This is a genomic window from Flavobacterium cheonanense (genome assembly GCF_039539185.1).
GTDB lineage: Bacteria > Bacteroidota > Bacteroidia > Flavobacteriales > Flavobacteriaceae > Flavobacterium > Flavobacterium cheonanense.
The window spans coordinates 403700-519042 of sequence record NZ_BAABCT010000002.1; the positions used below are offsets into that span (position 1 = coordinate 403700).

A 115343-nucleotide genomic window follows, 5' to 3' on the forward strand; every position below is an offset into this window, starting at 1 on the left:
ATCGCTAAATGGCGAATATATTTCTGTAACGTAATTAACTACTTCTAAGTCTTTTAAGTCTTCTTGAGCTTTGCATTTTTTATAAACTTCATCAACTATTTTATACTGATTTCGCTCTTTTAAAAGTTCTATTGCTGCTTGAAATGCTACCAGTCCTTCCAACTTTGCCATATCAATTCCGTAGCAATCTGGATAACGAATTTGTGGTGCTGAGGAAACAACAACTATTCTTTTTGGATTTAATCGATCCATCATTTTGATGATACTCATTTTAAGAGTTGTACCACGAACGATACTATCATCAATAATTACCAAATTATCGGTTGGTTTAATAACTCCATAGGTAACATCATAAACGTGTGCAACCAAATCATCACGGTTGGCATCATCAGTTATGAATGTTCTTAATTTGGCATCTTTAATTGCGATTTTTTCAGTTCTGATTTTTACAGATAACAATTCTTCCAAAGAGTCTTTGGTTAGCTTTTTTCTATTGTCAAGAATGAACTTGTTTTTTCTTTGATTCAAGAAATCATTAGCCGCTTCCACCATTCCGTAAAAAGAGGTTTCGGCTGTATTTGGAATATAAGAGAAAACCGTGTTGTCCGTATCATTTTCAATCGCTTCAAGAACCGCTGGAAGTATTAATTTTCCTAACTCTTTTCGTTCTTGATAAATTTCAGCATCACTTCCTCTTGAAAAATAGATTCTCTCAAACGAACAAGCTTTTTTAACTGTTGGAACAATTATTTCTTCTTCGGTGACAGTTCCGTTTTTCTTAATGATTAATGCGTTTCCTGGTTGCAATTCTTGCACTTTGTCAAAAGCAACGTTGAAAACGGTTTGAATAACTGGTCGTTCTGAAGCTACTACAACAATTTCATCATCTTCATAGAAATAAGCTGGACGAATTCCTGCAGGATCTCTAAATACAAAAGCGTCTCCATGTCCAAAAAGTCCTGCCATTGCATAACCTCCATCCCAACCTTTGGAAGCACGTTTTAATATTTTGGCAATAGGAAGTTTTTCAGCAATTACTGGTGAAGCTTCTCTTTTGGATAATCCGTTATTTTTACATTCTTGGTATAAATCGGTAACTTCATCATCAAGAAAATGTCCGATTTTCTCCATTACGGTCACCGTATCCGCCATTTCTTTTGGATGTTGTCCTAATTCTACTAGACTATTGAAAAGTTCTTTAACATTCGTCATGTTGAAATTTCCGGCAACGATAAGATTTCGGTGCATCCAATTATTTTGACGCAAAAATGGATGAACACTTTCGATGCTGTTTTTTCCAAAAGTTCCGTAGCGAACATGACCAAGAAATAATTCTCCAATGTATGGAATATTAGCTTTTTGAAGCGCAACATTATCAACGTATTCTGGATGTAATGTCAACTCTTCATTTACACGTTCATTAATTTGTTTGAAAACATCTTGAATCGCTTGAGCATCATTAGAACGAACTCGACTGATGTAACGTTCGCCTGGTTCAACATCAAGTTTAATCGATGCAAATCCAGCTCCATCTTGACCGCGATTGTGTTGCTTTTCCATCAAAAGATACATTTTCTGTATTCCGTAGAAAGCCGAACCGTATTTCTCTTTGTAGAATTCTAACGGTTTTTTTAATCGTAAAAGTGCAATTCCACATTCGTGTTTGATTGCGTCACTCATTGTATTGTAGTTGTTTAGTTGTATGTTGTATTTTCTAATAAAAATGCCCCGAAAATTTCGAGGCATAAATTTATTATAATTCTATATCAAAATGTGTTAAAGCTTTGAATTGTTTCAATCTTTCTTGCACTTCTTCTTTTTTCAATGATTCCATTCTTTCTGTTCCGAATTTTTCTACGCAGAATGATGCTAAGTTAGAACCTTGGATAATCGCAGTTTTCATAGTATCGAAAGAAACATCGCCTTGTTGTGCAATATATCCTGAGAAACCTCCTGCAAAAGTATCTCCTGCACCTGTTGGATCAAAAACGTCTGCTAATGGTAATGCTGGTGCGAAGAAAATATGTTCATTGTGAAATATTAACGCTCCGTGTTCTCCTTTTTTAATCACTACATATTTTGGTCCCATTGTATGAATTTTAGCTGCAGCTTTCACTAAAGAATATTCTCCTGAAAGTTGGCGTGCTTCTTCATCATTGATTGTGATTACATCAACGCGTTTGATAACGTCTAATAATTCTGGCAAAGCACAGTCCATCCAAAAATTCATTGTGTCAAGAACAACCAATTTTGGTGTTGATGTCATTTGATTCAAAACACCTGATTGAACTAATGGATGTAAGTTTCCTAACATTACTACTTCGGCATTTTTAAAATCTTGAGGAACTACAGGATTGAAGTCGGCAAGAACATTTAATTCTGTTGCTAAAGTATCTCTAGAGTTCATATCGTTATGGTAACGACCGCTCCAAAAGAATGTTTTTCCTCCTTTTACGATTTCAATTCCTGAGATATCGATGTTTCTTGCTGTCAATAAATCTAAATATTCTTGTGGAAAATCTTCACCAACAACCGAAACAATTCCTGATTTTACATTAAAATGCGAAGCTGAAAGTCCGATAAACGTTGCAGCACCACCAAGAATTTTATCTGTTTTTCCAAAAGGAGTTTCGATAGCGTCAAAAGCAACCGTTCCTACTATTAAAAGTTTGTTCATTTTTACGTTTTCAAATTAAAGGTGCAAAGATAAACTTTAGTTTAGAAGTTTAAAAGAATTTGATGTTTAAAGTTTTGTGTGGTTTATAAGTAAAAATGCCTCAGAAATTTCTAAGGCATTTTGTAAATTTTAAAATTAATATGTTATTGTTTAATAACTTTTACTGATTTAGTTATTTCTTCATTACTAATTTTTAAAGTATAAATTCCTATTGGAAAATCATTCATATCTATTTCTTGATTTGATGAAATTGTATTTGATGAAATTTTCTGGCCTAAAACATTATATATTTCAACATAATCAAAATTGCTTTCTGACTTAATATTTACTTTTGAATTTGTTGGATTTGGATAAATTGAAAAAGTATTGTCAACCAAATTATCATCAGTAGATAAAGTGTTTTGAATAGTAAATGTATAAGGAAATTGATAACTTGTTGATACTGGAGTGGAGTAGAACTCTAAATAATATTGACCTGAATTTAATGATGTTGTAAATGGACTTGTTGAACTTGACGCAACTGTATTAGTGTAAACTTGATTTAAACTTGTATCTAATATTCTAAAAAATAAATTATTTGAAAAAGAATTATTGATTGATATGTTAAATGAACCATTACTTGGCATAGTAAATTTATAATCATCATAATCAAAAGGATAACCATTAACAGGTTGTTGAGTTATAAATCCTTTATATTCTTGGTTAAATGCAATATTATACCCCAATAAATATTCATTTGGTTCATCAAGTCCTTGCATACTTACTGGAATTGCTTGTGGTAAATCTGAATGTAAACCAATAAATGTGCTATTTGCTGATGCAGTATAAATAAATTCATTTTTTGGTAATGGTAATGTATAAAAATTGCTCAAATTTGCATTTACACTTCGTACAATTCCATCACCTTCAATAGTTCCTTGTAGTAAAAAGCAGTTTGTACAAACACCAATAATGTATGCGTAATCCAAATTATTATATAAACTTTTTTGATTTAAGCCAGTGATTAAAGTATTGTCATTGTTGCTTGAATTACAATTGATATCATTGTTATAAAAATTAGTTCCAATTGTAGTGGAGTTTTCAATTCCGCCATATAAAAACACTCCATTGTTAGAATTTGAATATTCTTTTCTTAAATCTCTATATGCTTCAGATTGCGAGTCAATTCCTGTAATTAGTCCAGCGTTTGTTCCTGTATAACCTCCGTGTGGAGTTCCAGTTGTTATAAGTTTTGCAACGTGATGGTTTCCATCAGGTTGCCAATTTATTGGGTTTTGAAGATATTCTCTTGATGCCAAACCACCCATACTATGTCCCATTAAAATAACTTTATCTCGCCCAGTTTTTTGCATAACAATTTGGATAGCATATTTTAAAGCTACGCCTTGTTTTGCAATTGCGGCTTCATTACTCAATACATCAGTAAAGTTTGCATTACTAGGAAGTCTTCCAAGATTATCAATGTCAAAGTTTAATAAGTAAAAATCTGCAACTGATAAGTCTGTATTATAATCAGTATATAAAGCAATGTCAGCTCCAGAAGTTGGATATAAGTTTTTATTTGAAAGTAGATTGTTTCCATCATCATTTAGGCAAAAATCAATTCTACCTCCAAAACTTAATCCACTATTTATAAGTTGAGTTCCTAAATCAGTCCAAACAGCAGAATTAGAATTTAATCCGTGAATAAAAATTATTGGATAAGGTAACTTCTGATTAATTGTTAGTGAATTCCTTTCAAGTAAATTTTGGTTATTAATTTCTACTTCGACAGCTTTTTGTTTTGCGATTAAATTTTGAGCTTTTGCTATTGAAAAACTAAATGCAATCAGTAACGTAAAAAGTAATTTTGTTTTCATAAAAGTTTTTTTTAAGTTTTGGTAAAAATAAAGAGTCCTATTTATTCTGTTTTACGGAAAACCGTAAAATAATTTTTTTTAAATTAAAAAGCGTGGAACAATTACTATTACTCGTCATTGAGGTGGTCGAATACCCGAGAACAAAGTAAAGTAAAGTCCACGCCCAAACGTGAACATTTACTTAAACTTCCTGCTCTCATTAAAGTTTCGACCTTTCAATGACAGTTGTTTAGCAAATGCTATTATTTATGTATTGATTCTTTTTTATTTCATTTTTTAAATTTATTGTTTTTGATATTGTAAAAAAATTCTATTTTAATTCTTCTATATTTTTTATTATTTTCTTAATTTTTATTGAATCTTCTTTAAGTGTCTTTTTAATATTAATTTCTTGATAATTTGATTTATAATCCAAATATGTTGCAAATATATTCAACAAAGGAGTTAAAATCTCAACAATATTTTTTATTGCATCACTTTTATTATCTCCTGTAATACAGTAGTTTGCAAAATGAGCGCAATTAAAATTTGTTAATGAATAATGTTTAAATTGTATTTCCTTAGCTCTTTCAATTATCTCACTAAACATTATGTTTTCAGGTTTTTTCTTAATTTGAAGTTTTTTGATGTTATGTTTAGATAAAAATGTTTCTAAATTAACAATTCCAATATTTCTTTCCTGATTATTATCTAGTATCAATATTTCATTATTTAATTCTCCTAAAAAAATTCCATAATGATTAAAATCTAAATTACAATCAGAATTAATAACTTCTAGTGGTCTAAATAAAATATCTCCAGCTTTAATTATTCCGATTTCTGTATTTATTTCAAATATTGAAATGGATTCTATTTTTTCAAACAACTCTTTAAAAAAAATTTCTTTAGAAACTTTGTTCATGTTTTGAATTATAAATCTATTTTTATTTATAATATTTAATTGTTTTTCATTCAATAAAGGGTCAAATATTTTCTCCATATCACAATTTATTTTATAAGCAATTAAACTTTCTATAAAACATTTACAAATTTACAATAAATCTTAATTAAATCACAACAACTTCGCCTCTTCATTTTCATAAAAAGCATCAATTGATAAATTGGGTAAACCCGAAGCATAAACCGCTAATTCATCGCAACGTTCGTTCTGTGGATGATTGTTGTGTCCTTTAATCCATTTGAAATCTACTTGATGTTTTCGGTAAATTTTTAGAAAGCGTTTCCATAAATCAGAGTTTTTTCTGTTGGCAAATCCTTTTTTCTCCCAACCTAAAACCCATTTTTTCTCTACAGAATCCACAACATATTTAGAATCAGAAATTACTAAAACCTTCATATTTGGATTTTTTAGTTTTTCTAAACCTACAATTACGGCAAGAAGTTCCATTCTATTGTTGGTAGTTAATCGAAAACCTTCGTAGAATTCTTTTTTATGTGGTGTGCCAACCAATTCCATAACAACGCCATAACCACCGTTTCCAGGATTTCCTTTGGCTGCGCCGTCGGTGTAGATGTGGACTTCGTGTGACATGGTTGCGAGTTACGAGTTGCGAGTTAAAAGTTTTTCAATTACTTCAGGAAAATACTGGTATTCCAAAACGTGAATTTTATCGGCAATTTCTTCTGCGGATTTGCAATCTTCAATATTTACTGATTTTTGAAAAATGAATTCGCCTTCATCATAATGTTCGTTTACATAATGTATGGTGATTCCTGTTTCTTTTTCTTTATTTTCTAAAACGGCTTGGTGTACATTCATTCCGTACATTCCTTTTCCGCCATAATTGGGTAAAAGAGCTGGATGAATGTTGATTACTTTATTTGGATAGGCTTTTATAATATGCTCAGGAAATTTCCATAGAAATCCTGCAAGAACAATTAAATCAGGTTGAATTTTGTTTAATCTTTCTAAAACAATTCCTTCATTTAGCTCTTGTCTATTGAAAACTTGAGAAGGAACGTTTAAGTTTTTTGCTCTTTCTAACACTTTGGCATTAGGATTGTTAGTGAAGACTTCGAATACGTTCACAAGATTTTTTTTATTGAAATGTAATATGATATTCTCGGCGTTAGAACCCGATCCAGAAGCGAATATTACTATTTTACTCATTTACCTGTAATTTTTATTACGCAAAAAAAAGAATAATAAATGATAATAAATAATATAAATGAGGTCTTTGTAAAATTATTTTTTTAATTTCGTATTCACATTTATTAACTAAAAGGTGGATTTAAAATAAAGTTTTTTATTTTTGCCAACAATTTAAATTTTAAAATTAAAGATTATGTCAGACATTGCATCAAGAGTTAAAGCGATTATCGTAGACAAATTAGGCGTTGACGAGAATGAAGTTGTAACAGAAGCAAGCTTCACAAACGATTTAGGAGCTGATTCATTAGACACTGTTGAGCTTATTATGGAGTTCGAAAAAGAATTTGATATTCAAATTCCAGACGACCAAGCAGAAAACATTGCTACTGTAGGTCAAGCTATTTCTTACATCGAAGAAGCAAAAAAATAATAAAATAAAACACCCGTACACTATAAATGTGTGCGGGTTTTTATTATTTTTAAAAAAATTAGACTATTTTTGATTGAATTTCAATCACACTATATTGAAATACCCTTGTCTCTTTAAGTTCAAATTATAAAGAAAACAGGGTATTATTTGTTTAAAATACATTTAAAAAAAATTATATGCAATTAAAGCGTGTTGTTGTAACTGGTCTTGGAGCATTAACTCCTATTGGAAATTCCATCCAAGAATATTGGGATGGTTTAATTAATGGAAAAAGTGGTGCTGCTCCAATAACATATTACGATACTGAAAAGCATAAAACAAAATTTGCTTGCGAAGTAAAAAACTTCAATATCGAAGATTACATGGATCGTAAAGAATCGCGTCGATTAGATAAATTTTCTCATTATGCTATTGCTGCAAGTGACGAGGCTATAAAAGATGCTGGAATTACTCATGACAACGTAAACAAACATAGAGTTGGAGTAATTTGGGGTGCAGGAATTGGCGGTTTAGAAACTTTTCAAGAAGAAGTGATGTACTATGCCAAAGGCGATGGAACTCCAAAATTCAATCCATTCTTTATCCCAAAAATGATTGCCGATATTGCTCCAGCTCATATTTCAATGAGAAATGGCTATATGGGTCCAAATTATACTACTGTTTCTGCTTGTGCATCATCTGCTAATGCAATGATTGATGCTTTCAATTATATTCGTTTAGGAATGTGTGATGTAATTATCACTGGAGGTTCTGAAGCGGCTGTAACTATTGCAGGAATGGGCGGATTTAATTCAATGCATGCTTTATCTACTAGAAATGAAAGTCCAGAAACTGCTTCGCGTCCATTTGATGCTACTCGTGATGGTTTTGTTCTTGGTGAAGGTTCAGGTGCTATTGTTTTAGAAGAATACGAACATGCAAAAGCTCGTGGTGCAAAAATTTATTGTGAAATTGGCGGTGGTGGAATGTCATCGGATGCTTATCACTTAACTGCTCCACATCCAGAAGGAATTGGTGTAATTGCAGTTATGGAAAATACACTACGTGATGCAGGAATGACTCCAGAAATGGTAGATCATATCAATACACACGGAACTTCAACTCCACTTGGTGATGTTGCAGAATTGAAAGCAATTAGTCATGTTTTTGGTGCTCATGCTAAAACCATTAACATCAATTCAACAAAATCAATGACAGGTCATTTACTTGGAGCTGCAGGTGCGATTGAAGCAATTGCCGTTATTTTGGCAATGAAACACAGTATCGTTCCTCCAACAATTAATCATACTGTTGTAGACGAAAATATTGATCCATCGTTGAATTTAACTTTAAACAAACCGCAAAACAGAGAAATCAAAGTGGCTATGAGTAATACTTTTGGCTTTGGTGGACACAATGCTTGTGTGTTATTTAAAAAATTAGAAGAATAAGTTTTCATGCGATTACTTAAAAAAATATTTACCCGAAATTCCCGTCCTTCAGAAGGCGGGAATTTTTTTGTTGCTATTGAAAAAATTATTGGTTCAAAACCAGTTAATCTAAAATTCTACGAAAAAGCATTTACCCATCGTTCTTCTAATAAATTGGATGCCAATGGAAATCCTTTAAATTATGAACGTTTGGAATTTCTTGGAGATTCCATGTTGAGTTCTGTCATCGCTGCACATTTATATAAAGAAGCTCCGCTTGGTGACGAAGGTTATTTAACAAAAATGCGTTCTAAAATTGTAAGTCGTGAACATTTGAATGAACTTGGTCGTGATTTACATCTCATTGATTATGTTGAAAGTAAGGTTCCTTCTTCCCATTTTGGAGAAAATATTCATGGTAATATTTTTGAAGCTTTGGTTGGAGCCATTTTTCTTGATAAAGGTTATGCCGGTTGTGAAGAATTTATTCAGAAAAGAGTTATCATTCCTTATGTAGATATTGCTCGATTGGAAGGAAAAGTAATAAGTTACAAAAGTTTGGTCATTGAATGGTGTCAAAAAGAGAAAAAGCAATTCAATTTTGATGTTTTCGACGATAATGGAAACGATGGTCAACGTTATTTTGGAGTAAAATTGAGTATTGATGATAAAGTAATTGCAAAATCGAGAGCAACTTCTAAAAAGAAGGCAGAAGAAATTGCTTCAAAACGTGCTTATTTTGCATTTCAAGAAAAAATTAACAAAATTTAATGTAAATTCTCATAAAGCTATAACGTTTTCGTTTATAAAATAACGTTAATCTAATACTTCATTGGTGTTTTGAATTTCTATAAACACTATATTTACAACTTATTTTGGCACAAAATGGGTAATCTTAAACTATCTATTGAGGAATTTGAAGAAGACGATTTTTTTATTATCGCCATTCATACTCCATTGGAAGATTATCGTTTGGCTTATTTTTTAAATCTGAATCTTGAGATTTTTTTAAGTAAAAATAAAAATGATATTGAATCTCAAGTAAAAGAGGGAAAAACGTCTTTTGCAAGGTTCACTTTTGAAGACAAAGAAAAATTCATCAAGTGGGATTTGGTTCAAAATAAAAACGAAATCGAGATCGTTGAAAATAGTAATCAGCAAGATTTGTTTTCCGGATTTAAAAATAAATTTTCTGCATCGGCTTTTTTATTGCCAGAATACAAAAAAGTAGATTATTTTCTTAAAATAGAAAATGCAGAAAAGGAAATAGAAATTGATACAATCGTTTCAAAAATAAATAGTATCGAAAGTGTAAAAATGGTTTATGCTATCGATTCTGAAAATATAAAATCAAAAAATAATTTAATTTTTTAAAAAATGCCAACAAGAAAAAAGACTAAAATTGTAGCCACGTTAGGTCCAGCTTGTAGTTCAAAAGAAGTCATTAGAGACATGGTTGAAGCCGGAGTAAATGTATTTAGAATTAACTTTTCTCATGCCGATTACACCGATGTTAAAGAACGAATCGATATTATTAGAGAATTAAATGCCGAATACGGTTACACAACAGGAATTCTTGCCGATTTGCAAGGTCCGAAACTTCGTGTAGGAGTAATGAGTGAAGATGTTGTTGTAAATCCAGGTGATATTATTACATTTCAAACCGCAGAGGACATTCCTGGTACAAAAGAACGTGTTTACATGAACTATAAAGAATTCCCAAGTGATGTAAATCCAGGTGAAAAAATTCTTTTGGATGATGGAAAGTTAATGTTTGAAGCTTTAGAAACTAATGGAACAACCGAAGTAAAATGTAAAGTTATTCAAGGTGGACCATTGAAATCTAAAAAAGGAGTAAATCTTCCTAATACTAAAGTTTCACTTCCGGCGCTTACTAAAAAAGATATAAAAGATGCACTTTTTGCTATTGAACAAGATGTGGATTGGATTGCCTTATCGTTTGTAAGAACTCCGGCCGATTTAGAGGAATTGCAAGATTTAATTGCTAAAAATTCTGATCATAAAATTCCAATTATAGCAAAAATTGAAAAACCAGAAGCGGTTGAAAATATTGATAAAATTGTTGCTTTTTGTGATGGTTTAATGGTTGCTCGTGGTGATTTAGGTGTTGAAATTCCAGCACACGAAGTTCCTTTGATTCAAAAGAAATTAATTCATAGAGCTAAAACGGCTCGTATTCCTGTAATTGTGGCAACACAAATGATGGAAACGATGATTACAAGTTTAACTCCAACAAGAGCAGAAGTAAATGACGTTGCCAATTCGGTTATGGATGGTGCAGATGCTGTAATGTTATCAGGTGAAACTTCTGTTGGAAATTATCCAGTTCAAGTAATTGAAAAAATGACTCAAATTATTGAAGCTGTAGAAGATTCTCCGCTAATTCAAGTACCATTAACGGCACCGCAAGTTAGAACAAAACGTTTTATTACCAAGTCTATTTGCTATCATGCAGCGTATATGGCAAATGAAATTAAAGCAAAAGCAATTTCTACATTAACTAATAGTGGTTATACAGCTTTTCAGATTTCGGCTTGGCGTCCATCGGCACATATTTTGGTTTATACTTCTAACAGAAGAATTCTAACTCAATTGAACTTACTTTGGGGTGTAAATGCATTTTTCTATGATAAGTTTGTAAGTACAGACGACACTGTAGAAGACATTAACCACATTGCAAAAGAAAATGGATATGTTAAAAAAGGTGATATTCTAATCAATCTTGCAGCAATGCCTGTTGTTGATAAAGGAATGGTAAACACTTTAAGAATTTCTGAGATAGAATAAATCTCATTTAAAAATAAATCAAAAGGATTATTGAAATAGTTAAATATTTTGATAATCCTTTTTACATTTCAAAAGAAAAAGTATATTTGAACAACTAAATTAAATTAATTATGGAATCAAAAAACCCGTTTTTTAAGACAAAAACATTCTCTAATACTTCTGCGGCGAATGATAACGTAAGCGTTATAGATTACAACGAAACAATGACGGTTTCAGGAACAATTAATAAAAGTTTTATTTTATTAATGTTATTAGTTGCCACAGCTTTTATCACATGGAATTTAGCTTTCAATGGTTATAATCCTATTGTTTTAACTATTGGTGGTGCCATTGTTGGTTTGATTTTAGTATTAATTTCAACTTTTAAACCGCATCTTTCTACTTATTTAGCACCAGCTTATGCTTTATTTGAAGGATTGTTTATTGGTGGAATTTCTGCTTTCTTTGAAGCAAGTTATCCAGGTTTAGTAATTCAAGCCGTTGGTGGAACATTTGTTACGTTTTTAGTTTGTTTTGCATTATACAAATACAACATTGTAAAAGTTAATGAAAAATTCAAATCGATAGTGATTGCTGCTACGTTAGCTATTGGTGTATACTACTTAGTATCTTGGTTATTATCAATGTTTACAAGCTTTCAACCAGTTCATTATGGAAATTCTATGATGAGTATTGGAATCAGTGTTTTTGTAATTGTAATTGCCGCTTTAAACCTATTTTTAGATTTTGATCAAATAGAAAAAGGTGCACAAGAAAGAATGCCGAAATTCATGGAATGGTATGGCGCAATGGGATTAATGGTAACTTTAGTATGGTTATATATTGAATTTCTAAGATTATTATCAAAAATATCAAGTAGAGATTAATTAGTATTTTACCTATAAAAAAAAAGCGTTCAAGATTTTTGAACGCTTTTTTTGTGGTTATTTTTTTAAAATCTATGCCGCTATTTTTTCAAAAGCTATAAAATTAGTGAGTTTGCCGTTAATGTCAAAAACTGGAAATCCTTTGATGTGGCATTTATACAAAGCTCCATCTTTGCAATAATTTAAAATTACCTTATCAAAAGGTTGCTTTGCCTTAACTGCTTCGCTAATCTCTTTAGATATTTTCTCATTGGTAAGTTTACCTTGAAACATTTTTGGTGAATTTCCAATCACTTCATTTGGAGTATAACCATTCATCTCCACCATATTTTTAGAAGCAAAAACTATTGACAATTGTGCATCAGTAACTACAATGACAGTATCACTAGTAAGTTCTTCTTTGTAATCCCAAGTGGTGTTCCATTTATTATCTTTTACAATTCTATTTAATAAATTGGCATCTGAAAGTGTCAGTCTAAATTTGTCAAAACTTTTAGAATAGAAATCCCAACAAGTTAGTGGAAAGCTATTTATAGACAGACTATTATAGTGTTTTGCGATGGCATTTTCGTAATTTGAAAGTTTCATTTTTTAATCAATTTGAGGCAAATCTAAACTGATTTTTCAAAAACAAACACTTTCTTTCAAAGATTAACTTTTGTTGAACGATTTTAAAACTCAAATCGCAACTGAACTACAACTGTTTTCTTTATTTCTGTATTCAAATTATTAAGCGAAATTCCGAGTAATCGAACCGAATCTTTCATTCGTTCTTGGTAAAGCAATTCTTTGGCAGTTTCAAACAGCAAACCTTTATCTGAAATGAAATAAGGCAAGGTTTTACTTCTTGTTTGTGTAGTAAAATCGCTGTATTTAATCTTTAATGTGACCGTTTTACCAGAAATGTTGTATTTCTTTAATCGTTTCTCTAATTCGGCTGCAATGCGTTCTAAACGTTCTTGCATAAAGATTTCTGAAGTCAGATTTTCATTAAATGTATGTTCAGCAGCAACTGATTTAGAAATTCTATTTGGTTTAACTTCACTATTGTGAATTCCGCGAACGATATTGTAATAAAACCCACCACTTTTTCCGAAATGTTGTTCTAAATATTCTTTGGTTTTAGATTTTAAATCTTTTCCTGTGAAAATTCCGTGATGGTACATTTTTTCAGTAGTTACTTTTCCGATTCCGTAGAATTTTTTGATGTCTAGTTTTTCTAAAAAATCTTCAACTTCATCAGGATTTACCGTTTTTTGTCCGTTGGGTTTGTTGTAATCACTTGCTATTTTGGCAACAAATTTATTTACAGAAATTCCTGCTGAAGCTGTTAATCCAACTTCTTCAAAAATTCGTTTTCTAATTTCTTGAGCAATTAAAGTAGCACTCGGATTTCCTTTTTTGTTTTGAGTAACATCTAAATAGGCTTCATCTAACGAAAGAGGTTCTACCAAATCAGTATAATCGTGAAAAATCTTTCTTATTTTATTAGAAATCTCTTTATATCGGTCAAATCTTGGTCGGACAAAAATTAATTCAGGACAATTTCTCTTAGCTTGAATACCGCTCATGGCACTTCTTACACCAAATTTTCGTGCTTCATAACTTGCTGCAGAAACGACACCTCTAACTTCACTTCCACCAACAGCTAATGGTTTTCCTTTTAATTCAGGATTATCCATTTGTTCAACAGAAGCGTAAAAAGCATCCATATCGACGTGAATTATTTTTCGATATTTAACCTCAAGTTCCATTATTTTAGTTTTTTACTGGAAAGAAAAACGCCATTGGTCTTTCTTTGAAATAACTCCAAATAGCTTTGTTCAATAGTGAAATTTCAGAAATTGGTATGTTTCTAGATCGAAATGCCAATCCTAAGGAAAGAGAAAAACTCACAATAAAGTTTATGAATCCAATAATTCCAATTCCGAAAATTGACCAAAAAATAGTCCATCCATCTACAAAGAAATTCTGACCATACAATCCTAAAGCAAAGTTTCCGCTTGCGAAAGTTATGTGTCGAATGTCTAAGTTTAAACCAAAAAACAATCCAAGAGAAGCTGTACTTCCTAAAAAAACACCAAACCAGCCATTAGAAACCACACCAGCCCAATTTCTCTCAAACCAATTGGCAATTTTTTGGGTACGTTCTTTTCCTAAACTGAGTTTTAATAAAGGATGTTCTTGAATTCTGTAATAAACATTATTGTGTTTGTTTTTATTGGAAACATTGCCAGAAATAATTCCTGATAAGAAAAGAAAAACACCAGCAATAGCAGCATGAAAGATAGCTGCAGATTGAATTGGATTTAAATCATTTAATAATTTAGAAGATTTTTCAAAAGCAATATTTACATCAAAAGCCACATCAATAAGCCAAATAATTAATAATGAAACCGGAAAAGCAATAAGAACATTTCCAACAAAGGCTATGAATTGAGAACGAAATAATCTTGCAAATAAATGTGCGAAAGAGCTGTGTTTACTTTCATTTTTGTTCATTTTTTTCATACCAGAATCCAAAGCTGTTGTAATAGTTGACGCTGTCATTGCTGGTTGTTTTGTAGCTAAAGTAAATCCTAATAAATAAATGGCTATAAAACCTAAAGAATAATTCAAACTGTATAAAAAAGCATGGCCAAAACTACTAGTATCCACTTTTGAAAATAGTAATTTTATAATGCAAAGTATTCCAACAATAATTCCACCGCCAACAGAAGCTTTTAGCATCGAAAAATATTCTTTAGAAGATTCTGTAATGTAATGCTCACCAGTTTTGGCTGTATGTTGGGTTATTTCGTAAGAAATTAATTGTGTGCTTTCTCCTATTAGTTGACGGATATTATTTTTGTGACAGTTGTACTTAATTAACTTTAAAGCCAAATTAATAGTATTCCCAATCTTTTCAGAAGGATTATTTACTGTTAAAAGTGGAAGCAAAATTTTTAATCGATACAATTGTTGTCTAATTTTAAGTAGACTTTGGTTTACACGTAATGATATTCCGAACTTCGAACTATTATTGAAAGCTTTGTCAATGTATTCATCACATTGTTTATGAAGAACTAAGGCTTGTTTATAGTTTTCATTATCTGATGAAATATAATGCTTTTCAGAAGTTCTAATTTGATTAAAAATAGTGTACAATTCTTTTTCTAAAGCAACAAATGGACTTTCTTGATTACTATATTCTGGAGTCATCATAATTACTTCGCTATCCATAGCGTGACCACTCATTCTTTGCGAAAGCAATCCCATAGCACTCATGATTTCAGATAAAGGTGCATTTTCATTCGTTGAAGCATAAATATCAGTCAAATCGATAAGTTCAAATAACTCTTTGAGCTCTTCTTGTGGGATTTTGGTTACCCAAATGGCATCAGAACTGAGATAAAAAACTTGATTTAAAACAAATTCTAAAGTGTCTTCTTGAGGTTGAAAAGGTAATATTTTGGCGAAAATTCGTTTTTTAACCTCGTATATAAAATCGGTATTTTGAAGAATTCCAGCGTCAGATAAAAAGTTGGTAAACTTTCTGTTTTTTAAAATGGACGTTAGATAATTATTGAAAAAGTTTTTCTGAGAAGGGTTTTCTTTTAAGAAATTTATTAACTCAGAAATAGAGACAACTTCAACCGCTTTAGGATTATTTGGACGGAAAAGGTGAACTAAATCCACAAGAAAATACAAATCGTTTCTAGATTCGGAAAAAACATGCGTTAAATTTTTTTCAAATAACTGTTCTAACGTGATTTGAGATTTTATTTTGTGGCGTAAATTCATGACAACTTTATAATTATTGTAAAAATACAATTTCAAAGTTAGAATTTTCTTAACTTGGTACTAAATTTAACATCAACCATTTTCTGTAATGATAGAAATAGAACGCAAATATTTAGTTACTTCTTTAGAATTTTTAAATGAATATTCGACTAAAAATGAGATTGCACAAGGTTATCTATGTTCTAACCCAGAACGCACTGTAAGAATCAGAATAAAAGGAAATAAAGGATTTATTACTATCAAAGGAATTGGCAGTGAAAGTGGTGTTTCACGTTTTGAATGGGAAAAAGAAATTGAAATTGAAGAAGCAAAATCACTTTTAAAATTGTGCGAAAGAGGTGTAATTGAAAAAACCCGATACGAAGTAAAATCAGGAAAGCACATCATTGAAATTGATGTATTTCACGGAGAAAACGATGGCTTAATTCTTGCTGAAATTGAATTAGAAAACGAAAACGAAGCAATTTTAAAACCCAATTGGTTAGGAACAGAAGTTACTAATGATGAAAGATATTACAACGCTTATTTAAGTCAAAATCCTTTTAAAAATTGGTAATTTATTTTTGAAGTATTTCAATTGTTACAACAACTGCTCCAGATCTTTTGTTGTTAACGATACTCATAAAGGCTCTTTTAGACAAATCTATTTCTCTTCCTCTCACAAATGGTCCTCTGTCGGTTACCTCAACGATTACAGATTTTCCATTCAACTCATTAGTTACCTTTAAAATGGTTCCAAAAGGAAGTTTTTTGTGAGCTGCTGTTAGTTTTGTACTATCGTATTTTTTACCACTTGCCGTTTTTCTGCCATTAAATTTATCGGCATAATAAGACGCATGAGCTTTGTTTTTATAAGGTTTAAACTTTCCTTTATAAACTAAAGTGCTATCTATTTCAATAGTTTCAGATACAATATTATCTTTTTTTATGGAATCTGTTTTCTGTTTTTTTAAATCTCTTAAATTTCCGTTTTGAGCTTTAAAAGATAAACTTGAAAAGAACATTAGGAAACATAAAAAAAATAAAAGTATTGGTGTGCTTTTTTTCATAATAGTAAAACTTAAGACCAAAAATAATACCAAATTACCAATTTGTAAGTAGTAGTAATTTGACATTGCTAAAAAAAGTCCTTTTCAGGACTTGCTTTTTATTTTATAACCATAATTTCCAAGGAATTCTTATTAGAATTAAAACCAAACCTAAACCATAAAATAAAGTTATTGATTTGAATTTAGATTCATTTGTAGCTCCTTTTTTATGTTTAGACCATCCAATAGTAATCAGTGTAATTGCAATTATATTGGTTAATGGATGTTCTAACATCGTTAATCTTAATTCTGGAATTTTCATTGCTCCTTCAGTAGAAAATGCTTTCATTCCAACTTCAGAAATAAAATACAAAATCAAGCCAACTACCAATTGTATGTGAGTTGTTATTAATGCAAAAAGAGCAATTTTTCGGTCTTTAGCAGTAAATTCTTTTTTGGAAGTCATTCCTATAACTGAATTAACAACTGCAAATACTAATAATAAAAGTGCTAAATATGCCCAGCCAGAGTGAAATTTTTGAACGAAATTATACATGTAAATTTATTTTTTGTTTTAACAAATATAGAAAAAAAAGAATAAAAAAACGGCACTCTTAATTAAGAATGCCGTTTTTTAATATTAATTTTAAACTTGTTTAACTAGAAGTTGTAAGTAATTCCGAAGTTCCAAGTTCTACCAAAACCAAACCATACTCTGTTAGCATCAGCTACTCCATTGTATGTTCTACCCAACTGGTTGTATGTTTGACCTCCACTTGCTACGTCGTCTGCAAAGATGTTAGTTTGTGATTCAAGGATAAAAAATTCATCAAATAAGTTGTCTACATTTAATGTTAAACTAACTGAATCTTTTTTACCACTTCCCACAGCTAATTTATAGTTTAAACCAGCATCAAAAACATAATAAGATGGCAATTGTAAAGTTCCTTTGTTTATTTGATTACTGAAACTTGCTGGATTAATATCAGCATACAATTTATCATAATAGTTTCCTGTAATATTGAACTTAAATTTAGGTATAAATTCATAATCCAATCCAAGTGATGATGTTAATTGTGCTGCACTTCCAACTCTAACGTTATCTAAATAAACCTTAGTTCCAGTAGCAATAATTTCATTTTGATTGTTGAATGTATCACCTGTTGATTCTCCTTTGTAAGACCAATCTCCAATTGAAAACATACCATTAATTCTTAATGTAGCAATTGGCTTATAATTAAAGTCTAATTCTGCACCTTGATGTAATTGGCTAACTCCATTGAACACAAAATAACCTTGAGGATTACTAGGTGCAGTATCACCTCTACTTGTAAATCTGTCGTCCCATTGTGTTCTGTAAACATTAACGTTAGCATTAAATTTAGGAGATCTAAATCCGTAACCAGCTTCAATACCTAATATTTTCTCATTAACAACGTCATCATTTACTAAATTTCTACTATTTGGGAAAATAGCATCAATAAATGGTTGTCTTGAATAATAACCAACGTTAGCAAATACATTATGCTTGTCATTAAGATTGTAATTAGCTCCTAACTTGATATTTCCACCTAATCTGTTTTGTTTTTCTGATGTTTGAACTGGGTCGGCATTTGTATATAAAAATCTATCTACTCTTTGAAAATCTTGATTAGAAATTGCTCCTTGAACAAAAGCGGTTAATTTTTCTGTAGCATATTCTGCTTGTGCAAATCCTCCAATCCAATTTACTAAACCATCCCAATCTCTATCGACAATGGTGTTTTTAGTAGCATTAAAGAATGGGTTTAATGAAGGAGAAGCTACAAAAGTTTCGTTAGTATAGAAAGGATTGTTATTAACATTTCTTGTATCCTTGTAGAAATCTGCTCCAAGTAAGTCATTAACATTTCTTACATGGATCCCTTTATAAGTTCTGTAATCAATACCTGCATCAATTGTTATTTTATCAAACTTTTTATTAATGTTCATAATACCTCCAAACCAGTTGTGAGAGTTTATTCCAGAAATCATTGAAATACCATTTGATGCTGTATTTACGTTACCAAAACCAGCTTCTGGAGCTTTAGATGTATTTACAGTACCTGTAAAATTAGCATTTGGAATTGTAATTATTTGTCCTTGATTGTATTGACGAATTAATTCATAATTTACCAAACCATTAGCATCTCTTAATCGGTTATTAGCATAATTTAGATTAGTTGTACCTGCTACAACATTACCGAATGCACCTGAACCTCCACCACGGCCCCATGAACCATAAACTAATGCATTTAATTTAGTTGTACTATTGATATCCCATTCCCAATTTAATGAACCTACTGGTTTATGATAGAAGTTTCTTCTTACGTTAAATTCCTTACCATCAAGATAACCCCAATCTTCATTCCATTTTCTATTCGGTTCACCATTTTCACCTCTATTGATGTATCTTTGAATTGTTATACCTGTACTTCTTTGGTGATGCCATTGAGGAGCACCTGTAAAAGTAAATTCAAGATTGTGTTTCTTATTTATTTCATATCCAAATGCTAAAAAATAATTTTGCCCTTCAAATTTTGTCCCATCTACATATCCGTCTCCTCCTGTTGAACTCATTAAGATAGATGCAGAAAGTCCATTTTTCATTTTTCCAGTTGAATAGGTAGCTACAAATTTACGATAGTCGTCATTTCCAGTCATTGCATTAACAAAACCACCTTCTTTTCTTTGTGAAGATTTAGTTACAATGTTAATAGTTCCTCCTACTGAAGAAATTGCAAGTCTAGAAGAACCTAAACCTCTTTGTACTTGCATTGAGCTTGCAACATCTGATAATCCTGCCCAGTTACTCCAAAAAACTCTACCGTTTTCCATATCATTAACAGGCATACCATTAATCATTACGGCAATATTTTCTTGTCCGAAACCTCTTACTGTTATTCTAGAATCACCAAAACCACCACTACCTTTAGAAGCATATACAGATGGTGTTGTATTTAATATCTCAACAAACTCTTTGTTACCTAATTTTTGTTGTATTTCTGCGGCTTTTATTGTAGATACTGCAACTGGAGTTTTTCTGTCTTTTGCAATATCAAAAAGTGAAGATCCTTTAATAACTACTTCTTCCAATTGACTTGCATCAGAAGCTAATTTTATTGATCCTAAATCAACAGTTTCTCCATTTTTAACTGTGAAATTAACTGTTTGTGTTTTGTAACCGATGTAAGATATAACCACTTGACCAGTTGAAGCTGTAGTACTTAATGTAAATTTACCATAGATATCTGTTGAAGCGCCAGTTGAAGAACCTTTTACTACTACATTTACACCAGGTAACCCTGCGTTTAATTCACTGTCTAATATTGTTCCTTTAATTTTTCCTTGAGAAAACATTACTGTTGCCATCAAAAGAAACATTACTGAAAATAAATTAGTTGTAACTTTTTTCATGTTGCTTTGGTTTTTAAATTATTGGTGCAAAATTGTAACTTTATTACTTTATGAGTGTTAAGTTAATGTTAACAAAGTGTTTTTTGTTACGTTTTTCTTAGTCAATTTTATTTTATGAAATTTTTTTTATGAAAAAACTAATTTTTTAAGACAATCAATAAAAAAACCTCAATATTTTTACATATTAAGGTTTAAATTAAGATTCTTGTTGTTTTATTTTACTTACTATCAAGGAAATGTTTAAGTAAAAAAGAAGTTGAATTATCGTGATTGTTAACTTTTTTAGAATTTATTTCGTCTAAAATCGAATTAGCCAACTGCTTTCCAAGTTCAACTCCCCATTGATCATAACTAAAAATATTCCAAATAACTCCTTGAACGAATATTTTATGTTCGTATAATGCTATTAATGAACCTAATGATTCTGGTGTTAATTTTTGAATTAAAATAGTATTGGTAGGTTTATTTCCAGAAAAAACTTTGAATGGCAAAAGGAATTCAGCTTTTTCAGATGAAACTCCTTGTTTATCAAATTCAGCTTTTACTTGTTCTGGTGTTTTTCCATTTAACAAAGCTTCGGTTTGAGCAAAGAAATTAGACATCAACTTGTCATGATGATTATTATCACCATATAAAGGTTTAACATAACCAATAAAATCAGTAGGAATTAATTTTGTTCCTTGATGAATTAATTGAAAAAAGGCATGTTGTGAGTTAGTACCTGGTTCACCCCAAATTATAGTTCCTGTTTGATAACTTACTGGTTTACCGTCTCTTCCAATACTTTTACCGTTACTTTCCATAATTCCTTGTTGCAAATATGGAGCTAGTTTTTGTAAGTATTGTGTGTATGGAATTAATGCTTCGCTTTCAGCACCAAAAAAGTTATTGTACCAAATGCTAAGTAGAGCCAAAACTACTGGAATATTTTTATCAAAAGCCTCTGTTTTAAAATGTTCATCCATTTTATTGGCTCCTTTTAATAAACTATCAAAATTATCAAATCCTACTGCTAGAGAAATAGACAACCCTACTGCGCTCCAAAGAGAAAAACGTCCACCAACCCAATCCCACATTGGGAAAATATTATTCGAATCTATTCCAAATTCTGTTACTTTTTGGATATTTGTTGAAACTGCTACAAAATGTTTAGCAACATCTTCATTCTTAGCCGATTTTAAAAACCAAGATCTTATCGTTTCTGAATTGGTTAATGTTTCTTGAGTTGTAAAAGTTTTAGAAACAATTACAAAAAGTGTAGTTTCGGGATTTAATTTTTTAATTATCTCATTTACGTGATCACCATCTACATTAGAAACAAAATGCACATTTAAATGATTTTTATAGAATTGTAAAGCTTCAACTACCATAGCTGGTCCCAAATCTGAGCCACCTATTCCTATATTTACAATATCTGTAAATGGTTTTCCTGTATACCCTTTTCTCTCTCCAGAAACAATTTGATTAGTAAAGTTTTTGACTTTATTTTTTACTTCAAAAACTTCTGGCATAACATTTATTCCATCAACAAGAATCACCTCATTTTCTGGAGCTCTCAATGCTGTATGCAAAACAGCTCTATTTTCTGTTTGATTAATTAAATCACCTGCAAAATATTTTGAAATTGCATCCTTTAGATTAACATCATCAGCTAAGTTCAATAACAAATCTATTGTTTCTTGATTGATGTTGTTTTTTGAATAATCAACAAGAAAATCATTCCATTGAATGTGAAATTTTTCAGCTCTTTTCTCATCATTTTGAAACATTTCTTTTATGGAATTATTTTCCATTTTAGAAAAATGATTTTCAAGTTGTTTCCAAGAGTTTGTATGAGTAGGATTAATGTTTAGTAAAGACATAATAATTAATTTTGAGATACAAAATTAAATAAAACATTATAGATAAAGTTATATGAAAATAAATTTGTTCACATAAAGAGCTATGCAAACGTTGTAGTTGATAAAAAGAGTTTGTTAAAAAATTTATTTATTAAACTTTATTTCTGCAACACTATCCAAAGCTCTCTTGAGTGGTCTTATTTGTTCTTTGAATCTTGGAAGGTTTCTACTTTCCATTGGTTGTGAATTTGGAAGTTTTAATTTTAAAGCATCAACCTGAACACCATTTTTCCAGAAACGATAACATACATGAGGTCCAGATGCCAAGCCTGTGCTACCAACTTTACCAATTACTTCACCTTGTTTTACTCTTTGTCCTCTTCTTACAAGAATTCTTGACATGTGTAAATATTGAGTTGCATAAGTTTTGTCGTGTTTTACTTTTACAAAATTACCATTACCAGCAGTATATCCTGCTTGTTCTACAACTCCAGCAGCTGTTGTCATAATTGGCGTTCCTGTTGGTGCAGCATAATCGGTTCCTTTATGAGGTTTCCATTTCAACTGAACAGGATGGAATCTGTTTTTTGAAAACTTTGAAGTAATGTGAACGAATTTTAATGGTGCTTTTAGGAAAAAGTTCTTTAGGGCTTTTCCTTGATCATTATAATAATCAACTTTTCCGCCTCTTTCTTGAATAAATGGAAAGGCATAAATTTTCTCTCCTTTATATTCAAAAAATGCTGCTCTTAAACTATCTACACCATCATAAATAGTGTCATTTATATACCTCTCTGTAAAACTAAGAGCAAATTTATCTCCTTTTTTAGATTTGAAAAAGTCAATAGACCAAGCAAAAACTTTTGTTAGTTTTCCAGATAATGTTGGGTCAATTTTTAAATCTCTTAAAGTTTTTGTGAGTGGTCCTGTCAATTCTCCTGCGACAGTTCTTACTTTAAAAGTTAAAGGTCTAGATTTTTTAAACCCAACAACAGAATCTGTCAAATCAACTAAATAATAATCTATTCTATTGGGTTGATAAATTAAATATTGAAGTTTGTTATATTTATCTTTTGAACGTAAACAAACATAAGGCCTTTTAAATACAACGCTTGTTGGAAAAGAATCTTTAATAATTTTTAAAATTTCAGAAGCTTTTTTTCCATTAAGATTTTGCTTTTTTAAAATTTTCTCAAAAGTATCTTGTCTATCAATGGTGTCGAAATGAACATTAAATTGATCAAAATGAAATCCGTAATCAACTATTGGTTTATAGGGTTCTATATCTTCAATAACAAATTCTTCTTGTGTATTTTTACAAGAATATAATGAAAATAAAACAATTAAAAATAACGCTATTTTTCTCAATATGAGTCTTTTATTTTAACAATCTTCTCCCCAATTTTTCAATTCACTTTCACTCCATAATTCTGGAAAGAAAATTCTTCTTTGGTATTTTGGGTGCATGTATTTTTTCCAATCACTACCTCCAGTTGCTTCTCCTGAACCATGCCCACTTTCAATATATTTTTTGGCTGCATTCAAATGTCCCATTACCCAAGTAATGTTTACGGTTTTGTCATAATGACGCATAGCAGCAACCAAATCTGGGTTTTTCTGATCATTTTCTGGTAACTCTTTGAATTTTTGCCAAATATTTATCGTGTTATATTCTTCCATATAACGCAGAAACTCGTCTTTATATTTTCGTTCAAATTCTAGAATTAAATATGACTTTTCGCCTGTATGATAATCTTTTCCTGCAGCTTGCCAATATAAGTGTTCAAATGCATGAGAATATGGTGTGTTTCTATCAATTGTTGCTCTAAAACGATAATCAATTAAATTAATTAAATCGGTTGAAGAAAATTCAATTAATCGATATTGTGCTGATTGAAAACCACTTGCAGGAGTTAAAGTATTTCTAAATTTCATGTATTGTTCTACTTCCATACCGTCTCCCATAATATCAAATGAAGTCGTTAACATATCGAAATATCTACTTATTCTAGTAAGTCTTTCGGCAAAAAATTTAGTTTCAAGTTTTTCGCAATGACAAACTTGTTTTATTTCCCAAAGAATCATTTTGAACAATAACTCATTGACTTGATGATACATAATAAAAACCATTTCGTCTGGCAAAATGGTTCTTTGAGTTTGTAAATTCAATAAAGCATCTGTTTGAATATAATCCCAATAAGTAATTGGTTTTGACCAAAGTAAACCTTCTAAATGGGTATCAGTTTTTTGATTTATCGCATCAAATTTCTTTTCTAATTCCTCAATTAAATGAGTTGTTTCTGTGTTCATTTTTTTACTTTTATTGTAAATGGATTTGCTAATCCTTTGAAAGATTCTAAATCTGCCTTTAGTGATCCAACAGCTAAACTAGCTTTTATTCTAATAGGAAGCTTATTTTCATCGTCTGAAATCCAAACGGTTAAACTTTCTTGCTCTTTAAAAACTCTACCTGACTGCACTAATGGTCTAAAAATCATGCAAGGAACTTTACCAAATTTACTGTCTAAATCTTCTCTTCCTATGAATTTTAACTTAAATTTTGTTGTTTCGTCATCAAAAAACATATCTATAGCAATCGATTCTCCTACTTTTAGTTTGTCAACATTTGGATGATTCCTTAAATAATAAAAGGTTGAAACTATATCTTGAACATTTTCTGGCGTAGTAAATGTTTTGTTAGTATCATTTTTATAATCTTTTACTAAGATAGTATTTTTATCTTGATTAAAAAAGCCTTCTTGGTTTTTTGTATAGCCTCCCTCATCAATTTTTCTTATAAAATGATATGGTTTCCCTGTAACTTTGTCAAAATAAGACTCGTAGTTATCATCAACTTTAAAAAACCATTTTGACATTCCTGTTGTATATCCGCGACCAATAGCATGAAAAACTTTCTTGTTATTTTTTGTAGCTTCTTTTACTTCAAGTGTAGCATAACCTGCAGTCACTAATCCATAATGAATTCTAAATTTAAACCATTCTCCTACATCAAATGCTGATGACCTTTGAGAATCAAAACTCACAGTTAAAAAAAGAAGTGCTAGTATAATTATCTTTTTCATTTTAAAATACTTTTTAATTGATTTTATAACTGTAATACAATTTCTGTTCCAAATGTATTAAAACAAAAAAACTCCGTCAAATATTGACGGAGTTTTTATGCTATTAACCAACCAAAAAACTATAAATTATGAAAAACTTATATAAAACTAGTAAGGAAACCACTCCTTTTCGTTTTGTGAGTACAAAGATAAGACTGTTTTTGAATTATTCTCAATGAAAAACAAACTTTAACATTTATTTGACAAAAACAACACTACTATAACGTTGTAATTTGATGATTGTTTAATAATTTTTAACTTTTATAGAGTTCCTCTCAAAGCTTGTTCTCTTTCTATTGACTCAAAAAGAGCTTTGAAGTTACCTGCTCCAAATCCGGTTGCACCCATTCTTTGAATGATTTCAAAAAATAAGGTTGGTCTGTCTTCAACTGGTTTGGTAAATATTTGTAAAAGATAACCATCTTCATCCGCATCAACTAAAATCGAAAGTCTTTGCAATTCTTTGATATCTTCTTTCATCATGTCTCTATGAACACCCAATCGATTTGGAATATCGTCATAATATGCTTGTGGAGGTGGAGGTAGAAATTCTACTCCTCGAGCTTTTAATCCAGCAACCGTTTTTATAATATCATCCGTTGCCACTGCTAGATGCTGAACACCAGAATCTTCATAAAAGTCCAAATATTCTTCAATTTGTGATTTTTTGTTTCCTTTTGCCGGTTCGTTGATAGGAAATTTAATTCTTCCGTTACCGTTACTCATTACTTTACTCATTAAAGCTGAATATTCGGTGTGAATTTGAGTATCATCAAAAGACAAGAAATTTTCAAATCCCATCACGTCTTCATACCATTTTACCCATTGGTTCATTTGATTCCATCCCACATTTCCAACCATATGGTCAATATATTTTAGTCCGAGTGGTTCTGGATTATATTCAGATTTCCATTCAACGAAACCTGGTAAAAATGCACCATTATAGTTTTTTCTTTCTACAAATATGTGAACCGTTTCACCATAAGTGTAAATTCCTGAACGAACCACTTCTCCATGTTCGTCTTTTTCAATAATTGGTTCCATGAAAGAAACAGCTCCACGTTTTGTTGTTTCTTCCCAAGCTGATTTTGCATCTTCTACCCAAAGTGCTATTACTTTTACACCATCACCATGCTTGCGCAAATGATCATTAATTGGTGAGCTACTGTTTAACGGAGTTGTTAGAACCAAACGAATTTTGTCTTGTTTAAGAACATAACTTACAGAATCTTTTGAACCTGTTTCCAATCCTCGGTAAGCGTGCGATTGAAATCCGAAGGCTGTTTTGTAATAATGTGCTGATTGTTTTGCGTTTCCAACGTAAAATTCAACATAATCTGTTCCTAATAGTGGAAGAAAATCTTGTGCTCCACTGAATATTTTTTCTAGTCCGTATTCTACGGATTTTACTTCTTTACTCATTTTTGTTTTGTATTAAGATGAAAGTAATGTGAATTTAAGATTCAACTTTATTCAAAAGATACTTTCTAAAATTTATAATTATTTATCTAACCAAGATAGAAAGTAGGTTTCATCAGCAATTTTCATAGCCTCTTCTGTAACCATTAAAGGTTTGAAAGTATCGACCATAACAGCTAACTCTAGTGTTTCTTTTTTCCCGATACTTCTTTCTGCTGCTCCTGGGTGTGGTCCGTGCGGAATTCCTGCTGGATGTAGCGAAATATTTCCTGGTTTTACATCATTTCTGCTCATAAAATCGCCATCTACATAATACAAAACCTCATCGGCATCAATATTACTATGATTATATGGCGCTGGAATTGACAAAGGATGATAATCGTATAGTCTCGGAACAAAAGAACAAACAACAAAAGCAGATGTTTCAAATGTTTGATGAACTGGTGGCGGAAGATGAATTCGTCCGGTTATTGGTTCAAAATCATGTATAGAAAGTGCATAAGGGTAATTAAAACCATCGTAACCAACTACATCAAATGGGTGAGTTGCATATACCATTTCGAAAATTTCGTCTTTCTTTTTAACTTTGATTATGAAATCTCCAACTTCATTATTGGTTTCTAATTCATACGGACGACGAATATCCCTTTCGCAATAGGGAGAATGTTCAAGTAACTGTCCGAACCAATTTCTGTATTGTTTTGGAGTGTAAATTGGAGAATGCGATTCAACAATAAACAATCTATTCTCTTCAGTATCAAAATCGATTTTGTAGATAATCCCTCTTGGAATGATAAGATAATCACCGTATTTGAAATCTAAATTACCATAAATGGTTCTTAGTTTTCCTGATCCTTGATGAATGAAAATCATTTCATCAGAATCGGTATTTTTATAAAAATAATCGGTTGTTGATTTTCTTGGAGCTGCTAAAACAATATGACAATCGGAATTAGTCAATACTATTTTGCGACTTTCTAAAAAGTCGTCTTGTGGCGCAACTTCAAAACCTCTTAATTTATAAGATTGGATATTGTTTGACTTGGCAATAGTTGGCGCAACACTATATTGAGAACGAATTTCTTTTACTTGTGTTGGACGTTGCTCGTGATAGGAATTGGTTGACATTCCGTCAAAACCAACGGTTCCAAAAAGCTGTTCATAATACAAATCTCCGTTTGGTTTTCGGAATTGTGTATGACGTTTTGGTGGGATATTTCCAAGTTTGTGATAAAATGGCATTTTCTTTTTGTTTTAAAGTTTAAAGTAGGAAAGTTTATAACTTTCGTTAACACTCAAAAAGAATTTCACTCACTCAGGATTTCTCTTGATGAGGAATTTTAAATGGATTAATAAGTTGTCCCATTTTTTCATTTAACAAATATCGGAAAAAATAAAAAAAAGCCACTAAAAAGTGGCTTTTTTTTATTCTACATTTTCTTGTTTTCCAAGTTTTGCATTTCTTTTACCATATAAGAAATAAACAATTACACCTATTAACAACCATCCTAAAGATAATAATTGTGCATCCTTACTAAGATTAATCATTAAATAAGTATTAATACAAATACCACATATTGCTATCACAGGTAATGCCGGAACCTTAAAAGTTCTTTCTATATTAGGTTGCTTAATTCTTAACATCCAAACAGCTACACATACCATTGTAAATGCAAACAAGGTTCCGAAACTCGTCATATCAGCCAACTTATTTATTGGCGTAAAAGCAGCTACTGTCGCTATAACCGCGCCTAAAATCATAAGATTTGTTTTAGGTGTTCCTGAAATAGGATTAACTTTAGAAAATACTTGTGGAATTAGACCATCTTTTGACATTCCAAGAAAAATTCTTGATTGTCCCATAATCATTACCATTAACACCGATATCAAACCAACTGTTGCTGCAATTGTTATAATGTATCCAGCCCAAGCTTGTCCAGCTATATCAAAAGCATAAGCTACAGGAGCTTTTATTGCATCTGGATATTTCCCAAGTGGATTAAAATCTTTATAATTCATCATACCAGTTAGTACAAGTGAAACTAAAATATACAACAATGTACAAATTAATAAAGAAGCTATAATTGCAAAAGGGACATCTTTCTTTGGATTCTTTGCTTCACCGGCTTGTGTCGAAACAGCATCAAAACCTACGTAAGCAAAGAAAATTGCAGCGGCACCTGATACAATACCTCCAATTCCATATGCTTCATGAGTCGTATTCTTGTCTATAATTTGAGTAGCATCTGGAATAAATGGAGACCAATTTTCTGGATTGATAAAAAAAGCTCCTGCAATTATAACGAATATGATTGCAGATACCTTAAGAATAACAATTAAGTTATTTGCTTTTGCAGCGCTTTGTGTTCCTTTAATTAAAATTGAAATAACAAAAAGAACTATTAAAAAAGCTGGTAAATTCATTGAAAAACCTTCTCCTGTATAACTACTTGGGTCAGTTGTTAACCATTCGGGCAGCTTTATTCCAAACATTTTTAATAATTTATTGAAATAACCTGACCAAGATACAGCTACAGTCATAGATCCCATCGCGTATTCTAGTATTAAACCCCATCCTATAATCCATGCGAAAATTTCACCTATTGTTCCATAAGCATAAGCATAAGCCGAACCTTCAACTGGTAAAATAGATGCAAATTCAGAATAACAAAGCGCAGCAAAAACACAGGCAATTCCTGCAATAATAAAAGATAATGCTAAAGCTGGACCTGCATGATAATAAGCTCCTGTTCCTGTTAAAACAAAGATTCCACCACCAATGATAGCTCCTACACCTATTGCCGTAAGACTCCATTTTCCTAAAACTTTCTTTAATTCACTCTTTTTCATATCGGCTTCAAAAGCAGATACGGGTTTAACTCTCCAAATAGACATAATGTAGTTTTTTAGTTTATTGTGTTCAAATATACTTTTTTTGTTTAATAATTTTACGAAAATAGAAAAATTATAGATTTAAAACCAAAATCCTACATTAATCCAAGTAAATCCTTTGGGTAATTCTGGTGACCAAGAATATTTAATTTCAATTGGTCCTAAAACAGTTTCAAGTCCGTATCCAACTGCATATCCAGAGTATCTTGGTGTTGAAAGCCAATTACCTGAACTGAATAATTTATTTTCAACATTGGCATAGTTTGCAGAAAAATTAATGTGATTTTTCTTTAAGAACTCTACATCAATTGTAGCTAACGATTTTATATAGCTATCTGCTGCGATACTTAAAAAATCGTAACCATAAAAATGTTTGAAATTATTTATTGTATTAAATCCATATCCTCCTAAAACAAAATCTAAGAAATGAACACTATCTTCTCCGAAAGAGAAACCAGCCTCAGATTGGAGTCTTAAATTAAATATTTTATAAAAAGTTCTGGTAATTCCGGCTTCTCCTTTTAAAATTGAGAATTTATTGAATTGATTTGTATAATTACTAGAATACATATAGGTTTGCAAATCTCCTTCAAAAAACCATCCTTTTTTAGGGAAAAATTTATTGTCAAAAGAATCATATTTTAAATATCCGAAAGCGCTTGCATAATTGCTGTTTTCAAAAATTGTGTTATTGCTTTCTAGGGTTTTTGATCTAATTTTTAAATGTTTTAATTCTAATCCAGCTCCTATTAAAAACTTTTGTGCAAATATTGTTTGGACATAGGCTTGATTTGTAATATCAGAAAAATCTACGTTTAAGGAATTAATTCCGTATTGAGAAAAAAGATTACCATCATTAAAGTCTGTTGAAACATTTTTATTGAATTGATTAAATTGAGATTTAAAACCAAAACTAAAATAAAATCCATTATCGATATAATAATTAAGGTTGTATCTGAAATTATCTCCAAGTCCTAAATCTATTGCTAAAACGTCGTTTCTTAAAAAGAGTTTTTTCTGTGTTAGATTAACTAAAACGGCACTTTTATATAAGTCATCATAATGTAATCCGAATTTTAAAAACGTTTTATTCTTGTTCTCGATTAAATTTAAATTAATGTCATCACCATTTGTTAATTCATTGATTTGGTAGTTAATAGCGCTAAAATTTCCTGTTGCATCAAGAGTATTGATTCCTGTTTTTAACTGATCATAACTAATCTTATTTCCTCTTTTAAAACCAAGCTTACCTATTACATAAGCATGGGTGTAATCTTTAAGAGTATTGATTGTTATTCTCTTAATAGTAAGACTGTCTTTAGTTACATTTAATTTTTGCGGTTTATAACTTAATGATTCAGAACTTAACTTTTTTAATTGATCAAATACCTTTAACGCTGCATCTTCTCCTTTTTGAATAATTTCTTGGCCTTTATCGAAGGTAATTACTGTATAATCTTTAATATCTGGTTTTATGTAGATATCTGTTTTTTTTATCTTCTCTTTCATTCCTTCAATCATCTGAAGATTTGAAATTTGAACCAAAATCTTTGTAGCTTCTTTCAATGAATTTCTTCCTTTTAATCCGTCTTGAACATCAACACCAATAATGATATCAGCTCCCATTTTTTTTACCTCATCAATTGGGTAATTATTAGTTACACCTCCATCTATTAACATTTTTCCATCTATTTCTAAAGGAGAAAACAATGTTGGAAAAGCCGAACTGGCTAAAAGTGCTTGAGCTAAATATCCTTTATCTAGAACTAATTGTTCACCAGTTTCTATATCAGTTGCAATACATAAAAAAGGAATTGGAAGTTTATTAAAATCTCTAATATGCCTTACTGAATGAGTAAGCTTTGTGAGTAAATTATAATTATACATTCCTTTTGAAAGTGCTATTGGAACTCCCAAACTGAATTTATTGAATGGTAATGAAATAGCGTAGAGCTCATCATTACGCTTTTCATAAAAACTCTTTGAAGACCTTGGTATGTAATCTTTTAAAAGTTGATCAAAATTTGTATCGTGAAATATGGAATCTATTTGCATAGCACTATATCCTGTAGCATATAATCCTCCAACTACAGCGCCCATACTTGTTCCTCCAATATAATCTATTTTGACTCCAGCTTTTTCTAGCACTTTTAAAACTCCGATATGGGCAAATCCTTTTGCTCCTCCACCGGTTAAGACCAAACCTATCTTTTTTCTTTGAATGGAATCTTGTGAGTAGCAATTTTGAGAAAATAGAAAATAGAAAATAGAAAATAAAGAAAGTGCGAATACCTTTCTCAAAATAATTCTAGATTTAAATTTTTGATTAATCATTTTCTCAAAATTTGAAAAACTTATTCTTTTTTGTAAAATTCGATAATTTTTTTGGATTTAGATACACCAACTACGTCAGAAATTTCTTTTTCTGAAGCTAATTTCAATCTTTTAACACTTTTGAAATGTTTTATTAATGTAAGCATAGTTTTTTCGCCTATTCCAGGAATGGTTTCAATAGATGAATTTAATGCCGATTTGCTTCGTTTGTCACGATGAAAAGTAATTCCGAATCGATGTGCTTCGTTACGTAAAAACTGTATAACTTTTAGCGTTTCCGATTTTTTGTCAAGATATAATGGAACTGAATCTCCAGGATAAAAAAGTTCTTCCAATCGTTTTGCAATTCCGATGATGGCAATTTTTCCACGTAAACCTAAATCATCGATACTTTTTAATGCTGATGAAAGTTGCCCTTTTCCTCCGTCAATAATAATTAGTTGAGGCAAAGGCTGGTTTTCGTCTAAAAGACGTTTATATCTTCGGTAAACGACTTCTTCCATTGATGCGAAATCGTTTGGTCCTTCTACGGTTTTTATATTGAAATGACGATAATCTTTTTTGGATGGTTTTCCGTCTTTAAAAACCACGCAAGCTGCAACAGGATTAGTTCCTTGAATATTGGAATTATCAAAACATTCGATATGTCGTGGCTCTACAGAAAGACGTAAATCTTTTTGCATTTGCGCCATAATTCGATTAGTGTGACGTTCTGGATCTACAATTTGAATTTGTTTTAATTGATCTAAACGGTAATATTTGGCATTTCTTTCGGATAATTCTAAAATATGCTTTTTGTCGCCGAGTTGTGGAACGGTAATCTTTATATTCTCGCCTAAATTCAATGCAAAAGGCAAAACAATTTCTTTGGAAGTCAAATGAAAACGCTCACGAAGTTCGACAACTGCCAATTCTAAAAGTTCTTCGTCGGTTTCGTCTAATTTTTTCTTTAATTCTAAAGTATGCGAACGAATTATTGCGCCATGAGCAATTTGCAAAAAGTTGACATAAGCCATAGTTTCATCAGAAATAATGGAAAACACATCGATATTGGAAATCTTCGGATTTAAAACTGTTGAACGCGATTGATAGTTTTCGAGAACTTCTATTTTTTCTTTGATTTGTTGCGCTTCTTCAAATTGCATATTGGTTGCAAATTCTTGCATTTTGGATTTGAAATCCTTCAAACTTTCTTTGAAATTTCCTTTCAATATTTCACGAATGGCGTTGACTTGAATTTGATAATGTTCAGCTGTTTCGTATCCTTCACATCCGCCTTTGCAATTTCCAATATGAAATTCTAAACACACTTTAAATTTGCCTTTTTCAATATTTTGAGATGACAAATCAAAGTTGCAAGTTCGCAATGGATACAACTCTTTTACTAAATCCAAAATCGTATTTACCGTTTTAAAGTTGGTATAAGGTCCAAAATACTCAGAACCATCTTTTATCATTCTACGAGTTGGAAAAATTCTTGGAAATGGTTCTTTTTTGATACAAATCCATGGGTAAGTTTTATCGTCACGCAATAAAACATTGTATCTTGGTTGGAGTTTTTTAATCAAATTATTCTCTAACAAAAGTGCATCTTGTTCAGACGAAACTACAATATGTTTTATGGTAACAATTTTGCGAACCAACACATTCGTTTTTCCGTTATCGTGAACTTTGTTGAAATAGGAAGAAACACGTTTTTTAAGATTTTTGGCTTTTCCTACATATAGAATTTTATCCTCTTTATCATAATACTGATATACTCCAGGGTTGTCTGGCAAGGTTTGTATTTGAAGTTCTAAAGATGGATTATTCATTTTTTAAGAAAATAGAGTAAAGAGTAAAGAAAATAGATTACTGAAATTTTTCTTCAAACAAATTTAACTTTAAATTCTTCACAAAGCAAATTGTATTTTTTTACTTTTACCTCATGTTAAAAAAGGAATTAAGAAAAAAATATAAAGAATTAAGACAAGGTTTAACTCCAGAAGCAATTGAAGGTAAAAGTTTGGCTATCGCTAATCGATTATTGCAGTTGGGTGTTTGGGATAAAACTTATTATCATTTATTCCTATCAATTGAAGAACAAAAAGAAATTGATACGGAATTCATTCTTCAAATTTTAGCTGGAAAAGATAAAGAAATTGTGGTTTCTAAAAGTGATTTTAATACTTTGGAAATGACACATTATCTTCTTACGGACAACACCAAATTCAAGAAAAATGAATATAATATTCCGGAACCAGTTGATGGCTTAGAAGTTCCTGTAACTAAAATTGATGTGGTTTTTGTTCCTCTTCTAGCATTTGATGTAAAAGGAAATCGAGTTGGTTATGGCAAAGGATTTTACGATAAATTTTTATCTCAATGCAAACCAGATACTATTAAAATAGGATTGTCTTTTTTTGAAACAGAAGATAAAATTGACGAGATTTCAGAAAATGATATTCAATTAGATTTTTGTGTTACACCAAATAAACTATATTTTTTCTAGATTGCATCGTCATCTAATTTATTAGAAAACTTAACATTAGGTGGAAGTTTTGCAAGAGCAAATGCTCTTTTATTAAAGAAAATTAATATTCCTACCCCAACAGAAATTGCAAAATCTGCAACGTTGAAAATTGCATTAAAAAATCTAAAATCATTTCCACCCCATACAGGAATCCAATTAGGTAATTTCCCTTCCCAAATAGGAAATTCAAACATATCTACTACTCTTCCATGAAACCATTCTCCATAATGTTCTCCTGAGAAATACTTAGCAAGATGATATCTTGTACTTTCTTCAAACATAACTCCGTATAAAACAGAATCAATTATATTACCCAAAGCGCCAGCAAATATTAAAGAGATTGAAGTAATTAAAAATTTAGATTTTTCTTTTTCTATTGAATCCCATAACCAATATGCAATACCACCAACAGCTAGAATTCTAAATAAAGTTAAAAATAATTTGCCATATTCACCTGGTATTTTTGTTCCCCAAGCCATTCCTTCATTTTCAATAAAAGTAATATTAAACCAACTTAAAACAGGATATGATTCTCCATAATAGAAATTGGTTTTTACATATACTTTTGAGAATTGATCTACAATTAATATCAGGATAATGATAAGTGCTGCGTGCCTAAGTTTCATTTTTTGGTTTTTGTGGTGCAAAAATAGTATTATTTTCTATAAAAAAACCTCTCTAGGAGTGTTATAAATATTTTAGCTTCAATTTTAGTTGCCACAATTTTGTTCATACAATTCTACTATACGAACATAACCATTTTTCTTTAAGTCTTGTTTGTCAACTAAATCAGCTAATTTCGGGCAATCATTTTCGAAAATTTTTGCAAGCGTTTTTTTTAATTGAGCAAAACAGTTACCGCAAAAATTAAGACCTCCTCCATCACTTTCATCAATGTAAATTATATATTCATCATTTGGTCTATTTATATAATATGTAAAACCACCTGAACTACCAGATCCTGGTACTCCCATTGTACCTGAAGTTCCTGAAGTGTATGTTCTATATAAATTAATTTTACCTTCCTTAACAATACTAGCCCAAGATTTTTTTTTATCGATGTTTAACTTATTACTTCCTTGGTAGGCAGTGTAAATTGTAATAAATTTGATCGTTTCGTTTTTATCATTGGTGATTTCAAATCCTTTAACTGAATTTATTTCTAATTTTTCTGTTTTCCCTTTTTCTTCAACTCGATACTTTAATTTAGTATCATCAGGAAATTCAGGTATTTCTATAAATCCTTTTTTTAAGGAATTATCACTCATAGTAACTGTTCCTGAATAAAATTTTGCATTACATAATATAGGAACTAAAAGAACAAATAGAATTAAATTTTTCATAGTATTTTAATAAAAAATAACGTACCTATTTGGTACGTTATTAATTTTTTTATCGTTGTAAATTCTTAGCCTCAATACTCATTGTTGCATGAGGAACGATTTTTAATCTTTCTTTTCCGATTAATTTTCCGGTAACTTTACAAACGCCATAGGTTTTGTTTTCAACACGGAAAAGTGCATTTTTAAGGTCACGAATAAACTTTTCTTGGCGAATCGCTAATTGTGAATTCGCTTCTTTACTCATGGTTTCACTTCCTTCTTCAAATGCTTTGAATGTTGGTGACGTGTCGTCTGTACCATTATTTAAATCATTCATATAAGCACTTTTGATTAATTCTAAATCCGTTTGTGCTTTTTCAATTTTTGCAAGGATAATTTCTTTGAACTCTGCTAAATCAGCATCAGAGTATCGCATCATTTCTTCAACCATCTGTATACTATTTTGAAATTAATATTTTTGTTTTTATATCATCAAACTCAATTTCTATACCACTTTCTAAATTATCAGTAAAATTTAATTCTTCTGTTAATGTTTCGTCTTTGATATAGCTTTCGTTATTCTTTATTGCTTGTTCTAGTTCGCCATTACGTTGAATTTGAACTTTAATTTTATCTGTTACTTCAAATCCAGAATCTTTTCTGATATTTTGAATTCTGTTTACTAATTCTCTTGCAATTCCTTCTTGTTTTAGTTCTTCAGAAATTTTGATGTCTAAAGCAACTGTAATTCCGTTAGAATTTGCAACCAACCAACCTGGAATATCTTGTGAAGATATTTCTACATCTTGGGATGTTAAAATTATACTTTTTCCTGAAATAACAAGCGATAGCTCACCTTTAGCATCAATTTCGTTGATTTGTTCTTGTGAAAATTTTTGTATCTCGCTAGAAATCAATCCCATATCCTTACCAAAACGTGGTCCTAAAGCTTTGAAATTTGGCTTAATTTGCTTCACTAAAACACCTGATGCATCGTCTAAAAGTTCGATTTCTTTGACGTTTACTTCGGCTTTTATTAGGTCAGAAACTGCCTCGATTTCAGCACGCTGCGTCTCGTCAAGTATAGGAATCATAACCTTTTGCAACGGTTGACGTACTTTTATCATTTCCTTTTTACGAAGTGATAAAACTAAAGACGAAACTGTTTGCGCTTTCATCATTTTGCTCTCTAACGATTTATCAACAAAGTTTTCAACCGAAACAGGGAAATTTGCCAAGTGAACACTAGTAAAACTCTCGCTTCCAGTTGCATTAACTAAATCGATATATAATTTGTCCATAAAAAATGGCGCTATTGGAGCCGAAAGTTTAGCCACATTCAACAAACAAGTATAAAGCGTTTGATAAGCTGCGATTTTATCTGTTCCGTATTCGCCTTTCCAGAATCTTCTTCTGCACAAACGAACGTACCAGTTACTTAAATTTTCTTGAACAAAATCAGAAATGGCTCTTGCAGCTTTTGTTGGCTCATAATCTGCGTAAGCTTCATCTACCGTTTTTATCAAAGTGTGTAATTCAGATAAAATCCAACGATCGATTTCAGGTCTTTCGTTTAATGGAATTTCAGCTTCTGCATATTTGAAACCATCGATATTAGCGTACAAACTAAAGAACGAATATGTATTATATAATGTTCCGAAGAATTTTCTACGAACTTCTGCAACACCTTCGATATCAAATTTCAAGTTATCCCAAGGATTGGCATTGGATATCATATACCAACGAGTTGCATCCGGACCATATTCTGCCAAAGTTGTGAATGGATCAACGGCATTTCCTAGACGTTTCGACATTTTTTGTCCATTTTTGTCTAGAACTAAACCGTTTGAAACTACATTTTTATACGCAATTTTATCAAAAACTAAAGTTCCGATTGCATGTAAAGTATAAAACCAACCACGAGTTTGGTCAACACCTTCTGCAATAAAATCGGCAGGAAATGCTTTGTTTTTGTCAATTAAATCTTTGTTTTCAAATGGATAATGCCTTTGCGCATAAGGCATCGCACCTGAATCAAACCAAACGTCAATCAAGTCGCTTTCTCGTTTCATCAATTTTCCTGATGGCGAAACCAAAACGATGTTATCAACTACATTTTTGTGTAAATCAACTAAATCATAATTTTCTTCACTCATATTTCCAACCACAAAACCTTTGAACGGATTTTCTTTTTGGAAACCAGCCGCGATAGATTTTTCAATTTCAGAATACAATTCTTCTACAGAACCAATTAGCATTTCTTCCGTTCCATCTTCTGTTCTCCAAATTGGCAATGGAATTCCCCAATATCTTGAACGCGATAAGTTCCAATCGTTGGCATTTTTCAACCAATTTCCGAAACGACCTTCACCAGTTGCTTTTGGTTTCCAGTTGATAGTTTCGTTCAAATCGAACATTCTATCCTTGATTTCGGTTACTTTGATGAACCATGAATCTAATGGATAATATAAAATTGGCTTATCCGTTCTCCAACAATGTGGGTAACTGTGAACATATTTCTCAACTTTGAAAGCCTTATTTTCTTCTTTTAATTGTATGGCAATTTCAACATCGGCAGAGCGCTCTGGAGCTTCGCCATCGTTGTAATATTCATTTTTAACGTATTTTCCAGAATAATTTCCTAAACCTTGAATGAATTTTCCTTGTAAATCAACCAAAGGAACAGGGTTCCCATTTTCGTCTAAAACCAACATTGGTGGAACTTCTGGTGTTGCTTCTTTAGCCACTTTAGCATCATCTGCACCAAAAGTTGGAGCCGTGTGTACAATTCCAGTTCCATCTTCTGTAGTTACGAAATCACCAGAAATTACTCTGAAAGCATTTTCAGGATTTTGATATGGCAAAGCCAATGGCATCAATTGCTCGTAACGAATTCCCACTAAATCAGCACCTTTGCATTCAGCCAAGATTTGGTATGGAATGTTTTTATCACCTTCTTTGAAATTTTCAAAATCAGACGGTTCAACAGAAGCAAAAAATCCCTTTCCGAATTGTTTTCCGACAAGGTTTTTAGCTAAAATTACTTTAGTTGGACGAAAAGTGTATTGGTTGAATGTTTCCACCAAAACATAATCTATTTTTGGACCAACTGTCAAAGCAGTATTTGATGGTAAAGTCCAAGGTGTTGTCGTCCAAGCCAATATGTGGATGTCTCCAAAACCTTGTAAAAAGCTCGGTAACGTTTCTACTTTCGTTTTGAATTGTGCTACAACTGTTGTATCCGTAACATCTCTGTAACTTCCTGGTTGGTTAACTTCGTGCGAAGATAATCCAGTTCCAGCTTTTGGAGAATACGGTTGAATGGTGTAACCTTTGTATAATAGGTCTTTGTTGTAAATTTGTTTCAACAACCACCAAACAGTTTCCATATATTTGGATTTGTAAGTCACATATGGATCTTCCATATCAACCCAATAACCCATTTTTTCGGTCAAATCGTTCCATACGTCGGTATAACGCATCACAGTTCGCTTACACGCTTCGTTGTATTCTTCTACCGAAATGGTTTTCCCGATGTCTTCTTTAGTGATTCCTAATTCTTTTTCAGTTCCAAGTTCTACTGGCAAACCGTGAGTATCCCAACCTGCTTTACGCTTTACTTGAAAACCTTTTTGAGTTTTATAGCGACAAAAAATATCTTTAATTGCACGAGCCATCACGTGATGAATTCCAGGTAATCCGTTTGCAGAAGGTGGACCTTCAAAAAACACATAAGGAGTTGCACCTTCACGCGAAGTTACACTTTGTTCAAAAACGTTGTTTTTCTTCCAAAAATCAAGAACTTCTGATGCTACTGTTGGCAAGTCAAGTCCTTTGTATTCAGTAAATTTTGTGCTCATTTTGTCGTAATCTTAAATCAGTTTGCGAAAGTAATAAATAGTTGTGAGTTATGAGTTATGAGTTATGAGTTTTTGCGATTGTACAAGAAAGAATGTCTAAATTTATCTTTTATGCAAAAACTTCCTTTAAAAATGTTTTTAGATTGTGGATTTTACTTAATTTGACTTTGCATCATTAATTTATTAATTGCACATTTGTAAACTATTTAAATTTTTAATTGAATTCCAAATGGAAAGAATACCAAATATTACAGGACTACGATTCTTTTTAGCAGTTTTTGTAATGATTTACCATATTTCTGAATTTTGTAGTAAGCATGATATTCCATTTTACAATTCATTATCACTATTTCACAAAGGTTATGAAGCCGTTTGTGTATTTTTTTCATTAAGCGGATTTTTAATTATAAGGCAACTTTATCTTGAAAAGGAAACAACAAACACCATTTCGCTAAAAAACTTTTACATTAGAAGAGCTTTACGAATTTTTCCGCTTTACTTTTTGATTTTACTTTTTGGATTGACTTATTACAATTATATTCTTCCAAAATTTGGTTTCACTGGTGGATTCAATACTAATTATAATTTATATGAAGGATTGTTGCTTTCAATATTCTTTATGCCAAATGTTTTTGCCGCTTTATACAATCCTGGTGGAATTATAGAAATTCTTTGGTCTATAGGTGTTGAGGAACAATTTTATTTGTTTATTGCTCCAGTATTATTGTTTTTGCCTGTAAGAAAAATAATTCTATTTTTATTGGTTTTTACCATTGTTTTCTTTACGATATATTTTACTATTGAAGGAAATATTTTATATAAATACACTATGCTATTTTTTTATTTTACTTCTAGTGGTATCATTTCGATTCTATTATTAAAAAACCCACAACTACTTAATAATAAATTAGTTATATATATTTCTTTACTTAGTTTTATCCTCTATTTTACAACTAATTATTTTGTGAATTTATTTTCATCTAGCAACTATAATCTTTTCAGTATGTTGCTGTTTTGTTTAGTAATTGGAGTATTGAGCAATAAACCTTATTTCATTTTAAACCATCGTGTTACAACTTATTTGGGTAAAATTTCTTATGGAATTTATGTTTACCATGCAATTGTTATCCAATTGATTGGCTTGATTTATGTCAAACTTTTTTCCAATCTTGGTCTCAATAATTATGTTATCATTGTGGTTTATAATGCTATTGTTTTAATAATAACTATTTGCATTTCGCATTTTTCTTATCAATATTTTGAGAAGTTTTTTATGAATTTTTATCGAAATAAATCTGTATCAAGAAAAAACCTCCTTTAATACGTCTAAAGATTTTGGTTTTTTAAATCCATCAAGGTGAATGGAATAGTAATCTAATAAGATTTTTAGAAGTATTTGACGTTCAATTCCTGCGAAAACCTTTTGGTCGGAATCAAATTTTAAGTTGATTAGTTTTTTGAAAAGAAATGTTTCATGTTCGTTAAGGCAATTTGTTCCTTGAAAAGGTGAAAAAATGCCATCAACCATTTCAAAAAAATTGAAATCCGTTTCGGAATTATCCGGATAAAAACCTAAAAATTTTGTTGTTTCTAAAAGTAAAATTAGATGAAAATTGGAGGTTTCTTCGTGTGTATCTAACCAAATTAAAGCCGTTTCAAGAAAGGTAAATAAATCTTCATTTTTTTCTTCTTCGTGAATGCTATGGTGTAACATCTCTGACAAGAAAATTACAATAGTACTTTTTACAATATCGGTATTTATGGTTTGATAAGCTGTGGCTAGTTTTATTTCTTTAAAATGCTCTAAAGTACCTTTATTCTTGTGATTGGCTTCAATTTCAAGAATAGTTAAAGGTTGAAAATAAGCGATTTTTTGATTTGATTTTTTTCCAGAATAAGCACTTTGCACGAAGTAACTTTTTAATCCGTCGCTTTGTGTAAAACATTTAACAATCAAGCATTTTTCTTGATATTTTATGGATGAAAGAACGATTGCTTTAGTTTTGACTAACATTACCTGATAATCATTACTTTTTTAACGATTGTATCTATTCCATCTTCTGCAGAAACTAAAATCATATACACACCTGAAGCTACTTTGTGTTTTCCGAAAGCTGTAGTATCCCATTCTATTGTACCTCCTTCTGAAGTAGTTTCATAGACTAAATTTCCTTCAATGTCAGTGATTTTAACAACTGCTTTATTAGTTAAACCTGATATCTTAACTGTTCCTGAAAAACCTGGTCTCACTGGGTTGGGATAAGCATAAACATTACTTAAATCATCACTTGATCTTGTGGCTGTCCCTTTAAAAGAAACTAATCCTTTATCTGTTGCAAAAAAGACTTCTCCTGTAAAACTATCAATTTCAATATCGTTTACATTATTACTTGGAAGTGGCGAATTTTCTTTTGTGAATTTATAAATTGTTTCCTGACCATTAGGCGAAACTAAATATACTCCAGACTCAGCAATCGAAATCCATTTTCTATTGGCGCCATCAACAGCAATATCCATAATAAATTGCTCATAAAACAATTCTTGAGCCAAATCATCTTCTAAAATAATAATTGGTTTTGATTCGATTTCTGTTTCACTAATAAAAGAATCTGCAGAAGGAATGTATCTTAATCCTCTTGCTGTTCCGATCCAAACTTGATTTCTATTATCTATTGCAACAGCTCTAACATCATTTATCGGTAAATTACCATCGGTTCCTGTTCTTATTCTAATAAATTTATTTGCATAATTTTCATTAAATGCAATCAATCCGTTTCCTCTGTAGGAAGGCACCCATTTGGTGTCGTTTTTATCTATAGCTAATTTGGAATATCTTTCTTCAGTTACTGATGCTAATTGATTTTGCCAATCACTGGGTGATATCCAAGTCCCATCACTTTTCAATGCTTTTAGTCCTTTAAAAACTAATGAATTTGATAACCAAAGACTGCCTTTACTATCAAATGCACCTCCATTAATTCTTACTGAAACATACAATGGTGTAACTAACTGTTGGTTCTCAGGTCCGTTTGGTGGTGCACTATTTTGATTGTAAAAAGTGATTACATCATCTTTTATTTTAAGTAAACCATTATGAAAAGAGCACACATAAACTTCATTTTCATTTTTTGGGTTAGTCATAATATCAGACAAAGAGGTTGCGCCAAACAATTCACTAAAAGGTATTTTGCTCCAACCTGTTTGTCTTGAATATTTGCTTATTCCTTCTTCAAGTAATGTTGGATCGTAAGTTAATGAATATCCACCGTAGGTTGCCCAAAGAGTTGTTGATGTTTGTTTTAATCTAAAAATATTATTTCTGTCTGGACCATCTGGCTTTATCACTTGAAAAGTTGTTGGTGCAGATAAAGAGGATGTTAGTAGTCCTTTTTCATTTGTTCCGATGAAAATTTGATTATCAGCTACCGTTGCGCAACTAAAGGAAACTGTTGCTAAAGTATATTGATTACTATTAATAGTTACTGTTTGTTGCAAAGCAGCATTGAAAATATAAATATAATTCTGATTTGTTACAATTAAAAAATCGTCATTAGTTCTTATATCTAACCCACTTTGATTCATTATAAAAAACTCTTCGAAGATAGTTCCATTATGCTTGTAGAGCCTAGCATTGGTGTTCATTCCAACAAGTTTGTTTTGAATAGTTGTAATTCCGTTCCAAAAACCGCCATCAAATAGTTGCCATTGATTATAATCTACCAAATTAGGATTTGAAAGAGATGCTTTTTTTATCCCATGTATATCGGTCACGGCAAAAATTTCTCCGTTTAAAATTGTTGTTTGGTATACTTTTACTTGTTGCCCATTATTTCCGATGTAATAAGTATCGCCAAACTCCATTGAAGTTAAATCAAAAACTGAAATTCCATAATCGCATGATATGTAAACTTTACCGTTGTGCTCTAAGAAATGATTGATTTTTTTTAGAAAAGGTGAAACTGGTACTTCGACTACTATTCCGTTTTTGAAAACAATTTTGCCATCTGGATTCATTACTAAAAGTAATCCATTTTGGTTTCCAACAAGTGTTTTATTAAAACTTTCGCTATGATGAATTGCTGTAATTGTTTCTGCTTTAAGTCCATCAATAGATGTGGTTGTGGCTAAATCGTTAGTGGCTAAATTTTTAGAAAAAACAGCAATCTCTGAAGATGCATATATTTTATCTTGTCCTTGACTAATATCTGTTATTTTGTTGTAGGAGAAATAACCTTGCCATTGCGGATTGTTTTGAGCAAAGCTATTTACGAATAGTACTAAAAATAATATTTGAACAAATCTCTTTATCATTTGGTAAATTGCAATTTATAAATACAAATATACTATAAACGTATTTAATTGTAATTTCATATATATCAATAAAAAACCTTCTCCCAATTAAGAGAGAAGGTTTATATAAATTTGAAAGTGTTTTAATTACACAATTCCTTGCGCTAACATTGCGTCTGCAACTTTTACGAATCCAGCAATATTTGCACCTTTAACATAGTCAACATAACCATTAGCATCTGAACCATATTTCACACAAGCCGCGTGAATATTCGCCATAATTCCTTTAAGCCTTTCATCAACTTCTTCTGAAGTCCAACTTAAACGTAAAGAGTTTTGAGACATTTCAAGACCAGAAGTTGCAACACCACCTGCGTTTGAAGCTTTTCCTGGAGCAAATAATATTTTAGCATTTTGGAAAACATGCATTGCTTCTGGAGTTGAAGGCATGTTTGCACCTTCAGCAACACAAATACATCCGTTTGCTACTAATGTTTTAGCTTCTTCTTCGTTCAACTCGTTTTGAGTAGCACATGGTAAAGCAACATCACATTTTACTTCCCAAGGACGTTTTCCGGCTACGAAAGTTGCGTCTGGATATTTAGTTACATAATCAGAAATTCTTCCGTAGTTTACGTTTTTAATTTCCATTACATAAGCTAATTTTTCTGCTGTAATTCCGTCTGCATCATAGATATAACCTGAAGAATCAGACATTGTTACAACTTTTCCACCTAATTGAGTAGCTTTTTCTGTAGCATATTGAGCTACATTTCCAGAACCTGAAACAACAACTGTTTTTCCAGCGAAACTATCACCTTTAGTGGCAAGCATACTTTGTGCAAAATATACATCACCATATCCTGTAGCTTCTGGACGGATTAATGAACCACCGAAAGAAATTCCTTTACCAGTTAAAACTCCTGTAAACTCATTTCTTAATCTTTTATATTGACCAAACATGTAGCCAACTTCTCTTCCACCAACTCCGATGTCTCCGGCTGGAACGTCAGTATCAGCACCAATATGTTTAGATAATTCCGTCATAAATGCTTGACAGAATCTCATGATTTCAATATCAGATTTTCCTTTTGGATCAAAATCTGCACCACCTTTTCCTCCACCCATTGGTAAAGTTGTTAAACTATTTTTGAAAGTTTGCTCAAAAGCTAAAAATTTTAAAATACTTAAATTTACAGATGGATGAAAACGAATTCCTCCTTTGTAAGGACCAATTGCAGAGTTCATCTGAATTCTGTAACCTCTGTTTACTTGAGTTTTACCAGCGTCATCAATCCAAGTTACTCTGAACATGATTACTCTTTCTGGTTCAACCATTCTTTCCAAAAGCATTTTGCCTTCGTATTTTTTATTCTCTTCAATAAAAGGAATTACTGTTTCGGCAACTTCCTTAACAGCTTGCATAAATTCAGGCTCGTTAGGGTTTCTTTTAGCAACCGCTTCAATAAAGTTGTTGATACTTTGTGACATAAAATATAATATTAATGTTTAAGAAAACGTTTTCGTAATATTCGACAAATATACATTTTATAAAAATAATGGCACAATTTTTTTTAAATTCTCATAATTTTTATCTTTTTGTTAAGATTTTTTAATGATATGTGAAATTAATGACCTGTTTTAAAACTATTTCTGCTTTTTTTCGTAGATATACAAGTATTTTTTTATTTTATTTTATTAGTGAATGATGTTTTTATATATTTGTCGAGAATTGAATTAATCTGTATGAAAATGACCAAGTATTATATTGTCACTTTATTGCTTTTGTTTGGTGTAACCAACAAGGCACAAGCTCAGTTTGGTTTCTCCCATGAAATTGGTGGTATTATGGGACCTGTAGCATTTCAGTCTGACTATGGAGAGCGAAACGATATTTCTACAAATGCAGGAAATACTGGTTTTGGTATTGGATTAATCCATTATCTAAACTTTTCATACAAAGCGGAATGTAATTGTTATACTCCTGAGACTTATTTCAATGATCACTTTAAATTAAGAAGTGAATTATCTTACAACAAAACCAACCTTCAACATTTCGGTCAATGGGTTGCAGACAAAAAAACTTCTTTAACGGCAAGACAATTAAGAGCAATGCAAGGAAGTACTGCAGTAACAAATATTGGAATGCAATTAGAATTCTTCCCTTTCAGCATTAGGGATTTTACAGCAAATATTGGGAGTTGGGCACCATTCGTAAGTCTTGGTGGTCAATTTAGTTTCTTTAAGCCAACTGCGGAATCGAGTTTAGGTCCTGGTTTAGGTCAATTACCAACAGTTACTCCAATAAAATATATTGATGCTTTCGATGTAAAAGGAGGAACAACATGGTCGGTAGTTTCAAGTGTAGGAACAAGATATAAATTAACTGAACTTTCAGATTTAATGGTAGATTTGAGATTTCAATACTACTTTTCAAACTGGGTTGATGGTTTAAGTCCAGATCCAAAAGTTTATCTTGAAAATAGAGCAAACGATTGGAATGTTTGGTTAAACTTTGGATACATCTATTATTTAAATTAATATAATTTAAACAGAAATAAAAAAACCCGATTCATTGTATTGAATCGGGTTTTTTGTTTTTATCTGAATGCTTGTTCTAAATCGGCAAGTAAATCATCTACATCTTCAACACCTGTGCTTAATCTTACTAAGTCATCAGTGATTCCAACTTCAAGACGTTTATCTTCTGGAATTGATGCATGTGTCATTAATGCCGGATGATTCGCTAAACTTTCTACTCCACCTAAAGATTCTGCTAAAGTGAAAACTTTAAGTTTTTCTAAAAAGGAAATTGCATCTTCTTTTCTTCCTGATGTGAAGGTGAATGAAACCATTCCGCCAAAACCACTCATTTGTTTTTTAGCAATATCATGGAATGGATGATCAGGTAATCCAGGATAATAAACCTTAGCTACTTCTGGATGATTGCTTAAAAATTCGGCCACTTTCATTCCGTTTTCACAATGTCTTTGAACTCTTAAGTGTAATGTTTTAATTCCTCTTAAAACCAAATAACTATCCATTGGTCCAAGTGTTCCTCCGGTTGCAAATTGTTTGAAGTGTAATTCGTCACCTAATGCTTTATCTTTAATAATCAAAGCACCAGCAATAACATCCGAATGTCCACCAAGATATTTTGTAGCTGAGTGCATTACAATATCAGCTCCTAAATCTAAAGGTTTTTGTAAGTAAGGCGTTGCAAAAGTGTTATCAACTGCAAAAAGGATATTGTGCTTTTTAGTGATTTTAGCAATTTCTGCAATATCAGCTAATTTCATTAATGGATTTGTTGGTGTTTCAACCCATACTAACTTTGTGTTTTCATTAATCAAGGATTGAAATTTATCAAAATCATTCATATCAACGAAGTGAAATTTGATACCGCTATCTTTATATAAACGTGTAAATAATCTATAGGTTCCACCATATAAATCGTCCATTGCAATGATTTCGTCACCTGCTTTGAACATTCTTAATAAACAATCTGTTGCTGCTAATCCTGATGCAAATGCTAAACCTCTAGCTCCATTTTCTATAGAAGCCAAAGCGTCTTCTAAAGCTTGACGCGTTGGATTTGCTGCACGACTATATTCATAATCACCTACAGGAATTCCTGGGCTTGTTTGTGCATAAGTTGAAGTTTGAAAAACAGGAGTCATTACAGCTCCGGTTACTTTTTCGTGGTGTTGACCACCATGTATTACTTTAGTATTGAATTTCATTATAATAATATTTTTACAAAGGTATTTTAAATTAAATAAATTTTCTAATATTCATCATAAAACCCAAATGAATTCCTTCATGATAATTATTAAACTCCATGGCATCTTTTATGTTTGCTAAATGAAATCCTGTTCCAGTTGTGAATTCGTTATAAGAAGTGAATTTTCCATTAGCATAATCTTCTTTGGTTTTTTCTAACAATGAAAATAATAAAACTTTCAATTCATTTATTTCTTCTTGGGTTGTAGCAGTTGGTTTTGACCCATTTTTATATTTTTCCATCATTTCGGGTGAAATATTCATTGGCAAACCCGAAAGTCGATATACCAAACCTTGTTGCGAAACAATAATATGTCCTAAATTCCAAGCCAAATTATTACTAAAACCTTCTGGAATTTTATTCAATTGTTCTAATGAATAGTTCTCAATAATTTTTAAATAAATTTTTCTGCTGGTTTCCCAAATTTTAAATTTTGCTTCCATTTTGTGATTTTATAATTGTAAAAAATTATCAGATTTTGGTATTAAATTCATGACATCAATTGCAATTTGAGGTGTTGGATTTGCAATTTTTCTTAGTTTAGTATCCATCCAAGCACCATCTACAGTAATGGTTGCTAGCAATTCGTCTTTGTCGTTTTTAAATTCGTGAATAAGGGTCCATCGCGAAGCATCTTCTTTTATTTTACCCACTTTTGTGCTGATAAAAACCTTTTGATTCATTCGCATTTCTCTTCTAAAAACACATTCTTCACGAAACAATATTGGTCCAAAATGTTGTTCTTGCATAATACGCATTGACATTCCTAATTGTTCTAGAATTTCAACACGATGTTGTGCTCCAAAATCATAATAGGCGCTGTGAAGCACGTGAAAATTTGGGTCTAAATCTGCCCAACGGATGTGTATTTCTTTAATAAATGTTGACATTGATTGCAATTTTTTTACAAAAATACAGATTATAAGTTTCAAATGAATTTTCTTTGCAAAAAGAAAAAATTATGACTGATACCATATACTATTTAGCGAGTTGCGATACGTGTAGAAAAATTATAAAATCGTTACCGAAAAGTGCAAATTTGAAATATCACGACATAAAACAAGATCCAATTACAATTGAAGAACTAGAATATATGCGTTCACTTTCTGGAAGTTATGAAGCATTGTTCAGCAAAAAAGCACAGTTATACAAGTCATTAGATTTGAAGAACAAAAACTTAACAGAAGACGATTTTCGTAAGTATATTTTAGAACATTACACCTTTATTAGTCGTCCAGTTTTTATAATTCAAGACAAAATTTACATCGGAAACACGCAACAAAACATGTTACAAGTAATGAAAGCATTAGAAAATGTCTAAAAGAACTTGGGCGTTATTTGCCGCAACATTAGTTTCCATAATTTATGGTGTAACCTTTACTATTGCTAAAGATGTAATGCCAAAATATGTCGAGCCGTTCGGATTTATTACGATGCGAGTTGGCGGTTCGGTTTTACTATTTTGGTTGGTTTCCTTTTTTGGACCAAAAGAAAAAATTGCTTTAGAAGATTTTCCTCGAATTGCCGCTGCGGCTTTCTTTGGCGTAGCTTTAAATATGCTTACTTTTTTTAAAGGCTTAAGTTATACTTCTCCAATTATGGGTGCGGTTTTAATGGTTACAACGCCAATAATTGTATTAATTCTTTCAGCAATTATTATGAAAGAACGAATGCAAAAGCGCAAAATATTTGGAATAATTTTAGGATTAGCAGGAACAATAACTTTGATTCTTTACGGAAAATCGATGGTTAATGCTCCAAATGCTACTTTAGGAAATTTATTAGTCTTCATAAATGCAATTTCTTATGGTTTTTACTTGATTTTGGTAAAAAAACTAATGGACAAATACAATGCGTTTACTTTCGTAAAATGGATTTACACCTTTGGATTTATCATGGTTTTACCGTTTGGCTGGCACGAATTTCATGCAATAAATTGGACAACAATTCCAACAGATATTTTCTGGAAAATTGGATTTGTAGTAGTCTTTTCAACTTTTCTAACCTATTTATTAAATTTGGTTTCGATGCGTGAGTTAAAACCAACAACTGTTGCCGTGTTCATCTATTTACAACCACTTTTTGCAACGATTTTTGCTGTTGGTTTAGGAAAAGACGAACTGAGTTTGGTAAAATTACTTTCGGCGGTTTTAATATTTACAGGAGTTTATTTGGTAACACAAAAAAAGTAGGCAGTCGCAGTTTTCAGTTTTCAGTCGCAGTAAGCAGTCTCAGTCTTAAATATTAATAAAACATATATGGATTATAAAGACTTATTAGCATATAGAAAAGCATTTTCTTTAGCTATGGAAATTTTAAAAGTTTCCAAATTATTCCCAAAAGAAGAAACCTACTCATTAACAGACCAAATTAGACGTTCTTCAAGAAGTGTCTGTGCAAATATGGCTGAAGCCTATAGAAAACGAAGGTATGTAAATCATTTTATTAGTAAATTAACCGATTGTGACGGTGAAAATTCAGAAACAAGTACTTGGCTTGATTTTGCCTTAGAATGTGAATATATTACTATTGAAATCCATAAAGATTTAAATGAGAAATCCTTAGAGGTTGGAAAACTTATAAATTACATGATTAACAATCCCGATAAATTTGGATGTAATCAAGAAAAGTAAAAACTGAAAACTGCGACTGCGACTGAAAACTTTTAATTATATTTGAGGTCTATAAAACATAAGAATGATACAATCAATGACTGGTTTCGGAAAAGCATCTTTGCAATTACCAACCAAAAAAATTACCGTAGAATTAAAATCACTAAACAGTAAAGGTTTAGATTTGAATACAAGAATGCCATCGGTTTACCGCGAAATGGAATTGGGTTTACGCAACCAAATTTCGCAACGATTAGAACGTGGAAAAATTGATTTTTCTCTTTACATCGAAGTTACTGGCGAAGAAACCTCTTCTAAAATTAATGTGCCTATTGTAAAAGGTTACATCAATCAAATGAAAGCAGTAATTCCAAATGCTGATGAAACTGAATTGATGAAAATGGCTGTAAGAATGCCTGATGCATTAAAAACAGAACGCGACGAAATTGATGAAAACGAATGGAAAGAAATCCAAAAAGTCATTGATGAAGCATTAGAAAATATCGCGAATTTCAGAAAAGACGAAGGCGTTTCATTAGAAAAAGAATTTCTACATCGCATTGCCAATATCATGAAATTAATGAACGATGCGGTTGCTTATGATGCTGAGCGAGTTGAAACTGTAAAAACAAGATTGAGAACCGCTTTAGACGAACTTCAAGTGAATGTTGATGAAAATCGTTTCGAACAAGAATTGATTTTTTATTTAGAAAAATACGATATTACAGAAGAGAAAGTTCGTTTAGAAAATCACCTAAATTATTTCATAGAAACCCTTGCAGGAACAGAAGCTAACGGAAGAAAACTAGGTTTCATCACGCAAGAAATGGGTAGAGAAATCAACACTATGGGTTCTAAATCAAACCATTCTGAAATGCAGAAATTGGTAGTGATGATGAAAGATGAGTTGGAGAAGATTAAGGAACAAGTTTTGAATGTTCTTTAAGAAGATAGAGAATAGAATAAAGAGAATAGACAACACAACTAAGAATGAATAAAGGAAAATTATTAGTATTCTCAGCGCCATCTGGTTCGGGAAAAACCACCATAGTAAGGCATTTATTGGCTCAAGAAGATTTGAATTTAGAGTTTTCAATATCTTGTGCAACACGCGAACCTCGTGGTCAAGAAGTAGATGGAAAAGACTACTATTTCATCAGTTGGGAAGAATTTAAAAAACACATCAAAGCCGAAGAGTTTGTGGAATGGGAAGAGGTTTATACCAACAACTATTACGGAACCTTAAAAAGTGAAGTTGAGCGAATTTGGGCTAAAGGTAAGAACGTAATTTTCGACATTGATGTTTCAGGTGGATTGCGAATTAAATCGAAATTTCCTCAAGAAACATTAGCAGTTTTTGTAAAACCACCAAGCGTTGACGAATTGAAACGAAGATTAAAACAGCGTTCCACAGAAAGCGACGAAAAGATAAATATGCGCATCGCAAAAGCTCACGTAGAACTTGCCACTGCACCACAATTTGACAAGATCATTAAAAATTATGATTTGGATGTGGCCAAAGCTGAAGCTTATGAATTAGTAAAGGAATTTGTTTCAAAATAAAAATTATAGCACAAAGTCTCACCAAGTTTACACTAAGAAACACAAAAACTTGGTGTAACTCTGTGAAAAACTTGGTGTAACTCTGTGATACAAAAATGAAAATAGGATTATATTTCGGAACCTTCAATCCAATTCACGTTGGGCACATGATTATTGCCAATCATATGGCAGAACATTCCGATTTGGATCAAATTTGGATGGTTGTCACGCCACATAATCCGCACAAGCAGAAGAATACCTTATTGGATGATTACCAACGTTTGCATTTAGTGAATTTAGCAACCGATGATTATACTAAAATCAAAGCTTCAGATATTGAATTCAAATTACCTCAACCTAATTATACGGTAAATACTTTAGCGCATTTAAAAGATAAATTTCCGCAACATGAGTTTTGTTTGATTATGGGTGAAGACAATCTGAATTCGCTTCACAAATGGAAAAATTACGAATACATTTTAGAAAATCATAATATTTATGTGTATCCAAGATTGAATTCAGGTGAAATTGATGAGCAATTTGTAAATCATTCTAAAATTCATCGAGTTGGTGCGCCTGTTATCGAACTTTCCTCAACTTTTATTCGCGAAAGCATCAAAAACAAAAAAAATATTCGTCCGTTATTGCCTGGAAAAGTTTGGGAATATGTGGATCATAATAATTTTTATAGGAAATAATTTATTTCAAAACGTAAACTATGAATGAAAATTTTGACAAAACAATAGATAGTTTTCCTAAAAAGGGCAATTTTATAACAAGTAATCTTTTAAATAAACCATACTTCCTCCTTTCATCTGAATTCACTAATTCTACTGTTAACGAAAATGAAGTTGTTTTTAAAAGTAACCAATCTAATAAATCATTGCTATTAATAATTGGTTTATCTTGTTTGATAATTAGTTTAAAATTTAAAGATAGTTTATTTTTTTATCCTTTATTAATTTTTATAGCTCTTGCTACGGCTTTCAATTTCTTTTATCTAAAAAACAAAAAAGTTAAAACAATAAAAATATCTGATTTTAACATAGAAATTGAAAATGTTAAATATGAATGGAGTGAAGTTTATGCTTTTGGAGTTATGGTCAATCCTAACAGATATTTGACATATTATACTTTGATAATTTTTTCAAATTTAAAAGGAAAAAAAGAACATAATTTATTTAGTTTCCAAAGTCAACAAGATGATATTATTAAAAAAATGAATTATTTCAGAGAAAAATATCTTTCAAAAAACTTAACTTAACATTCCTTTACCACTTGTTCGTTCAATCGTTTCGTAAATTTGTACTCTAAATATTTTTACAATGAACAATTTCGAATTATACAATCCTGTCAATTATGTTTTTGGCAAAGGACAAACAGAAAAATTAGCTACATTAGTTCCAAAAGACGCCAAAATTTTATTGGCTTATGGTGGCGGAAGTATCTTTAAAAATGGCGTTCACGAAGCGGTAACCTCAGCTTTAAAAGGTTTTGAAATCGTTGAATTTGGTGGCATTGAACCCAATCCAAGATTTGAAACTTTGATGAAAGCAGTTCGAATTATTCGCGAGCAAAAAATCGATTTTATTTTAGCCGTTGGTGGCGGAAGCGTTATTGATGGAGTGAAATTTATTTCTGCAGCCTCTAAATTTGAAGGCGATGAAGCAGATATTTTAAGAAAGAGAATTTTATTTACCGATTTATCCCTAGTGATTCCATTTGGAACTGTTTTGACATTGCCTGCAACAGGTTCCGAAATGAATTCTGGTGCGGTGGTAACTATTGAAGCAACTCATGAAAAACTGACTTTGGGTGGAAGTGCTTTGTTTCCAAAATTCTCAATTGTTGATCCAACTGTAATTACTTCATTACCAAAAAGACAATTGCAAAATGGTGTTGTTGATGCGTTTACACACGTTATGGAACAGTATTTAACGTTTCAACACGATGCTTTATTACAAGATAGATTTGCAGAAAGCATCTTGAAAACTTTAATCGAAGTTGGTCCAAGTGTAGTAGAAAATCCAAGTGATTATAAACTAGCTTCTAATTTTGTTTGGAGCGCAACGATGGCCTTAAACGGATTGATTCAAAAAGGTGTTCCTAGCGATTGGGCAACACACATGATTGGTCACGAATTAACCGCTTTGTATGAAATTGATCACGCAAGAACTTTAGCGATTATTGGTCCAAACTTATATAGAGTTATGTTTGAAACCAAGAAAGATAAACTAGCACAATATGGCGAAAGAGTTTGGAACATCACAGGAAATTCAGTAGAAGAAAAAGCCGAAAAAGCCATCGAAAAAACTATTGAATTTTTCCACACCATGGGAATGAAAACCAAAATCTCTGAAAACGCTGAAAACATTGAAAAAACAGCAGATTTTATTGTAAATCGTTTCGAAGAAAGAGGTTGGAAAGCGATGGGTGAAAAACAAAATATCACTTTAGAAAAAGTACGTGAAATCGTAGAAATGAGTTACTAATTTTAGTGAAGAGTGAAAAGTAAATAGTGATTAGATACTGAAACGAGTTCAGCATAAATTCAAAAGGCGTTCAAGATATAGTTCCTGAACGCCTTTCTCAAACCCCAAAACAAAATTTTTAACTAACTAAACTTATGAAATCACCTAACAGAAATCATATATAGTAATAACGACCATTATTTCTTATTATTGTGTTGAATATCATAATTTTAAGTTAAATTAATTTTTAACAATATCTTTCCTTAATAATCTTAAACTAACGCAATAGCATTGCTTTAAATAAATTTCAGTATTTTTGGATTATCAAACAAACTAATAATGAATCAATATCCAAAATTTGCAGTAATTGGTGGCGGAAGTTGGGCTACTGCAATTGCAAAAATGTTGTGCGTCAATTTAGACGAAATTGCTTGGTACATGAGAAATCAATCAGCAATTGACCATATAAAATCTCAAAAACACAATCCAAATTATTTAAGTTCAGTAGAATTTGACACTAATAAATTGCGATTAACTTCCGATATAAATGAAGCTGTCGCATATGCAGATTATATCATTTTCGCTATTCCATCGGCTTTTTTAAGTGCAGAATTAGAGAAACTTACTGTTAGTTTACAAGGCAAAGTAATCTTCTCTGCCATAAAAGGAATTGTTCCTGAAACCTTTTTGATTGTTGGCGAGCATTTCAACAAAAAATTTGATATTCCTTTTGAAAATATTGGTGTAATCACTGGACCATGTCACGCTGAAGAAGTAGCTTTAGAAAGACTTTCGTATTTGACCATTGCTTGTGGTGATTCGGCTAAAGCTAAAGTTGTAGCCAAAGTTCTTGCCGGAAATTACATTAAAACTAAAATTTCTGACGACATTATTGGAACTGAATACGCAGCTATGTTGAAAAACATTTATGCTATTGCTGCAGGAATTGCTCATGGTTTAGGTTATGGTGACAATTTTCAATCGGTTATTATGAGTAATGCTATTCGTGAAATGAAGAAATTCATTAGAAAAGTACATAAAATGAAACGTAATATAAATAATTCGGCGTATTTGGGCGATTTATTAGTTACAGGATATTCGGTATTCTCAAGAAATAGAATGTTCGGAAACATGATTGGGAAAGGCTACACCGTAAAATCGGCCATGATGGAAATGAGTATGGTTGCCGAAGGTTATTATGCTGTAAAAAGTGCTTACAAATTAAACCAAGAATACAAAGCTAAAACGCCAATTATTGATGCTGTTTACGAAATTTTGTACGAAGGAAAAGATGCTAAAAGTACATTTAAAAAACTAACCGATAAATTAGATTAAAATGAGCGACCGTTGGAAATATCAGTTAAAAATGGGTGGGTTTTGGGGTGTTTTTATGGTTGTTTTCATGACCTTATTTGAACTTAAAGAAAAGACTATTTCGCAACAACTTTCGGAAAATAATTTCTACATAAGAGCAGTTTCTTATATTGTGATAGGCATCTTCGTTTTAGGTTATTTTAGCTGGAAAGAGAAGGTTAAGAGAGAGAATTCTGCAAAGAAGTAGATTCCTTACGAAATAACAATCTATAACAACTACCTAACAATCACACCATTCACGAACAAAATCGGCACTTCTTCGGTAGCCCTTTCGTTGATAGTGTTTTTTCTGAAAGTGAATTTTTTGTCATACAATGTGTTTCCTATGAAATAGGTAACCATAAATTCGTTGTTTAGTGCTAGCACACTTTTCTCTACCATTTCTACTTTAACCACAGAAACAGCTGGCACACTTGGAAAAGCATGACGCAAGAGCGACGTTTTTTTCATTTCGCCATCAATAGTTCCAAAAGCTTTAGATACAACCATTACGCTGTCTAAATTGAAGTCAGAATCGTTTACTAAATAGATGTACCAAACTTTTTCCATAAAGTCGTCGCTCCATTCTTGAACGGCAGCAAGGAATACATTTTCTACTTTTGTGATGGTAATATCTGCTTTCATTAGATTGTTGATTGTTGATTAACGATTTTTGATTAACGATTTTTGATTTCGAGATTTACTTCTAAAATCAAAAATCGTTACTTTTCATTCTTGAATCATTAAATACTTGATTTAAATTGCTCCAAGAAACGTACATCATTTTCAAAGAACATTCTGATGTCGCCAATTTGGTGTAAAAGCATTGCGATACGTTCGATTCCCATTCCGAAGGCGAAACCTGAGAATTCGTCTGGATTGATACCACAATTTTTAAGAACATTTGGATCAACCATTCCGCAACCTCCAATTTCTAACCAACCTGTTCCTTTGGTGATACGATAATCGGTTTCGGTTTTTAAACCCCAATAAATATCAATTTCGGCACTTGGTTCTGTAAAAGGAAAATAACTTGGACGCAAACGAATTTTAGACTTTCCGAACATTTCTTTGGTGAAATAAAGTAATGTTTGTTTTAAATCAGCAAACGAAACGTCTTTATCAATATACAAACCTTCCACTTGATGGAAAATACAGTGTGAACGTGATGAAACCGCTTCATTACGGAAAACTCTTCCTGGAGAAATCGTACGAATTGGTGGTTTGTTGTTTTCCATGTAACGCACTTGCACTGATGATGTGTGCGTACGCAACAAAACATCAGGATTTGTCTGAATGAAAAACGTGTCTTGCATATCTCTTGCAGGATGGTATTCTGGCAAGTTTAATGCTGTAAAATTATGCCAATCGTCTTCAATTTCTGGACCTTCAGAAACATTGAATCCGATTGTTGAGAAAATATCAATAATTTGATTTTTTACTAGTGAAATAGGATGACGAGAACCAATTTGAATAGGCTCACCTGGACGAGACAAATCGCCATAAAAACCTTTCACTTCTTCTTTGCTTTCTAGCCCTTCTTGAATGGTTTTTACTTTTTCTTCGGCAACAGCTTTTAGTGTGTTAATCACTTGTCCGAAGTCTTTCTTTTGGTCGTTTGGAATGTTTTTGAACTCATTAAAAAGTTCTTTCAACAATCCTTTACTTCCCAAATATTTTATACGAAATTGCTCTAACGATTCTTTATTTTTATCGTTAAATGCTTTAGCTTCTTCAATATGTTGTTTAATCTTGTCTATCATCGGTCTTTCTTTGAAGGTGCAAATTTAAGGAAAAGTTGCGAGTTGCGAGTTGCGAGTTGGAAGTTTTTGATTTAAAAACTACCTCAATTGAAAACTATTTAAAATTTCTTCTGAATCTGAATATAATTTATCAAATTTATTTGTGACTGTTCGTAGAGAAAAATTAAACCCAAATCCGTTATTAAAATAAATTCGGTGATGAATTTTTAAGTTTTTTTTACCTAATGGTTTTTCATAGACTAGTAAAAAATAGCTTGTCTTACCTTGATTTTCAACTTTTCTACTTTCGATTATTTTGAAATCTTCTCTAATTACATATTCGACCAATGAAGCATAATACATTAAATCCATAGTTTTGTATTTCTCAAGATTTTCAACAGATAACCTTAAACAATCCAAGAAATCATCATCATTTTCTAACTTATAAAACAAAATAAAACCATAATTACTTTGGTTATAAAAATCAAAAGAAGATTTATTAAAACTTACTTCATATAAAGGAGTTGTTGTTTTATTCTCATCAATCTCAATAGCTTTCTGAGCAAAACAAAATCTTGAAATAAATAAAAAAAGTAATAGAAAAATAGATTTATGAAGTTTCATATATTTTTTTTAATCAATAATTTCTTTTTCAACAAAGTAATTTACAATAGCGTCTTTCATTAAAATGGTTTGTTCTCCTGCTTTTAGTGGTGGTAATTCTTCTTTTACTTTATAATGAGGCCATCCGTCTTTATCGAAAAAATCGAATTCATAGTAACCATAAGGTTCTAATAATCTGCAAATAGCGATGTGCATTAAATTGACTTTTTCATCTTTTGCAAAAGCGCGTTTAAATTTTCCAAGTTCTTGAACACCAATTAAGTATATTATTGCATCTAAGTCAAGTTGTTCTCCTTCGGCAAATTGATTGGAAAGGATTTCAACAACTTTTTCCCATCGCTCTTTTAGTTGTATATCTCGAGACATTTTTTTTATTTTGAGAAAAGAAAATAGAGAAAAGAAAATAGACTTTTCAACTACAATTTTCAATTAGTTTGCAAATATATCACATTTACCATCTTTTCTCTTTGTTCTATTTTCTATATTCTTATATCTTTACCGCTCACTTTTATTAAATTTATGGGATTTATCGATATTGTTTTTGCAGTTTTGTTAGGTTTTGCAGCTTTTAAAGGTTTGCGAAACGGATTGTTTGTTGAATTGGCTTCATTGATTTCGTTTTTTGTTGGAATTTATATTGCGGTAAAATTCTCTTACATTGTTGGAAGTTTTATTGGCGATAGCAAAACCGCAAAAATTGCTGCATTTATAATTACTTTACTTATTGTAGTAATTGCAATTCACTTATTAGCAAAAGTATTTTCTAAAATTGCTGATTTTGTATTTTTAGGTTGGTTGAATAAACTGGGCGGCGCATTTTTTGCCGTCTTGAAAACCACTTTATTGTTAGGCATCGTTTTGAGTTTGTTCCAAAAAGGGAATATTAATGATGCTTTAGTAAGTAAAGAAACCCAAGAAAATTCTGTTTTTTTTAATCCAATATTAAAAACATCTGAATTTATGTTGCCTGTTTTAACCGATTGGTTTAAGGATTTGAAGGAAAAGGTTTAGTTAAATTTTCAATATTGTCTATATGGATAAACCATTAGAGCTAACGCAATTAAAGTAGCACAGAAAAATAATAAAATCAACTTTTTTCTTTCTAATGTAAATTCCCATTTATCAAGATAAAAATATATAATGGAAAATAGTATTGAAATCCCTATTAAAATTGGAACAGTTAAAACAAATATTAAACTAACACCACCTCCTTCAACAGGAACAAATAGCATCATTATTGGAGTTAAAAACCCGAAAAATAATATTAATATAATCTTGGCGATTTCCTTATCCATTCTTAACAAAACTAATTAAGCTCCTTTATCGCTTCATCACTAATCCAACCTGTAGTTTCGTCAGTAAGTTGAACTTTTTTCCAATTGGCAATGCTTTCTAGAATGTACACTTTTGTTCCTTCGTGAAGTAAAATAGTTTCAGGACTTGATGCTTTTGGCTCGCCTTTTACTGATGCGGTTTCGGCAAAAACTATGGCTGGTTTTTCAGTTGCTAATCGGTTTTTTTCGAATAATGCTGAGAAGACAGAAGTTAATAACAACAACAAAATCACAAACATTCCTGTAAAATAAATACGCTTCTTAAAAGCCGTTGGTGAGAAATAATATCCGATAAAAAACGCTAAAAATATAAATGCGAACGCAACCGCAATCCAAGCCCAAGTATCGTAACGATAACTTGAAGTGAAATCTGCAATTATTTTATCGAAACCTACTTTTGGAATGATTTTGATGTCGTCGATTGCCATTTTTCGGACAAAATCTAGATTGGTTTGAATTTCAGGATCGTTTGGATTTAGTTGTAATGCTTTTTCGTAATTGTAAATGGCTGGTGCAACTTTATGTAATTTATAATAACAATTTCCAAGGTTGAAATACAACTCAGCCGATTGTTGACCATTTGCCAAAACACTTTCGTAGCTTGTAATCGCTGCTTCATATTTTCCGTCGTTGTATTGGATATTCCCATCTACAAAAGGATTAGAAATATCCGTTGCAAAAACAGATGCATAAATAAATAGAAATAGATAAAAAAACTTCTTCATGATTACTATTTAATTTGTTTTTCTAAACTCGAAATTATTTCAACAGCTTTGTCATAATCTTGATGAATTATTGTACTTGTTGATGGCGCATATCGAGCTAATTCACAACTTTCTGTCAAAGTTATAAATTCTTTCACCGTTTCTGAATTGGCGTTTCGCGAAAGCAGAATCTCTGTGATTTTATCTTTACTCATTTCTGAAGTTTCGATATTTAATTTGGCTTTCAAGAAATTGTGCATTGCTTTTTCTAATGCGATGTAAAATGGCTCTTTGTTGTTAATTTGCTTTTTAGCTTCCGATAAATATTTCTTAGCTAAAGCATTAGCTCTTTTAGTTTTATTCCCAATAATATCAGCATCTTGAGTGTCTTTTCGCTTTTTAACAATAACTAGAACTGGAATTATTAAAAACGGCAAAAACAACAATCCATAAAATAATCCTGAACCTAGGAAATCGTCTGATTCTATACTTTCTAAATCCGTTTTTTCTTTGATAAAGGCGAATGATTTTGAAGGTGTTGCTACAGTTTTTGAGGTAGCATCTGCAGAATTTACATTAGAATTTACAACTCCTGGTCCATCCAAAACATTCAACATAATGTTTGGAGAAGCAATTGTTTTATAGCTTCCAGTTGAAAGATCAAAATAAGAAAACTCCAAACCTTTGATAGGAAAATTTCCTTTAGATTGCGGAATAATGGTATATCTATCGGAAATACTTCCTGTCATTCCAGATAATGGCGTGGAAACATTTTCTGAATGTTCTGGATCATACATTTCAAGTTCGGAAGGAACTACTGGTTTGGGTAAATTGAATAATTTTAAATTTCCAACTCCTGTTACTTTAATGTCTAAATCAAGAGATTCACCATTTTTCAAAGTTGTTTTGGATGGAAGAACACTGAAATTAAATTTACCAACTGCTCCTGTAAAATTTGCAGGTTTTCCGGCTTCAGGTAGTGGTTTTACGTCGATAACTTTACTTCCTGCTGAAACTCTTTTACTATCTTCTACAAGCTGAACTTGTCCAAAAAAGTTTGGTCTACCTCTAGGAACTTGACAATCAATATCTAAAGACAATGGCTCTATAACAAGTTTTCCGGCTTTTTGTGGATAAAGCACCGTTTTTCTTAAAACAACGTAGCGATAACGCTCGCCTTTAAACATTCCTTCTTCTGCAACTAGCTGTTTTACATCTATATTTTGACTCCAAAAATCTTTATACTTTGGCTTATTCAGTTCTTGCCAGTTTGTAATACCAATATTGTAACTAAAATATAATTTATAAACTACTGTTATGGGTTCATTTACATAAGGGTTAGTTTTAGAAATATCAGCAACTAAATATAAATTATTATCTGCTCTAACGGTTGCAGGATCATTGGCATCATTTGGTTGGTTTACTGCATTAGTTACCGTAATTTTTATTGGTAAGGTTTTGTATATCTGACCATTAATTTCAATTAAAGCTTGTTTGATAACCAAGTTTCCTTTTTTTAATGGCAACAATACATAAGAGTACGTTTTTTGAAATGAACCTCTTCCATTAACCCAAGATTCACTAATAGATTGGCTTGGTCCACCAACTACTCTAAAACCACTGGCTTCAAAGTTTGGCGGTACAAAATTATCACCATCTTCATTCATTGAAAATTCAATTCGAACTCTTTCATTTAAGCCCAAAGTATTTTTGCTCACATTTGCTTCAAATTTTACTTGAGCAACTAGTGAATTAGCTAAAAATAAAACAATTAAAATTACTATTCTTCTCATCTTCTGCATTGTAATTATAAAATAACTACCAATCTTTTTCAGGTTTTTTAGGATTTGCTAATGCCTTTTGAGCATTTACTTTTTCTTGAACTTTTTTCTCTTCGTTGTTCACTGCGTCAAGCAAATTATCTATTCGTTGTTTTGACGCACCAGTCGGTTTAGGTTGTTGAGGTTGATTCCCTTTATCCTTATCTTTATCATCGTTACCGTCTTTTTTATCTTTATTTTTGTCCTTGTTTTTATCGTTATCTTTTTCAGGCTCTTTCTTTTCCTCTTTTTTCTCTTTCTCTTGGTCTTTTTTATTCTCTTTAGGTTTTTCTGGTGGTGGATTGTCTTTTAGCATTTTTTTTGCCAAAGCATAATTGTATCGAGTTTCTTCATCGTTCGGATTGTTTCTTAATGCATTTTTATAAGCTTCAACGGCACCTTGATATTCTTTTTCTTTCATTAAAACATTTCCTAGATTATGAAAGGCTTTGTGCTTTTCAGGTTTTGTCTTAGCATCTTGAATGGCTTTGGCAAATTGGTATTTTGCTTCAGAATGTTGATTTTGCTTATAAATTGATGTACCTAAATTATAAGAGGAAACTGCTTTTTTCTTGAATTTAGATTGTGAAATTCTATAATTTGCTTCTGCATCGGCATATTTTTTTTCTGCAAATTCTTCGTTTCCTTTGGGCAAAAACTTATCTTTCTCTTGTGCTTTTGTTGCAAAAGAGATTAGGATTAAACAATATGTAATTAATTTTTTCATAGTTTTTTTGACACGAATTACACAAATTTACAGGAATTGTATTGTATTAATTGCACGAATTTTGAAAGCTTTGCTTTCCTTTTTTATTTTTCTTCATTAAACAAATTCATTTTTCTAACCCATTTGGTTCTTCTTTCCAACAAAAATGTGTCTAAAAACAATAAGAAAAACCCAAAACCTAAAAACCATTGAAACTGTGATTTTAAATCGGCCATCTGTGTAGCACCAAATTCAGTTTTTTCAGTATTATCAATCACTTTTTTCACGTAATCAACTACAACCTTGGTTGAATTTCCATCAACAAATCCACCTTTTGAACTAGTAGCTATTTTGGAAAGAATTTCTGCATTTCTTTTTGTAATAACAACTTGATCGTCTTTGTCACGTTGGAAACTCTCTACAACGCCATTTCTTTTTAATGGAATTGGACCTCCTTTTTCTGTTCCTACTCCAATTGTTATGATTTTGATTCCATTCTTCTGAGCGGCTTCTGCGGCTGTTTCTGCATTATCTGTGTGGTCTTCTCCATCAGAAATTAGTATCAACAACTTATTTGTTTTGTCTTTTTTGTCAAAAAACTTAATATTGGCTAAGTCAATAGCTTGGTCTATAGAAGTCCCTTGAGAGGAAATCATTGCCGGATTCATACTTTGAAGAAACATTTTTGCCACAGCATAATCTGAAGTCATTGGTAAAACCGGAAAAGCGCTTCCTGAATAGGCAATAATTCCAATTCTATCACTTCCTAATTGATTGATTAATTGTGAAACCAATTGTTTACTTTTCTCTAATCTATTAGGTGCAACATCTTCTGCAAGCATACTTTTAGAAACGTCAACAGCAAAAACAATATCGATTCCTTGACGTTTTACTTTTTCAACTTTGGTTCCCATTTTTGGGTTAACCAATCCGATAATAATAAACGTAAGTCCTAATAAAAACAAAACCATTTTTAAAATTGGCTTGAAAGTAGATTTCTCTGGACTCAATTTTTGAATCAAATCTAAATCACCAAATTCTTTCTGCTTTTTTCTTTTCCACAATTGAACATAAAGAAAAAGCACCACCAATATTGGGATGATGAATAATAAATATAAATAACCTTTTTCTTCTAGTTCGTACATGTCTTTTAAATTCCAAATTTTTTAAATTCCAAATTCCACTATTATAACATCATGTTGGAATTTGAGATTTTATTTTATTCTTGGGATTTCCCAATTATATAAAACTTTTAAAAATTGTGTTTCTTAATGCGATTTCTATCAATAATAATATTCCTGCGATAATAACTAATAATCTGTATTTTTCGTCGTAATCATAGTATTTCAATTCTTCAATTTCTGTTGTTTCTAGTTTATTGATTTCGTTGTATATACTTTCTAACTTACTATTGTTATTTGCTCTAAAATATTTTCCTCCTGTATTTTTTGCAATTGTTTTCATTAGTTCTTGGTCAATTTCTACAGGCAACATTCTGTATAAAAAATCTTTTCCATTTGGAGCATAAGCATAAGGAAATTCGGCCATTCCATTAGTTCCTAATCCGATTGTATACACTTTTATTCCGTATTCTTTTGCAATTTCTGATGCTGTTTCTGGTTCTATGAATCCTGAATTGTTTACACCGTCAGTTAAAAGAATAATGATTTTACTTTTGGCTTTACTGTCTTTCAACCTATTTACTGCTGTTGTCAAACCCATTCCAATACCAGTTCCGTCTTGAAGCACATTATCAAATTTAATGTCTGAAATAGCTTGTTTTACGATAGCTTTATCGCTTGTAACTGGAGTTTTTGTATAAGCTTCGCCAGCATAAACCACAACACCAATTCTATCATTTGGTCGAGCGTCAACGAAATTAGTTGCAACTTCTTTCAAAGCTTCCATTCTGTTGGGTTTCAAATCTTTTGCCAACATACTACTGGAAAGGTCAATTGCCATGACAATATCAATTCCTTTAGTCGTCTTAGTTTGATTACTAATATCAACTGTTCTTGGTCGAGCTAAAGCGATAATTAAAAAACATAAAGACAAAATTCGTAATCCTGATAAATATGGTTTTAATTTTGCCAAAATTGATTTAGAACCTTTAAATCCTTTAACAGAACTTATTTTTAAAGTGGCTGTTTGTTCTTTGTTTTTCCACCATAGCCAAGCTATTGCAAAAGGAATTAGCAAAAACAACCAAAAAAATTCAGGATTTAAAAAACTTATTTTTTCCATTGTTATTGAGCTTGTTTTAATTCGGCAGAATTAATAATTCTTTTACCTATTTTTTCGCCATATTCATCACCTTCTCTTTGAGCAACTATTATTTGTTGCAAACCACCATCTTGTTTAAACAATAAAATCTCATAATACATTTTCTCACTTTCATCTTCTTCTTTATCAAAAACAGTCATTGTTCCATAAGCTTTTACACCTGTTACACCTTTTCCTGTATTGAATTCTTCTTGTTTGAAAAGCATATTTTGTGCTCCAAGTTTTTCCCAATTTTTAGTTATTCCGTCTAAAACCGTTTCAAATTTAATATCGGTTGTATCTTTGAATTTAATAGTTGAAACGCCAATAAATAGCTTCTGATTTAATGCACCATATTCAAACAATTGCATTTCTTTTAGTATAGCATAAGATTCTCTTGGAAGTGATTTTTTTGCGTCAATTCTTTTTAAAACCTTAGGAGTTTCTAAGATTACTCCAGGATTTCCATATTCGCTTAAAACCCATTCGCCTTCTACTAGTTCTTTGGTCTCGTTACCTAAAACAAAATCTTTGACAAAGTCGAATCCTTTTATTGCAGACGTTATTCCAACAGCTAATGCAAGAACCAAAACTGTAATAAAGACTGCGTTTTTGATGCGTTTTATTTTTTGTTCTGATGCTTTTTTAGCTAATGCTTTTTGTTTTTGCTCTTCATTCCACTCTTCCAATTCGTCTTTTTCTTCAACTAGTTCAGGAATAGCTTTATGAATAGTTACAATTGTGCTTGTAATTCGTTTTTTATCTTCTTCGATTTCAAAATCGAGAGGTTTTACTTTAGCAAATTTTACTAAATCGGCTTGTTGTAATACTTTCTCTAAATTTTCAAGTATCTCTTTTGAAAGCTTTAATTTTTTGCTTTTTGCAACATTTCTCAAACTCACAATTAACTCAGAAGTAGTGCTTTCCATTGCTGGAATGTGAATTTCTTCTTCGATGTAAGTTCTTGCAATATCGGTTAATTCGGAATAATACGATTTTATTTCACCACGTTGAATAAGTTCTTTTCTTTCTAATTGTTGTAATAATGATGTTGCTTTTTCAATTGGAGTTTTATAAACGATTTCTTCTACTTTTTCTGGTTTTTTATAATACTTTTTGAATAACCAATAACCTATAAATCCTAAACCAACTAAAAGTAAAAATCCTAAAAGATATTTCCACCAATCGCTTGAGCTTTCAACGGGAATAACATCTTTTATTTCATACATTTTCTGTTTTAAGGTATCGACTTTTACATCAGCAACCTCAACTTTTAAACTGTCTGAAAGAGAAGGTTTTCCGTTAATTAAAATTTGAATTCTTGGAATAGTATATTTTCCTGAATCAAACTGAGTCAATCCGTATTTTTTGATTAATTCGTATTTGTCATTCGATTTAATCGTGTCAATTTTATAAGATTCTATAACTTCTAAAGCTCCAAAATTCTGAGCTTTTGGAAAAACAACTTTATCTGTTTTATTCACTGATGCTTTTAAAGTCAGCTTGAATTCGGCTCCGATTTTTTTCTTGGTAGAATCAATAGAAGTCGTGACTTTTTGGGCAAAAAGTGACGTAGTAAGTAGAAAAAATAATATATATAACTTGAATTTCATTTATCCTCTGGATTTAAAATAACCCAATAATTTTTTAACATAACTTTCGTCAACACGAGTGTTTACGGTTCCTGAACCGCATTTTGAAAAAATATCTTTAAAATAACCAACTTTCTGCTGGTAGTTTTTTTCGTAATTCAATCGAACATTTTTAGAACTCGTATCCACAACCATAATTTCACCCGATTCTGCATCTTCCATTTCTACCATTCCTATATTTGGCATTGTTTCTTCTCGAACATCATATACTCGAATTCCGGTGATGTCGTGTTTTTTTCCTGCTATTTTTAATGTTTTTTCGTAATCATCATCCACCATAAAATCAGAAATCAAAAATACAATGGCTTTCTTCTTTTGAGTTGATGATAAAAACTTCAAGGCTTGTGATAAATCGGTTTTTCTACTTTTAGGTTGGAATTCGATTAATTCTCGTATGATTCGGAGTACGTGTGATTTTCCTTTTTTAGGTGGAATATACAATTCGATTTCATCGGAAAACAAAATCAAACCAATTTTGTCGTTATTCTGAGTTGCTGAAAAAGCCATCGTCGCGGCAATTTCAGTTACGATTTCGCTTTTCAACTGATTTTTAGTTCCAAAACTTTCTGAACCCGAAATATCAACCATTAACATCATAGTTAATTCGCGTTCTTCTTCAAAAACCTTTACGTGTGCTTCGTTATAACGCGCAGTCACATTCCAATCGATAGCACGCACGTCATCACCAAATTGATAAGGTCGCACTTCAGAAAACGTCATTCCGCGTCCTTTAAACGACGTATGATATTCACCCGAAAAGATGTGATCACTCAATCTTCGGGTTTTAATTTCTATTTTACGAACTTTTTTTAGTAGGTCTTTTGTTTCCATGTTTTTGCCACAAAGGCGCAAAGGCACTAAGTTTTTTTAAAGAAAAAAGATTAAGGAACCTCTATTTCGTTAACGATTTTGTTGATGATGTCAACTGAAGTTACGTTTTCGGCTTCGGCTTCGTATGTGATTCCTATTCTGTGACGTAAAACATCGTGAACTACTGCTCGAACGTCTTCTGGAATTACATAACCACGGCGTTTGATAAATGCATAACATTTAGCTGCTGTTGCCAAATTGATACTTCCACGAGGTGAAGAACCAAAACTTATTAATGGTTTTAGAGATTCTAATTTATATTTTTCTGGGAAACGTGTTGCGAAAATGATATCAAGAATATATTTTTCGATTTTCTCATCCATATAAACTTCGCGAACCGCTTCTTGAGCACGCAAAATTTGTTCTACCGAAACAACAGCGTTTACTTTTTCGTAAGAACCTTTCAGATTTTGTCGAATAACCATACGCTCTTCATCCATTTTGGGATAATCTATTACAGTTTTAAGCATAAAACGATCGACTTGTGCTTCTGGCAATGGATACGTTCCTTCTTGCTCAATTGGGTTTTGAGTAGCAAGAACCAAAAATGGTCTTTCTAATTTAAAAGTTGTGTCACCAATAGTCACTTGTTTTTCTTGCATCGCTTCAAGCAAAGCCGATTGTACTTTGGCTGGCGCACGATTAATCTCATCGGCAAGAACGAAATTTGCAAAAATTGGTCCTTTTTTAATTGAAAACTCATTGGCTTTAATGTTGTAAATCATAGTTCCTACAACATCGGCTGGAAGCAAATCTGGTGTAAACTGAATACGACTAAAACTACCTTGAACTGCTTGCGACAAGGTGTTTATTGCCAACGTTTTTGCCAAACCTGGCACTCCTTCAAGAAGAATATGTCCTTGACCTAAAAGTCCAATCAACAATCGTTCAACCATGTGCTTTTGACCTACAATGACTTTGTTCATTTCCATTGTCAATAAGTCAATAAAAGCACTTTCTCTTTCTATCTTTTCATTGATGGCTCTAATATCTAAAGCAGCAACATTTTCTTCCATAAATTCTATTTTTTTCGAGGCACAATTAACTATAAAATTTTAACATTTCAAAATTGAAGATTTTAACACGAATAGAATGTTAACAATGCGTTAAAACTTGTCTCTAATTCTAGTTTTTAAGGATGATTTATGATTTTGTTTTAGTAATTTTAGAGTTTTAATTTCAATTATGAGAAAAACAACATTATCACCTGTAATTGCAGGAACGATGAATTGGGGTGTTTGGGATAAAAAACTCAACACACAAGAAATGATCCATTTGATAAACATTTGTATCGAAAATAAAATTACCACTTTTGATCATGCTGATATTTATGGTGATTATACCACAGAAGAGCAATTTGGAAAAGCATTTGGCGAAAGCAAAATTTCAAGAGAGAAATTGCAATTAATTTCTAAATGTGGTATTCAACTTGAAGGAAGTAGAACTAATAAAATCAAACACTACGATTACTCGAAAGAATACATCATTTGGAGTGTAGAAAATTCGTTGAAAAATCTTCAAACAGATTATTTAGATGTTTTGCTTTTGCATCGTCCAAGTCCGTTGATGATTGCTGATGAAATTGCTGAAACGGTTGAAAAACTTAAATCGGATGGGAAAATTATCGATTTTGGATTATCTAATTTTACTACTTCACAAACCGAACTAATTAGAAGTAAAACGGAAGTTAATTATAATCAAATTCAATTTTCGGCAACACATTTTGAAGCCATGTTGGATGGAAGTTTAGATTATATGCAAACGCACGATATTCGACCAATGAGTTGGAATCCGTTAGGAACAGTTTTTAGAGAAGATATTGAGCAAACAAGACGATTAAAAAAACTTTTGGTGCAATTGGTTGAAAAATATGGTGTTGGTTCGGATACTATTTTGCTTTCTTGGATTTTAAAACATCCTTCAAAAGTTATTCCTGTTGCTGGAACTGTAAATATTGCTCGAATTCAAGCATTAATGAAAGCCGTGGAATTGCCTTTAGACAACCTAGATTGGTTCGCCATCTGGACAGAAAGCATGGGAAATAAAGTGCCTTAAATTTAGTAATTAGTGAAAAGTGATTAGTAAATAGTATTCTGCTAATCACTTTTTGCTTTTCACTCATCACTAAAAAATGATAAACAAACGCCTACTTATCAAGAACTTACTGGCTCACAATGATGAGTGTAGTTTTTATGATAAAAAACGGCAGTTGAATTTGCACACCAAGGAAGGGAAAGCTAAGTTTTTGAAACATATTTGCGCTTTGTCTAATTCTAATCCTTCTAATAATTCTTATATAGTTGTTGGTGTTGAAGATGAAAATAACGAAATAACCGGTGACGATTTTTTTGACGACAGTCGCATTCAGAATTTGGTAAATGCTTTTTTGGAAAATCCTCCTAAAATTCAATATGAAAATGTTCCTTTTCCGAATTTGCCTCGAGATAAAGTTGTTGGATTAGTTACTATAAAACCCAAATCTAAAACTTCTTATTTTAAGAAAAATATTCATACGATTTTGGCTAATGCTACTTTTGTGAGAAGAGGAAGCAATACTATTCCTACGGATGAAAAAATTCCGTATTCTAAACTCAATATTGAAACCGTTTTAAGCATTGAAAACAGCTCTAGAAATAGTATTTCTAATACGCTTGATGGCGTAATTGATTTTGTGAATAATCGTCACAAGGATATACCATCAAAGTATAAGGTTTTTAAGGAATTGTTTGTGATTTGTTGGGCAGGAATTCCGAAGAAAATTAGAGATAAAACTTTTTTTACGCGAGTTGATATCGAATTAGTAAACGAGCAAATTAAGTTGTTTTATTCGGCTCAAGATGATGTGACGATTGATTATGACGAAAATACTTTTACCATAACCGAATATGTTCCTTTGGGATTGAATGATAAAACGAGTTATTATCCTTTGGAACAACAAAAATTATCTTTTTTTGACAATGGCTATTATAAAATTGAAACCGAAATGCTTTTTGAACCACCACAATACAATCGAAAAGTTTTGTTTCATATTTACAATTCTAATTTATCTTTGTTGAATAAATTGCAAAAAGGAATCGAATTATCTGATAGAGAACATAAAGATTTGATTAATTTGCCATCCACTCTAATGATTTGTTACCTCAACGGATTTGAAGATGCCAAACAGAAATTAATTGAAGCTAAACCTTTATTGAAATTGCATCCGTTTACAACTGTTTATGTAAATTTTAAAGAAGTAATGCGAGTTTTGAGGAAAGTGAAATATAATAAACAAAATGAATAGAACATTAGTAATTGGAGATATACATGGCGGTTTACGAGCGTTGCATCAAATAATGGAGCGCGCTAGTGTTACAACAAATGATACTTTAATTTTTCTTGGTGATTATGTTGATGGATGGAGTCAATCGCCTCAGGTAATAGATTATTTGATTGATTTAGGTCAAAAACAAAAATGCATCTTCATCAGAGGAAATCACGACGAACTCCTTTTAGATTGGCTTGAAAACAGCACTGATAATAGAGAATGGTATAAACATGGTGGAGAAGCTACAGTTATTGCCTATTCAACAATTTCTGAAGCAACAAAGTTGAAACATGTTGCATTTTTAAAGTCATTGGAAAACTATTATTTAGATGATAAAAACAGGTTGTTTATTCATGCTGGTTTTACCAATATGAACGGCATTGCTTATGAATATTTTCCGAAATTATTTTATTGGGATAGAACCTTGTGGGAAACTGCTTTATCGTTGGATGAAAACTTAGAAAAAACAAGTTGGTTTTATCCAAGAAGATTGACTTTATATGATGAAATTTATATTGGTCACACACCTGTAACAAGAATAGGTGAAACTATTCCAATCAAAAAAGCTTGCATTTGGAATGTAGATACTGGAGCTGCATTTAAAGGGCCGTTAACAATTATGGATATAGATTCTAAAGAATTTTGGCAAAGCGAACCACTAAATAATTTGTATCATACTGAAAAAGGAAGGAATTAATAATTATAGGGTTGCGTGTTGTAGGTATTGAAATTTAGAGTTAACCATTGAAATTGATTCTTGAAATTGATTCTTGAAATTGATTCTTGAAATTGATTCTTGAAGTTGACTTTTAAAGTTGCTATTGAAATGGATTGCTTATATTTGCACTCTAAAATTTACATAAATTATGAAAAGAGTTATTACATTATTACTTGTGTTAACTGCAAGTTTTGCAAATTCGCAAGCGTTTAAAGGAAAAGGAGATAAAAAATTTCAAGTTGGTGCGACAATGCAAGAATATGGAACTGGAATTGCTGCAACTATTGATTTTGGAGCAGGAGAAAATATTTCTTATGGATTTACAACTTCTTATTTATTGAATACTACAACCAAAGCAGGAACACCTAAATTTGCTGATAAATTTGATGCTAAAGCGCGTTTCAATGCTAATATTGGAAATGTTTTGAACATTAGTGACAAATTAGATGTTTACCCAGGTTTAGATTTAGGTTTAAGGAATTTTGGTGCTCATCTTGGTGCAAGATATTTCTTTACAGAAGGTTTTGGAATTTACACAGAAGCTGGAATTCCTTTAGCGAAATACGATTCAAATGTAATTGGATATGAAAGATTCAATAATCAGTTTGTGTTTCAAATTGGTGCTTCATTCAACTTATAATCTTATAAAATGAGTGTTGTTACAGAAAAAAGATTAAAAGACAGAAGTGGTTCTTTGTGTGAAATTAGTGGAAGTGATGAAAATTTGGTTGTCTATTTAGTAGAACCAAAAACTGAAGCTACTCCAGAAAATTGTATTTTAATTACAAAATCATTAAGAGATCAAATTCAAAATCCTGAAACCATGAACCCAAACGATTGGCGTGGTTTAAGCGATAGTATGTGGAATGAAAATCTACCCGTACAGATTGTTTCTTGGAGAATGCATGCTCGTTTAAAAAATATGGATATGTTAGAAATGATGTATCTTGATGAAGATGCCTTAGAATGGGCAAAAGCAACAGGCGAAGCCGATGATGACGAAGGGAAAATTGTTCACAAAGATTCTAACGGAAATGTTTTATTGGATGGTGATTCTGTTGTTTTAATTAAAGATTTAGATGTAAAAGGCGCAACTTTCACTGCAAAACGTGGTGCTGCTGTTCATAATATTAAATTAGTTTGGGATGATGCCAACCTTATTGAAGGACGTGTTGAAAACCAAAGTATATTTATATTGACACAATACGTTAAGAAGACAAAATAGTTTAGACACGAATTGCACGAATTTAAATTAGGTTGAAATTACACGAATAAAAAAGTCAAGAATTATGCAATGCCAAAAAAAATAACTAATCACTTATTATTTACACCTCCACAAATTATTTTTATACTTGAAAAAATACTCACATGAAACACATTTTAATCACATTAATAACATTTTGTCTTTTTGGTTGTTCAGGAGATAAAAAGAACTCTCTCAATGATTTGAATTTAAAAGGTGATGTAAGAATTTTATCTGAATTTGGGTATAAAGCGGTAATAAAATTTGGGGAAATAGAAAAAGATAGTTTGCAATACAGATTACTATCTGACTTTGATGAAAATGGAAATATTGTCAGTGAAAATTGGATAGACTCGGGCATTAGAGATATATATAAATACGATTCAATTGGAAAATTAATAGAACAAGATAATCATAATGAATTAAAAACACCCTCATTATCATCAAAGAAAAAATTTATTTATGATAAAAATAACAATTTAATTGAAAAGAACACCTATCTACCTGATGGCTTTTTATTTGAAAAAATTATATATGACTACGATAAAAATGATAATAATATTGAATCAAAATGTTATAAATACGATTTTGAAGGAAAGGAAGTAATACAATTTATGTTTAAACATAAATATGATAAAAAAGGTAATAAAATAGAGAGTATTCATTACGATAATCTTGGAAACAAAGAATATACTGAAACATACAAATATGATGAAAAAGGACTTATTATTGAAGAAGTTTCAGATTTTTTAAAAGATAAACTACCTCCAAAAAAACTATATACATATGATAATAAGAAGAATATTTTAAATATAAAACACTATAATTCAAAAGAAGTTCTTGTGGATGAAGAAACTTATAAATATAAATTTGATAAAAAAGGGAATTGGATTATAAAAATACATTTTATAAATGCTAGACCTGACTTCATAGAAGAAAGAAAAATTTCTTATGGAAATTGAAAATATAATATTATAAACTATGGATTTTATATTTGGTATAATAGGTGCGGTATTGGTATCATTAATTATTACAATTATTAGAGTGATTTTTTCAATTGGAAGTAAGACCAAAAGTGATTCTAATTTTATGCAAAAATTTACAGGAACTCTAATGGTATTAATAATTATTGTAATTATTGGGACTCTTTCTGAAAAATGTGGATGTTCATCAAAAGAGGAGCCGGATTATCCAATGAAGTATCATCCTGATTAATATTTTTAATTTTTTAATCCCGAACTTTCGGATTTCTGACCGCAATTATAGCGCGGAAATAATTTCCTTTCTAATAAAATAAAAAAAACCCTGTGCTTTTCATACAGAGTTTCTATTTCTTCTAATTTCTTTATTCTTTTTTCTGAAAAACTACAAATCAAATTTAATTCCTTGAGCTAATGGCAATTGATCGGAATAATTAACCGTATTTGTTTGTCTTCTCATGTATACTTTCCAAGAATCAGAACCAGATTCTCTTCCTCCACCAGTTTCTTTTTCACCACCAAAAGCACCACCGATTTCAGCACCAGAAGTTCCAATATTTACATTGGCAATTCCACAATCTGAACCTGCAAAAGACAAGAATTTTTCAGCTTCTTTCATTTCGTTAGTCATAATGGCAGACGATAATCCTTGAGCAACACCATTTTGTTTTGCAATTGCATTTTCAACTTCACCACTGTATTTCATTAAATATAAAATTGGTGCAAAAGTTTCGTGTTGTACGATTTCAAAAGAGTTTTCAGCTTCTATAATTGCTGGTTTTACATAACAACCCGATTCGTAACCTTCGCCAGAAAGTACTCCACCTTCAACCAATACTTTTCCACCTTCAGCTTTTGCTTTTTCAATGGCAGCTAAATAAGTTTTTACTGCATCCGTATCAATTAATGGTCCGATATGATTTTTTTGATCTAATGGATTTCCAATTGTCAATTGACCATAAGCGCCAACAATAGCATCTCTAACTTTATCATAAACACTTTCGTGGATGATTAATCTTCTAGTTGAAGTACAACGTTGACCAGCAGTTCCAACTGCACCAAAAACAGCACCAGGAACAACCACTTTTAAATCAGCTGATGGTGTAATAATGATAGCATTGTTTCCGCCTAATTCTAATAAAGATTTTCCGAAACGCTGTGCTACAGTTGCACCAACAATTCTTCCCATTCTTGTTGAACCTGTTGCAGAAATTAACGGAATTCTAGCATCAGTAGTCATCATTTCACCTACTTTATAATCTCCATTGATGATACATGAAATACCTTCTGGTAAATTATTTGCTTTTAAAACTTCTGCAATAATATTTTGACATGCAATTGAACATAACGGCGCTTTTTCAGAAGCTTTCCATACACAAACATCACCACAAATCCATGCCAATGCTGTATTCCAAGACCAAACGGCTACCGGAAAGTTGAACGCAGAGATAATTCCAACAACACCAATTGGATGCCATTGTTCTCTCATAACGTGACCTGGTCGCTCAGATGGTATAGTTTGTCCGTTTAATTGACGTGATAAACCAACTGCAAAATCGCATATGTCAATCATTTCTTGAACTTCACCATAACCTTCTTGCAAAGATTTTCCCATTTCGTAAGAAACTAATTTCCCTAATGGTTCTTTCAATTCTCTTAATTTATTTCCAAATTGACGAACAATTTCTCCACGTTGTGGCGCTGGCATTGCTCTAAAAGTAAGGAAAGCAGCCGTTGCAGTTTGCATTACTTTTTCGTAATCTTCTGCGGTAGTTGTTTTTACTTTTCCTATTAGTTGACCATCAACTGGCGAGTAGCTTTCAATAATTTCACCATTTGAAAAATGATTATTTCCTGTAGAAGTTCCTTCATTAATAGCTTTTACTCCAAGAATTTCTAATGCTTCGGTCATGCCGAATTGTTGAGCAATTGTTGACATTATGTGTTTTTTTTGAATGTTTTTTAAATTTTATACAAAAATAGTAGTTTTTTTTGAATATTAGGCAGTTTATATCTTTTGGCAAAAACACTAAAAACCTTATTTTTTATCTACAAATCTTTCGTCAGATTCCATAGTTGTCCCACACTTTTCACAAGTTCGAAGGTGTTCTGAATTGTAAAAATGTTTAAAATGAGATAAGAAATCAGTTTCTATGTTATGAAGTTCAAAATAGACTTCATATAATTTATGATTACAATTTTCGCAAAACCAAAGCAAACCATCTGGAATATCTTTACCTTCTCTTTTTCGTTCAACAACTAAACCTATCGAACCTTCTGTTCGTGATGGAGAATGAGGCACTTTAGCTGGAAGCAGAAACATATCTCCTGCAGAAAGTTTCATGGCTTTCTTTTTACCATTTTCTTGAACATAAACCGTTATATCTCCTTCTAACTGATAAAATAATTCTTCGGTTTCATTATAATGAAAATCTTTGCGTGCATTCGGCCCACCAACTATCATTACAATATAATCACCAGAATCTATATACAGATTTTTATTTCCAACTGGTGGTTTTAGAAGGTGTCTGTTTTCTTCAATCCATTTATTGAGATTGAAAGGTTTTTGAATTGACATAATATTATAATGTTTTTACGAAATTACAAAAAATAAAAAAGGTTAGCATTAAACTAACCTTCTAATATCTTTATTTTATTTCAATTTCTAGCGGATTAAATATCTGAGGGATTTTTTTGGGGTCTTTTTCATAAACTGAGATAGTCCCTTTTACTGTAATTTCTTTTCCAACAGATTGAGAAAGATTTAATTGATGTTCTTCAAGGTATTTGTTAGATATAACAACTGTAAATACATTGTCTGGATAAGGTTTGTCAATATTTATATAATTAGTTGATTTTCCTTCAGATGCCAACTTGAAAGAAGCTATTTTACCTTTCAAAATAACTTCCTTCCCAATATATTCTTTTGCTTGAGATGTTGTTATAGTTTCTTGAGCAAATGATGTTGTAACAAGAATTAAAAATGTTATAATAAAAAACTTTTTCATACTACTAATTTAAAAAGGTTAGCATAAACTAACCTTAGATCTTTTTAATTCAATTGTTTAATTAAATAAATATAAACTGGAAAGTGATCGCTAAATCCGGGTTCACTTTGAGAATTTCTGAGTGGATATCCTTTATATTGTCCGGTGGTCTGAATTAGAAATGGCTTGTTATAAATTCCAGCCTTCCAATATCTAAATGAGGAATAATCATTTCTAGTTAATGGTTCTGAAATCATAATTTGATCAAAAATATCACCAGAATCTCTGTAAAACAATGTTGCATTTCCTTCTTTTGCCATTTGTTCAAATGGATTGTAAATATCTCCAGATGTTTTTAATTCAGATTTTTTAAGTTTAGCTCCAATACCAACTTTAACACTTTTATTATAAGAACCATCATTTAAATCACCCATAGTAATGATTTTAGCATCTGGATTAATCTTAATTAACGAATCAATTATTTTTCTATTAAGTGCTCCGGCTGCCTCACGAAATGGTGAACTTTTTTTCTCACCACCAGAACGAGAAGGCCAGTGATTAACAATAATATTTACTTCTTCTCCATCTAGAAAGCCCGTAACCAAAAGTTGATCACGAGTGTAAACTCTTTCAGAAGTATTATCGATCTCTACATTATCATCTGTTGCTTCTCCTTTGTCTTTCTTATCTTCTTTACCTTGTTGATTTTTATAAATCAATAAAGGAATATTAGCATAGCTTGTTGGCTTAAAATGTTTTTTCTGATATAGCAAAGCCACATCAATTCCTCTTTTGTCAGGAGAATCAAAGTGAACAATTCCATAATCTCTATTAATTAATTTTGGTTGTTTCACTAAGTCTTCCAAAACCCTTCTGTTTTCAATTTCACAGCCTCCAATAAATGTTGGAGAATTTGTTGGGTTTTCACCGGTACCTATTTCAGAAAGCACTCTCGCAAGATTGTCTAATTTCTTTTTATATTTTCTTCCTGTCCAATTCATTGCACCATCTGGCAACCACTCTTCATCATTATTAGAACCATTAATTGTATCAAACAAGTTTTCAAAATTGTAAAACGCAACGGTATGAATAATATACTTTTTTGACTGGGCATTTATCGCTATTGTTGCGAATAAAACAAAGAAAACGGCAATTAAGTTTTTAATTTTCATTTTAACTATATTAATTAATTATGAAGTTTAACACAAACTTCACGCCAAAAGTAAATAATATTATTAAAAGATGTACATTTGTAGGCTGTTAAGTTTTTATTAACACTTAACGAAAAGAAAATTAATTTAATTCAATTTATGAAAAAACTTGTCATTAGTATTTTGTTTGTGATGCAAGTGTGTTTTGTATTTGCACAAACAGGTACTGGATTTTCCGGAAAAGTTGTTGACTCAAAAACACAAAAACCATTACAAAATGTTGTTGCCACTATTCAGAACAGTAATTTAACTGAAATTACAGATGCTGAAGGGAAATTTGTTTTTAAATCAGTGCCGGCTGGTTCACAATTATTAGTAGTAAAAAGTGATGGTTATAAAGACCAACTATTAGCTATTGATGTAGAACAAGGAAAAATTTTAGATTTAGGTGTTGTTGTTTTGGAAGAAGATGTTACCGAAGAACAACAATTAAGTTTAGTTACCATCACAGATAACGATTTGGGTGATGACAACAGTGGTTCAGAGAGCACTTCTGGACTTTTACAAGCATCAAGAGATGCTTTTCAACAAGCTGCTGCTTTCAACTGGGGTCTTGCAAGATTTAGAATTCGTGGTTTAGATAATGAAAATGCTACAACCATGATTAATGGAGTAGCAATGAATAAAATATATGATGGAAGACCACAATGGGGTAACTGGGGTGGTTTGAATGATGCTACTCGTAACCAAGAATTTACAATGGGTTCTGCACCATCAGACTATACTTTTGGTGGGATTTTAGGAACACAAGAGATCAATACAAGAGCTTCTATTTATAGACCAGGTTCGAGAGTGTCGTTTTCAGGAACAAACACTAATTATAGCTGGAGAACTATGGGTACACATGCTTCAGGAATGAATAAAAACGGATGGGCATTTGTAGTATCTGCATCTAGAAGATGGGCTCAAGAAGGATATTTTGAAGGAACTGATTACAGTGCTAACTCAGTTTTTGCAAGTGTTGAGAAAAAAATCAACGAAAAACATTCGTTAAACTTTACTTCAATATACGCTGAAAATAGTCGTGGAAGAAATTCTCCTAATACCGATGAAGTAAACAGAATTGCAGGATACAGATACAACTCTTATTGGGGTTATCAAGATGGGAAAAAACGTAACTCTAGAGATAGAGATGTAACTGAACCAATATTAATGTTAAATCATTTCTGGAAAGTTACTAACAAAACTAATATCACCTCTGGTATTACTCATCAATTTGGTAAAATTGGAAGTAGTAGAATCGATAACCAAGGTGCAGATAATCCAGACCCTACTTATTACAGAAATTTGCCAAGTTACTATACTTCACTTTGGAATCCAGATGATTATACAGATTTCCAAGGAGATGATCCTGCAAATATTGCTTTAGCAGCCGATGCTAAATTTTTAAATAACAGACAATTAAATTGGAATGAAATGTATCAAGCCAATTTGTCTACTGCAGATGGTCATAGTGCCTATATCTTGTATGAAGATAGAACTGATGATAAATTATGGACTGCAAACTCTGTAATAAACTCACAATTAGCTGATAACATAGTATTAAATGCTGGTGGTACTTTCAAAAGTTTAAAATCACACAACTTTGCAAACCTACTTGATTTACTTGGTGGGCAATACTATGAAGACTACGATAATTTTCAGGTTGGTAATGAACAACAATCTGATTTAAATAATCCAAATAGAAAAGTTGGTGTTGGAGATACTTTTGCATACAACTATAATTTAATGGCAACTACATTTGAAGCCTTTACTCAATTTAAATTCACATACAAAAAAGTAGATTTTTATTTAGCTCAGACTTATTCTAAAAACCAATATCAAAGAGAAGGTTTGTATAAAAATGGTTTATATCCAACAAACTCTTTTGGTAAAGGTGACAAAATCTCCTTTGAAAACTTTGGTTTTAAAGGCGGATTAACATACAAAATTACAGGTAGACATTTCTTAAATTTTAATGGAGCATATTTCACTAAAGCACCAACAATGCGTAATGTTTTTCCAAATGCTAGATTAAATAATAATATTACTTTGGGAATTGAAAATGAAAATATTTCAAGTGTAGATGCAAGTTATGTAATTAGAACTCCTAAATTTAAATCTAGAATTACAGCTTACATGTCAAGCATTAAAAACGCAACAGAAACTTCATTCTTCTTTGGTGAAGGTATTTTTGATGATGATAATGGTGATGGTGGTGATGCTTTTGTTGCTGAAACTGTAACAAATATTGAAAAAAGAAATATAGGTCTTGAATTGGGTATGGAGTATCAGCTTACTTCAACAATTAAATTAACAGCTAACGCTGCATACGGAGAGTATACTTATAACAACAACCCAAATGTTGTGTTGAATAACGACAACTTAGCTTCTCCTACCAATACAAATCCTATTATTGATTTTGGACAAGCAAATCTAAAAGGATATAGATTATCTGGTGGACCTCAAACTGCAGCTTCATTTGGTATTGAATATCGTGATCCTAAGTTTTGGTGGATTGGTGCTAATGCAAATTACTTAGCAAACAATTATCTTGATGTTTCGGCGTTATTAAGAACGCAAAACTTTTTTAGAAATCCATTGGATAATGAAGGGCTTCCGTTTCCTGAAGCAACCAACGAAAGAGCTAAAGAATTGCTAAAACAAAAAGAATTTAATAACTTTACTTTGGTAAACTTAACTGGTGGTAAATCTTGGAAAATCAAAAGTAGCACTTTCGGATTTTTTGCATCATTAAACAATGTATTTGATATTCAATATAAAACTGGCGGTTTTGAACAAGCTAGAAATGCAAATTTCAGAGAAGTTAACCAAGATGTATCAAGTGGAACACCTGCTTTTGCACCAAAATATTTTTACGGTTTTGGAAGATCATACTTCCTAAATTTATATGTAAACTTTTAATAAAATATAGTTATGAAAAAAACAATTTTATTCCTTTTAGGAGTTATGGTAATGACTTCTTTTACGGCATGTTCTCCGGAAGAAGATATTAAAAACCCAGATTTTCAACCATACAAACTTTTTGAAGATTTTACTTCAAATACTACTGATGGTGCTGTAATTAATTTAGCTGGATGGACAAATTTTGCTGAAGCAGGAACTGTAAAGTGGAACCAAGGTATTTATTATTCTGATAAATATGCTGAATTTACAAGCTTTCAGTCTGGACAAGCTGTAAATATTGCTTGGTTAGTATCACCAAAAATCAATGTTGAATCAAACTCAAAATTAGCATTTGATGTGGCACAGGCTTATGTGTCAACTGCAGCAAATTCAATTGAGCTTTTAGTTTCAACAGATTTTGATGGAACAAATGTAACTGCAGCAAATTGGACAGTTGTAAATTTTACAAAACCGCCTTTAAACTTCGATACCAATTTTGATTTTTTTAGCTCTGGGTTAATCGATTTATCTACTTATGCAAATCAAGATGTTTATCTAGCATTTAAAGTTAAAGGTTCTGGTACTAATACTTCATTAGATGGTACTTATTCAATTGATAATGTTAGAATTATTAACAAAAACTAATAGTAAAGGTAAAATGAAAAAATCAATTTTAAAAAATATATTTACTCTGGCATTTACAGCAATTTGTTTATCAAGTTGTGTCAATGACGACTCATACGATGTGCCAGAAAATACACTGAAAACCTACGAGTTGACTCCAACGATAGCTGTTAACCAAATTGTAGCTACTTCAACACCTGTTTTGTATACAGCAGATGATATTATTGAAGCTTATGTAACATCAAGTGATGAAAAAGGGACATTTTACAAATCAATTTCTTTCCAAGATTTGAAAAATACTGCTACAACTATAAAAGGATTTAGTGTGCCTTTAAACTTAACAACTTTGTATGGTAAAGGTTTTACACCGGGTAGAAAAGTGTATATCAAACTTAAAGGTCTTTATGTAGCAAACGTTTATGGTTCACTACAAATTGGAAGTCTATTTGAAGGTAGTATCGGAAGAATTGCTGAGAATGTATGGCAAAACCATTTATTACCATCAGCGACTATAGTTCCTGAAAGTGACTTAGTAAGACCTTTTTCATTAAGCGCTGCTTATGCTGATGTTAACCAAAATACATTAATTGACTTAAACCCAGTTCAATTTGACGAAAGCTCTATAAATAGAACCTATTATGATGTTGATTCTGGTGGTGGTGCTACTAATCATGCAATAATTGCAACATCAGGAGGAACTAGCAGAATATTAAGAATGAGTAGTTTTTGTCCATTTTCTGGAAATACAGTTCCATCTGGAAGTGGAACAATTAGAGGTGTTTTAACAAAATATGATACCGATTTTCAATTTATCGTAAGATATGAAAGTGACTTTAAATTAAATAGTCCTAGAGTTGATGTTTTCCCTCCAATTGTTGGTAATGCAATACAATACCTTGGTGCGTTTACAGAAAATTTTGAGAGTTATACAGCTGGTTCTGCAACAACTGGACAAAACAATTTTCCAAAATATATAAATGATCCTGTTGTTGGTTCAAAAACATGGAGAACAAGATCATCTAGTGGTACTAAATATATCGAAATGTCCTCTTTCGGTAATCCTGTAGAAAATAACAGAACTTTATTTATTGTTCCAGTTGATATGACTGCAGCTAATAATTTATCATTTAAAACTAGAACAAATTTCTATAATGGTGAGACTTTAAAAGTTTACTATAGTACAAATTATGTTCCAGGTTCAGCAATAAGTTCAGCTACGTTAGTAAACATTACTTCTAATTTTACTTTTTCGACTGCGAATACTTCAACTGCATCATTTACAAACAGTGGTGTATATACTATACCAACATCGGTAACTGGAAATGGATTTTTCATATTTGAATATACAGGTTCAGGATTAACAAGCCCGACACTTACAACAAATATGCAAATAGACGATATTGTTGTGAATTAATTTTTTTCAGTAAAAATTTTATATAAAGAGCTTCCAGAATTGGAAGCTCTTTTTTTTTATTAAAACATACGTTACTTAATTAAAAACATGGAATTTTGATGTTTTAAAATTATGCTAATAAAAAAACGTATTGTTCTTTTGTATATATTAAATTTTCTAAAAACATAATCCGTTTATTACTATTTTTTTGCATTAATTATGGTTTTTTATTCTTCAAGAAAGAACGGACATCTTCCCTTAATAAGCTTTCTATAAACTCTTTGGACACTAATTTCTTATTCTTCTCTGGATTGGTGCTTTGTTGATACCAGTAATCGTTCATCTTAAGAATATGCAAGTTATTTGGAACCTCTTTAATATTTACAAATTTATAACTACCATCTAAAGAAACAATCTTCTCTACGTAATCATTACCAGAATATTTTTTACTTAAGCTTTTCCATTTCCTATCTTCTTGATTATGTTCTGTTTCATACACCTCATCAAATAAAAAACCACAATTTGATTTATCAGAATAACATATAGAAGTAATGTATTTACCTTCTTCGATTTTTATAATTCTAAAGGTACTAATCCCTTTAAACCCTAATTTTTGCATTTCATCACTAACAATATCAATTATCATTGTTCTTGTTAATCCAAACGATTTAACCTCCGAATTTTTATAATGTTCTGTATAATCGTAAAAATTACAATAATTAGTTGAGTCAATTTTAATGTCTTGAGCTTTTATTGATAAACTGCAAAGTAATAAAAGGATATATAATTTTATTTTTTTCATTGTTAAAGATGATAGTGAATATTATTTAACGGCTAATTTATATAATAACTAATTAGTATGAAAACTGAATTAAAAAATTGACAATAAAAACGTTTTTAAAGCCTTAAAAAGCATGTTTTCTGAAAAATGTTATAGAGTAACTATTATTAATAATCGCAACTAAAAACAAACAAAACCAGCCTTTGTGTTGAATTAATAAATAATTAATACCAAATAAAAAAACCGAGACTTTCATCTCGGTTTTTAAATCTTATTGATTAAATCTTAATTATTTCACGATTAAGAATTCTGAACGTCTGTTTTGAGAGTGTTCTTCTTCTGTACATTTATCACATGCAACCTTAGGTTCAGATTCACCGAATCCTTTTCCTGAAATTCTTTCAGCTGAAATACCTTTAGAAATTACATATTGAACAGTCGCTTGCGCTCTTCTTTCAGATAAAGTCATATTGTAATCATCACTTCCTCTTCTATCAGTGTGAGATTTAGCATAGATTACTAACTTATCATTATTCTTCATTACTTGAACTAATTTATCTAATTCAAATGCTCCTTCTTGAGTGATGTTGCTCTTATCAAATTCAAAATAAATTGGTTTTAAGATAATCTCTGTTGGAGTAACTATTACATCAATTGGTTGTAATGCTGCATCAACTTTAGCAGTTGGCCCTTTGCTTTTTGCAACTGGGAAAACATTTCCTTCGAAACCATCTTTAGAAGCTTGAATTGAATATGGCTTATCACATTCAACTCTAAAATTAACTTCTCCTTTATCGTTAGAAGTTTCAGTTGCAATAACATTTTTCTTATCATCAAGTATAGCAACTTTAGCATTTGATAAAATCTCACCTGTTTTTGCATTAGTCACAACAACTAATAAATCAACACCACAAATAGGAGTTGCGCTAAAGATGTCATCATTACCATTTCTATTACTAGATAAGAATCCTAAGTTTTTAGCTTTATTAAAAGTAAATGCGAAATCATCTTTTTCAGTATTAACAGGTTTACCCATATTTACTGCTTCAGAACCTTTTGCTAAATCAATTTGGTATACATCATATCCGCCTAAACCTTGTTTTCCACTTGAAGCAAAATACAATGTAGAGTTGTCATCAGCTATAAAAGGAAAACTTTCATTTCCTTCGGTATTTACTTTATTTCCTAAATTTTCAGGAGTACCATAAGAATCGCCATTTACAGAAACTTTCCAAATATCAACACCACCTAAACTTCCTGGCATGTTAGAAGAGAAGTATAAAGTTTTTCCATCTCTACTTAAACTTGGGTTGCTTAAAGAGTAATCTTTACTATTGAAAGGAAGTGGTTTAATATTAGTCCAAGAGTCACCAGATTTAGTAGCAACATAAAGATTGTTTTTTCCAAGTTTCAATTTATTTACTTTATCTTTTTCGAAAAGACCTTCTCTAAAACTATCACTTGAAAAATACATTGTATTTCCATCAGAACTAATTGTTACTGGTCCATCATGAAACTTTGAATTTACAGATGTTAAAGTAGACGCCTCAGAAAAAGTTCCTGAATCACCCATTGTAGAAGTATAAACATCTAAAAACGGTTCGTCATTCCAACCATAATTTTTTCTAGCACCATTTCTAGCACTTGTAAAATAAAGCGTGTTATCATACATTACTGCACCAAAATCTGATTTATCTGAACTTACAGCTAAAGAATTAACAGTATAACTTACATTTTTTCCTAAAATTTTTGGAACATAGTTCGGGTTTTCTTTAAAAGCTTTAGCTCTCAAATCATTTGGAACCATAGAGGCAAATTTATTCATTTGCTTGTTAGCTTCTTCATATTTACCATTTGCTTTAAGCATTTGAGCATATCTAAAATAGGTTTCTGCATCTTGAGAAGATTCTGTTGCTTTGGCATACCAAGTTGAAGCTTCAGTTGTGTTAAACATGTTATAGTATGTATCAGCAAGTTGCTTATAAACATATCCATCACCTTTACCATTATCAACCAATTTTTGATATTCCTTAGCGGCAGAAACATACTCATATCTACTGAATAATTTATCTGCAGCTTTTGTGTCTTTATTTTGTGCAAAAACAGATGCGCTAATTGCTACAAAACTTAATGCTATATATAGATTTTTCATTTTTTACTTTTATTTATGTTAGAAATATCTTGGAGATTGTGATACTTTTTTCGGGAAATTCAAATCGAACAACAAAATTACCTCATGAGAAGATGGTGTTGTAATATTCAAATCTGAAACAATGTGGTCGTATGCATATCCAATTTTTAAATTTGGAGTTATTGCATAATTAACCATCGCACCAAATGAATCCTCTAATCTGTATGTTGCACCAACTTCAAACTTATCATTAAACATAAAGTTAGTTGAAACATCAAGAGATGTTGGAGCGTTAAATGCAGATTTAATCATTGCAAATGGTTTAAATTTAACGTTAGGGGTTAAATCAAACACATATCCACCTGTTAAGAAATAGTGCTGCGTATCAGTACCAAATTGTCTACCATTAAAATCCAAATGCTTTGATTTTAACATATTAGGAACAGATAAAGCAACATAATATTTGTTTGTATAATAAAATAAACCTGTTCCTAAATTCAAAAAGGTATTGTTTGTATTTGATGCAAAGGCAGGGTCATTTGGATCAGGAACGTTTCCGTTACCAATTTGACTAAACAATGCAACTTTATGAAAAGTAGCACCACCTTTTAGACCAAAAGCTAACCTATGCTCTCCTCCTAAATTTAAAGTATAAGAAAAGTCTGCATAGATATTATTTTCTTCAACTGGTCCAATTTTATCTGAAATTACAGATAAACCTAAACCAACATTCTTACCAACTGGACTGTGTAAAAAGAATGTTCCTGTTGTTGGTGCATCTTCAATTTGAACCCATTGTTTTCTGTAAAGCAAACCACCTGCAAGGTTTTCTTTAGATCCAGCATAAGCAGGGTTAATAACACTCATATTATACATATACTGAGTGTAGTGAGGGTCTTGTTGTGCACTCATTTCAAGGAATGTCAACAAAGCAAACGCAGTTAAGAAATATATTTTTTTCATTGTTTTGAAATTTATCATTATATAGTTAGTTTGTTATTTTATTTCTCTGTTAATATAAATCCAACCTGTTTTGCTTGGCTGATTGTTTTTAAATTCTATCACATAATAATAAGTACCATCTGGTAATTCATTACCATTATCAGATTGTCCTACCCATTCTTTGGTATATTCTGATTTAGAATAAACATTTGTACCATATCTATTATAGATACTTAATTTCTGAACATTAAGATTTTGCAAATCAAAGAATTCATTAAAACCATCGTTATTAGGAGAAATACCTTTTTGAATTGTACAGTAAATACTTGATAATGTTATCTGATGCGTTAATGTACATCCGGCTGCTGTAGTTACTGTTAGAACAAAAGTCAAAGGTAATTGCTCAGTAGTTGTGGTTCCATTTACATAACTTGTTACATCAAAAGTAGAATTTGTTCCAACTGGTAAACTGTTATATACCCAGTTAAAAGTTGCAGTATTTACATCAAAACTACCATTTGTTGGTGTAACTTCTAAAACAAAATTATTGTTAACACATGCTCCATCTATAACAAAATCAAATGGTGGAACAAATGTTACTGTTCCAGAATCACTTAAACTTGAACAACCTGTTGTGGTATCTGTAATAATTACAGAATATACTCCAGATATAGTCGTAGAGAAAGAAGAAACGTTTCCTGGACTTGTCACTCCTGATGGAACTGTCCAAACATAAGTATATGTTCCTGATGTTCCCGGTGTTGCAGTAACAGTCGCAGAACTACCTTGGCAAATTGTTACATCATTTACTGTTACAGTTGGATTTGGATTTATAGAAACAGTTCCACTTGCACTTGGGCTTATACATCCAGTTGCAGTATTTGTAATAACAACACTATATGTACCAGCAATTGTTGTACTAATTGTAGCATTATTACCAGGATTTGTTGCTCCAGCTGGAACAGTCCAAGCATAACTATAAGTTCCTGAAACACCTGGTGTTGCAGTAATTGTTGCAGTAGAACCTTGACAAACTGTTGTGCTACTAACTGTAACAGTAGAGTTTGCGTTAATAGTTACAATTCCTGAAGCGCTTGAACTAACACAACTTGTAGCTGTATTTGTAATAACAACTGAGTAAGTTCCTGATACAGTTGCAGTAAATGTATCTACGTTTCCTGGGTCTGTTGCTCCTGATGGAACTGTCCAAACATAATTATATATTCCTGAAGTACCTGGTGTAGCAGTTACTGTAGCTGGAGTACCAGCACAAACTGTAGGACTATTAACAGTTACTGTAGGATTAGAATTAATAGTTACAACACTTGAAACACTTGTACTACTACAACCAGAAGTTGCATCAGTAATTACAACAGAATATGTTCCAGAAATTGTTGCGTTAAATGTTGCAACGTTTCCTGGGTCTGTCGCTCCTGTTGGAACTGTCCATACATAGTTATATGTACCTGCCGCACCTGGCGTAGCTGTTACTGTAGCTGGAGTACCAGCACAAACTGTAGGGCTATTAACGGTAACTGTAGGATTAGCGTTTATTGTAGCAATTCCTGAAGCACTAGAACTAGTACAACTTGTTGCTGTATCTGTAATAACTACTGAGTAAGTTCCTGAAACTGTTGCATCAAAAGTTGCTACGTTTCCTGGGTCTGTTGATCCTGTTGGAACTGTCCAAACATAATTATATGTTCCTGAAGTACCTGGCGTAGCAGTTACTGTAGCTGGAGTACCAGCACAAACTGTTGGGCTATTCACAGTTACTGTTGGATTAGCATTAATAGTTACAACAGAAGAAACACTTGGACTAGTACAACCAGAAGTTGTGTCAGTAATTACAACTGAGTAAGTTCCTGAAATAGCTGCATCAAATGTTGCAACGTTTCCTGGGTCTGACGCTCCTGTTGGAACTGTCCAAACATAGTTGTATGTACCTGTCGCACCTGGCGTAGCTGTTACTGTGGCTGGAGTACCAGCACAAACTGTTGGACTATTAACAGTTACAGTAGGAATAGCATTTATAGTTACAATTCCAGATGCACTAGAACTAACACAACTTGTAGCTGTATCTGTAATAACAACTGAGTAAGTTCCTGATATTGTTGCATCAAATGTTGCAACGTTTCCAGGGTCTGTTGCTCCTGTTGGTACGGTCCAAGCATAATTATATGTACCTGACGTACCTGGTGTAGCTGTTACTGTAGCTGTAGTACCAGCACAAACTGTAGGGCTATTAACAGTTACTGTAGGATTAACATTAATAGTTACAACACTTGAAGCACTAGAGCTACTACATGCAGTTGTTGTATTTGTTATAACAACTGAGTATGTTCCTGATAATGTTGCATCAAATGTTGCAACGTTTCCAGGGTCTGTAGCTCCTGTTGGAACAGTCCAAACATAATTATATGTTCCTGCAGCACCTGGAGTAGCAGTTATTGTAGCTGGAGTGCCAGCACAAACCGTTGGGCTATTAACTGTAACAGTTGGACTATTAGCATCAACTAGAGTTATTGGAGTATTATTCGTTAATAAACAACTATTGATTGACAATAAGAAGTTAGAATAATTACCTGAATTTAACCCTGTAATAACATATTGACCAGAAGCATTAGTAGTTACATTGTTTGGACCAACTGTAGTTGTACCATCTTGATAAGTTAAATCATATGCTTCATTAGGTGCTAAACCAGAAATTGTAATTGTACCATCTGTACCACCACAAGTTGTTGGATTTGTACTTGTATATAAAGGTTGAGCTTGAATTGTATATGTAGCAATATAATTTGCACCATTATTATTAATTAATATAGTGTCATCACAAGCTGTCGTTGAGTTTACATCACCTGTAACATCATAATAAACTTCTAAAACATAATCACCTGGAGCATAAGCCGTCAAGTTAATTGGTGATTGAGAATCATTCAATACTCTTTGCCATTTTTGGTCACCTGTATTACATGGACCTCCAGATGGGAAAGTACCTCCTCCACAGTTATCAAAGAAAGGTAAATCTAATACTGTAAATGCGCCTGGAGTTGTAGCCGCAGGATAAATTCTATAATTTAATCTAGCACTACAAACATTAGCTGTTGCAGATTTAAATGTTTTTACTTCTGCACCTCTTAAAATTAATGTATTTGAATTTTGTACATAGGTTCCTAAATCCGTATTTGGGAAAACATTTGATGCAGGTCCTATTATATCTATTCCTGAACCAACAGTATTAAAGAAATTTGAAGTCGCACAATTTGTCAACCAAACTGCACTTGCATAACTACCAAAATCACAACTCGGTAAAACAGTAACATTTAATGTTGTTGTTGTAGCACATTGACCTGGATCTGGAGTAAATGTATAAGTTCCAGAAGCCGTATTACTAACTATCGCTGGTGACCAAGATCCTGTAATTGGTGTAGAGTTACTTGATGATGTTGGAAGTACTGGTGCCGGAGAACCTGGACAAATTGGTGCAGGTGCAAGAAATGTTGGAACTATACTAGGTGTTACAACAATATCCATAGTTGTTGGAAAAGAACATTGTGTAATAGCCGGTGTAAATGTATAGGTTGTTGTTCCTACTACATTACTAACAACAGATGGTGACCAGGTACCAGTAACACCAGTTGTTGATGTTGTTGGTAACACTGGAGGTGTAGTTCCTTCACAGAATGGTTGAATTTGATTGAATGTAGCATTTACATAATCAACAACAATAATAGTTTGTGTACTTGATGCCGATTGAGGACATAATGGGTTATTATCAGAAGATGTTGCTGTTATATTATATGTACCAACTGCTGTTGGAGAGAATATAACACTACTTCCTGTTGTTGCGCTTAACTGAGCAGATGGTGTCCAAGTATAAATACCATTACCACCTGTCGCATTTAAAGTTGCTGTTTGTCCTAAACAAATTGTAGGAGAAGTTGTAGAGGTAGAAGTATTAATAGCAACTGGAGTTTGAATTCCAGTATTTGCTCCAATAACATAACTAGCTACGTCGCCTGCAAATCCATCAATCATTACATAATAGGTCTGACCAGGAGTTAATCCTGTTGCGGTTAAATTGGTTGATCCCGCAGGAACATTTCCTGGACTCCAACATAAATATTCGGTAACTGGACCTGATCCACAAGTTGCAGCACCAAATATCATAATCTGAATACCTAAATTGTCTTGTGAACTTGTAACCCATACATCTAATGATATCGTAGAAGATGAAGCAACAAATGTTAAGAAAGAGTTGTTTTCTAATGAACCACAAAACTCTGCTGATAATTCTGGCCAAGAGTCAGAAGTATATGAAGCCGAAGTATTTCCACAATATCCGTTCAAATTACATATTGGTGTAGCTACAGCACATGTATTTCCTGCTGCCGTATTTGTTATACAACTTGGGGGAGGAACCGGAGTGCCTATACATAATGTAAATGCAGTAGTTTGATTTGCTGTTGCTGACCAAGTGTAAACTCTTATAAAATAAGTTTGACCAGGCACTAAATTATTAGCAATACTAGTATTAGGATCGCTACAATATAGTTGTGTTAAATTACCGCAAGTTCCTGAGTAAAGTACATGAAATAAATCTGTTGTACTTCCCGTAACGTTATTGAAGTTTATTGTATGTGTGGTACTAGTTGCTGTAAATTGGAACCAGACATCATCATCATCAGTTCCGCCACATGCGTTAGGTTGTGATGAAGCTGTTGCTCCAACTACTGTTCCTGATACAGTTTGAGTACATGTGGTTGTAGGATTAACTGGTGCTACTGTAGCATTAGCGCATTCATCATTTGCAATTAATGTTGTAAATGACCTAACATTTGACCATAAACTAATATCTGATGGTCCACAAATTGATCTTACATAAACAACATATTGTGTTCCTGAACTTAATCCGGTTGCTAAATAAGGGTTAGTTGTTGTAATAATCCCTGTAGATCCTGCTGTAGGAGGAGGAGAACCAGCTGGTAAAATAAGCACTTCCCATGTTGTTGCTGTTCCTATCTCTGTCCATGAAATAGTTGCGCCTGATTGTGTTATGGTTGATATAGCAACCGCGGTAGGTTTTGGACATGTAGGTGCTTGTGCACAAGTTACATTTGCAACCCAACCTGGAGCGTTTACTGAACCATCACTTCTAAATCTGAATGTTAAACATCCATTAGCACTTGATGCAGTGAAAGGACCAGGTAAATTAGCACCTGTTAAATTACCCCAATAAGATCCTGGCAAACCACCAGGAACATTGCCAGCTCCATTTGCACTAGCCAATTGAGGAGCTGTAATTGAATTTCCATCAAAAACATATAATCCATCCCAGTTAGCCTCAGTATTAAATGTTGTAAAAGTTACTGTTACTTGTTCTGTAGGTATTGTTGGACAAATAGTAACTGTATAATCTGTACCATTTGCATAATTAACAGTTGCACCAGCTGGATCTGTAAATATTCCTCCACAAGCTGGTGGTGCAATTTGAGTCGTTATAGTAGTTGGTCCTACCCAGTTACTTAAATCATTTCCAGGACATACAGCTCTAACATATAAATTATAACAAGTATCTGGCGTTAATCCCGTGAAAACATGTGGATTTGTTGTAGTTGTTATAAAAGTTGTTGTAGAAGCATTTGGAGCAGGAGAACCACATGGTAATGCTAAAACATGCCATGTAGTTGCAGTATTTGGATTAACCCATGCTAAAGTAGCTGAGTTTGAAGTGACTGTAGATGTCGTTAGAGTATTTGGATTTGGACATGTTGGCGGTACTGCACATGTTACATTTGCAACCCATCCAGGATTGTTAACAGAACCATCACTTCTAAATCTGAAAGTTAAACAACCATTTGGAGCTGTAGAAGTAAATGGCCCAGGTAAATTTGCTCCTGTTAAGTTACCCCAATAAGATCCTGCTAATCCGCCAGGAACATTTCCAGCGCCATTAGCACTTGCTATCTGAGGAGATGTAATTGCATTTCCATTGAATACATATAATCCATCCCAGTTGGCCTCAGTATTAAAAGTTGTAAAAGTTACTGTTACTACTTCTCCAGCAACAGTAGGACAAATTGTTACAGTTGAATCAGTACCATTCGCATAATTTGCGGCTGCTCCACCGGGATCAGTAAATGTTCCTCCGCATGCTGGTGGTGTTATTGTAGTGGTAAATACTGCTGGACCAGACCAAGTACTTAAATCTGAAACCGAACAAGCACTTCTCACATAAACATTATAACAAGTTTCTCCTGTCAACCCTGTTAATGGAAAAGGATTCGTGTTTGCCGTTACCCATCCTGTAGATGCTGCTGTTGGAGCTGGTGATCCACAAGGTAAAGCTAATACATGCCACTGTGTTGCAGGTCCTGCTGCAGTCCAAGCTATGTTTGCTGAACTATTTAAAATTGTGTTTGCTGTTACTGAAAAAGGAGCTGGACAAACTGGAGGTAAAGCACATGTTACATTTGCAACCCATCCTGCAGCATTAGTAGTTGCATTACTTCTAAATCTGAATGTTAAACACCCATCAGCACTTGAAGATGTAAACGCTCCAGGATTAGTTGTTCCCCAATAAGAACCTGCTAAACCTCCAGGAACAGTTCCTGCAGGATTACCGCTTAAAAATTGAGGTGATCCAACTGAATTTCCGTTGAATATATATAATCCATCATTACTAGCTTGCGTATTGAAAGAAGTAAAAGTTACAGTTACTACTTCGCCTGGAGTAGATGGACAAATAACTACTGTTGAATCTAAATTATTAGCATAATTAGTTGTAGCCCCACCCGGATCTGTAAATGTTCCTCCACACGCTGGTGGTGGAACTAAAGTATTAAACAAAAACGGACCAGACCAAGCACTAAAAGTTCCATTTCCACAATCTGCTCTTACCCAGAATTGATTAGTTGAATCTGGAGTTAAACCAGTAATTGGATTAGTAGTGTTTGAACTTGTTTGAATGCCAGCGCCTGTTGGTAGTGGACCTCCTCCTGCTTGAACTACATATTCCCATGAAGTTGCTCCTCCTGGATTATCCCAAGATAAGTTACCTCCATTTAAAGTAATACCTGTTACAGCTAAATTTGTTGGTTGAGCACAATTTAATTGTTGAATAACCAATGTATAAGCATAAGTTTGTGCTGCTGTTGTACCAGAAAGTACAATAATATATTGTTGACCTGCCGTTACGTTTAAACTTGGAATTGATCTTACTGTATTAGTTGTGTTTGCTACACCTGCCAAACAAGTAGCACCAACATTAGCACATCCTTGATATACAAAAATTGAAGAACTATTTGAACCTGGAGTCATTGTAATACTTATAGCTCCAGTAGTTGTTGGTGTATATGAATAAAACACATCATTACCTGTCATATAATTTGTTGTAGTACCACAAGACGCTCCTTGATTTGTATCTGTTGAATCACTATAATTCCCAGTATTATCGGTTGTACTATAAGGTAGTGTTGTAACCGTAATTGGAGCCACACATGACAGACCAGGTGTTGTCGTTGCAAAATTAAATGGACCTACCCAGTTACTTGAACCATCAGCACATAAAGATCTCACATAATAAACATAAGCAGTTCCTGGATTCAGTCCTGTAGCTACATATGGAAGTGGTCCATTATAAACAACTCCAACTCCTGTTTGAGTTCCTGTTGCTGATGGAAAAACTTCTATTTCCCAAGAAGTAGAACCACTTGGGTTTGTCCAGTTTAAGTTAGCTGAAGTTTGAGTTATTCCAGTTGCTGATAAATTTGTTGGCTCTAGACATCTTTGTATTAATCTAATGTCATCTACCAACCATCTGTCTCCGCCTAAACCTGCTGTAGGTTGAGTATGACGCATTACAAAAGCAATATGAACTTGTAAACCCGCATAAGCAGTTAAATCAACAACTTTTTCTTCATAAACATTATAAGTTGTATTTAAAGTGGTTTCTGTCCATGAAGCTGCTGTTATTGCGTAATTTGCAGCTGTAGTTTGTGAACCAGCAGTGACATTTGTATTAACTTTTATAAGATATTCCGTAGCAGATACAGTTGCGATTGTTGATCTTGTCCAGAAACGTAATTGTCCATTTGCAGGAACTGTTAGAATTGGTGTTGCCAAATAATCCTCAGAAGTATTTCCGAGACCAATATTTTCACGATCAATAAAAGCACAATTTGTACCTTGATAGGCAGGATAAACAGCTGTGTTTATACCCCATCTTCTTGTTAAACCAACACCGTTATCAAAAACAGCCCATTGATTTCCTGTTGCTCCTGTACCTAAAGTCCATGGGGTTGGCGTTGTTGGTAAGTCTACACCTGTAGTACCTTCAAATCCTTCAGAACCTGGAGTAGGAAACTGAGAATAACCAACTATTGTAAACAATAAAGCAACAATTAGTAAAGTAATTTTCTTCATTAACGTAGTAATTTAAGTTAATTATTATTTTGTGTTTGTTTGGTTTTAATCTCCAAATTTAACAAAATTTATAAATAAAGCTATAAAAATGGTGTTTTTAACTAAATAAAATTGTTAAAAATATTTCATGTTGCAGATTGTCGATTTTTTGTGCATTTTGTCTATTTTTGCAATAGAAAAGAATATTATGTTAGAAAAAGAAAAAATAGATTTTGAAAAAACAGTCATAGTCGGTATTGTAACTCAAAATCAAAATGAAGAAAAACTTGTTGAATATTTAGATGAACTAGAATTTTTAACTTTTACTGCTGGAGGTGAAGTTGTAAAAAGATTTTGGCAAAAAATGGACAAACCAAATCCGAAGACTTTTCTTGGAACAGGAAAAATGGATGAGATTCATCTTTATGTAAAAGAACATGAAATATCTACTGTGATTTTTGATGATGAACTATCACCCTCTCAACAAAAGAATATTTCAAAAATTTTAGATTGTAAAGTATTAGATAGGACCAATCTTATTTTGGATATTTTTGCTCAACGAGCAGAAACTTCCTATGCAAGAACACAAGTAGAATTGGCTCAATGTCAATATTTGCTCCCAAGGCTTTCTGGAATGTGGACTCACCTTGAAAGACAAAAAGGAGGTATTGGTCTTCGTGGTCCAGGAGAAACAGAAATTGAAACCGACAGACGAATTGTTAGAGATAGAATTTCTTTATTGAAAGATAAAATTAAAACTATAGACAAACAAATGTCTGTTCAAAGAAGTAATCGTGGCGCAATGGTTAGAGTTGCTTTGGTAGGATATACAAATGTTGGAAAATCAACTTTGATGAATGCTATTGGAAAGAGCGATGTTTTTGTAGAAAACAAATTATTTGCCACTTTAGACACAACTGTTAGAAAAGTTGTAATTAAAAATTTACCTTTCTTATTGTCTGATACTGTTGGGTTTATTAGAAAATTACCAACGCAATTAGTTGAATCTTTTAAAAGCACATTAGACGAAGTTCGTGAAGCAGATTTGTTACTTCATGTTGTAGATATTTCACATCCTGATTTTGAAGATCATATAGCATCTGTAAATCAGATTTTAATGGATATTAAAAGTAATGATAAACCAACAATAATGGTTTTCAATAAAATTGACGCCTATAAACATCTTACTATTGAAGAAGATGATTTAATGACTGAAAGAACAACCAAACACTATACTCTAGAAGAATGGAAACAAACTTGGATGAGTAATGTTGGTGAAAAAAACGCTTTATTTATTTCTGCAACAGAAAAAGAAAACTTTGAACAATTTAGAGAAATCGTTTATGAAGCTGTTAGAGAAATTCATGTAACTAGATTTCCGTACAATAAGTTTCTTTATCCAGATTACAAAGATGCTATTGAAAAAGAAGAATAAAAAAATGCCTTTAGAAATTCTAAAGGCATTTTTTATATAATTGATTTAAGTATTAAAAACCATAATTCACTCCTAAACCAATAATTTGTCTAGTTTGAAAACCTCTGAATGCATTGTCGTCATAAATTGTTTGGAATGCAAAATTTGTTGATAAAGATTTATTGATTTTCATTGCAATATTTAAAGTATAATCAATATCTACATTTTGAGGATCTTCTAAATAGTTTGAATATAAATTTAATATATTTTCAACAGTAACATTTTCCATTAAATTAAATTTGTAATAACCATTTACCGCTGCTCCAAATTCAAAACGTGTATTATCACCTTGTGCAACACCAAATGAAGAACCAAAAGTTGTAAAATGAGGATGAACAATAATTAATTTAGAAGTTGCAGGAGCAATATTTACTTTCAAATTATCACTTTTTTTCCACATCATACCTGGTCCAAATTGAAAAAAGGCAGGTGAAAAGAAATGAGAAGTTTTTATTCCAGACCCTAAATCAAAACCAGAGTCTAATTGAGTTTTAAAGTTAAAAAACGCTGAATAAAACCAATAACCAGAAGCTTTTTTACCTAATAACGAATTGAATTCCAATCTATCATCAGACTTTTGCATTTCTTGATCTTTTATTTTTGTAAGACCATAAGCAGCAAATAATCTGTTGTCCCAATTCCAATCTCCGCTTTTGTAATTGAAATCATAATTTAATCCCACATTTCCTGAGATGTTACTTTGACCACCTGCTAACCAATTATTGAAAGTTGCTTGATTTGCTAAAAAAGTAAAAGTCCCTTTTTTAACCCATCCATTAGGTTTATCTGCAGCAACTTTTGCAGCTTCTTCAGTTTTTTTTAAGTTCTCTTTTTCTGTGTTTTGAGCCATTGATAAACTCACAGTCATTAAAAAAACTATTGAAAGTAAAATTTTTTTCATTTTGTTTTGTTTTAAAATTTTCGAGTGCAAAGGTAAAAATACATTTGACTTTAACAAATCATATGAAAAAATGTAAGCTGTTGATTTTGTAGAATTTAAACTACTTTTTCTTGTATAATGGTACAGCTGAACATGCTTCGCCATACATTATACTTTTTGCAACTCGTTGAAGATTTTGAATTGCAATGATGTAAGCACTTTCTGGTACTGGTTTTTTAGAACAACCTTTTAAAATAACAGGCTTATCTTGATAAGTAGAATAATTAATTTCAGACAAAATCTCTTGATACAATAAAGTATCTAAATCAGATAAATTACCTAAAACAACCTTCTTTGCAAATGGTGAAACATAAACAGTAACTAGGATACTTGCCCAAGCCGGAATTATGGCATCTGTTGAACAATTTACTGCAACTAAATGACCTTGATATTGTGACCAATCGTGATTTTTTAATGCTTCACGAAAGTCTTTCTCTTTCAAAAGAAATCCTTCATAAAGCCATTTTGATATGTCTATTTGAGTTCGAACTCCATTTGGATAATAATCTTCCAAATCGAAAACTTCAAGTGCAGAATTGGCAACTTTATTTATAATCTCTTCTGACATTTTACAACATTCCTAATTCAAGTTTTGCTTCTTCGCTCATTAAATCTTTGCTCCATGGTGGATCAAAAGTGATTTCAACTTCGCATGATTTAACTACATCAATTTTGGTTACTTTTTCTTCCACTTCACGAGGTAAAGTCTCTGCAACTGGACAATTTGGTGATGTTAAAGTCATTAATACTTTTACTTCATTATCCTCATTAATCATCACGTCATATATCAAACCTAACTCATATATATCAACAGGGATTTCTGGGTCGTAAATTCCTTTTAAAACCTTAACTACATTCTCACCTAAATTAATTTCATCTTTAAATTCTTCCATAATTATTTAATTTTTAGCATTATACGCTAAAGCATACATTTTTATTTGTTTAACCATTGATACCAAACCATTGGCACGAGTTGGAGAAAGATGTTCTTTCAATCCTATTTCATCTATAAAATCGGTATTTGCCTCTAATATATCCGCTACTTTTTGATTGGAAAAGGCTCTAATCAATATTGCAATTATTCCTTTGGTTAAAATAGCATCACTATCTGCAGTAAAAACTATTTTATCTTCGTTTTGTTCTGCATGAACCCAAACTTTAGATTGACAACCTTTTATTATATTATCTTCTGTTTTGTACTGTTCATCAATTAAAGGAAGTGCTTTCCCTAAATCGATAATGTACTCATAACGTTGCATCCAGTCGTCAAACATCGAAAATTCATCAACAATTGTGTCCTGTATTTCTTGTATTGTCATATTATGCTGAATTATTTCAATATCTATTATAATCTATTTATTCTTCTTTAACCAAAGAAACCAATTTGTTCACAAACTTTTCAATTTCAACTGGTGGATAACCATGGTCAAAATTTTTGGTTTGATATTCTTTCTCTTTGTAATTAATTATCAACTCTGCAATGGCTGCACCATCATAAACTCTTTTTTGAGTCGGGTCTTTATAAGTTGACAAACTATCAAGTTCTATTTTTTCAAAATATCCAACTAACTCTTTCCAATCAGCATCAGAAATTTTGGAAGTAACTCCTTTGTCGGCCGAGTCTCTTTCTCTAGAAACAGAAATTTCTTGATTTTGTATTGTTATTTTTTGATAAAAACCACGAGTATTAGCTGTATAAACAATTTTCGCATTAGCAATATCGTTTTTAGCCTCTTGTGAACATCCTTTTGCCATGAAAATGGTTAGTACTAATAATGTAAATACTTTCATAATTATGTGTTTAAGTTAACATCATTTTAGCCTTTTTAACGGCTTCGACAAAGATATCAATTTCTTCTTTAGTATTGTAAAAAGCAAAACTAGCTCTAATAGTTCCTGGAATACTAAAGAAATCCATTATCGGTTGTGCGCAATGATGCCCTGTTCTTACTGCTATTCCTAATTTATCTATTATCGTGCCAATGTCATAAGGATGAATGTCATCAATATTAAAAGAAATTACAGAAGCTTTTTCTTTAGCCGTTCCATAGATTTTTAATCCTTCTATTTCAAGAAGTTTTTTTGTCCCGTATTCTAGTAATTCTTGTTCGTAGGAAGCAATATTGTCAAAACCTATTTCATTCATATAATCTATTGCTGTTCCAAGTACAATTCCACCTTCAATATTGGGTGTTCCTGCTTCAAATTTGTGTGGTAAATCAGCATAAGTGGTTTTTTCAAATGAAACCGTAGCAATCATTTCGCCACCTCCTTGATATGGAGGTAATTTTCGAAGCCATTCTTCTTTTCCATATAAAATTCCAACGCCTGTTGGTCCACAAATTTTATGTCCTGAAAACACATAAAAATCACAATCTAAAGCTTGAACATCAGGTTTTAAATGCGGTATTGCTTGCGCGCCATCAATTAAAACAGCAGCACCAACTTCATGCGCTTTTTTAATCATATATTCAATAGGATTAATCGTTCCTAAGGCATTTGAAATATGATTTACAGTTACAATTTTAGTTTTATTTGAAAGCAAATTATCGTAATCTGATAGTATTAATTCACCAGCTTCGTTCATCGGAATTACTTTCAAAACAGCTCCGGTTTTTTCACACAACATTTGCCAAGGCACAATATTACTATGATGTTCTAAAGCAGATACTAAAACCTCATCGCCGGTGTTCAAAATAGAAGCAAAACCATTCGCCACGGTATTTATAGAATGTGTAGTTCCTGAAGTAAAAATTACTTCGTATGGGAATTTAGCATTAATGTGATTTTGAATTTTACCACGAGAAACCTCATACGCATCGGTAGCATCTTGACTCAATTTGTGCACACCTCTATGAATATTTGCATTCAATTGTTCATAATATTTTGTAATAGCGTCAATAACCACTTTTGGCTTTTGAGATGTCGCGCCATTATCAAAATAAATCAACGGTTTACAATAAATCTGTTGCGATAATATTGGGAAGTCTGCTCGTATTTTATTTATATCTAACATTTCTTTATTTAGAATTTTTCTAAATACAAAAGTAATAAAATTGAAACTGATTTTTACCAAACAGATGTTAATAAAATCATAGTTTTATAAATGTAAAACTTTATAATGATTACTGATTTCATTTTTAATTTATAAATTGCATGAAAATCTATTTACAATGAAAAAATTCTTCAAAATATTCGCGGTTTTACTCCTATTAGTTTTAGTTTATCTTCGAATAGAAATTTATCCGCAACTTGATATGATAACTGGTTTTTCATCTAAAAGCGTTACGTCAGGACATTTTTTAGATAATCGTTCATTGGAAACCATTGAACAAGGCGATAATGATATTGATAAAATAGATTGGGCAACCAATGAAATTAATGATGCTGAACGATTTGTTACTTCAAAAGTCTATGGATTAAAAGAACGAAAAGCTATTTATCGTGAAGGATTAGGAGCAACATTGATTAACGATGATTTTGATGTTTCCAAACCGTACAATGTTCCGAAAAGGACTAAAATAAATACTAATTTACCTTTTCCTTATGGAAATTTAGACCAAAAAGACACTGTTTTTTCAAACATTGATTATGTCAAATTAAACGCTATTGTTGAAAATGCTTTCGATAAAAAAGGTCAAAAAGACAAGCGAACACGTTCGGTAATTGTAATTTATAAAAACAAAATTATTGCCGAAAAATACGCGGATGGTTTCAATAAAAACTCAAGAATTTTAGGTTGGTCGATGACGAAAAGTATCACAGGAACTTTATTTGGAGTTTTGCAAAAACAAGGCAAATTCGATATCATGAAAGCCGCTCCAATTGCAGAATGGGCAACCGATGAACGCTCTAAAATTACAACAAACGATTTACTTCATATGAATTCAGGATTAGAATGGGAAGAAGATTATGGTAAAATTTCGGATGTGACCAAAATGCTTTTCATTGAAGAAGATATGACCAAATCACAAATCAATAAACCATTGGTTGGAAAACCAAATAACACCTGGAATTACTCTTCAGGAACAACCAATTTGTTAAGCGGAATTTTGCGAAAACAATTCAAAACGCATCAAGAATATTTAGATTTCTGGTACACCAATTTATTAGACAAAATCGGTATGAATTCAGCTATTGTTGAAACCGATATGGCTGGAAATTTTGTTGGTTCGTCTTATGGTTGGGCAACCACACGTGATTGGGCAAAATTTGGCTTATTGTATTTACACAAAGGCAATTGGAACGGCGAACAAATTTTTGATGAAAGTTGGGCTAAATACGTTGCAACTCCAACGAATTCTTCCAATGGTCAATATGGTGCACAATTTTGGTTAAACGCTGGCGGAAGATTTCCAAATGCTCCAAAAAACATGTTATACGCAAGTGGCTATCAAGGACAAATGGTAGCAATTTTCCCAAGCCATGATTTAGTTATCGTTAGAATGGGTTTGAAAGAAGATTCCGAATTTGATTTTAATAGTTTGTTGAGTGGCGTTGTTGGGAGTTTGAATAAAAAACCCTAATAAATTTACAAATTTTTAGTTTAAATGTGTAATATTTCTGAGCAACTGCCATCTACTTTTGTAGGGATAATCTAAAAAAATAATATCATGAATATGAAAAGGATTTTTGGTGGATTCCTTACGGTTTTAGGAATTGTTGGACTTATATACACTGCTGTAGTGTTTTCAAGTACTGCTGGAAGCGAAAGAGATATAAAGTCCTTAATTATATATGGAGTGTTAGGTGTAGTCTTTTTTGTTTCTGGTATTGGATTGATTAAAACAACTAAGGACGAATCATAAAAAAAGCTTTCCGAAATGGAAAGCTTTTTTGTTATATAAAAGAAATTTTTATCTACAAATCAAAACCTAAATTAACACCTAATTTATTAGCAATAATCTTAGTAATTCGTTGTTTTAATTCGGGTATTTTGATGCTTTCGATTACAGTATTTGAAAACGCATACATCAATAGTGCTTTAGCTTCTTTCCTTGGAATACCGCGTTGTTGCATGTAAAACATAGCGCTTTCGTCTAATTGACCAATCGTGCAACCGTGTGAACATTTTACATCGTCGGCAAAAATTTCTAATTGTGGTTTGGCGTTGATTGTAGCTTTATCACCAATTAAAATATTGTTATTTTGCTGAAAAGCATCGGTTTTTTGAGCTTCTTTTTCAACATAAATTTTACCATTAAAAACTCCTGTTGAACTGTCTGCTAAAATCGTTTTATAGTTTTGATGACTTTCGCAATTTGGCGTTGCATGATTTACAAGTGTATAATGATCAACATGTTGCTTGTCACCAATAATCGTAATTCCTTTTAAAGTAGAATCAATTCTTTCTCCAAAATGATAAAAATTTAAGTTGTTTCTGGTTATGTTTCCACCAAAAGAAAACGTGTGAACCGAAACTCTACTTTCTTGTTTTTGAGAAATATAGGTGTTATCAATTAGGTTTGCTGTTAGCAAATCGTTTTGAATTTTGTAATAATCAACGATAGCACGTTTTTGAGCAAAAATCTCAGTAACTGCATTTGTCAACACGGGATTTTCGTTCAACGATTGGTGTCTTTCAATGATTTGAACGTGAGCATTTTCACCAACAATTACCAAATTTCGAGGTTGCACCATCAAAGCATTTTCAACTCCAGTAGAGAAATAAATGATTTCGATTGGTTTTTCAACCACTTTACTTTTCGGAATGTTGATGTACGCACCTTCATTAGCGAAAGCGGTATTCAACGTAGTTAAAGTCTCGTCTTTACTAGCTATTTTATTGAAATACTCGTCAATAACCATTTTGTATTTTGGTTTGGTCAATGCCGATGACATCAAGCAAACATCCAATCCATCATGTGTAGTTGATGATAAAAACGAAGAGAATTTTCCGTCCACAAAAATCACTTTGTAGGTGTCAATTTCATGAAGGAAATACTTCTTAACCTCAGCAAATTCAATTGCATTTTCGTGTTTTGGAAAAACGGTGAAGTCATTTTTTAAGATGGCGTTCAACGAAGTATATTTCCATGCTTCCTCTTTTTTGGTTGGGAAACCTTTATTTTCAAAGTTTTTTATAGCTGAAGTACGCACATCATGCAACTGCGAAGTCACATCGATTTGCTCTTCAAATGCCATGAAAGACGATACTAATTTTTCTTTTAAATCCATACAATGATTTGAGATTTGAGATTTGAGATTTGAATATTAACAATTTCAAATTTCGAACTTCAAATTTTTAATTTAATTCACTTTTTATCCAATCGTATCCTTTTTCTTCTAATTCGTAAGCCAATTCTTTTCCGCCTGATTTTACGATTTTTCCGTCCATTAACACATGAACAAAATCCGGAATGATATAATCTAATAAACGCTGGTAATGCGTAATTACTAGAACAGCGTTGTTTTCGTTTTTAAGCTTGTTTACGCCATTAGCAACGATACGAAGTGCGTCAATATCAAGACCTGAATCGGTTTCATCTAGAATAGCGATTTTTGGTTCTAACATCGCCATTTGGAAAATCTCGTTACGTTTCTTTTCTCCTCCCGAAAAACCTTCGTTTAAAGAACGAGATAAGAACTTTCTATCCATTTCCAATAATTCAGATTTCTCACGAATTAATTTCAGCATTTCGTTGGCTGGCATTTCTTCTTGTCCGTTAGCTTTTCTCTTTTCGTTAATCGCTGTTTTGATAAAATTCGTAACAGAAACTCCTGGAATTTCAACTGGATATTGGAACGACAAGAAAACACCTTTGTGCGCTCTTTCTTCTGGCGCTAATTCTGAAATATCTTCACCTTCTAAAAGGATTTCGCCTTCAGAAACTTCATAATTTTCGTTTCCTGCAATAATAGAAGAAAGTGTAGATTTTCCGGCACCATTTGGCCCCATAATGGCGTGAACTTCTCCTGCTTTTATCTCAAGATTAATTCCTTTTAATATTTCTTTGTCTTCAACCGAAGCGTGTAAGTTTTTTATTGATAACATTTTTTGAATGTGTTTTTTATTCTGATTTAATATTGATTATCCAACTGATCCTTCCAACGAAATTTCTAATAATTTTTGTGCTTCAACTGCAAATTCCATTGGTAGTTTATTTAAAACTTCTTTACTAAAACCATTTACGATTAACGCAATAGCTTTTTCAGTTGGAATTCCTCTTTGATTGCAGTAGAATACTTGGTCTTCTCCGATTTTTGAAGTCGTTGCTTCATGTTCGATTTTTGCACTTGAATTTTTACTTTCAATGTACGGAAAAGTATGAGCGCCACAATTATTTCCCATCAAAAGAGAATCACATTGAGAGAAGTTTCTAGCATTATCTGCATTAGCGCTAATTCGAACCAAACCTCTATAGCTGTTTTGCGATTTTCCTGCCGAAATTCCTTTTGAAATAATAGTCGATTTAGTGTTTTTTCCTAAATGAACCATTTTAGTTCCGGTATCAGCTTGTTGGAAATTATTGGTTACGGCAATCGAATAAAATTCTCCAATTGAATTGTCACCTTTTAAAACCACTGATGGATATTTCCAAGTTACTGCCGAACCTGTTTCTACTTGTGTCCATGAGATTTTTGCGTTTTTCTCGCAAATTCCTCTTTTAGTAACGAAGTTAAAAACTCCACCTTTTCCTTCTTTATTTCCTGGATACCAGTTTTGAACTGTTGAATATTTTATTTCGGCATTATCTAAAGCAATAAGTTCTACAACAGCTGCGTGCAATTGATTTTCATCACGACTCGGCGCTGTACAACCTTCTAAGTAAGAAACATAACTGCCTTCGTCAGCAATAAGAAGTGTCCTTTCAAATTGTCCTGTTCCTGCTTGATTGATTCGGAAATACGTTGACAATTCCATCGGACAACGAACACCTTTTGGAATATAACAAAAACTTCCGTCAGAGAAAACCGCTGAATTTAGCGCTGCATAAAAATTATCTCTTTGAGGTACAACCGTTCCTAAATACTTCTGAACCAATTCTGGATACTCGCGAATTGCTTCAGAAATACTCATGAAAATGATTCCTTTTTCCGCCAATGTTTTCTTGAAAGTGGTTGCTACAGAAACAGAATCGACAACAATATCCATTGCAACATTGTTCAATTTCTTTTGTTCGTCGATAGATATTCCTAACTTTTTATACATTTCTAAAAGATCAGGATCTACATCGTCTAGTGTTTTATTTGGATCGGCTTTTTTAGGAGCTGAATAGTATGAAATTGCTTGAAAATCGGGTTTGTCATAATGAACATTTGCCCATTCTGGTTCTATCATTTCTTGCCATGCACGAAACGCTTCAATACGCCAATCGGTCATCCATTGAGGTTCTTCTTTCTTTTTAGAAATCGCACGAACAATATCTTCATTTAACCCAATAGGAAATGTCTCCGAATCCAGATCGGTATAGAATCCATATTCATATTCTTTGTTTTCTAATTCGACTTTTAAGTCGTCTTCTGTATATTTTGCCATTTTTATTTAAAAAATTGAAAAATCTAAAAAATCTAAAATAAAATTGCTCTTATAATTTTTTTAATCTTTTTGATTAATTTTATTCTGTTTTTCTAAATTCTTCAAATACTTAATATAATTTCCAAGTTGTTTTGAAATTTCTAAAACATCATTTCTATGATTGTAAAAATTTTCTCCATTTATATATTCTAATAATTTCAAAAATTAAACATATTTCTACATTCACCTGCAGATCCTTTTGAAAAATATAAAAACCTTATTAACTCTTTTTTAGTTTCTCTTTCAAATCCTTCAGCAATATTATTTGAAATTGACAATGCTGCTCTTTGTAATTGATCTTTTAACCCAAAATCTTTGGAAATTTGTTGGTTTGTCAATGTTAATTTATATACTTTAACTCCAAATTCAAGAGCTTTTTGATAAACTTCCATTTCTTCAAACGAACTGTATTTTGCCATTTCTATCTATTTTAGATTATTTCGATTTATTGCTTTTTTAGATTTATCACAAAGAGAATGATTCTCCGCAACCACAAGTTCTACTTGCATTTGGATTATTAAATACAAATCCTTTTCCGTTCAATCCGCCTGAAAATTCTAAAATTGTTCCTGCTAAATACAAAAACGATTTCTTTTCTACGGCTATTTTTACATTATTATCTTCAAAAACTTTATCGTTTTCACCCAACTCTTTGTCAAATTTTAATTCATATGACAAACCTGAGCAACCACCACTTTTTACGCCTACTCTAACATAATCTTGGGCAGCGTCAAAACCGTCATCTTTCATCATATCGATGATTTTTTTGCTTGCTGAATCAGAAACTTTTATCATTGCTTATTTTGATTTTGTCTAAATTAATGGCAAAGTTACTACAATTATCGATTTTATCAACAAACACTAACATTTTTATAACTAATGTTTCCATAGAAAAAATTGATTTTATCGTTTATCAAACCAACCTATTTAGTAAATTGCAACGTTTTTAAAATTAAAAATCATGAAACTTTACCCAATTGAAGCTGGAAATTTTAAATTAGATGGTGGTGCCATGTTTGGTGTAGTGCCAAAAACCATTTGGAATAAAACCAATCCGGCAGACGAAAATAATCTTATTGACATTGCAGCTCGTTGCCTTTTAATTGAAGAAGGAAATCGCTTAATCCTTATAGACACTGGAATGGGAAACAAACAATCGGAGAAATTTTTTAGTTATTATTCGCTTTGGGGAAATCATTCCTTAGACAAATCATTGGCTAAATATGGTTTTCATCGTGATGATGTAACCGATGTTTTTATGTCGCATTTGCATTTTGATCATTGTGGTGGAAGCGTAAATTGGAACAAGGACAAAACAGGTTATGAAGTTGCTTTCAAGAATGCCAAATTTTGGACCAATGAAAACCATTGGGAATGGGCAACCAAACCAAATCAGCGCGAAAAAGCATCATTTCTTTCAGAAAATATTTTGCCTATGCAAGAAAGTGGACAGTTAAATTTCATTAAAAGACCTGATTCAGATTTTGGGATTTGTGATTTGGGATTTGAGATTTTTTATGTTGATGGACACACAGAAAAAATGATGATTCCGCATATTCAATATCAAGATAAAACTATTGTTTTTTGTGCCGATTTGATTCCAACTGCAGGACATTTACCTTTACCTTATGTTATGGGTTATGATACGCGACCACTTTTAACAATGCCAGAAAAATCGAAGTTTTTAGAAAATTGTGCAGAAAATAACTTCTATTTATTATTAGAACACGATGCGCACAACGAAATCATCACAGTAGAAAAAACAGAAAAAGGCATTCGATTGAAAGAAGTTTTTAAATGTGAAGATATCTTAATCTAATGTTAATCATTTTTAAATTCTAATAAAACTAAATACTTTTAAACCAATTTTTTAAATTAATAATAATGAAATTAATAAAACCTTTTTTTATCTCGGCTATAGTAGCGCTTGCACTTACAAGTTGTAGCCCATCATTAGCTCCAATGGTTGGAACAAATCCGGCAAATATTGATAAAACTCCATTAAAAACAACACCTGTAAAAGAAGATGATTTAAAACGCTGGAGTCATTTAGACTTAGTGAAAGATACTATTCCAGGAATGAGTGTTGATAAAGCTTACAACGAACTTTTAAAAAATAAAAAAGGCAAAAAAGTAATTGTTGGCGTTATCGATTCTGGAATTGACATTAGTCACGAAGATTTAAAAGGTAAAGTTTGGACCAACAAGAAAGAAATTGCTGGAAACAAAAAAGATGATGACAATAACGGATACATTGACGATATAAATGGTTGGAACTTTCTTGGAGAATCAAACGATGAAAATTTAGAGTTAACAAGAATTGTTAAAAAAGGACCAAATACGCCTGGTTATGCAGAAGCAAAAGCTGAGTTAGATGCTAAATTAGCAGAGATGAATCAACAAAAACCTCAAGTTGATATGATTGCTAAAGCTGATAAAGATATAAGAACACATCTTAAGAAAGAGGTTTACACTTTAGCAGATTTAAAAGCAATCTCAACAACTGATGCTAATCTTAATCAGAGTAAAATGATAATGACCAGCGTTGCAACACAAGCTGGTGAAGGTTTTCAAGATGAAATTAAAGAATACATTGATTATGTTTATGAGCAATTAAATTATAATTTGAATGTAAATCATGATGGTAGAAAACTTGTTGGAGACAATCCAAATGACATTAACGATAAAAAATATGGTAATGGAAATGTAAAAGGACCAGATGTTACTGATGGCTTACACGGAACTCACGTAGCAGGAATTATTGCACAAGTTCGTGGAAACGGAAAAGGTGGCGATGGTGTGATTAACAATGTTGAGATTATGGCTCTTCGTGCTGTTCCAAATGGTGATGAATATGATAAAGATATTGCTTTAGCAATACGTTATGCGGTAGATAATGGAGCTAAAGTTATCAACGGAAGTTTTGGAAAAGATTATTCTCCACAAAAAGAATGGGTTTGGGAAGCTATAAAATATGCAGCTAGCAAAGATGTACTAATTGTTCATGCCGCTGGAAACGATGCTAAAGATATAGATACAGAACCAAACTTTCCGTCTGATGAAGTGAATGGTAAAGAAATTGCTGATAATTTCCTTTCTATAGGTGCATTAAACAAAGAATATGGAACTAATATTATTGCTTCTTTTTCAAATTTTGGAAAAATGAATGTAGATGTCTTCGCTCCAGGAAATCAAATCTATGCTACCATTCCTAACAACAAATACAAATATTTACAAGGAACATCAATGGCATCACCAAATGCTGCTGGAGTTGCTGCGTTAATTCGTTCATATTACCCAAATTTAACAGCATCTCAAGTGAAACATATTCTTATGGATTCTGGAACTCCAATATCAGCAAATGTTGTTGTAGGTGAGCAAAAAACTGCTGTCCCATTTTCAAACACTTGTGTTTCAGGTAAAATTGTTAATGCTTACAATGCTTTGTTAATGGCAGAACAAATGTCAAAAAAATAAAAAACTATAGTATCAAACTAATGGAAGAGCATAACGTTCTTCCATTTTTTATTTAAAATCTGATGAAAAAATTTATTGCGCTTTCTTTTTTTATTACAAGTTTTTCAACTTCTTTTTCGCAAAGTAATGGTTATTGGCAACAAAAAGCTGATTACAAAATGGAAGTTTCGATGGATGTTAAAACATACCAATACAAAGGAAAACAAGAATTAATTTACACTAATAATTCTTCAGATACTTTACGAAAAGTATTCTACCATTTGTACAATAACGCTTTTCAACCAGGAAGTGAAATGGATATGCGATTGCAGTCTGTAAAAGACCCAGATGGCAGAATGGTAAATAAAATTAAAGTTGACGATAAAACAACTAAAAACGAAAGTCGAATAGCCAAATTACTACCGAATGAAATTGGTTATTTACACATTTCAAATTTTAAACAAGACGGCCAAAGTGCTGTTGCTAAAGAAGTAGAAACTATCTTAGAAGTTACTTTAGCTAAACCTATTTTACCTGGACAAACAACAACTTTTACATTAGATTTTGAAGGACAAGTTCCAATTCAAATTCGCCGTTCTGGACGAAATAACAAAGAAGGTGTAGAACTTTCAATGGCACAATGGTATCCAAAAATTGCCGAATTTGATTTTGAAGGATGGCACGCAGATCCTTACATCGCAAGAGAATTTCATGGTGTTTGGGGTAACTTTGATGTAAAAATAACAATAGACAAGAATTACCTTCTTGGCGGAACAGGCTATCTACAAAACGGAAACGAAATTGGATATAACTATCAAAACGAAGGTGTTATTGTAAAAATCCCTAAAAAACAGAAAACGTTAACTTGGCATTTTGTAGCTCCAATGGTGCACGATTTTACTTGGGCAGCAGATAAAAATTACATCCACGATGTAGTAAAAACAGATTTTGGAACCACACTGCATTTTTTATACAAAAACAATCCTAAAATTATTGAAAACTGGAAAATAGCACAACCAAAAACCGTTCAGTTATTAAACTTTTTTAATACTACCGTTGGTAAATATCCTTATGAGCAATATTCTGTTATTCAAGGTGGCGATGGCGGAATGGAATATGCAATGTGTACTCTAATCTTAGGCGAAGGAACACTTCAAGGATTGATTGGTGTTATTGCTCACGAAATGGGTCATTCTTGGTTTCAACATGTTTTAGCTACTAACGAGAGTAAACACTCTTGGATGGATGAAGGATTTACCTCTTTTATTGAAGATTTAGGAGTTAATGAGTTGGATGAAAAAAAAGTCGCTAATCCGTTTGCTGGTGCATATAAAGCTTACATAAATTTAGCAAATTCTGGCAAAGAACAACCACTTTCAACTCATGCTGATAGATATGATGAAAACAGAAGTTATAGTATCGCTTCCTACAGCAAAGGTGAACTTTTCTTGACGCAGTTAGAATACCTTATTGGAAAAGAGAATTTGATGAAAACAGTAAAAAGATTTTACTCAGAATTTAAATTCAAACATCCAACTCCAAACGATATAAAACGAACAGCAGAAAGAGTTTCGGGAGCAAATCTAGATTGGTATTTAACCGATTGGACTAAAACTTTGAACACTATTGATTACGGAATTAAAAATGTTGAAAGCGCAACTGATGGCGTCAAAAAAACTGGTGTTTCTCTCGAAAGAATTGGAAGAATGCCAATGCCAATAGATATTTTAGTAGAATATACCGATGGCACAAAAGAAACTTTTTACATTCCGTTGCGAATGATGAGTTTTGAAAAAGAAAATCCAACACCAGAAATTAAAAGAACTATTCTGAAAGATTGGGCTTGGGGAAACCCGAATTATTTCTTTGAAATTGATAAAGAGAAAACAGCAATTAAAAAAATCACTATTGATCCTAGCGGTTTAATGGCAGATGTGAAACCAGATAATAATTCTTACGAAATAAAATAAACCAAAAAGCGTTCTAAAGTTGGAACGCTTTTTTTTGGAATAGAATTTGTAGTTTTACACTCGATTAAATTTTTCAATTATGAAACCTTTACATTATATACTTTTTTTACTTACCATAAACCTAGGTTTACACAAAACCTCAGCACAAGTTTACACTTTCAAAACGAGTAGTTTGAGTGTTATGGATAAAAATTCTAAAGGTGGTTGGAACGAATGGACCGAATTTAAAAAAGCTGAAATCATTATTACTTTAGATGCAAATAAAGATCGATTTGTTGTAAATTCAAAAGAGCTTCAATTGTATAAAATTGAATCCTATCTTGAAAAGGTTTCAAATGAAAATGATGATACTTTAGGTTTTATTTGCACTGATAATGATGGTGTTAAATGTGCTATTCTAATTGTTACTCGCAAAAAAGAAAACAATAGAATGCAGTTTTACATCAACTATCCAGATTTGAAAATGGTGTACAATATTTATACTACCAAATAATTTGTCAACAGAAGTGGATTTCAAATATCCGAAAAAAGAAAAACTTAAAAGCAGAAAAACCATCGATTTGCTTTTTACTGAAGGAAAATCTGTCTCAAAATTTCCTTTACGATTGGTTTATACATCTATTGAAGATTGTGAAGGAAAAATAAAATTTGGCGTTTCTGTTTCCAAAAAACATTTCAAACATGCCGTAGATAGGAATTATTTCAAACGAGTTTTACGAGAATGTTACAGATTAAATAAACATTTGATACTCGATAATTTAGAACAAAAATATGCTGTTATGTTTTTTTATCAAACCAAAGAACGACTCAGCTATGCCGAAATAAATGAAAAAACAATTTTGCTTTTCGAAAAATGGATAGCCGTTCTTAAAGAAGAACATTTGAAATTGAATTCTTAAGGATAAATTAAAAAAATTAGTTTTCTAATCATATTACAATATATTTGACACTGTTTATTACTTTCGTAAATTCATAATACAAGAAAAAAGAAATACAATTATGTTTCAATACTTTAAAAAAAGATATATAATTCCGATTGTTGCCTCGGGTTTTTTATTTGTTGGCGCTAGTTTCAAAGACGATTTTTTTGAAATTGCTAAGCAAATTGAAATTTTCACAACACTTTTCAAAACCGTAAATCAAAACTATGTTGATGAAGTAAATCCTTCTGAATTGATGGATAAAGCTATCAAAAGTATGTTGGCCGATTTAGATCCATATACTAATTATTTCAACGAACAAGATGTTGTAAAATTTAAAATCAACAACACTGGTGAATATACTGGAATTGGAGCGATGATTACTCGAAAAGAAGATAAGCTAATCATAAAAGAACCATATAAAGGATTTCCTGCAGACAAAGCCGGATTGAAAGCTGGTGATGCCATTATTCAGATTGGTGACGTGCTATTGGCTGATTTTAAAGAAGATGCTTCTCAATTGTTAAAAGGAGCCAAAAACACTAAAGTTGAAGTAAAATACCTTCGTCAAGGAAAAACGCTAACAGCACAAATCGTTTTGGATGAAGTAGAAATAAAAGCCGTTCCGTTTTTCTCAAAAATTGATGAAAAAACAGGATATATTGTGCTTTCTGCTTTCAATAGAAAAACCACTCAAGAAACTAAAGAAGCACTTGAAAAACTAAAAGCAGATGGTGCCGAAAGAATTATTTTAGATTTAAGAGGAAATCCAGGAGGTCTTTTAAACGAAGCTGTTAATGTATGTAACCTTTTTGTGCCCAAAGGTGAAGTTATTGTAACTACTAAATCTAAAAATCCTAAGTATAATGTTACTTACAAGACAACTAGAGAGCCTATCGACTTACAAATTCCGCTAGCAATTATCGTTGATGGAAAAAGTGCATCAGCTTCTGAAATCGTATCTGGTGCTTTGCAAGATTTAGATCGTGCCGTTGTAATTGGTAGCAGAAGTTTCGGAAAAGGTTTAGTTCAAAGACCAATTGATATGACTTATGGAACTCAAGTAAAAGTTACAATTTCTCGTTATTATACACCATCTGGAAGATGTATTCAGGCATTAGACTATTGGCATAAAGACAAAGACGGAAAAGCTACTCGTACAGATGCTTCAAAATATACAGCCTTCAAAACCAAAAAAGGAAGAACAGTTTATGATGGTGGTGGAATTCAGCCTGATGTAGAACTGGAAGAAACCAAACTAAGCACTATTGCTGAGGTACTTCAAAAGAACGATGGCATTTTTAATTATGTAACTAATTACTACTACAAAAATCCTTCGCTTGGAGATAAAATTCCAACCATTACTGATGCAGATTTTGCAGACTTTAAAGCGTTTTTGAAAAAAGAAAAAATTAGCTTCGATACCGAAACAGAATTGGCTTTGAAAAACACTTTAGAAAAAGCTAAAAAAGAAAAAATTGACGAATCTATTAAAGCTCAATACGATCAATTATTTGCTGCTCTACAAAAAAGTGAAGAAGCGCTTTTAGATAAAAATCAGAAGGAAATTAAGAAATTAATTCTGGATGAAGTTATTAAACGCTATCAATACAAAGAAGGATTGTACCAATATTATGTAAAAAATAATCAAGAAATTGCAAAAGCAAGTTCTATTTTGGCTAACCCAACTGAGTACAACAAAATACTACAATAATGTTTCGATTTTTAAAATATTTACCACTTTTATTTTTTGGTTTTATTTCGGCTCAAGAGGAAGCAGTTTATTCTGTTTATTTTGAATTTGATAAATTTTCTTTAGATGATAAACAAGCCAAAGAGGTAGTTAATTTCATTAAAAATACGGATTCTACTAGAATTGAATCGGTACAAATTTTTGGTTACACCGATGATATTGGAAAAGAAGCTTATAATTTTAAACTTTCTACCAACAGAGCCAATACCATTCAAAATAAACTGATAGAAAATGGCATCAAAAACAAAATCATCGTTACCATTGAAGGAAAAGGAAGAATACTTATTGATGATGATATTGTAGATAATCTTCCCGAAAAACGCTCTAAAAATCGTCGTGTAGATGTTGTTTTAAACCTGAAAGAACTTCCTAAATTGGTTTTGCCTGGGTTTTATAATATGATTCAAAAAAATCATGTGGTAGGCGATCATATTTATCTTGAAAATATTCTTTTTGACAAAGGTAGTAGCCACCTTACAACTAAAGCCAAAAGTGAATTAGACAAAGTTGCGCTTTTGTGTTTGAGATATAAAAACATTGAGTTTGAAATTCAAGGACATGTTTGTTGCACGCCACCAAATCAAAAAGAAGCTATTGATAAAGACACTAAAAAACGTCAATTATCAACCAATAGAGCACAATCTGTCTATAAATATTTGGCATTTAGAAGAGTTCCAAAAAACAGAATGACATTCAAAGGATACGGAAATACTGTTCCACTTGGTAAAGAACCAGAATATGACCGACGAGTTGAGTTGGTAATTACCAAGATATAATTTATGAAGCAAATTTATTTGTTTTTCCTTTTTTGTTGTTCCATTCTCTATTCACAAGAAGAACAAAAAACAATTGTAGTTTTATTTAATTCAAACGAATTTGCTTTATCTTCTGAAGCCGAAGGAACTTTGACTGCTTTTTTTTCTGATGAAACTTTAGTCATTGCGTCTATTTCAATTGAAGGTTTTTGTGATGATGTTGGTTCAACAGAAAACAACTTGATTTTATCTACAAATAGAGCGCAATCAGTTGCAAATTATTTGAAAAAGGAATTTAATCTGAATTGCAACTCTATTCTTGGCAAAGGTGAACTTCCTTTGATGAATTCTTCTGTTGATGAATCTAGAAAAAACAATAGAAAAGCTGTTCTAGAAATTACTTTTTCTAAAAGTTCTGAAGAAAATAATATTTCAAACAAAGACTCTGAAAAGCGTTACAAAAATTACAAAACCTTTTCAGATAAATTAGTTGTTG

Annotated in this window: 105 protein-coding genes (2 of these 105 running past the window's edge); 43 read left to right on the top strand and 62 right to left on the bottom strand. The window is 31.8% G+C overall.

What is annotated here, in order from left to right:
• The 6 genes from ABD766_RS05270 to purN form a co-directional block, all read right to left on the bottom strand.
• On the bottom strand, positions 1–1680 hold the 5' portion of the coding sequence (locus tag ABD766_RS05270; protein ID WP_344815685.1) for an amidophosphoribosyltransferase. It extends 219 nt beyond the left edge of the window; 1680 of the gene's 1899 nt are visible here — the first part of the coding sequence; its start codon is at positions 1678–1680; its stop codon lies off the left edge, out of view.
• Positions 1681–1753: 73 nt separating this feature from the next.
• Positions 1754–2677 carry a PfkB family carbohydrate kinase gene (locus ABD766_RS05275; protein WP_344815686.1) on the bottom strand — a complete coding sequence of 308 codons (924 nt, stop codon included), beginning with the start codon at positions 2675–2677 and terminating at the stop codon, positions 1754–1756.
• A 143-nt stretch (positions 2678–2820) separates the two neighbouring features.
• Positions 2821–4536, bottom strand: a complete 1716-nt coding sequence (locus tag ABD766_RS05280; protein ID WP_344815687.1) for an alpha/beta fold hydrolase — start codon at positions 4534–4536, stop codon at positions 2821–2823.
• 310 nt (positions 4537–4846) lie between these two features.
• On the bottom strand, positions 4847–5515 hold the full coding sequence (locus ABD766_RS05285; protein WP_344815688.1) for a lecithin retinol acyltransferase family protein: 669 nt from the start codon (positions 5513–5515) through the stop codon (positions 4847–4849).
• Positions 5516–5587: 72 nt separating this feature from the next.
• Positions 5588–6067, bottom strand: a complete 480-nt coding sequence (gene rnhA, locus ABD766_RS05290) for a ribonuclease HI (RefSeq protein ID WP_344815690.1) — start codon at positions 6065–6067, stop codon at positions 5588–5590.
• Between the two features lie 9 nt (positions 6068–6076).
• On the bottom strand, positions 6077–6646 hold the full coding sequence (purN, locus tag ABD766_RS05295) for a phosphoribosylglycinamide formyltransferase (RefSeq protein ID WP_344815691.1): 570 nt from the start codon (positions 6644–6646) through the stop codon (positions 6077–6079).
• A 175-nt stretch (positions 6647–6821) separates the two neighbouring features.
• On the opposite strand from purN, the gene ABD766_RS05300 reads away from it, so the two are divergent.
• The 6 genes from ABD766_RS05300 (at position 6822) to ABD766_RS05325 (ending at position 12141) form a co-directional block, all read left to right on the top strand.
• The gene (locus tag ABD766_RS05300; protein ID WP_007137004.1) at positions 6822–7058 is read left to right on the top strand and encodes an acyl carrier protein; all 237 of its coding nucleotides are present in this window, start codon (positions 6822–6824) and stop codon (positions 7056–7058) included.
• Between the two features lie 176 nt (positions 7059–7234).
• The gene (gene fabF, locus ABD766_RS05305; RefSeq protein ID WP_344815692.1) at positions 7235–8488 is read left to right on the top strand and encodes a beta-ketoacyl-ACP synthase II; all 1254 of its coding nucleotides are present in this window, start codon (positions 7235–7237) and stop codon (positions 8486–8488) included.
• A gap of 6 nt (positions 8489–8494) precedes the next feature.
• Complete coding sequence (locus ABD766_RS05310; protein ID WP_344815693.1) at positions 8495–9238, top strand: ribonuclease III family protein; 744 nt, start codon at positions 8495–8497, stop codon at positions 9236–9238.
• Between the two features lie 114 nt (positions 9239–9352).
• Positions 9353–9841 carry an IPExxxVDY family protein gene (locus tag ABD766_RS05315; protein ID WP_344815694.1) on the top strand — a complete coding sequence of 163 codons (489 nt, stop codon included), beginning with the start codon at positions 9353–9355 and terminating at the stop codon, positions 9839–9841.
• A 3-nt stretch (positions 9842–9844) separates the two neighbouring features.
• Positions 9845–11275 (top strand): pyruvate kinase, encoded by a 1431-nt coding sequence (gene pyk, locus ABD766_RS05320; protein WP_298303493.1) that lies wholly within the window; start codon positions 9845–9847, stop codon positions 11273–11275.
• Between the two features lie 110 nt (positions 11276–11385).
• Positions 11386–12141: a Bax inhibitor-1/YccA family protein gene (locus ABD766_RS05325; RefSeq protein ID WP_344815695.1), complete on the top strand. Its 756-nt coding sequence runs from the start codon at positions 11386–11388 to the stop codon at positions 12139–12141.
• Between the two features lie 72 nt (positions 12142–12213).
• Here the strand turns inward: ABD766_RS05325 and ABD766_RS05330 are convergent, their stop codons facing one another.
• The 3 genes from ABD766_RS05330 to ABD766_RS05340 all read right to left on the bottom strand — a co-directional run bounded on the left by ABD766_RS05330 (position 12214) and on the right by ABD766_RS05340 (position 15924).
• Positions 12214–12729, bottom strand: a complete 516-nt coding sequence (locus ABD766_RS05330; RefSeq protein WP_344815696.1) for a PAS domain-containing protein — start codon at positions 12727–12729, stop codon at positions 12214–12216.
• A gap of 83 nt (positions 12730–12812) precedes the next feature.
• Entirely contained in the window at positions 12813–13895 is a 1083-nt protein-coding gene (gene dinB / locus ABD766_RS05335; protein ID WP_344815697.1) for a DNA polymerase IV, read from the bottom strand.
• 4 nt (positions 13896–13899) lie between these two features.
• Positions 13900–15924, bottom strand: coding sequence for a site-specific recombinase (locus ABD766_RS05340; protein ID WP_344815698.1), 2025 nt, complete (start codon positions 15922–15924; stop codon positions 13900–13902).
• Between the two features lie 88 nt (positions 15925–16012).
• Between ABD766_RS05340 and ABD766_RS05345 the strand changes: the two genes are divergently transcribed.
• On the top strand, positions 16013–16480 hold the full coding sequence (locus tag ABD766_RS05345) for a CYTH domain-containing protein (RefSeq protein WP_344815699.1): 468 nt from the start codon (positions 16013–16015) through the stop codon (positions 16478–16480).
• 1 nt (position 16481) lies between these two features.
• Here ABD766_RS05345 and ABD766_RS05350 read toward each other — a convergent pair whose 3' ends face one another.
• The 12 genes from ABD766_RS05350 to uvrC form a co-directional block, all read right to left on the bottom strand.
• A complete protein-coding gene (locus ABD766_RS05350; protein ID WP_344815700.1) occupies positions 16482–16973 on the bottom strand; it encodes a septal ring lytic transglycosylase RlpA family protein in 492 nt (163 codons plus the stop codon).
• A gap of 103 nt (positions 16974–17076) precedes the next feature.
• Positions 17077–17508, bottom strand: a complete 432-nt coding sequence (locus ABD766_RS05355; RefSeq protein ID WP_344815701.1) for a hypothetical protein — start codon at positions 17506–17508, stop codon at positions 17077–17079.
• Positions 17509–17612: 104 nt separating this feature from the next.
• The gene (locus ABD766_RS05360) at positions 17613–20387 is read right to left on the bottom strand and encodes a TonB-dependent receptor (RefSeq protein WP_344815702.1); all 2775 of its coding nucleotides are present in this window, start codon (positions 20385–20387) and stop codon (positions 17613–17615) included.
• Between the two features lie 218 nt (positions 20388–20605).
• Positions 20606–22249, bottom strand: coding sequence for a glucose-6-phosphate isomerase (gene pgi, locus ABD766_RS05365; protein ID WP_344815704.1), 1644 nt, complete (start codon positions 22247–22249; stop codon positions 20606–20608).
• A 123-nt stretch (positions 22250–22372) separates the two neighbouring features.
• A complete protein-coding gene (locus ABD766_RS05370; protein ID WP_344815705.1) occupies positions 22373–23596 on the bottom strand; it encodes a peptidoglycan DD-metalloendopeptidase family protein in 1224 nt (407 codons plus the stop codon).
• A gap of 15 nt (positions 23597–23611) precedes the next feature.
• Positions 23612–24538, bottom strand: a complete 927-nt coding sequence (locus tag ABD766_RS05375; RefSeq protein WP_344815706.1) for a tryptophan 2,3-dioxygenase family protein — start codon at positions 24536–24538, stop codon at positions 23612–23614.
• A complete protein-coding gene (locus tag ABD766_RS05380) occupies positions 24535–25311 on the bottom strand; it encodes a DUF3108 domain-containing protein (RefSeq protein ID WP_344815707.1) in 777 nt (258 codons plus the stop codon). The genes ABD766_RS05375 and ABD766_RS05380 overlap by 4 nt, the downstream gene beginning before the upstream one ends.
• Before the next feature lie 300 nt (positions 25312–25611).
• Complete coding sequence (gene hppD / locus ABD766_RS05385) at positions 25612–26772, bottom strand: 4-hydroxyphenylpyruvate dioxygenase (protein WP_344815708.1); 1161 nt, start codon at positions 26770–26772, stop codon at positions 25612–25614.
• A 78-nt stretch (positions 26773–26850) separates the two neighbouring features.
• The gene (locus tag ABD766_RS05390; RefSeq protein WP_344815709.1) at positions 26851–28011 is read right to left on the bottom strand and encodes a homogentisate 1,2-dioxygenase; all 1161 of its coding nucleotides are present in this window, start codon (positions 28009–28011) and stop codon (positions 26851–26853) included.
• A gap of 183 nt (positions 28012–28194) precedes the next feature.
• Positions 28195–29664: an APC family permease gene (locus tag ABD766_RS05395; RefSeq protein WP_298303464.1), complete on the bottom strand. Its 1470-nt coding sequence runs from the start codon at positions 29662–29664 to the stop codon at positions 28195–28197.
• Between the two features lie 78 nt (positions 29665–29742).
• Positions 29743–31995, bottom strand: a complete 2253-nt coding sequence (locus tag ABD766_RS05400) for a patatin-like phospholipase family protein (RefSeq protein WP_344815710.1) — start codon at positions 31993–31995, stop codon at positions 29743–29745.
• Between the two features lie 20 nt (positions 31996–32015).
• A complete protein-coding gene (uvrC, locus tag ABD766_RS05405; RefSeq protein ID WP_344815711.1) occupies positions 32016–33809 on the bottom strand; it encodes an excinuclease ABC subunit UvrC in 1794 nt (597 codons plus the stop codon).
• 113 nt (positions 33810–33922) lie between these two features.
• Here uvrC and ABD766_RS05410 point away from each other — a divergent pair, with 113 nt between their 5' ends.
• Positions 33923–34486, top strand: a complete 564-nt coding sequence (locus tag ABD766_RS05410; RefSeq protein WP_344815712.1) for a 5-formyltetrahydrofolate cyclo-ligase — start codon at positions 33923–33925, stop codon at positions 34484–34486.
• Here ABD766_RS05410 and ABD766_RS05415 read toward each other — a convergent pair.
• The 4 genes from ABD766_RS05415 to ileS form a co-directional block, all read right to left on the bottom strand.
• Entirely contained in the window at positions 34483–35133 is a 651-nt protein-coding gene (locus tag ABD766_RS05415) for a lipoprotein signal peptidase (RefSeq protein WP_344815713.1), read from the bottom strand. The two genes, ABD766_RS05410 and ABD766_RS05415, sit on opposite strands and share 4 nt — an antisense overlap.
• Before the next feature lie 84 nt (positions 35134–35217).
• A complete protein-coding gene (locus ABD766_RS05420; RefSeq protein WP_298303452.1) occupies positions 35218–35850 on the bottom strand; it encodes a hypothetical protein in 633 nt (210 codons plus the stop codon).
• A 49-nt stretch (positions 35851–35899) separates the two neighbouring features.
• Entirely contained in the window at positions 35900–36280 is a 381-nt protein-coding gene (locus ABD766_RS05425; protein WP_298303451.1) for a TraR/DksA family transcriptional regulator, read from the bottom strand.
• A 7-nt stretch (positions 36281–36287) separates the two neighbouring features.
• Positions 36288–39689, bottom strand: coding sequence for an isoleucine--tRNA ligase (gene ileS / locus ABD766_RS05430; RefSeq protein ID WP_344815714.1), 3402 nt, complete (start codon positions 39687–39689; stop codon positions 36288–36290).
• Positions 39690–39918: 229 nt separating this feature from the next.
• Between ileS and ABD766_RS05435 the strand changes: the two genes are divergently transcribed.
• Entirely contained in the window at positions 39919–41010 is a 1092-nt protein-coding gene (locus ABD766_RS05435; RefSeq protein ID WP_344815715.1) for an acyltransferase family protein, read from the top strand.
• Here ABD766_RS05435 and recO read toward each other — a convergent pair.
• From recO to gdhA, 3 genes are all read right to left on the bottom strand, one after another.
• The gene (gene recO, locus ABD766_RS05440) at positions 40990–41703 is read right to left on the bottom strand and encodes a DNA repair protein RecO (RefSeq protein WP_344815716.1); all 714 of its coding nucleotides are present in this window, start codon (positions 41701–41703) and stop codon (positions 40990–40992) included. The genes ABD766_RS05435 and recO overlap by 21 nt on opposite strands.
• Positions 41703–44000, bottom strand: coding sequence for a type IX secretion system anionic LPS delivery protein PorZ (porZ, locus tag ABD766_RS05445; protein ID WP_344815717.1), 2298 nt, complete (start codon positions 43998–44000; stop codon positions 41703–41705). Before porZ ends, recO begins: the two co-directional genes overlap by 1 nt.
• 126 nt (positions 44001–44126) lie before the next feature.
• Complete coding sequence (gene gdhA / locus ABD766_RS05450) at positions 44127–45470, bottom strand: NADP-specific glutamate dehydrogenase (RefSeq protein ID WP_344815718.1); 1344 nt, start codon at positions 45468–45470, stop codon at positions 44127–44129.
• 261 nt (positions 45471–45731) lie between these two features.
• On the opposite strand from gdhA, the gene ABD766_RS05455 reads away from it, so the two are divergent.
• Complete coding sequence (locus ABD766_RS05455; protein ID WP_344815719.1) at positions 45732–46520, top strand: THC0290_0291 family protein; 789 nt, start codon at positions 45732–45734, stop codon at positions 46518–46520.
• Positions 46521–46579: 59 nt separating this feature from the next.
• Here ABD766_RS05455 and ABD766_RS05460 read toward each other — a convergent pair whose 3' ends face one another.
• From ABD766_RS05460 to ABD766_RS05470, 3 genes are read right to left on the bottom strand one after another with little or no spacing between them, the layout of a single operon-like run.
• Positions 46580–47722 (bottom strand): cystathionine gamma-synthase, encoded by a 1143-nt coding sequence (locus ABD766_RS05460; RefSeq protein WP_344815720.1) that lies wholly within the window; start codon positions 47720–47722, stop codon positions 46580–46582.
• 31 nt (positions 47723–47753) lie between these two features.
• A complete protein-coding gene (locus ABD766_RS05465) occupies positions 47754–48206 on the bottom strand; it encodes a DinB family protein (RefSeq protein WP_344815721.1) in 453 nt (150 codons plus the stop codon).
• 9 nt (positions 48207–48215) lie between these two features.
• Positions 48216–48653: an acyl-CoA thioesterase gene (locus tag ABD766_RS05470; protein ID WP_344815722.1), complete on the bottom strand. Its 438-nt coding sequence runs from the start codon at positions 48651–48653 to the stop codon at positions 48216–48218.
• A gap of 71 nt (positions 48654–48724) precedes the next feature.
• On the opposite strand from ABD766_RS05470, the gene ABD766_RS05475 reads away from it, so the two are divergent.
• From ABD766_RS05475 to ABD766_RS05520, 10 genes are all read left to right on the top strand, one after another.
• Positions 48725–49084 (top strand): arsenate reductase family protein, encoded by a 360-nt coding sequence (locus ABD766_RS05475; protein WP_298303433.1) that lies wholly within the window; start codon positions 48725–48727, stop codon positions 49082–49084.
• Positions 49077–49955: a DMT family transporter gene (locus ABD766_RS05480; protein WP_344815723.1), complete on the top strand. Its 879-nt coding sequence runs from the start codon at positions 49077–49079 to the stop codon at positions 49953–49955. The genes ABD766_RS05475 and ABD766_RS05480 overlap by 8 nt, the downstream gene beginning before the upstream one ends.
• Before the next feature lie 66 nt (positions 49956–50021).
• Positions 50022–50396 carry a four helix bundle protein gene (locus ABD766_RS05485; RefSeq protein WP_344815724.1) on the top strand — a complete coding sequence of 125 codons (375 nt, stop codon included), beginning with the start codon at positions 50022–50024 and terminating at the stop codon, positions 50394–50396.
• Between the two features lie 64 nt (positions 50397–50460).
• Entirely contained in the window at positions 50461–51321 is an 861-nt protein-coding gene (locus ABD766_RS05490) for a YicC/YloC family endoribonuclease (protein ID WP_298303430.1), read from the top strand.
• 44 nt (positions 51322–51365) lie between these two features.
• A complete protein-coding gene (gene gmk / locus ABD766_RS05495; protein ID WP_344815725.1) occupies positions 51366–51938 on the top strand; it encodes a guanylate kinase in 573 nt (190 codons plus the stop codon).
• A gap of 95 nt (positions 51939–52033) precedes the next feature.
• Entirely contained in the window at positions 52034–52615 is a 582-nt protein-coding gene (gene nadD / locus ABD766_RS05500) for a nicotinate (nicotinamide) nucleotide adenylyltransferase (protein WP_344815726.1), read from the top strand.
• 20 nt (positions 52616–52635) lie between these two features.
• Positions 52636–53181: a hypothetical protein gene (locus ABD766_RS05505; protein ID WP_344815727.1), complete on the top strand. Its 546-nt coding sequence runs from the start codon at positions 52636–52638 to the stop codon at positions 53179–53181.
• A 61-nt stretch (positions 53182–53242) separates the two neighbouring features.
• Positions 53243–54409, top strand: a complete 1167-nt coding sequence (locus tag ABD766_RS05510) for an iron-containing alcohol dehydrogenase (RefSeq protein WP_344815728.1) — start codon at positions 53243–53245, stop codon at positions 54407–54409.
• 318 nt (positions 54410–54727) lie between these two features.
• The gene (locus tag ABD766_RS05515) at positions 54728–55723 is read left to right on the top strand and encodes an NAD(P)H-dependent glycerol-3-phosphate dehydrogenase (protein WP_344815729.1); all 996 of its coding nucleotides are present in this window, start codon (positions 54728–54730) and stop codon (positions 55721–55723) included.
• A gap of 1 nt (position 55724) precedes the next feature.
• Entirely contained in the window at positions 55725–55949 is a 225-nt protein-coding gene (locus ABD766_RS05520; RefSeq protein WP_344815730.1) for a hypothetical protein, read from the top strand.
• A 29-nt stretch (positions 55950–55978) separates the two neighbouring features.
• Here ABD766_RS05520 and ABD766_RS05525 read toward each other — a convergent pair whose 3' ends face one another.
• The 4 genes from ABD766_RS05525 to ABD766_RS05540 form a co-directional block, all read right to left on the bottom strand.
• Entirely contained in the window at positions 55979–56386 is a 408-nt protein-coding gene (locus tag ABD766_RS05525; RefSeq protein WP_344815731.1) for a hypothetical protein, read from the bottom strand.
• A 98-nt stretch (positions 56387–56484) separates the two neighbouring features.
• Positions 56485–57504: a phenylalanine--tRNA ligase subunit alpha gene (pheS, locus tag ABD766_RS05530; protein ID WP_344815732.1), complete on the bottom strand. Its 1020-nt coding sequence runs from the start codon at positions 57502–57504 to the stop codon at positions 56485–56487.
• 78 nt (positions 57505–57582) lie between these two features.
• On the bottom strand, positions 57583–58107 hold the full coding sequence (locus ABD766_RS05535; RefSeq protein ID WP_298303416.1) for a hypothetical protein: 525 nt from the start codon (positions 58105–58107) through the stop codon (positions 57583–57585).
• A gap of 9 nt (positions 58108–58116) precedes the next feature.
• On the bottom strand, positions 58117–58473 hold the full coding sequence (locus ABD766_RS05540) for a hypothetical protein (RefSeq protein ID WP_298303415.1): 357 nt from the start codon (positions 58471–58473) through the stop codon (positions 58117–58119).
• Positions 58474–58626: 153 nt separating this feature from the next.
• On the opposite strand from ABD766_RS05540, the gene ABD766_RS05545 reads away from it, so the two are divergent.
• Both ABD766_RS05545 and ABD766_RS05550 read left to right on the top strand, forming a co-directional pair.
• Entirely contained in the window at positions 58627–59118 is a 492-nt protein-coding gene (locus ABD766_RS05545) for a CvpA family protein (RefSeq protein WP_344815733.1), read from the top strand.
• Between the two features lie 129 nt (positions 59119–59247).
• Entirely contained in the window at positions 59248–59421 is a 174-nt protein-coding gene (locus ABD766_RS05550; protein ID WP_344815734.1) for a hypothetical protein, read from the top strand.
• Here the strand turns inward: ABD766_RS05550 and ABD766_RS05555 are convergent.
• The 8 genes from ABD766_RS05555 to ABD766_RS05590 form a co-directional block, all read right to left on the bottom strand.
• Positions 59414–60166, bottom strand: coding sequence for a tetratricopeptide repeat protein (locus tag ABD766_RS05555; RefSeq protein ID WP_344815735.1), 753 nt, complete (start codon positions 60164–60166; stop codon positions 59414–59416). The genes ABD766_RS05550 and ABD766_RS05555 overlap by 8 nt on opposite strands.
• Positions 60167–60171: 5 nt before the next feature.
• Positions 60172–61938, bottom strand: coding sequence for a BatD family protein (locus ABD766_RS05560; protein ID WP_344815736.1), 1767 nt, complete (start codon positions 61936–61938; stop codon positions 60172–60174).
• A gap of 25 nt (positions 61939–61963) precedes the next feature.
• Positions 61964–62692 carry a tetratricopeptide repeat protein gene (locus ABD766_RS05565; protein ID WP_344815737.1) on the bottom strand — a complete coding sequence of 243 codons (729 nt, stop codon included), beginning with the start codon at positions 62690–62692 and terminating at the stop codon, positions 61964–61966.
• A gap of 83 nt (positions 62693–62775) precedes the next feature.
• Entirely contained in the window at positions 62776–63816 is a 1041-nt protein-coding gene (locus ABD766_RS05570; RefSeq protein WP_344815738.1) for a VWA domain-containing protein, read from the bottom strand.
• A gap of 94 nt (positions 63817–63910) precedes the next feature.
• Entirely contained in the window at positions 63911–64915 is a 1005-nt protein-coding gene (locus ABD766_RS05575) for a vWA domain-containing protein (protein WP_344815739.1), read from the bottom strand.
• Between the two features lie 2 nt (positions 64916–64917).
• Positions 64918–66546, bottom strand: a complete 1629-nt coding sequence (locus ABD766_RS05580; protein ID WP_344815740.1) for a hypothetical protein — start codon at positions 66544–66546, stop codon at positions 64918–64920.
• On the bottom strand, positions 66547–67416 hold the full coding sequence (locus ABD766_RS05585) for a DUF58 domain-containing protein (RefSeq protein WP_344815741.1): 870 nt from the start codon (positions 67414–67416) through the stop codon (positions 66547–66549).
• A 50-nt stretch (positions 67417–67466) separates the two neighbouring features.
• Positions 67467–68471 (bottom strand): AAA family ATPase, encoded by a 1005-nt coding sequence (locus ABD766_RS05590; protein ID WP_035127576.1) that lies wholly within the window; start codon positions 68469–68471, stop codon positions 67467–67469.
• A 169-nt stretch (positions 68472–68640) separates the two neighbouring features.
• Here ABD766_RS05590 and ABD766_RS05595 point away from each other — a divergent pair, with 169 nt between their 5' ends.
• The 7 genes from ABD766_RS05595 (at position 68641) to ABD766_RS05625 (ending at position 73938) form a co-directional block, all read left to right on the top strand.
• Positions 68641–69510, top strand: a complete 870-nt coding sequence (locus ABD766_RS05595) for an aldo/keto reductase (protein WP_344815742.1) — start codon at positions 68641–68643, stop codon at positions 69508–69510.
• Positions 69511–69586: 76 nt separating this feature from the next.
• The gene (locus ABD766_RS05600; protein ID WP_344815743.1) at positions 69587–70738 is read left to right on the top strand and encodes an ATP-binding protein; all 1152 of its coding nucleotides are present in this window, start codon (positions 69587–69589) and stop codon (positions 70736–70738) included.
• Complete coding sequence (locus ABD766_RS05605; protein WP_344815744.1) at positions 70731–71459, top strand: metallophosphoesterase family protein; 729 nt, start codon at positions 70731–70733, stop codon at positions 71457–71459. Before ABD766_RS05600 ends, ABD766_RS05605 begins: the two co-directional genes overlap by 8 nt.
• Before the next feature lie 169 nt (positions 71460–71628).
• On the top strand, positions 71629–72120 hold the full coding sequence (locus tag ABD766_RS05610) for a DUF6646 family protein (RefSeq protein WP_344815745.1): 492 nt from the start codon (positions 71629–71631) through the stop codon (positions 72118–72120).
• A gap of 9 nt (positions 72121–72129) precedes the next feature.
• On the top strand, positions 72130–72705 hold the full coding sequence (locus ABD766_RS05615; protein ID WP_344815746.1) for a PhnA domain-containing protein: 576 nt from the start codon (positions 72130–72132) through the stop codon (positions 72703–72705).
• A gap of 143 nt (positions 72706–72848) precedes the next feature.
• A complete protein-coding gene (locus tag ABD766_RS05620) occupies positions 72849–73685 on the top strand; it encodes a hypothetical protein (RefSeq protein WP_344815747.1) in 837 nt (278 codons plus the stop codon).
• Between the two features lie 82 nt (positions 73686–73767).
• The gene (locus ABD766_RS05625) at positions 73768–73938 is read left to right on the top strand and encodes a hypothetical protein (protein WP_344815748.1); all 171 of its coding nucleotides are present in this window, start codon (positions 73768–73770) and stop codon (positions 73936–73938) included.
• A gap of 150 nt (positions 73939–74088) precedes the next feature.
• On the opposite strand, the gene amaB is transcribed toward ABD766_RS05625, so the two are convergent.
• From amaB to ABD766_RS05645, 4 genes are all read right to left on the bottom strand, one after another.
• The gene (amaB, locus tag ABD766_RS05630) at positions 74089–75642 is read right to left on the bottom strand and encodes an L-piperidine-6-carboxylate dehydrogenase (RefSeq protein WP_344815749.1); all 1554 of its coding nucleotides are present in this window, start codon (positions 75640–75642) and stop codon (positions 74089–74091) included.
• A gap of 99 nt (positions 75643–75741) precedes the next feature.
• Positions 75742–76281, bottom strand: coding sequence for a 3-hydroxyanthranilate 3,4-dioxygenase (locus ABD766_RS05635; RefSeq protein WP_344815750.1), 540 nt, complete (start codon positions 76279–76281; stop codon positions 75742–75744).
• A gap of 70 nt (positions 76282–76351) precedes the next feature.
• Positions 76352–76711 carry a hypothetical protein gene (locus ABD766_RS05640; RefSeq protein WP_344815751.1) on the bottom strand — a complete coding sequence of 120 codons (360 nt, stop codon included), beginning with the start codon at positions 76709–76711 and terminating at the stop codon, positions 76352–76354.
• A 44-nt stretch (positions 76712–76755) separates the two neighbouring features.
• A complete protein-coding gene (locus tag ABD766_RS05645) occupies positions 76756–77862 on the bottom strand; it encodes an endonuclease/exonuclease/phosphatase family protein (RefSeq protein WP_344815752.1) in 1107 nt (368 codons plus the stop codon).
• Between the two features lie 138 nt (positions 77863–78000).
• On the opposite strand from ABD766_RS05645, the gene ABD766_RS05650 reads away from it, so the two are divergent.
• Genes ABD766_RS05650 through ABD766_RS05660 form a run of 3 tightly spaced genes read left to right on the top strand, consistent with a single transcriptional unit; the run spans position 78001 to position 82825 of the window.
• A complete protein-coding gene (locus ABD766_RS05650; protein WP_344815753.1) occupies positions 78001–80805 on the top strand; it encodes a carboxypeptidase-like regulatory domain-containing protein in 2805 nt (934 codons plus the stop codon).
• Positions 80806–80817: 12 nt separating this feature from the next.
• Entirely contained in the window at positions 80818–81432 is a 615-nt protein-coding gene (locus ABD766_RS05655) for a choice-of-anchor J domain-containing protein (RefSeq protein ID WP_344815754.1), read from the top strand.
• Between the two features lie 13 nt (positions 81433–81445).
• On the top strand, positions 81446–82825 hold the full coding sequence (locus ABD766_RS05660) for a DUF5689 domain-containing protein (RefSeq protein WP_344815755.1): 1380 nt from the start codon (positions 81446–81448) through the stop codon (positions 82823–82825).
• A gap of 196 nt (positions 82826–83021) precedes the next feature.
• Here ABD766_RS05660 and ABD766_RS05665 read toward each other — a convergent pair whose 3' ends face one another.
• The 4 genes from ABD766_RS05665 to ABD766_RS05680 form a co-directional block, all read right to left on the bottom strand.
• Positions 83022–83606 carry a hypothetical protein gene (locus ABD766_RS05665; protein WP_344815756.1) on the bottom strand — a complete coding sequence of 195 codons (585 nt, stop codon included), beginning with the start codon at positions 83604–83606 and terminating at the stop codon, positions 83022–83024.
• 268 nt (positions 83607–83874) lie between these two features.
• Complete coding sequence (locus ABD766_RS05670; protein ID WP_344815757.1) at positions 83875–85737, bottom strand: OmpA family protein; 1863 nt, start codon at positions 85735–85737, stop codon at positions 83875–83877.
• A gap of 18 nt (positions 85738–85755) precedes the next feature.
• Positions 85756–86679 (bottom strand): PorP/SprF family type IX secretion system membrane protein, encoded by a 924-nt coding sequence (locus tag ABD766_RS05675; protein ID WP_344815759.1) that lies wholly within the window; start codon positions 86677–86679, stop codon positions 85756–85758.
• A gap of 33 nt (positions 86680–86712) precedes the next feature.
• Positions 86713–95082, bottom strand: coding sequence for a fibronectin type III domain-containing protein (locus ABD766_RS05680; protein WP_344815761.1), 8370 nt, complete (start codon positions 95080–95082; stop codon positions 86713–86715).
• Between the two features lie 187 nt (positions 95083–95269).
• Between ABD766_RS05680 and hflX the strand changes: the two genes are divergently transcribed.
• Positions 95270–96496: a GTPase HflX gene (gene hflX, locus ABD766_RS05685; protein ID WP_344815762.1), complete on the top strand. Its 1227-nt coding sequence runs from the start codon at positions 95270–95272 to the stop codon at positions 96494–96496.
• Between the two features lie 52 nt (positions 96497–96548).
• Here hflX and ABD766_RS05690 read toward each other — a convergent pair whose 3' ends face one another.
• The 6 genes from ABD766_RS05690 to ABD766_RS05715 form a co-directional block, all read right to left on the bottom strand.
• Complete coding sequence (locus tag ABD766_RS05690; RefSeq protein WP_298303364.1) at positions 96549–97436, bottom strand: DUF3078 domain-containing protein; 888 nt, start codon at positions 97434–97436, stop codon at positions 96549–96551.
• 100 nt (positions 97437–97536) lie between these two features.
• A complete protein-coding gene (locus tag ABD766_RS05695) occupies positions 97537–98043 on the bottom strand; it encodes a DUF2480 family protein (RefSeq protein WP_344815763.1) in 507 nt (168 codons plus the stop codon).
• 1 nt (position 98044) lies between these two features.
• Entirely contained in the window at positions 98045–98368 is a 324-nt protein-coding gene (locus tag ABD766_RS05700) for an SUF system Fe-S cluster assembly protein (protein WP_298117622.1), read from the bottom strand.
• 6 nt (positions 98369–98374) lie between these two features.
• Positions 98375–98794, bottom strand: coding sequence for a SufE family protein (locus tag ABD766_RS05705; RefSeq protein ID WP_344815764.1), 420 nt, complete (start codon positions 98792–98794; stop codon positions 98375–98377).
• Positions 98795–98831: 37 nt separating this feature from the next.
• Complete coding sequence (locus ABD766_RS05710; RefSeq protein ID WP_344815765.1) at positions 98832–99266, bottom strand: hypothetical protein; 435 nt, start codon at positions 99264–99266, stop codon at positions 98832–98834.
• Positions 99267–99276: 10 nt separating this feature from the next.
• On the bottom strand, positions 99277–100491 hold the full coding sequence (locus ABD766_RS05715; RefSeq protein WP_344815766.1) for an aminotransferase class V-fold PLP-dependent enzyme: 1215 nt from the start codon (positions 100489–100491) through the stop codon (positions 99277–99279).
• 157 nt (positions 100492–100648) lie between these two features.
• On the opposite strand from ABD766_RS05715, the gene ABD766_RS05720 reads away from it, so the two are divergent.
• Both ABD766_RS05720 and ABD766_RS05725 read left to right on the top strand, forming a co-directional pair.
• Positions 100649–102001: a serine hydrolase domain-containing protein gene (locus ABD766_RS05720; RefSeq protein WP_344815767.1), complete on the top strand. Its 1353-nt coding sequence runs from the start codon at positions 100649–100651 to the stop codon at positions 101999–102001.
• 93 nt (positions 102002–102094) lie between these two features.
• The gene (locus ABD766_RS05725; protein ID WP_298303352.1) at positions 102095–102283 is read left to right on the top strand and encodes a hypothetical protein; all 189 of its coding nucleotides are present in this window, start codon (positions 102095–102097) and stop codon (positions 102281–102283) included.
• A 52-nt stretch (positions 102284–102335) separates the two neighbouring features.
• Here the strand turns inward: ABD766_RS05725 and sufD are convergent, their stop codons facing one another.
• From sufD to ABD766_RS05750, 5 genes are all read right to left on the bottom strand, one after another.
• Positions 102336–103652, bottom strand: a complete 1317-nt coding sequence (gene sufD / locus ABD766_RS05730) for a Fe-S cluster assembly protein SufD (RefSeq protein ID WP_344815768.1) — start codon at positions 103650–103652, stop codon at positions 102336–102338.
• A 67-nt stretch (positions 103653–103719) separates the two neighbouring features.
• The gene (gene sufC, locus ABD766_RS05735) at positions 103720–104469 is read right to left on the bottom strand and encodes a Fe-S cluster assembly ATPase SufC (protein ID WP_344815769.1); all 750 of its coding nucleotides are present in this window, start codon (positions 104467–104469) and stop codon (positions 103720–103722) included.
• Positions 104470–104505: 36 nt separating this feature from the next.
• Positions 104506–105954: a Fe-S cluster assembly protein SufB gene (gene sufB, locus ABD766_RS05740; protein ID WP_344815770.1), complete on the bottom strand. Its 1449-nt coding sequence runs from the start codon at positions 105952–105954 to the stop codon at positions 104506–104508.
• A 197-nt stretch (positions 105955–106151) separates the two neighbouring features.
• Entirely contained in the window at positions 106152–106412 is a 261-nt protein-coding gene (locus tag ABD766_RS05745; RefSeq protein WP_344815771.1) for a four helix bundle protein, read from the bottom strand.
• A 46-nt stretch (positions 106413–106458) separates the two neighbouring features.
• Positions 106459–106788, bottom strand: a complete 330-nt coding sequence (locus ABD766_RS05750; protein ID WP_344815772.1) for a HesB/IscA family protein — start codon at positions 106786–106788, stop codon at positions 106459–106461.
• Between the two features lie 166 nt (positions 106789–106954).
• Between ABD766_RS05750 and ABD766_RS05755 the strand changes: the two genes are divergently transcribed.
• From ABD766_RS05755 to ABD766_RS05790, 8 genes are all read left to right on the top strand, one after another.
• Positions 106955–107812: an MBL fold metallo-hydrolase gene (locus tag ABD766_RS05755; RefSeq protein WP_344815773.1), complete on the top strand. Its 858-nt coding sequence runs from the start codon at positions 106955–106957 to the stop codon at positions 107810–107812.
• A gap of 65 nt (positions 107813–107877) precedes the next feature.
• Positions 107878–109470 carry a S8 family peptidase gene (locus ABD766_RS05760; protein ID WP_344815774.1) on the top strand — a complete coding sequence of 531 codons (1593 nt, stop codon included), beginning with the start codon at positions 107878–107880 and terminating at the stop codon, positions 109468–109470.
• Positions 109471–109532: 62 nt separating this feature from the next.
• The gene (locus ABD766_RS05765; RefSeq protein ID WP_344815775.1) at positions 109533–111419 is read left to right on the top strand and encodes a M1 family metallopeptidase; all 1887 of its coding nucleotides are present in this window, start codon (positions 109533–109535) and stop codon (positions 111417–111419) included.
• 79 nt (positions 111420–111498) lie between these two features.
• Positions 111499–111912 (top strand): hypothetical protein, encoded by a 414-nt coding sequence (locus tag ABD766_RS05770; RefSeq protein WP_344815776.1) that lies wholly within the window; start codon positions 111499–111501, stop codon positions 111910–111912.
• Between the two features lie 13 nt (positions 111913–111925).
• Positions 111926–112318 (top strand): ribonuclease P protein component, encoded by a 393-nt coding sequence (gene rnpA / locus ABD766_RS05775; protein WP_344815983.1) that lies wholly within the window; start codon positions 111926–111928, stop codon positions 112316–112318.
• Positions 112319–112418: 100 nt separating this feature from the next.
• The gene (locus tag ABD766_RS05780; protein WP_344815777.1) at positions 112419–114053 is read left to right on the top strand and encodes a S41 family peptidase; all 1635 of its coding nucleotides are present in this window, start codon (positions 112419–112421) and stop codon (positions 114051–114053) included.
• Positions 114053–114868, top strand: coding sequence for an OmpA family protein (locus tag ABD766_RS05785; RefSeq protein ID WP_298303334.1), 816 nt, complete (start codon positions 114053–114055; stop codon positions 114866–114868). Before ABD766_RS05780 ends, ABD766_RS05785 begins: the two co-directional genes overlap by 1 nt.
• Positions 114869–114871: 3 nt before the next feature.
• Positions 114872–115343, top strand: partial view of an OmpA family protein gene (locus ABD766_RS05790; RefSeq protein WP_344815778.1) — the 5' portion only. It continues 362 nt past the right edge of the window; 472 of the gene's 834 nt are visible here — the first part of the coding sequence; it begins with the start codon at positions 114872–114874; the stop codon falls past the right edge of the window.

Bases quoted from the DNA above. Each gene is read 5' to 3' on its own strand.
- ABD766_RS05745 (WP_344815771.1), bottom strand. From the start codon at position 106,412: ATGGCAAAATACAGTTCGTTTGAAGAAATGGAAGTTTATCAAAAAGCT.
- ABD766_RS05360 (WP_344815702.1), bottom strand. From the start codon at position 20,387: ATGAAAAAAGTTACAACTAATTTATTTTCAGTAATGTTTCTTTTGATG.
- ABD766_RS05640 (WP_344815751.1), bottom strand. From the start codon at position 76,711: ATGAAAAAGTTTTTTATTATAACATTTTTAATTCTTGTTACAACATCA.
- ABD766_RS05585 (WP_344815741.1), bottom strand. From the start codon at position 67,416: ATGGAAACAAAAGACCTACTAAAAAAAGTTCGTAAAATAGAAATTAAA.
- ABD766_RS05635 (WP_344815750.1), bottom strand. From the start codon at position 76,281: ATGTCAATTCAAAAACCTTTCAATCTCAATAAATGGATTGAAGAAAAC.
- ABD766_RS05700 (WP_298117622.1), bottom strand. From the start codon at position 98,368: ATGGAAGAATTTAAAGATGAAATTAATTTAGGTGAGAATGTAGTTAAG.
- ABD766_RS05395 (WP_298303464.1), bottom strand. From the start codon at position 29,664: ATGTCTATTTGGAGAGTTAAACCCGTATCTGCTTTTGAAGCCGATATG.
- ABD766_RS05590 (WP_035127576.1), bottom strand. From the start codon at position 68,471: ATGGAAGAAAATGTTGCTGCTTTAGATATTAGAGCCATCAATGAAAAG.
- fabF (WP_344815692.1), top strand. From the start codon at position 7,235: ATGCAATTAAAGCGTGTTGTTGTAACTGGTCTTGGAGCATTAACTCCT.
- ABD766_RS05510 (WP_344815728.1), top strand. From the start codon at position 53,243: ATGAACAATTTCGAATTATACAATCCTGTCAATTATGTTTTTGGCAAA.
- ABD766_RS05550 (WP_344815734.1), top strand. From the start codon at position 59,248: ATGGAAAATAGTATTGAAATCCCTATTAAAATTGGAACAGTTAAAACA.
- ABD766_RS05755 (WP_344815773.1), top strand. From the start codon at position 106,955: ATGAAACTTTACCCAATTGAAGCTGGAAATTTTAAATTAGATGGTGGT.
- ABD766_RS05520 (WP_344815730.1), top strand. From the start codon at position 55,725: ATGAGCGACCGTTGGAAATATCAGTTAAAAATGGGTGGGTTTTGGGGT.
- hflX (WP_344815762.1), top strand. From the start codon at position 95,270: ATGTTAGAAAAAGAAAAAATAGATTTTGAAAAAACAGTCATAGTCGGT.
- ABD766_RS05610 (WP_344815745.1), top strand. From the start codon at position 71,629: ATGAAAAGAGTTATTACATTATTACTTGTGTTAACTGCAAGTTTTGCA.
- pgi (WP_344815704.1), bottom strand. From the start codon at position 22,249: ATGTCTTTACTAAACATTAATCCTACTCATACAAACTCTTGGAAACAA.
- sufB (WP_344815770.1), bottom strand. From the start codon at position 105,954: ATGGCAAAATATACAGAAGACGACTTAAAAGTCGAATTAGAAAACAAA.
- recO (WP_344815716.1), bottom strand. From the start codon at position 41,703: ATGTTAGTCAAAACTAAAGCAATCGTTCTTTCATCCATAAAATATCAA.
- pheS (WP_344815732.1), bottom strand. From the start codon at position 57,504: ATGATAGACAAGATTAAACAACATATTGAAGAAGCTAAAGCATTTAAC.
- pyk (WP_298303493.1), top strand. From the start codon at position 9,845: ATGCCAACAAGAAAAAAGACTAAAATTGTAGCCACGTTAGGTCCAGCT.
- ABD766_RS05435 (WP_344815715.1), top strand. From the start codon at position 39,919: ATGGAAAGAATACCAAATATTACAGGACTACGATTCTTTTTAGCAGTT.
- ABD766_RS05485 (WP_344815724.1), top strand. From the start codon at position 50,022: ATGGATTATAAAGACTTATTAGCATATAGAAAAGCATTTTCTTTAGCT.
- ABD766_RS05375 (WP_344815706.1), bottom strand. From the start codon at position 24,538: ATGAACACAGAAACAACTCATTTAATTGAGGAATTAGAAAAGAAATTT.
- ABD766_RS05300 (WP_007137004.1), top strand. From the start codon at position 6,822: ATGTCAGACATTGCATCAAGAGTTAAAGCGATTATCGTAGACAAATTA.
- ABD766_RS05465 (WP_344815721.1), bottom strand. From the start codon at position 48,206: ATGGAAGCAAAATTTAAAATTTGGGAAACCAGCAGAAAAATTTATTTA.
- dinB (WP_344815697.1), bottom strand. From the start codon at position 13,895: ATGGAACTTGAGGTTAAATATCGAAAAATAATTCACGTCGATATGGAT.
- ABD766_RS05570 (WP_344815738.1), bottom strand. From the start codon at position 63,816: ATGTACGAACTAGAAGAAAAAGGTTATTTATATTTATTATTCATCATC.
- ABD766_RS05425 (WP_298303451.1), bottom strand. From the start codon at position 36,280: ATGGTTGAAGAAATGATGCGATACTCTGATGCTGATTTAGCAGAGTTC.
- sufD (WP_344815768.1), bottom strand. From the start codon at position 103,652: ATGGATTTAAAAGAAAAATTAGTATCGTCTTTCATGGCATTTGAAGAG.
- ABD766_RS05280 (WP_344815687.1), bottom strand. From the start codon at position 4,536: ATGAAAACAAAATTACTTTTTACGTTACTGATTGCATTTAGTTTTTCA.
- rnhA (WP_344815690.1), bottom strand. From the start codon at position 6,067: ATGTCACACGAAGTCCACATCTACACCGACGGCGCAGCCAAAGGAAAT.
- uvrC (WP_344815711.1), bottom strand. From the start codon at position 33,809: ATGAATAATCCATCTTTAGAACTTCAAATACAAACCTTGCCAGACAAC.
- ABD766_RS05620 (WP_344815747.1), top strand. From the start codon at position 72,849: ATGAAACACATTTTAATCACATTAATAACATTTTGTCTTTTTGGTTGT.
- gdhA (WP_344815718.1), bottom strand. From the start codon at position 45,470: ATGTCACAAAGTATCAACAACTTTATTGAAGCGGTTGCTAAAAGAAAC.
- porZ (WP_344815717.1), bottom strand. From the start codon at position 44,000: ATGATAAAGAGATTTGTTCAAATATTATTTTTAGTACTATTCGTAAAT.
- ABD766_RS05540 (WP_298303415.1), bottom strand. From the start codon at position 58,473: ATGTCTCGAGATATACAACTAAAAGAGCGATGGGAAAAAGTTGTTGAA.
- ileS (WP_344815714.1), bottom strand. From the start codon at position 39,689: ATGAGCACAAAATTTACTGAATACAAAGGACTTGACTTGCCAACAGTA.
- sufC (WP_344815769.1), bottom strand. From the start codon at position 104,469: ATGTTATCAATAAAAAACTTACACGCTTCGGTTGAAGACAAAGAAATA.
- ABD766_RS05780 (WP_344815777.1), top strand. From the start codon at position 112,419: ATGTTTCAATACTTTAAAAAAAGATATATAATTCCGATTGTTGCCTCG.
- ABD766_RS05400 (WP_344815710.1), bottom strand. From the start codon at position 31,995: ATGATTAATCAAAAATTTAAATCTAGAATTATTTTGAGAAAGGTATTC.
- ABD766_RS05275 (WP_344815686.1), bottom strand. From the start codon at position 2,677: ATGAACAAACTTTTAATAGTAGGAACGGTTGCTTTTGACGCTATCGAA.
- ABD766_RS05710 (WP_344815765.1), bottom strand. From the start codon at position 99,266: ATGAAAGTATTTACATTATTAGTACTAACCATTTTCATGGCAAAAGGA.
- ABD766_RS05770 (WP_344815776.1), top strand. From the start codon at position 111,499: ATGAAACCTTTACATTATATACTTTTTTTACTTACCATAAACCTAGGT.
- ABD766_RS05345 (WP_344815699.1), top strand. From the start codon at position 16,013: ATGATAGAAATAGAACGCAAATATTTAGTTACTTCTTTAGAATTTTTA.
- ABD766_RS05285 (WP_344815688.1), bottom strand. From the start codon at position 5,515: ATGGAGAAAATATTTGACCCTTTATTGAATGAAAAACAATTAAATATT.
- ABD766_RS05670 (WP_344815757.1), bottom strand. From the start codon at position 85,737: ATGAAAAATCTATATATAGCATTAAGTTTTGTAGCAATTAGCGCATCT.
- ABD766_RS05515 (WP_344815729.1), top strand. From the start codon at position 54,728: ATGAATCAATATCCAAAATTTGCAGTAATTGGTGGCGGAAGTTGGGCT.
- ABD766_RS05565 (WP_344815737.1), bottom strand. From the start codon at position 62,692: ATGAAAAAATTAATTACATATTGTTTAATCCTAATCTCTTTTGCAACA.
- ABD766_RS05505 (WP_344815727.1), top strand. From the start codon at position 52,636: ATGAATGAAAATTTTGACAAAACAATAGATAGTTTTCCTAAAAAGGGC.
- amaB (WP_344815749.1), bottom strand. From the start codon at position 75,642: ATGTCAACAATTGCTCAACAATTCGGCATGACCGAAGCATTAGAAATT.
- ABD766_RS05765 (WP_344815775.1), top strand. From the start codon at position 109,533: ATGAAAAAATTTATTGCGCTTTCTTTTTTTATTACAAGTTTTTCAACT.
- ABD766_RS05580 (WP_344815740.1), bottom strand. From the start codon at position 66,546: ATGAAATTCAAGTTATATATATTATTTTTTCTACTTACTACGTCACTT.
- ABD766_RS05480 (WP_344815723.1), top strand. From the start codon at position 49,077: ATGTCTAAAAGAACTTGGGCGTTATTTGCCGCAACATTAGTTTCCATA.
- ABD766_RS05705 (WP_344815764.1), bottom strand. From the start codon at position 98,794: ATGACAATACAAGAAATACAGGACACAATTGTTGATGAATTTTCGATG.
- ABD766_RS05340 (WP_344815698.1), bottom strand. From the start codon at position 15,924: ATGAATTTACGCCACAAAATAAAATCTCAAATCACGTTAGAACAGTTA.
- ABD766_RS05415 (WP_344815713.1), bottom strand. From the start codon at position 35,133: ATGAAACTTAGGCACGCAGCACTTATCATTATCCTGATATTAATTGTA.
- gmk (WP_344815725.1), top strand. From the start codon at position 51,366: ATGAATAAAGGAAAATTATTAGTATTCTCAGCGCCATCTGGTTCGGGA.
- ABD766_RS05690 (WP_298303364.1), bottom strand. From the start codon at position 97,436: ATGAAAAAAATTTTACTTTCAATAGTTTTTTTAATGACTGTGAGTTTA.
- ABD766_RS05460 (WP_344815720.1), bottom strand. From the start codon at position 47,722: ATGAAATTCAATACTAAAGTAATACATGGTGGTCAACACCACGAAAAA.
- ABD766_RS05310 (WP_344815693.1), top strand. From the start codon at position 8,495: ATGCGATTACTTAAAAAAATATTTACCCGAAATTCCCGTCCTTCAGAA.
- ABD766_RS05390 (WP_344815709.1), bottom strand. From the start codon at position 28,011: ATGCCATTTTATCACAAACTTGGAAATATCCCACCAAAACGTCATACA.
- ABD766_RS05695 (WP_344815763.1), bottom strand. From the start codon at position 98,043: ATGTCAGAAGAGATTATAAATAAAGTTGCCAATTCTGCACTTGAAGTT.
- ABD766_RS05785 (WP_298303334.1), top strand. From the start codon at position 114,053: ATGTTTCGATTTTTAAAATATTTACCACTTTTATTTTTTGGTTTTATT.
- nadD (WP_344815726.1), top strand. From the start codon at position 52,034: ATGAAAATAGGATTATATTTCGGAACCTTCAATCCAATTCACGTTGGG.
- ABD766_RS05680 (WP_344815761.1), bottom strand. From the start codon at position 95,082: ATGAAGAAAATTACTTTACTAATTGTTGCTTTATTGTTTACAATAGTT.
- ABD766_RS05650 (WP_344815753.1), top strand. From the start codon at position 78,001: ATGAAAAAACTTGTCATTAGTATTTTGTTTGTGATGCAAGTGTGTTTT.
- ABD766_RS05410 (WP_344815712.1), top strand. From the start codon at position 33,923: ATGTTAAAAAAGGAATTAAGAAAAAAATATAAAGAATTAAGACAAGGT.
- ABD766_RS05560 (WP_344815736.1), bottom strand. From the start codon at position 61,938: ATGAGAAGAATAGTAATTTTAATTGTTTTATTTTTAGCTAATTCACTA.
- ABD766_RS05655 (WP_344815754.1), top strand. From the start codon at position 80,818: ATGAAAAAAACAATTTTATTCCTTTTAGGAGTTATGGTAATGACTTCT.
- ABD766_RS05715 (WP_344815766.1), bottom strand. From the start codon at position 100,491: ATGTTAGATATAAATAAAATACGAGCAGACTTCCCAATATTATCGCAA.
- ABD766_RS05750 (WP_344815772.1), bottom strand. From the start codon at position 106,788: ATGATAAAAGTTTCTGATTCAGCAAGCAAAAAAATCATCGATATGATG.
- ABD766_RS05675 (WP_344815759.1), bottom strand. From the start codon at position 86,679: ATGAAAAAAATATATTTCTTAACTGCGTTTGCTTTGTTGACATTCCTT.
- ABD766_RS05720 (WP_344815767.1), top strand. From the start codon at position 100,649: ATGAAAAAATTCTTCAAAATATTCGCGGTTTTACTCCTATTAGTTTTA.
- ABD766_RS05525 (WP_344815731.1), bottom strand. From the start codon at position 56,386: ATGAAAGCAGATATTACCATCACAAAAGTAGAAAATGTATTCCTTGCT.
- ABD766_RS05490 (WP_298303430.1), top strand. From the start codon at position 50,461: ATGATACAATCAATGACTGGTTTCGGAAAAGCATCTTTGCAATTACCA.
- ABD766_RS05665 (WP_344815756.1), bottom strand. From the start codon at position 83,606: ATGAAAAAAATAAAATTATATATCCTTTTATTACTTTGCAGTTTATCA.
- ABD766_RS05315 (WP_344815694.1), top strand. From the start codon at position 9,353: ATGGGTAATCTTAAACTATCTATTGAGGAATTTGAAGAAGACGATTTT.
- ABD766_RS05760 (WP_344815774.1), top strand. From the start codon at position 107,878: ATGAAATTAATAAAACCTTTTTTTATCTCGGCTATAGTAGCGCTTGCA.
- ABD766_RS05645 (WP_344815752.1), bottom strand. From the start codon at position 77,862: ATGAAAATTAAAAACTTAATTGCCGTTTTCTTTGTTTTATTCGCAACA.
- ABD766_RS05325 (WP_344815695.1), top strand. From the start codon at position 11,386: ATGGAATCAAAAAACCCGTTTTTTAAGACAAAAACATTCTCTAATACT.
- ABD766_RS05475 (WP_298303433.1), top strand. From the start codon at position 48,725: ATGACTGATACCATATACTATTTAGCGAGTTGCGATACGTGTAGAAAA.
- ABD766_RS05555 (WP_344815735.1), bottom strand. From the start codon at position 60,166: ATGAAGAAGTTTTTTTATCTATTTCTATTTATTTATGCATCTGTTTTT.
- ABD766_RS05615 (WP_344815746.1), top strand. From the start codon at position 72,130: ATGAGTGTTGTTACAGAAAAAAGATTAAAAGACAGAAGTGGTTCTTTG.
- ABD766_RS05470 (WP_344815722.1), bottom strand. From the start codon at position 48,653: ATGTCAACATTTATTAAAGAAATACACATCCGTTGGGCAGATTTAGAC.
- ABD766_RS05350 (WP_344815700.1), bottom strand. From the start codon at position 16,973: ATGAAAAAAAGCACACCAATACTTTTATTTTTTTTATGTTTCCTAATG.
- ABD766_RS05380 (WP_344815707.1), bottom strand. From the start codon at position 25,311: ATGAAAAAGATAATTATACTAGCACTTCTTTTTTTAACTGTGAGTTTT.
- ABD766_RS05455 (WP_344815719.1), top strand. From the start codon at position 45,732: ATGACCAAGTATTATATTGTCACTTTATTGCTTTTGTTTGGTGTAACC.
- purN (WP_344815691.1), bottom strand. From the start codon at position 6,646: ATGAGTAAAATAGTAATATTCGCTTCTGGATCGGGTTCTAACGCCGAG.
- ABD766_RS05355 (WP_344815701.1), bottom strand. From the start codon at position 17,508: ATGTATAATTTCGTTCAAAAATTTCACTCTGGCTGGGCATATTTAGCA.
- ABD766_RS05535 (WP_298303416.1), bottom strand. From the start codon at position 58,107: ATGAAACTTCATAAATCTATTTTTCTATTACTTTTTTTATTTATTTCA.
- ABD766_RS05595 (WP_344815742.1), top strand. From the start codon at position 68,641: ATGAGAAAAACAACATTATCACCTGTAATTGCAGGAACGATGAATTGG.
- ABD766_RS05605 (WP_344815744.1), top strand. From the start codon at position 70,731: ATGAATAGAACATTAGTAATTGGAGATATACATGGCGGTTTACGAGCG.
- ABD766_RS05545 (WP_344815733.1), top strand. From the start codon at position 58,627: ATGGGATTTATCGATATTGTTTTTGCAGTTTTGTTAGGTTTTGCAGCT.
- ABD766_RS05660 (WP_344815755.1), top strand. From the start codon at position 81,446: ATGAAAAAATCAATTTTAAAAAATATATTTACTCTGGCATTTACAGCA.
- ABD766_RS05575 (WP_344815739.1), bottom strand. From the start codon at position 64,915: ATGGAAAAAATAAGTTTTTTAAATCCTGAATTTTTTTGGTTGTTTTTG.
- ABD766_RS05330 (WP_344815696.1), bottom strand. From the start codon at position 12,729: ATGAAACTTTCAAATTACGAAAATGCCATCGCAAAACACTATAATAGT.
- ABD766_RS05420 (WP_298303452.1), bottom strand. From the start codon at position 35,850: ATGAAAAATTTAATTCTATTTGTTCTTTTAGTTCCTATATTATGTAAT.
- ABD766_RS05600 (WP_344815743.1), top strand. From the start codon at position 69,587: ATGATAAACAAACGCCTACTTATCAAGAACTTACTGGCTCACAATGAT.
- hppD (WP_344815708.1), bottom strand. From the start codon at position 26,772: ATGAGTAAAGAAGTAAAATCCGTAGAATACGGACTAGAAAAAATATTC.
- ABD766_RS05725 (WP_298303352.1), top strand. From the start codon at position 102,095: ATGAAAAGGATTTTTGGTGGATTCCTTACGGTTTTAGGAATTGTTGGA.